Source organism: Rossellomorea sp. SC111 (genome assembly GCF_024733565.1).
In the GTDB taxonomy this organism is placed as follows: Bacteria; Bacillota; Bacilli; order Bacillales; family Bacillaceae_B; genus Rossellomorea.
In genome coordinates this window covers 57672-172506 of sequence record NZ_JANIOC010000008.1, presented here as the reverse complement: position 1 = coordinate 172506, position 114835 = coordinate 57672, and the positions used below count along the sequence as shown (strand labels likewise).

Here is a 114835-nt window from a genome sequence, read left to right as displayed (position 1 = left end):
GAATAATCTTTTACATCCCTTCCATCAATGAGGATCTCCCCATCATCCGGTTCATAGAAACGTGTGATCAGCTGGGTGATACTCGTTTTCCCTGATCCAGTGCCCCCGATCAGACCAATGACCTTGCCGGGTTCTGCCTTAAAGGAAATATCCTCAAGGGCTGCTTCGTCATGCACCGTGTAATTCAGTGATACGTGCTTGAATTCCACTTCACCTTTCAATTCATCAGTATGAATGACTTCATTGTGGTCTTTAATCTTCTCATCCACTTCCAGAATCTCCAATAATCGCTCTCCCGATGCCTTTGATTGGGAAAACAGGTTGATTGTGAATCCAAGGTTCATGATCGGCCAGATGATATACCAGACCAAACTGTAAAAGGCGACAAGCTCTCCTGGTTGAAGATTTCCATTCATCACGAGGTATCCACCGTATGCAAGGAGGGTTACGACACTCACATTCCCCAAGAACTCCATAAGTGGGAAATATTTCGCCCAAATATCCGATGTAAAAAGGTACTTATCTTTGTAATCACCATTTGACCGGTTGAATTTATTGATTTGAAAATCTTCACGGGACAGTGATTTCACCGTATTGATCCCGGAGATGTTTTCTTGTACATTCGTGTTCAGCTTTCCGAAGGACTTGCGGATACCACGGAAGGCAGGATGGACCGCCTTATCGAATTTGTATACGGCAATGGCCAGAAAAGGCAAAGAAACCAGGGTGACAAAGGTCAAAGAAGGTGAATAGTAGAACATCACCCCAAAGCTCACCGTCACCAGCAGGAAAAAACGGAGCAATTCCGAGAATCCAAATGATAAGAAGAACCGGAAAGCCTCTACATCCGCCGTCAAGCGTGACATCAAGTCCCCTGTTTTGGCGTTATCATAATAACTGAATGGGAGGAATTGAAGCTTTTCATACAATTCATTCCTCATTCGGTAAACCGAGGTTATCCCAAAAAGATCCCCATTGTACTGTTGGATGAATGTGGCGATCCCTTTTAGGACCATGATGCCGATAAATCCGAATGCAAGGTACGGAATCCACTTATATTCCCCTTGGAGAATGACGTCGTCAATTGTTATTTGTAAGATCATTGGATATACCACTGTAATGCCTGTAACAAAAATCAAAAAAATCATTGAAATGATAAAATGCCTTTTATAAGGCCAGTAAAAGGCTTTCAATTTTTTAAATGTATCCATAATTCCTCTCCCCTCCGTGTTCTATAAAAAAACAACGTACTACTAAATATATCGGCTTTCGAAATAATTATCTACCCTTTTTTAGAATTTTTTCCTTTTTGTGAATTCTCCTTTAAATCTCACTATTCATATATATTTTAAAAATGAAACCACAAAAAAAGATCGGTCTTTTGACCGATCTCTCCTCCATATTACGTTTGATCCCTATTCGCTTTTTTCCATTTCATCCAGGACACGGTTCACACGCTTTTCTAGCATCTTCATACCGCTTCCTCCTGCCTGGAAATGACGAAGGTTTCCATCTTTATCAAATACATAATAAGCAGGGACGTATTGATTTTCAAATGCATCTGTCAATTTATGCTCACTGTCCACAAAGATCGGTTGTGTGATATCGTACTCCGAAGCCACCTTTTTGATCTCGTCCAGATTTAGATCCTCCTCTGAACGTGGCATATGAACAGCCATTACGTTCAGTTTATCACTGTACCGGTCACGAAATTCATTTACCTGGGGCATCGCTTCTTTACAGAGGTGACAAGAAATCGACCAGAAGTGGATAAGGGTCGGTTTGTCACCAACAAGATCCTTTTTTGTCACTTCTCCATTCAGCCACTCAGTAGCTCCTGTCAGTTCAGGCATAGGTGAACGCAGTTTCATTGATATTGCCTCCTTCAGTCAGTCTCGGATTTTTCTGCCTTAAAGATGATTTTGTCTATTTATGTTGTAAAAAAAGACCTAACAAACGGTTAGGCCTCTATTCATTTTAAAATTATAAAGTTTTTTGACCTGGCTTCCAGTTCGCCGGGCAAAGTCCGCCGGTTTGGAGTGCTTGAAGTACACGTAATGTTTCTTCAACGTCACGTCCGATATTGTTATGGAATACAGCCTGGTACTGAAGTTCTCCTTCAGGATTGATGATGTAAAGACCACGAAGGGCCACACCTTCTTCTTCAATCAGAACACCATATTCACGGGATACAGAATGGTTTGTATCTGCCGCTAATGGATAGTTTAATTCTCCGATTCCATTTGCATTGCGATCGGTGTTGATCCATGCTAAGTGTGTATGAATTGTGTCTGTAGAAACACCGATGATTTCTGCGTCTAAGTCTTCAAACTCATCGTAACGGTCTGACATTGCGGTGATTTCCGTCGGACAAACAAACGTGAAGTCCATTGGGTAGAAGAATAATACTGTCCACTTATCGTTTTTCATATTTTCCTCTAAAGATACTTTACCGAATTCTTTATTTGGCATTACAGCGTCCATTTCGAAACGTGGAGCCTGTTTACCAACCATGCGTTCTGCCATTAATAGATCCCTCCAATGAATGTTTGATGAAATAGTGTCTGTGAAAGGAAGGTTTTAAAAAGCCTGTCCATTTCAACTCACAATTTTCATTATATAGGATTGGATTTCTTTAGTCAATTATAATTAATATAATATTATAATGATTATAATTAATTCCCGTCATCCCTTAATTGTTTTGGTTCATTTTTATTGTCTTTACTCTTTTATTTCACTCATAAACTACCAGAGTTTAGTTTATCATTTCCAAACCAGGGAATAAACCAGTATGTATTTTAAGGAAATATCTCCTTTGACATAACCTATGGAGTATTGTGTATACTAGAATGGTCATTATTTAATAGGAAAGGATGTTTGGATTTGGATTACATATTTGGATTAACAGCTTTAAGTGATCGACTATCCAATTTTAATTGGGGCGGTCTATTAGTGACGATTGGAATAGGTGCACTGCAAATTTTAGCGATTTGGATCGCTTTTATCATTGTAAAAGGTGCAGCGAACAAAGTGATTGAAAGGATTTTTGACAAATATCGAAAGAGAAATGATGTATCAGACGGTCGTGCTCAGACATTACAAAGTCTTTCAAAAAATATTGTCGGTTATATCCTGATATTCGTTTTCTTCGTAACGATCCTGCAGATCTTCGGTATCCAGGTAACGGCTATCCTTGCCGGCGCAGGGATTGTCGGACTTGCCGTCGGGTTCGGTGCGCAAGGATTAGTAAGTGACGTCGTTACAGGGTTCTTCATTCTTCTTGAAAAGCAAGTTGATGTGGGTGATTTTGTAACGACTGGAAGCTTCTCAGGGATTGTGGAAGAGGTCGGATTACGGACCACCCATATCCGCGGATTCGATGGGACTCTTAACTACGTACCGAACAGGGAAATCACGAGTGTCAGCAATCATTCACGTGGAAACATGAGGGCGCTTGTCGATATCGGTATTTCGTATGATGATGACATCGATAAGGCAATGGTCGTACTTCAACAGGTGTGCGATACTATTGCACAAGAAGATGATAACATTGTCGATGGTCCGAATGTGCTCGGTGTGCAGACACTTGGTGCCTCTGATGTGGTTCTCAGGGTGTTATGCAAAACAAAAAACATGGAACAATGGGGAGTGGAACGAAAGCTTCGCAAAGCATTGAAAGAAGCCCTTGATCAAAACGGAATTGAAATCCCTTATCCTCATCAGGTTTATATCGAGAAAAAAGAAGACTGATAAAATGGGAAAAGAGAAGGCGCTGCCTTCTCTTTTTCTTTGTGCCTCTTATAAAAAAAATCACGGAACGCATCCAGGAGACGTTCCGTGATAAAGATGGATTATTTTAATGAACCTATATAATCCGTAAGGAGGGTGATGGCAAAGTCAATGGCATCTTCATTCGGGTTTAATTTAGAATGATGGAGCCCGTATGGGGAGTCGACACCCAGCCAGAACATAAAGCCGGGTATTTCCTCAAGCATATAACCAAAGTCTTCTCCTGTCATGGCCTCTTTACAGATGATAAGATTTCGGTTCGTATCCTTTAAGAAAGACATGAAATGCTTTGTCCACTCAGGATCGTTGAAGACCTGCCGATACATGCTGCCATAATTCACTTCAATTTCACACTCATAGCTGATTTTCATTCCTTCGATCAAAGCTTCCAGCCGCTGTTTTACGCTCTCCATCGACTGGGCTGAAAGGGTACGGATGGTCCCTTCCAATCTGGCCGTTTCTGCAATGATATTTTGTACCGTACCACTTTCCATTTTCCCGACTGTGATGACCGCACTGTCTAATGGATCGACATTCCGGGAGACAATCGACTGCATTTGGGTGACAAAGGAAGAGGCTACGACAATCATGTCCCTGGTATGATGGGGATAGGCAGCATGTCCTCCTTTACCTTTAAAGTCTATGAAGAGTTCAGACGTATTGGCAAACAGCAGCCCCTCTTTAACGGCAACCGTCCCCACTTTATATTCCGGTGCAATGTGCAGGGCAAAAATACAATCCGGCTTCCATTCCTTCATGATTTCACTTTGGAGCATCGGTTCCGCCCCGCCTGGTCCTTCCTCTGCCGGTTGAAAAATGAAAAGAAGGTCATCTTCGATTGGGTGGTGAACAAAATGTGTGAGAACCCCTAATTCAATCGTCATGTGAAAATCATGTCCGCAGGCATGCATCCTTCCTTCATGTGAAGAAGGAAAATCCAATCCTGTTTCTTCCTCGATCGGCAGGCCGTCAATGTCCCCACGGTACCCGATCGTCCTTGTAGGGTTGGTGCCATGAACCTTAACGAAAAGGCCAGTTTTCCAGGTCTTAACCTCTAATCGGTCATCAGGAAGATTGCTAATATAATTCATTAAGTATGCTTGAGTTTTAAACTCTTGAAACCCAAGTTCCGGAATTTGATGGAGATCTCTCCTGATCGACTTAAAGTCTACTGTTGACATGGATATCCTCCTTATAAAAAAATAGAGTGATGAATTGTGAAAACTGGAATCTACAAGAAAAGAACAGACGATAGCCGTCCGTTCTTTCTCCTACCTTCTATGTTTGAATGAATTACAGTTGACGTAATTCCTGTTTGATTTCTGTCTTTGATTTTGTTTTGTCATCAATATCTTTCAATTTCTTCGCCGGGGTACCTGCCACAACCGTGTATGGAGCAACATCATCCACCACAATTGCTCCTGCTGCCACAACAGCCCCTTTTCCGACCGTTACACCTTCGAGGACAACGGCATTGGCACCAATGACGACATCGTCTTCAATAACCACGGGCTTTGCAGATGGCGGTTCAATGACTCCTGCAAGCACTGCACCTGCCCCGATATGACAATTCTTTCCTACCGTTGCACGTCCACCCAGTACAACATTCATATCGATCATCGTTCCTGCGCCTATTACAGAACCTATATTGATCATCGCCCCCATCATGATGACCGCATTGTCGCCGATTTCGACCTGGTCGCGAATAATGGCACCTGGTTCGATACGGGCTTTCACGCCTTTAAGGTCTAGAAGAGGAATCGCAGAATTTCGGCGATCATTTTCCACTACATAGTCTTCGATTTTATCTTTATTCTCTTCAAGAATAGTAGAAAGCTCACTCCACTCTCCGAATACCACCCCTGATGTTCCTTGAAGGAACGTTTGGGCAGAACCGAAGTTAATCCCATCCAGATCACCTTTAACATAAACCTTTACTGGAGTCGATTTAGTACTATTTTGAATAAAAGAAATAATTTCGTTTGCATCCATCATGTTCATGAGAATTCCCTCCGTAATTATGTATAAATTCAGAATTCGTTTCTTGAATTACTTTATCAGATTAAAGGGTGGAAGACAACCCATATTGTTGAATCCTATGAGTTTTCGTGGATGAATTCGTTTACAACTTCGAGAAATGCTTCCACCTGTCGTAATTGAAAGGCAGACTCGTAACCAAGTAACCATGTATCACGATGGATGAGTGAATCATGCTCATCGATGAGGGGGATTTTATAAATATTTTCTTCCATGCCGTCCAACGTGATGGCTGGCAGTATGGCGTAGCCGATTCCGTTTAAAGTCATCTGCTTACACGTTTCAATTTGGTCCACCACAATCGTCCGCCTGGGAGTGGTCTGGAATTGACGATGCCACCAGTCTTGAATTTCCTGATAATAATTTGAATCACTTTTAAACTGGATAAAGGGACGATCCGTTTTCATGACTTCCTCTATGGATTGAATCTCTCTATCAACCAAGTACAGTGTATCCTGAAATAGATGGTGTTTCGGCCCTTTCCAATCCGGTGTACCCCGGATGATCCCGATATGCACTTCATCTTCATAAATTGCTTTAAGAATTTCACTGCTCCATCCGGTTATCAAAGAAATCTTAGCATGAGGATAGGTCTCCACGAAACGCTTAAGAACCTTCGGAAGCCAATTTTGCCCCACGATCGAGGCACAGGCAATCTTCAATGTTCCGTGTACTTCAAACTCAAGAGCCTGGATCCGCTCCCTCACACTCTCTTCCTTCTGGAGCATCTCTGCCGCTAACTTCACGACAAGCTCTCCGGCCGGAGTCAGTGAAAGGCCTTTTTGAGAACGGATAAATAGTTTCGTCCCCCATTCCTTTTCAATCGTCTGTAGTCTCTGTGACAAAGCAGGCTGAGATACAAATAACCGTTCTGCCGCTTTCCTCATATTCATTTCCTGGGCAAGTACATGGAGCAGCTGATATTCCGAAAATGCCATTGTGTTCACCTTCATAAGTTTTTCTTATATTATATCTTAAATTATATAAAATTTCATTATTAGCTGAATTCGAATACACTGAGAGTAGACAGAAAAGAGGTGTGACAAATGGAAGTAATATTATTTTTCACAGGCTTGTTTGTAGCTTTAATAGGTACGTTGGCTGGAAGTGGGGGCCTGATCGGTATGCCCGTCATGCTCCTTTTGGGGTTACCGATTCATACAGCGATTGCCACAGCTAAATTTTCGAATATTATCAGTTCATTTTCGAGTTTTGTTTATCTGGTGAGGGACCGGAAAGTCACATGGAAGGAATGTTTGCCAATCCTTCCAATTGCACTCGCCGGTGGGCTGACAGGAGCCTTTCTATCGGATAAGATCACCCCTTCCCTCCTTGAATGGATGGCTTTCTTCTTCCTTCTCTTTGCCCTGGCATTAAGCCTGCTAAAGGGATTTAAGCCAAAGGAAAGGAAACAGAAACACTACAGGGTCTACGGGCTTTTGTATTTCATCAGTACGTACGACGGATTATTCGGACCAGGGCAGGCAACTATGCTCATGTACACACATTTATTTCATGGATTGTCTTATTTAAAATCGGTGGCCCTTACCCGTTTTCAGACGTTTGTCAGTTGTTTAGGGGCATTCACGATCTATTTTCACAGTGGTCATGTCGAATGGGGTGTCGCCGTTCCATTTGCATTGGGGGCCCTCATAGGAGCTCAGTTGGCAGTAAGACTGGCATCAAGGCTCTCTATGAAACACCTCCGGATCCTTTTAAACATATTAACGTTCATTCTCATCCTGCAACTCGGTAAGAACTTGTTATTTTAAGGATTGTCCAATAGAACAGTACTGCAATAAAGCTGACTCGTTGATCTTATCTTATGAAAGAACAAAGAGGATGACAAGTGTGCCATCCTCTAAAAATTTTTCGGTATGTAACTGCCAAAAAGGATTTAATCCCTTTTAAACAGCTGTCGTTGAAGCTGTTTTAACACAACTCTTCTTGTCATGATCCCTTCAAAATACCCATCGTCTGACACCACGCATAAGAATGGATGGTCGACTAATAATTCCAAAGCCTTCTTGAAATCTGCTTGTAAAGAGATAATCGGAAAGTCTGTTGTCATGACTTCCTCTACCTTTTTTGCTTCAAGTTTTTCGAACTCAAAACGTTCGAGACCCAGAATCGAATCGGTAATTAAACTTGAACTGATCAATCCCTGGAAACGGAACGCTGGATCAAGTACAGGGATGGCTGAGTAACCGCTCTTTGTGAGTAATAGTAACGCATGTTCCAGGGAATTTCCCATTTGAACATGAGCCACCTTCTCAGAAGGAATAATAAAATCCTTAATATTCGTTTCTAATAACTCCTTGCTACTCAATGAAATCATGTATAACCCCTCATTTAATCAATAAGAATTTTGCGTGACGCTAACAGACAAAAGAAGCTGACACCCTCCATTTTAACACACTGGAAGAAAAATGTATGTTAAAACGATCGGTCTAAAGACTAAAAAAGATAACCGGATGGTTACCTTTTGAGTGTTTAATCTTGTTGGGCTTCCTGTAGAAGTTCGAAAATTTCAATGGCTGTAATGTCTATGTTATCAAAAGGAAAGCTGTTTCCTTTTTCATTCATGACTTCAATCTCGAATGTATCCTGCTTGGGAAGATACTTCACCTCACAGATTTTCTTACCATTGTATTCAAAAAATCGTTGTTGAGTTTCCCCTTGTTCACCTTGCTCTTGTAATGATTTTAATCTTTGTATAATTCCAAGAAGCTGAGACATAATCACTCTCTCCTTTCCTGATCTAATTCTTGGTCATAGCTTTTGCATTGTACCAGATTCTATCCTGTGAAATCTAATGTTTTGCCCTTTTCTACTTAAATTCCTTTATAATGAAAGGTGATTACTATCTTCTCTCAATGAAAGGATTGATTCGATGAGTATTTACCGTATAGATTCCCGCATATCATTAGTTGATCTAATGGATTTATCCTTAAAGGAACGCACAGGCAGTTATATAATAAATGAAGAGGCGCTGACCATTATCGAAACATCGGCCAGTCCTTCTATCCCTCATCTAAAAAAAGGTCTCTCTAAGTTAAACATTAATCCTGAAGATATTCAATACATAATTTTAACCCATATACATCTTGATCATGCTGGAGGCGCAGGTCTTTTTCTAAAAGAGTGCCCTAACGCGAGTATCATAGTCCACCCTAAAGGAAAGCGTCATCTCATCGATCCAACGCGATTGATTTCAGGGGCCAGAGCGGTTTATGGTGACAAATTCGATGAACTATTCGATCCCATTGTACCGATTCCTGAAGAGAGGATTCAGGTGATGGCCCATGAAGAAAAGCTAAGTCTAAGTGATACGTGCACGCTAACGTTTTATCATACCCCGGGACACGCCGAGCATCACCTCAGCATCTTTGATTCCACTTCAAACGGGATGTTCACAGGCGATACGTGTGGGATTCAATACTCCATAGGGTCGAAGCGTTTTTATTTCCCTTCCACCTCTCCCAATCAATTTGATCCTGAGAAAATGAAGAATTCGATTCGCCTGTATAGAAGCCTTCATCTCGACCGGTTGTATTTTGGCCATTACGGCGTAAGCGAGGAAGTGTCGTTTGCCCTTACAGAAGTGGAAAAATGGCTGGATTTACTCGTAAAAAAGAGTGAGGAGCAGTACTCCTCACATGTTACAATGGAGGAGAACGTAAGAACCATCACCTCCCTATTAATCGAACTTACAGGAAGGGAATTGGTGCAAAAAGGAATCGATCCAAACAACCCTATTTACTCATTGTTGGAGTTGGATATGAACGTTTCTGCAATGGGGATCGTAGATTATTTCATAAAACAAGAAAAAGGAGACCGTTCATCATGAAGAAAGTCACACTGTACTCTCAACCCGAATGCCCACCCTGTGAAGTGGTCAAAATGTTCTTGAAAGAACATAATGTGAAGTATAAAGAAATCAACATAAAAAAAGATGAGCAGGCAAGAAACTATCTTATCAATCAATTGAATTCTTACTCCACCCCTACCGTCACCATTGATTTTGAAGTCATTTCAGGCTTCAACCTGGAAGCCCTGTCTGCTGCCTTAAACAAATAATCCCCTTCAATAAAAAGGTGGCCCCAGTTCTCAAGGCATCCTGGGGCCACCTTATCCTGTCAGTGTGATCGTTGAACTGATTCCGGTAATTCATACGTGATCGAGGAAACCTTCCATGTCCCTTCTTCTTCACTCAACACCACGGCTTCAATGCCGTTTATGCTGGAAACAGGTCCCTCCTCTTCTTTTGTTCTTTCTTCCCAGACATACCATTTCCCATCTATGTATCGGGCTCTGGTTGAATCATCATACTGGAAATATGGTACATAGTGCGAGGCGAAATCAGAGCCGAAGGTGATGTACCCACCATCTACCTTATATACGTTTTCACTCATAAAACCTGCTGTAAGACTATGGGTAAGATACTTTGAAAGCTTCTCCTCAATTTGATTCTTCTGTTGTGGTTTTTCACTCAAGGATACTTGAGTTTGAAACGCTTCCTTAACAAGGGTTAATGCATTCTCCTTCGTGAACCCGGATGCCTGTATTTGACTGGCTTGTCCACAAGCAGCTGTTACAAGGACTAAAATAAATAATAATATCGATAGATTTTTCTTCCCCATGTATTTTCACTCCTATACGTAGTAGATGAAATTATTGTAGCAATAGAAAAATGTCGATGGGATACCATTCATTCGTTAAATCCTAACAATGACTGACATATTTATTGGTTTGTTTGTCAAATTCCCCCTGTCCGTGGCGCTCAAACACATTTATTGGTGGTACATTTAACCAAAAAAGGATGCCGCATGATGTTCATGCAGCATCCTTTATTTACTATGATAAATAGCGTATGGACCAGTAAATGATGAATAATGTAATCAGAATGGTACCAATCAGGATGGATAAAAAAACGGGATTACGAATGAACGGGTGCTCTTTCACGACGTCGGGAATGTCTGTGTCAAATTCACCCTTCAACCGTTTTTCCTGCCCCGCCAGTTTAAAGGTATACACAAGTGAATAACCAGCAAGCGCCAAAACAATCAACGCAAGCACAATCATAAATATACTCAATACAGCCCCTCCTTACAAAATGTCCTTTAGAATAATTTGTCCCAACAAGAGGTGGCTATTCAAGAAATGTATGCTAAAAAAGCAAACCCTCTTCTTCAAATAAAAATTCATACGAGAGGTCCATGAAGAGATAAAGTCCATTTCCGAACGGGTAGGAATACGTACGGATGGATTCCCCTGAATCGATGTCACTATATATATCAGAAAGCAAACCTTTTTTATCGATTCTCATCCGGATGATATTTTCCAGGAAGTACGGACGCCAGCTCCAATTTTTCCCTTTGTACCTTGGTTCAATCTTCCAAATTTGATCGGATTTCACTACGTTGCTCGAGACTTGAAACCCATTTTCATCACAAATGTATGCCCGAAAACATTTATCCGCAAAATGCCTCGCCACCTCAAAAAGCAGATCATCGAATCCCACCGTTTGTTTCTTTAGGTTTATTAATTTTTGACTGATTTCTTTATGAAGGAGGTCAGCGAATTCATAGCCTGCTTCCAGATGCTTCTTTTCATAGCGGATATAGTCCTGACATTTTTCTTTCAGCTTCTCTTTTAACAGATCCGGTTGGAGAAAGGATGCGGAAGGATGCTTTAAATAAAAGCCCTGGTAATACCTGCCGCCATTCAGCCAGGCAAATTGGAGCTGGTAGTTGATTTCAATATTTTCGAACAATAGAGATGCCCCGATCTTTCTCGCAAGCATCGATAAGCTATATAAAATATCTTTATACACTTTATTCCCCGCATCATTACGAAGTTGATATAGATCCACTTTCAATATATCCGGCGAATACTGTGACAGCCGATCCAATTGACCGCTGCTACCCCCGATATTATCGATGGCAATTTTCATTCCATATGTTTTGTAATAGAGGAGAAGATGAACCAATTGATCAAAGTCCCCTACAAATGTTTTTTCAGACAATTCGATCACTGTCCGGTTTAAATCCAATCCCTTCTTTTCATATTCCAGAAGGAGCTCAAGGAAGGATTCACCGTGATCGAGCATAAGTAACCTGGCATCACGGTTCAAGAATATGTACCCCTCTTGTTTCTCAGCTAAAAATTTTTCCAGCGCTAACCGTGTGACTCGTTCATCCACTTCAATTTTATATTCATCAGGTATCTCATCGTCACCGAAGAACGGGCCTAGACTTTCAACCTCTTCATTCCCCATATCCATTCTTCCAAATACCTCGTAACCGATGATTTTATGTTCATCTGCACTGAAGATCGGTTGAAAGTACGGAATCACTTTTTCTATATTGGATAATATCTCTAATGCGTCCATTCGCACTCCCCCACCATCACTCATGTTTTTTTGCATAATTATAACATAACTATTCTGTTGGTTTAAAAAAGAAAAACCCAAAAAGCTTTCCCTTTCCTGTCACTTGAACAAGAATGGGGAAAGCTTTTTTAGGAATAGCGCTTTTTATGAACATGTCAGATCAAAATGGAAACGGGTTCAGCCATTGGCCTCCATCCATCGTGATGCATTCTCCATTTATATAGGCAGCTTTGTCAGAGGCTAGGAAAAAGGCAAGGCCAGCAATTTCTTCCGGTGTACCCAAACGTTTTAAAGGTACACTGTCGATGGTCCTTTTGGCAGCTTCTTCTGAGATCCAAAGCTTCTCTGCTCCTCCGGTACGTTCGATCGGTCCCGGGGCAATCGCATTCGTGCGGATACCATACTTATGGCCCCACTCAACAGCCAGGGTTCTTGTCAACGATAAAACACCGGCTTTTGCCGCTGCCGAATGAGCGACTCCAGCACCTGCATTCCAGGCATATGTTGCAACCATATTGATGATGGATCCTTTTTGATCATGTTCGATCCAATAGTTCCCAACTGCATGCGAACATAGAAATGTTCCATTCAAAACGATGTCAATGACGGACTTCCACCCATTTGGAGTGAGCTTTTCTACAGGACATATAAAGTTTCCGGCTGCATTATTGATTAAAACATCGATTTTGCCGAATTTTTCTGCCGTAAACTCGACCATGGCCTTAACATGATCCTGCTCCCTTACATCCATTTGAAATACTTCGATTTTCCCTTTGAGAGAAGAGAACTCCTCCTTCACCGATTGAAGCCTCTCCTCATTCCTTCCCGTGACAACGACGCTGGCACCTGTTTCAACGAAATGCTTTGCCATATATTTCCCCATACCATTCGAACCGCCAGTTACGATGACAACTTGTTCTTCTCCCATATGTAACTCCCCCTATTAATGAATGAATACTCACTCATATTTTACCATACAACAATACTCTGCAACCATGATTACCATAAAAAAAGACTGATTTTTAAGAAAATATCTTTTTTCTTAAAAATCAATCTGTAGTGCTAGCCATCAGGATTATTCACGATGAGCTCGTGTAATTGAGCAAGTGCTTTAATAATTGTTTTATTTCGCTTATATCCTTTTGCTTCAACTGAAACATCATTATATGAAACAACTACCTGACCTAAAGATCGAGGAGATTTAAAGCCGTATACATACACTCTGATCGTTCCTCTTTCGGTAGGGAGAAAGAGGATTTCCATGCGTTTTGTCTTTTTCATAATCCCTCTCCTTCGTAAAGCATTAGGAACCGTGATTCAATCGAAAGGGTCTTCCCTTCTCCTTCTATGAACCTGTTACTCTCCTCACTTTAAAATAAGTCATAGGAATTACTCTGTCAAACATTTAAGGTGATACTCTGTATCACCTGCACATCCTTACTATGCATTTACATGAGGACGAATTGCTGCTGTTCAATTTCTTTTGGCCCTATCGGCTTACTAAAAAAGTAACCTTGAGCCTTCTGACATTTCGCCTTCTTCAAAAAATCGACTTGACCCTCACGCTCCACTCCCTCTGCTATGACTTCAAGACCCAGACTGTGGGCAAGATGGATGATCGTTGTCGTGATGGCTGAGTCCTTATGATTCATCCCGATCTCCTTGACAAACGATTGATCAATCTTTAATACGTCGATGGGAAATCGTTTTAAATAATGAAGGGAAGAATAACCAGTGCCAAAGTCGTCCACAGATATGAACACTCCAAGGTCTTTCAGTTTCTTCAACATTTTCAAGGTTTGCTGAGTATCTTGCATGGCTCCCTCCGTAATTTCAATTTCTATGCAGCTAGCGGGGATACTATACGTTGATAAATAGAAATCGATTGTATCCACCAATTGCTCCTGAAGAAATTGCTTCGGGGAAATGTTGATGGCTACCCGCACTGACCTGTATCCCTTGACCCTCCATTTTTGCAACTGGATACAAACCTGCTCCAACACCCATTCGCCAATCTGATGAATCAGACCTGTTTCTTCTGCAAGCGGAATGAATTGGGCGGGTGACACGAAGCCAAATTTACGATTATTCCAGCGAATCAAAGCTTCGAAGCTGTCGATGGTTCCAGTCGATAAATTGACTTGTGGCTGATAATGGACATATAACTCCCCTTTTTCTATCGCTTTTCTCAAATGAGATTCCATAATGATATAGTTTGGAAAACTCGATTTCATATGGGTTTGGTAAAAACGATAATGTGCCCTTCCTTTTTCTTTCACCTCAAACAGAGCCTGGGCGGCTTTTTGAATGAGGGAATTGGAATCATAGCCGTCTGCAGGATAACGGCTTATCCCGATGGAGGGGGATATATAAAATTCCTGATTGTCGATTGTAAAAGGGTTGATAAACAATGCCAGGATTTCCTTTGCTTTCGTCTTTGTAACTTCAAAGCTGCTATTTTTCAAAAGGAAGATAAATTCATCTCCACCTTGCCTGTACAATAAGCAATCCTCATTGGTGAGAGTGATCAGGCGCTCTGTGATCTTTTTCAGGAAACGATCTCCACCTTTTAACCCCAATGTGTCATTAACAAATTTAAACCGGTCCAAATCCAGGTATAAAAGGGAAAGTTCTACTCCCCTTTCTTCCATATTATTAATGATCAAAGGAATATGATCATCCAGAGCCTTCCTGTTCCATATTCCCGTCAGTTGATCATGAAGGGCCATATAATGGATCATTTCACTTTGTTCATGATGCTGGGTGATGTCTTTCACGATGATATAACATCCGTCACATTTTTGGTCTACCACGATGGGGACCATTTTCAATTGAGTTATTCGTTCTTCGCCTCTCTCATTCAAAAGAAGACAATAATCAATGGAGGACGGATTCCCCGATAACGTTTGGAAAAGGGCATCATCCAATACCACACGATTCTGAGCCTTCATTAACTCAAAGATATTCATGTTGACGAGTGCCTCTTTTGAATATCCTGATAATTTGCATCCTGCTCTATTTGAATCCTTAATGACTCCTTGTGCGTCCAAAATAAAAATCGCATCCAGATTATGTTCTATGATGGATTTATATCGTTCCTTGGCTTTCTTTAATTTCATCTTTTCTTCTATTGAAGGTGTAATATCCCTTGTAATGGAAACGACATACTCCACTAGTCCACTTTCATCCGTAATTGGTGTCAGAATGGACTCATTTACTACTTGTTTTCCGTTTATTGCTTCAAATGCGTCCTGATAGGTAATGCTCTCACCCGTCTCCACTAATTCCGTATATCTCTTCTGTAAGTCAAGTGCCATATCCAAAGGCATCACATCCTCTAATAAGCGCCCCATATCCCCCTGTTGGATGGATGTGTGCCTCTTAGCAGATTCATTGACATAGGAGTACCTGAAAATGTTTCCTTCTTCTACCTTCATAATGAAGATCATATCGTGTATATGGTCTAATATTAATTCCTTCAAGACTGTGTCGAGGCTTTTCTGATCTTGACTGAAGGTGGTGGTAATGTCATTCCATTTCATGGATTCGTCATCCTTTTATGCTTATGTTTTTATCTGTATCCTTCATCCTGATTCTATTTTTGCTAGTACGCCTTTGCTGTTCCTACAATCCTGTAAGAGTATTCATTACATTTCCTTAAAGTCCTCTGCTTTATGCCTCTTGTATCTGCCCGATATATTCGGGACAGGCGCACAGGTTGATCATGAACCATAGAATAATTAGAGAGAGGAGGTTTTCTTTAATTATGTACCAATATGCATATTACCCATATCGAAGCTACCCGCCTTACAGAGGGGGCGATCAGCGTTTCTTCCCATTCTTTGGATTACCATTCTTAGCAGGTGGTTTAGCAGGATTGGCCATCAGTCCTTTGCTTTTCAACAGACCATGCTATGGTCCTGCATGCTACCCGCCTTATCCACCATACGGAGGGTATCCTTATCCTGGTCCTGGCTATCCACAACCCTATGGTGTCAACAGTTTCCAATCTTCACCGAATAACTTCACTGAGAATATTAATATATACCCCGGACGATAATCAGAGGGCTCGCCTAACCTTACATTGTTTAGGTAGAGCCTTCATTGAACTTCCTCTCAGTTCTCCCCAACGCACGTCCTGCGACATTAAACAATAAACTCCCCTCGGTACCCTTTCCAATCATCGGGAAAGGGGGTATAATAGAGAAGAATACACTGGAAAGGAGCCAATAACTTGAGAAACACTAGTAAATCCACCCCTTCTTCCACATCTGTCATTACCCTCTCTCAAGCTATTTTCACTGTGAATCGTCATGCGAAAACGGCAGGTAACCCAAAATACTTATATTCATTAAAAAAACGAGCCTTAATGAAAATGATCAGGGAAGGCAAGGCCAAAAAAGTGGGACTTCACTTCTCTAATAACCCTAAGAACAGTCAACAACAATCGGATGTCTTGATTGATTGCGGAGAATACACGTTCCATCTCCCTCCTGCTAAGGAAGATTTCAAAGAGCTTCCACATTTGGGATCACTCGACCAAAGCCTGCGAAATCCAAAATGTAAAATGGGGTTACAACAGGCAAAAGGAATTCTGGAACAGTATACAGGAATGTCAGATCAAACCGATCAGATACGTAAGACGGGAAAGAATCAATATCAAAAGCCTGTATTCAAAAAATTAGGCGACAGCTTCTTTTAATACCCACTGATTTTAGTACAGTAACGCATATATCCTCTAAAGGGTTTTGACAATTGTCTGAACCCTTTTTAGTTGTGTTACAGAATGTACTGATCGATTTTTAAAATAAGCTCAGCGATTTCAGGTTTACTGATCTGATCTTCGGCCCCTACCATCTCGCCTTTATGTTTTAGATCATTTGTAATAAGGGATGAAAAAATGATGACCGGGAGTGTGTTAAGCTTTGGATGATTTTTGATTCTTTTGGTTAAATGATGTCCATCCATCTGTGGCATTTCAATGTCCGTCAGTACAAGATGTACGCTTTCTCTCACGTCCCGGTTTCCATCCGCAATGGATTCTAAGTATTGAAATGCATCGGCTCCATTTTCAAAGAACTCTACATCCTCATATCCCGCTTCTGCCAGAGTGTCGTTCAACAACTTGCGAAGTAACGGGGAATCCTCAGCTGCAATAATTCTCTTGTTCCTTCTCTCTCTAGGACCTAATTTTTTCACTTGATCTACACGGATGCCTGTTTCAGGATTTATCTCGAGCATGATGCTCTCAAAATCCAAAAGAAGAATCATGGTTTCTTCCCGTTTGATCACCCCGATTATCCCCGAATGGACACCTGAATACATTTCTGAAGGTTTCTCGATCTGATTCCAGGAAATGCGATGAATTTGAGTGACGTTATGGACATGAAAGATGACCTTCTGCTGATTGAATTCAGCTACAATATATTTTGACTTCGGTGTTTCCTCTTCTTCTGCCCCAAGTACCCTCGCCATGTCAACGACCGGCAGTACTTCCCCTCTTAATTGAACAAGTCCCTTTACATGGGGGTGTGAGTGGGGAATCGGTGTCACCGCAGTAGGCTGGATGATTTCCTTCACTTTAATGACATTAATCCCAAATTTATTGTTTTGAACCTCGAATTCAACGATTTCAAGTTCATTTGTACCGCTTTCGAGAAGTATTCCGTTTGATTGATTCAATGATTTTCGTCCTTCCATACATTATTGCCCTCCCTACTTATATCGAACAAACCAGGAACTTCTTTACAATCGTTAAAGAAAAAAATCGGCTCGGGGATAACTGTTAGATGACAGTAGATAAAGATGTTTATAATTTGTTCTATCTAAGATGAGATAATAGTGAATACAAGGACCGCTCCTTTCCGCTCCAGGGACAAGACTCGCGCGGGGAGAAAGCGAGCACCTGAAGCTGAAATCAACCAGCACACTCATCGTTATAAGCAGCAAAGGTAAAGAAGACTAAAATTGAAATCTGAATCCATACTAAGGACAGGAGGTGTTGTTATGACGGATCGTAGAGGTTATGAAGGTGGGGGACTGCCTGATTTTGATGATATCACTGACCATATTCTTCCTGCGCAGAACAATCTTCCCTTGATTGCTCTCGGGAAGAATGCAGAAGGCAAGGATGAACCGGTTGAACTTTCGTATATTGAAGGCCAAAAGCGCAGGAATGAGTCAGATGAAGATACCCGACCTTGATCGCGGATCAACCCAAACCAAAAAGCGATTGAATGGGAGTCCATCAATCGCTTTTTCTTCCTATACCCCTCGTTTGTTCCCCCATACCAATGTATGGAGCTGCGGGAGCACACGAACGTCATTTAATTCTTTTCTTTCACACACTTTATCTATGAGTGTTTCATAATCCAACAGCAAATCCGAAACCAGTTTGGCTGTGTCACCTTCTGCAACGGCAGGATTGCCTGTTTGAATATAAAATGGCACACCGGGATAGTGGTGATGGATGCGTGTGGCATATTCTAAATCAAGATCGTCAAACACCACCACTTTTAGACTGAACTGTGAACGATTCTCACTTAATCGATGAACGATTTCATCAAGTTTCTCAAAGTCCGTCTCCATGCCGGAACTTGGCGGCTTTGGAGATATGGTAAGATCACTGATATCATAAAACCAATCCTGCCACCTGCTTCCCTGGGTTTCAAGGGCAGATTCAATACCATTTTTCTTTAAGATATCAATAAGTTCCTTCATGCTGGCCAATAGGGCAGGATTACCACCTGAAATCGTTACATGGGAAAATCTGTCCCCACCAACTTCAAGCAATCGATACCAAATATCTTCTGCCGTCATGAGCATGATATCCTCTTTGGCAGATCCGTCCCATGTAAAGGCTGAGTCACACCAGGCACAGCTGTAATCACACCCGGCAGTCCTGACAAACATTGTTTTTTGGCCGATGACCATCCCTTCCCCTTGGATGGTTGGCCCGAACACTTCCAGAACAGGGATTTTCTTCATGAGCGTTTCCTCTTTGGTCTGTATATACAATAGCTGGTAGGGGTTTCCCGTAAGAATACTTGAAGACACCGTGGTCGGTGGGGAAGCGTGTCTAAATGATCCTGGATGATTTCCCACATGACTTTCGCCACTACTTCAGTCGTTGGAAATTCCGTCCCTCTCTCTGAAGAAAACCGTTCATCCTCATTGATCATCGTATGATCAAATCGTTTATGGATGAGTTTCTTTATATGTTGGAAATTAATAAGGAATCCTGAATCATCGAGTTGATCACCACCAATTGTAATGTTGGCAAAGTACGTATGACCATGGACCTCCTGGCAGCTTCCTGCCTCCACATGCGGAATGTAATGTGCAGCAGCAAAATGCATATCTTTATTTAATTCATATTCATACGGATGATCAGGAACAGGGTAAATCTGTTGAATCATGATCCCTTTCCCCCTTTTACGCCACTCACATATTCTTCCAATCCCCTTTGTCTAAGGTCACAAGCCGGGCATTCCCCGCACCCGCTCCCTTTCAACCCGTTATAACATGTAAGGGTATTTTCCTGAATATAACGGAACGCTCCTAATTCGTCGGCCATCTCCCATGTTTGGGCTTTATTGATCCACATAAGGGGGGTATGAAAGACAAACTGTTCATCCATAGAGAGATTGAGGGAAACATTCAATGATTTTACAAAGATATCCCTGCAGTCCGGATACCCGCTGAAATCCGTTTCACATACACCCGTTACAATATGTTTCGCACCGATTTGCTTAGCTAAAATGCCTGCAAATGATAAGAATAATAAATTTCTTCCAGGAACAAAGGTGGAAGGTAATTCCCCCTCATGATGGGTAATTTCTTCGTCGGTTCTTGTAAGGGCACTTGGTGCCAGTTGATTTAATAAACTCATATCTAAAATATGGTGAGGTACATTCAGATCCCCGGCAATCTCTTTAGCACAGTCAAGCTCTGCAACATGTCTCTGTCCATAGTTGAAAGTCACTGCTTCTACTTCCTTAAATGCTTTCTTTGCCCAAAACAAACACGTTGTACTATCTTGACCTCCGCTGAATACGACTAACGCTTTATCTGTGTTCATAAAAGGTTCTCCTTTCTCTTCTGCAGGCTTCTGCCATGAGAAGAAGAAAGAGATTCTGTCAGACTCTATAATATAGGCTTTCGTTTGCCACTAACAAAAAAATAACGACACCTAAGGATGCCGTTTTCCTTAGTTTTTTATAGAGGGTTGTGCTAGAACCTCTCGGGTATCGTTTAAACCCAATTCTTCTTCTATTGTCCTCAACCAATATAACGTTTTTTCACAAAAAAATCTACATGTTACTAACAATTTATTCGATAACTACGGAATAAAGGCAGCATGACTATTTTAGACGAAGGAGCCTTCTTCTCTTCCTTCTTTTTTTCGAGCTGAAACGCAGCCAGCCTATTTTCAAAAAGAACCCAAACATGATCAGTGCTATGAGGCCCATGATTCCCAGGACGATGAAATATCCATTGGGCTCATCGAGTTCAGGCATGTTGACAAAGTTCATCCCATATAAACCCGCAATAAAGGTAAGGGGCATGAAAATCGTCGTGATGACTGTCAATGTCATCATGATGTTATTCATTTTATCGGAATTGATCGATAAATAATTATCACGTATATCAGATGAGAATTCCCGATAAGATTCGAGCATTTCAACAAGCTTGATCAAATGATCATATACGTCATTGAAGTATAGCTGCTCTTCCTTGAGGGCATTCAACCTGCCCGAATTACTGATGCGATACAATAAATCCCTCATCGGCACCAGGGTGCGGCGGAGCTTTGACATATCATGTCGGATATCAAATAACTCATCCATTAGATCACTGTCGGCTTCTTCATTCGTGTTGTCTTCAATCGTATTGAGGCGGTCTTCTATCTTATACACAAGGGGGAAATAATCATCCACGAGCCTGTCAACGATTCTATGCATGATTTTAAACGGGCTGAATTGGCACCCCTCGTCTTTCATTTCCTCCCATATTTGATTCAATTGACTGACAGGTTCTTTATGGAACGTAACGATAAATCTTGAATTCACAAACATATTCACCTCATGGGAATCAAGGGTCTTTGTATTGATCCCGTGCATGAGCACAAAGATGTATTGATGATAAAAATCGAGCTTGGGACGTTGACTGAAATCATCCAAACAATCCTCAATCGCAAGGGGGTGAAATCGAAAATACAACTTAAGCAATCTAATGTCCTTGCTTGAAGGTTCAGAGAAATCCACCCAGTACCATTTCACATCTTTTTCCTTTATTCTTGATAAGGGAACATCACTTTGGATTTCCCCGTTTTCCCTGATTATACTTGTTCGGATCATATGGCTCTCCCTAACTGTCTTTTTTCATTTTTTATCCTTTCCCTTTTTCTCCTCCACTCAAACAAATCCCTGCGTAACCGTTCAATTTAATGTTAAAATATGAAGCAAACGATCAAAGAAGGTGTACATATTGGAACAGCATATTAACCCCAGGGTAAGGGACATACAAATTTCTGGTATACGACGATTTTTCAACATGGTGTCAGACATCGACGATATGATCTCCCTTACCATCGGTCAACCTGATTTCCCTACCCCTCAACATATTAAAGACGCAGGAAAAACGGCCATTGATGAAGATTTCACGTCTTATACCCACAATGCAGGATATATCGATTTACGTGAAGCGGCTGCTTCATTCGTCAAAGAAAAATATCATGTAGACTATGACCCTGCAACAGAAGTCATTGTCACAAATGGTGCGTCCCAGGGAATCGATGTGATTCTGCGGACAATTCTTTGCCAGGGTGATGATTGTCTCCTTCCAGGGCCCGTATATCCCGGGTATGAACCCATCATCAAACTATGTGGTGCCAATCCGGTCCATATCGATATTACCCAGAATGAGTTTAAATTAGATGCAGCTTTGATTGAGGGCAGCCTGACTCCTTCAACCAAATGCATCATCCTTCCCTACCCCTCGAATCCAACCGGGGTCAGTTTATCAAAGAAAGAACTGAAAGAAATTGCCGAATTACTCAAGAGCCGCGACATTTTTGTATTAGCTGATGAAATATATAGTGAACTTACCTTTGATGGTTCACATCATTCCATTGCAGAGTATTTAAGAGAGCAAACGATCATCGTGAATGGATTATCAAAGTCACATAGTATGACCGGTTGGCGGATCGGCCTGATCTTCGCTCCTGAAGCCATTTCGAGGCACCTTTTGAAGGTACACCAATATAATGTCTCCTGCGCTTCGTCCATCTCCCAAAAAGCAGCATATGAGGCACTGACAGCTGGCAAAGATGATGCTTGGGATATGAAGGAAGAGTATAAGAAACGAAGGGATTATGTATATGACAGACTTGTTGATATGGGATTTGAGGGAATCGTCAAACCCCACGGTGCCTTTTACTTTTTCGTGAAAATACCGGATAACGTACTGTTAAGCTCATTTGATTTCTCCCTGGCCCTTGCCCAGGAGAAAAAAGTGGCTGTCGTTCCCGGTGATGCCTTTTCCCCGCTTGGAGAAGGATATTTCCGTCTATCATACGCCTGTTCCATGGATCAACTGACCAAAGGACTCGACCGGCTTCAATCCTTCATCCAAACCTAATGAGAGGGACGGACCTTGCATCAAGGTCCGTCCCTCTTTATCATTACCCTTTATATTCACCATTGTTTTTAGGTGCTTTTTCTTTTTTAGCTTTGTCGTTGTGGATTTTATTTGTTGCTGCACTCCCGATTTCATGGGCAAATTCAGCATTGATCTTTGAAGAATCAAAGCCTTTTTTGTTTTTTTGTTGCGGATCATTCTTCTTTGTCCTTTTTGCCATCGGTAATTGCCCCCTTTATGGTTCTGCTAATCCACTCAAAAGATCAGCATATATTTATTATTCATCTTCTTCTCAACAAGTCCTATTCAATGGACAAATTCAAAAAAAAAAAAGAACCAACACAGTTAACTGAGTTAGTTCAATAAAAAAGGAAAAGGGGGTGTTAGTGAGAAATTAATCTCCAATTTCATGCTTAATAATAGAATACCCGCTTTTAAAGATGATAAACCATCTTTCTACTTTTTTTATAAAAAATTTTTCATTTACCAAAACGTCGCTTCACTGAACAAAACTCGTCCATTTAATGGGCATGCAAACACCCCATTCTCCCAAAAAAGTTATTTTAGTAAAACACTTTAAAAAAGCGCTTTCATACAGTATAATAAACAAGTGAATTCGGGATATGAAGTTTGAATGCGGTTTGTAGCATGGTAACCACCTGTGTAATCCCCTTTTAAAAAGAAAAAGGGATTGAAAGAACCAAGCGTTCCTTCAATCCGCAAGAAAGGGGGAAATGAGAATAAAAAGGCCCAAAGGGTGTGTGCCTTATTCTTCACAGATATATTACCCTCATTTCCATCATTTAAACCTAAATTTATTCCATTGATGTCGCTTTTTTCACTGCTGAAATGACCGCATCATTGGTGTCTAATTGTAAGGCCTGTTCAGCCAGTTCTTTCATTTCAGAACGATTCAACTGACGAATTTGAGAACGTGCCTTCAATATGGACGTTGCACTCATTGAGAACTCATCCAAACCTAATCCAAGTAAGATCGGTACTGCAATCTCATCTCCGGCCATTTCTCCACACATACCTGCCCATTTTCCTTCTTTATGGGCCGCATCGATCACCATTTTTACAAGACGTAAGATGGCAGGGTTATACGGTTGATATAAGTAGGAGACGCGCTCATTCATGCGGTCGGCAGCCATTGTATACTGAATCAGATCATTTGTCCCGATTGAGAAGAAATCAACTTCCTTGGCAAATACATCCGCCATGACAGCAGTTGAAGGGATTTCCACCATGATCCCCACTTCAATGTGATCAGCTACCGTTGTCCCATTTTCAAGAAGGGCTTTTTTCTCTTCTTCCAGGATCGCTTTCGCTTCTCTGAACTCTTGAAGATTTGAAATCATCGGGAACATGATTTTCAGGTTTCCGAATGGACTTGCTTTCAATAAAGCTCTAAGCTGTGTACGGAAGATATCCTGTTCATCCAAACAAAGACGGATCGCACGATACCCAAGGAACGGGTTCATTTCTTTAGGCAGATTCAAGTAAGGAAGTTCCTTATCTCCACCTATATCAAGAGTACGAACCACTACAGGTTTCCCTTCCATACCCTCTAATACAGCTTTATAAGCCTCAAATTGTTCGTCTTCAGAAGGTAATTCGTCACGACCCATGTATAGGAATTCTGTACGATACAGTCCTACACCTTCTCCGCCGTGATTCTTTACCCCTTCAAGGTCCTTAGGTGTCCCGATGTTGGCAGCAAGTTCAACATGCTCCCCATCTTTAGAAACCGTAGGTTCGTCAACAAGCTTCGCCCATTCAGCCTTTTGCTCTTCATAACGGGCATGTTCTTTCTTGTACTCCTCAATGACTTCCGGAGTCGGATTAATATGTACTTCTCCATTTAATCCGTCAACAATGATCATATCACCATTTTCAACAGAGGAAGTTATGGCTTTCGTCCCCACTACAGCCGGGATCTCCATTGAACGGGCCATAATGGCCGAGTGTGATGTTCTTCCACCGATATCTGTCGTAAATCCTTTAACGAATTCACGATTTAATTGTGCCGTGTCAGAAGGAGTTAAATCCTCTGCAATCACAATTACTTCTTCTGTTACCATGCTCGGGTTTGCAATCTGCACGCCCAAGAGGTGTGAAAGGACACGCTTCGTCACGTCACGGATATCCGCCGCACGTTCTTTCATGTATTCATTATCCATTGATTCAAACATGGATACGAACATATCCGCTGTTTCTTTAAGGGCGAATTCAGCGTTTACATTTTCTGATTTGACTTTGTCTTCAATTGGTGTAAGTAGTTCTGGATCGCTTAAGACAAGAAGATGCGCTTCAAAGATTTGGGCTTTGTCTTCCCCTAAATCAACTCTTGCTTTATCACGGATCGCTTCAAGCTCTGATTTAGACGTGGCAATGGCTTCCTGGAAGCGTGATACTTCCTGTTCAGCATTGTCTATGTTTTTCTTTTCAAAGCTCAGGTCAGGTTCAACTAAGCGATACGCTTTCGCTATGGCGATACCATTTGATGCCGCAATTCCTTTTAAAAGACTTGACATTACTCAGCTAAACCTTCTTTGTTCAATGTTTCCTGTAAGCTGTTTAACGCTTCCTCTTCGTCACTACCTTCAGTAATGATTGTGATTTCTGCACCCTTACCAACACCTAAAGACATAACACCCATGATTGATTTTAAGTTGACTTTCTTTTCTTTGTATTCTAGATGTACATCGCTGTCGAATTTGCTTGCCGTTTGAACCAGTAGAGTTGCCGGACGAGCATGAATTCCTGTTTCAGCTGTAACTGTAAATGTTTTTTGTGCCATGTGAATCGACTCCTTCAATTATCTTGTTTTTAGTTGCTTCATAAAAGTAATGGATTATAAAGAATACGTCAACTACTTCTAGTTCTTAATCCAATATTACTATAAAGCTGTTCAATAAAAAAGAATAGCATGCAATGAGCATATACACAATTGTAAAGCTTGATTTTTTTAGTATTTCATAAATTTGCCACTGTTATGAACCTAATTATGTAAAATTTGATGATTTATTGTAAGACACAAAGAAAAAATGACTACTAAAGACTCCATATCTATCTGAGATGGAGTCTTTAGTATGAGTCATTCTTTCCATTGTCATACTATTCTTTTTCAACTGCTTCTGCCTTCATGAGGTTATAGCCGATCCTCGCTTTAATGACCGTCCCTTTTAATGTCATTTCATGATCTTCGGAAATATTTGAGTATACATTTACCAAGTCACAAATACATCGGGAGAATAACTCTGACAATTGCTTTAATTCTTGAACACTATGCTTCCTGTCTTCTTTCATCAGTTCTTCCATCACATCGATGGCAAGGCTTTTGACCCTCAGTGCCTGCTCTATTTCGTATTTCAATTTGAACCCTCCCCCTCCTATCATTCTTTTTCTAGCATATGCCGGGGAAACTAGATTAGAACGGGGAAACTATCAAATATTCAACTACCACACCAAACTAAAATGAAAGAAGCTGATGCTTACAAAAAAACGACCCCTGTAAGCATAAGCAATAGCTTCTTCTATTGATCTTCCCGTTCTTTCAACTCACCGATATGGTGCTCAATTTGATTTGTGAAGTAATCGACTTCTTGCTGACTTGGATCTCTAATACCGTACCTGACGTTTTCATAAAGAGCATAAAAGGGCTCTTCTTCAGTAATACCCATTCTACTAAACCATTTCCGAACATCTTCATTGAAATATCTCCCCAGGTTAGCCGATGAAGCTTCTTTTTCTAAACTCTTCATTGACTTCCTGATGGTATTGCTTGCATCCGAATAAGAAACTGTAAATATTTCCTTATTCTCCTCTTTATAGTCTTGTTTAAATGTAGACAGTAGTGATTCTGAAACCTCATCGTCATCTGCATCAAGGGTGATTCGTCTCATTTTTAATATATATATGATGACAATCAAAAGAAAAATCCCGAACAGAACCCCTTTTAACCATGGTATTGAAACCCCTTCATAAAAGGCATTTTGCTGAACAGACTCCACTGGTGTATCCAGTTTTATTCCCATTCCATCCAGTGTTTCTCTGGAAATCATACTCATTAACCAATCTCTTATTTTTAAAAGCAGACCGAAGATTGGATCAACTAAAAATGACAATGCCCAAAAGATTTTTTGAACACCCCAATAGAATCCTGTTCTTATGAAGGGAACAAAGAAAAGCACTACCCCACCAACAAGGATTACCGTCATTAAAACAACAAAAGGCTTCAACAGCTGTTTTTTTATTTTAGAATGTGAAGGAGGCTGATTCATCATTCTTTGAATAGCTGTTCCAGTTGCAATGAAAGACAGTAAGAAGAAAAGAAGAGAATATATAACAGGACTATTTCCTAATTCATTCACTGAACTATATATTAGTGATAAAGTTGACAGGAGAATGAATACCAGTACAATTCCGCTATTGATTTCTATTTGATTTTCCTCATTCTGAAAATGGGAACCAAATCTCCAATGGATAAATAACAAAAAAAGGACTAAAAGCCACCAGGACCCTGAAAAAATGTAGATTCCCAAGATTAGCATCACGAACAAAATTCCATATAAGATGAATTGATTCACTTGTTTCCAGCGTACAAATATAATGATGCAAGGGAGCAAACAGATTAAAGTTAGGGAAACTATAGGTAAGTAATCCCCAAGGAAATGTTCTCTTGGCACAAAAAAAGTTACGGCTAAAAGGGAAAATAATAAGTCTATCCCCAGTAACAATCCTAACTTTACGATGAGCATCTGTTGATTTCTCGTTAAGAGGGCATTTTTAATATTTGATTCCATACGGTAACGACTCCTTGCTCTTCATCTGAGTTCAACATAAAAATTTCGGATTGTTTCATAGAAATTTTCACCAAACGTTCTTTCTCCTTTGAGTTCATTATCCCTGACACTATGAATACATGTGGAACAAGCTGTCTTATATATAGGTGTTGTAACACAATCAGAAATGGTACAGTAAAATCATCCGTTGATAAAGTGGCCAGCAATTCAAGTCCTTTTTGTTGATGTGCCCTTCCTGTACCTGATGGTAAGTAATAGAACGGTGTAGCTCCCTGACTTCTTGCATTTAATACTAGGGAAAATGAGATATTTTGTTCTACAGCCAGATGCATTAAATAAGCAGTGTGTTTAATGATGGATTCCAATTGTCCTGTTATGGCATAACGATCAGTCAAATTTATAGCAATCATCCATTCTTTCTTTGTGGATGGTGCAAATACCTTTGTTTGCAGTTGTCCTGTTCTTGCTGATGCCTTCCAATGAATGTCTTGAAAACGATCGCCAGAAGCATATTCTCTTGTACCAATCGGCTGGAACACATCGAAGAATAGGGAACGTGGGGAGGATAACTCCCCATTCCGATTAGAGTCCCTGTTTTTGAAAACTTTCACTGAAGATGGAGATGGAAAAACAATCATCGTAGATGGTACAGGTTCTTGTAGATCCATGATCACTTTCCCACTACCAAATAGATGGGGAATAACCAGTTGTACCTTCGTTAATCGACAAAGACCTCTCCTTTTGCCTTTGATCGGCAATCGGACCAACCCTTTTTCATCTTTTTTCAAGGAGAATGGGACAGACACTTCGACTATATTTCCATGATAAGATTCATAAGGATGAGAAGTTGGTTCTACAATATCTCTAAACGATAGTTTTAGAGATGCTCCCCAAACAGGTAGTCCATGATTCTCAACCTGGAAATCCCAGTATCCCTCCTCATCACAATGAAGCCTTACTCTTTTTGTCTTTTTTATAATTTTGATTCCGTCCCCTATTTTCTCCAAGTACCACTTATGCACCCTGAAATAAAGGAAACATAAAAGGAAAATGGCCAGTCCGATATACGATTGGACAAAAAAGCTTACACCAATTGCAATGATAAGAAGAACTTCACTCAATGAATTATAAGGATCTTCTATAACTTCACGTTTCCAATCCACGTTCACTACCTCATTTCAACCGGAAGATTAACCATCTGAACTATTTGCTTCATTACCTCTTCATTCGTCTTCGTCAAAGAAGCTTCAGCTGTTAATTGCACCCTGTGCTGCAACACATAAGCTGCTACTTCCGTCACATCTTGAGGACGAATAAAATCCCGGCCTTCAATAAAAGCCTTCCCCTGAGATGCTTTTAACAAGGCCAAACTTGCTCTTGGACTTGCACCTGTTTCAATCCACTCGTGCTCTCGCGTTCCCCTTGTCATCTGTAATATGTACTTTTCTATATCTGGATCAACATGTACATGTTTCACTTGATTTGTCATTTCCTGTATTTCGGCTAATGAAACAACTTTTTCAACCTCATTTAAAGGCTGATTCGATTTAAATCGATTTAATATCATTCTCTCTTCTTCAAAATCAGGATATGTAAACGGAATCTTCAATAGAAACCGGTCAAGCTGTGCTGCAGGAAGTGGAAATGTTCCCTGCTGGGATTCAATCGGATTCTGAGTGGCCACCACAATGAACGGCGGCTCTAATGGAACGGTTTCACCATCTATGGTGATTTGTTTTTCTTCCATTACTTCCAGTAAACTTGCCTGCGTCCTCGGAGTGGCTCTGTTAATCTCATCTGCGAGGAGGACATTCGTGACGACGGGTCCTGTCCTTAATTCGAATTCCTGTGTTTTCGGATTAAAAAACTGTATACCTGTCACATCACTCGGTAACACATCAGGTGTGAATTGGATCCTTTTAAACGCACCATCGATACAATGACTGAATGTTTTGGCGAGCAAAGTCTTTCCTGTACCCGGTACACTTTCCAATAGAACGTGTCCTTCTTGAAGAAGAGCAATTAATAACAGGTCGATTTCTTTGTCCTTCCCCACTAACACTTTATTCATCTCTCTCTTGATTGAATCCAATCGATTCATTCTTTTTCCCCCTCATTCACTATATTGATTAAATTTTCTAAATATATCATTTTTTATTCTACCATAATTCTTTGTTAAATTATCCCTTTTATTAAAAAAACCAACCACTTCACCTGAATGGTTGGTTTTTAAATACCATTAATGTTCATAAATCATCTTCCTTGTCATCCCCCCATCTATTACGATGTTTTCGCCTGTGATGAAATCATTATCGGGGTGGGCAAGGAATAAACATGCCCTCGCAATATCTTCCGGCTTCCCTACCCTGCCGGAAGGGTGCTGACGATGGTCGATGTCTCTCAGGGAGTCATAGTCTTCCGTCTGAATCCATCCTGGACTGACGGAATTGACCCGGATTCCCATTCCGCTTAAGGTAATGGCAAGTGAATGAGTGAGGCTTACAATGCCTCCTTTTGTCGCTGAATAGGCTTCAGTATCCGGTTCGGACATAGATGCCCTTGTGGATGCCATATTTATTACGCACCCATTGCGATCCTTCATTAAAGTGGCCGCTTCCCGGGTGCAAAAAAATACGCTGCTTAAGTTTGATGAGAGAATGCTGTTCCAATCCTCAGGTTCCATCTCCCAGAAGGACATGAATCTGGAGACACCTGCATTATTAATCAAAACGTCCAGCACCCCATGATCTTCTTTTATTTTATTGAAGACGGCCCTCACCTCCTCGGGGACACCCACATCTGCTTCATGGAAGCGTGTGGTATATCCCTCTGCATTAAGCCTATGAGAATGTTCTCTCCCCTTTTCTCTGTCCTTATCCACGAATTCAACCATGGCGCCCTCTCTGGCAAAATGTTCTACCAGTGTTTTCCCTATACCACTGGCTCCTCCTGTGATACATACAATTTTACCCTTCATTCTCTTCATCTCCCATCAAAAGTTTATATAGAAGGATACCCTTAGCCCTGAAGGTTCAATCTATTTTAATAAAAAAGGGTTAACCCGTTGGAATTCTCTTATTAAAATAAGAGAGATTTCCAAAGGTTAACCCTTTAAATTATTGAATCATTTTAGTATGAGTTGTTTTTTTAGTATCATTTCGCTGATGAATATTGATCAAGGTATCCAGCTCTTTACTCAGTTGGATGGTCGTAGGACTGTTCAGCCCTAAACGACGGCCTGACTCTATCATCTTCCACCTTACCAACTCAATTCGAGCAACAATTGTCCCATTCATCAACATCACCTCTTTTTACTTTACTCTATTTTACTATTAATCCCACATAGAGGAAAGAAAAAGATACGCGAACGCTCATTTATTGTTCCCGATTATTCTTACTTTGCGAAACGGTGTTTTCCGATTGTAAGCAAGGTTTCCGTGCTGGTGATCCAGTCACTTGTAGATGTCACTGGATTATAGAAAAAGAGTGATCCCTTTCCCTGCCCCCTGAATGCCAGGGCTTCCTGGACAGCGTCCCTTGCTTCCTGTGAAGGCGCTTGGTTGATTTGTCCATTTTGTACAGGTGAGAAAGCATAGTGCCCATTTGAAACCTGATAAATTACATTTTTGATAGTGTCAGGGAATTCAGTAGAATCCACTCTGTTTAATACGACGGTTGCAACTGCGACTTTACCTGCATATGGCTCACCCTTCGCTTCTGCATGTACAAGTTGTGCAAGCAGCTCCCGATCTTCGGTTGTCACATTATTGTCAGGGATTTCGATTGTTTGTCCAGGTTGGATTTCATTGGATTTGATATTATTTGCTTCTTTTAATTGAATGACGGATACAGATTTCTCTTTACCGATCTCCCAAAGGGACTCACCCTTTTCTACAGTGTGCATGCTCCCTGCAGCAAATGTTTGAGTAGAGAATGTAACAAAAGAAAGTGCTGCAATTCCCAAAATAAAGCTTTTCTTAATCATATTTCTACCTCCTAAATAGTGCTCCCCCATAAGATAACAATGTATGGGAAGAATTTCAGCAGGTAATGGTTACCACCAATCGTCCATCCTTCTATACTATCTGAAGAAATCCGTTCATATAATGATGATATACAGCAAGACTCCAACACGCACAGGCAAAAAAAGCAGAGGATGATCTCCTCCACTTCGTTTAACTTCGCGGTGTATCCAGATATTGAAAAAGGATATTCCCACCTTGTTTAGCGATCCCGCGGAATTGTTTAAAATCACCCTGTTTTACCAGCACAGATCGGAAAGCAAGAAAATCTTCCTTCAATACCGTTATTTCCTCTACTTCTCTTGTACGCAATGATTGCAACTGTTCAAGAATTTCTGTTTCACTCATATACAATACCTCCATCTTCACTGTTTCTATTGTAGTTTCAAATGACTGATGAGCTCAAGAGATAAATTTAATATGGAATTTTTAGAAAACTCTTTACCTTTTTGTGACTTTGGGTCAAAATATTAGTAATTGTTTGTAGAATTTTGCCAAAAAGGAGCGGCTTTTGATGAAAAAAGCAGAGATTGGGAATGTGATTGAATTTAGAGAAGGATTAAAAGGAATCGTTGAGAAAGTGAATGAAAATTCAGTGATCGTCGATTTAACTTATATGAAGAATTATCGCGATCTTGAATTAGAAGAAAAGACGGTGGTAAATCACAAAAACTATAAAATTGTAGAGGCATAATACTAAGAATATATAGTCTTAAGGTGGAGGACTTCCTCCTCCTTTTTTGATGTAAGCCAACATACTAATGTTTATGGTGACGACTTTGAGGCTATTCTTATAGCATACTGTCTAGTAAGGTGGAACCCTGTTATGAACCTGAATATACATATATTGAATAAAGCGCAAAAAAGCTTTTGGTTTGTGCCATTTTTATTCTCACTGATCTCTTTACTTCTTTCCCTTGTCACCTTTTATTTTGATTGGTGGTTAAGTCAGCATAACTATCCCATATTTCCAAAGGTCTTATTCTCTAATTTCAACTTATCCATGACAATCATCAGTACGATTGCATCATCCATCATGACGATGACGACCATTACCTTTTCAACCATCATGGTTGTTCTCACAACGTTTCTATCCCAGTATTCACCGAGGACTTTACAGAATTTCATCAATGATCGCCCGACTCAGCGGGTGCTTGCCATCTTTGTGTCCGGTGTGGTCTATTGCATAACCCTGCTGGTCCTCCTACACGATGAATCGGGTCAGGAATTATATATTTCCTCGGCATTTGCAGGCGTAGTGGCAGTTATTTGTTTATTTGTCTTCGTTTATTTCGTGCATCATGTCTCCAATTGGGTGAAGGTGAGTAATTTAATCCATAACATCACCATTAAAACGAATAATAAAATTGATAATAGCTACCTATATAGAAGGAACGCCATTCAAGAAAATCCATCCATATTCAATGAGTCCTTCTTTAAGGAAACTGAGCCCATCAATGTGTTCAGTGAAACATCCGGTTATCTACAACAGATTGATATTGAGGGGATGATCAAGAAAGCCGGGAAGGATAAGAGTATCGTGCGGATGGTAAAGACACCTGGCGAATACTTACTTGAGGGGACTCCTGTGATGACGATTTGGACCGTGAATGAAGAGATTGATGCCGAAGATTACCTCGGCTACCTTGTACTGGGTCCTGATAAAGAGCCGATGGAAGACATTGAACTCGGGATCCGGAAGCTGGTAGAAATAGCCTTAAGGGCCATTTCACCTGCCATCAACGACCCTAATACAGCCAAGAACTGCATTGAAGAAATCGGGATCATCCTTTCAAAACTTGCAAAACATAAGCTTCCAAACTCATATTTGACAGATGATGAGAACCAGTTACGTATCATTTTAGAACAGCCAACCTTTGTCGATTATTTATATAAAAGTTTTTATCAATTAAGGCATTACGGTAAACAAGATGTATCCATCATTGCAGAAATCCTGCGTTCCCTGAGAATGATTGGTGAAAATAACAACGGTGAAACAAAGCGGCTGGTCTGGACATTCAAGAATTATATTCTCGAAGGCATAGACTATGACTGCCTGCAGGACCTTGATATGCAGTACATTATGAGATATCTTGACGAATTGGCAGCAGCTTGCGGTAAAGAAGAGTGGGACAAAGATGAAGTGCGAAATAAATACTTTCCCGAGCAATACAAAACCGATGACTCATATCATCACGATAAAGAATGATAAGCTTAAAAATACGGATGCCCTTTAGCATCCGTTTTCCTTTTATTTATCTTTCTTTCCTTCCTTTAGCTCCTTGAACGAAGAAACTTTACCGTGAGGATGCTGCTCCTCTTTTCTTACATTCCACTGTCTTTCTTTTTCGTGTTTGGACTGTGTCATGTTTGTCACTCCTTTTGATTATTTACTCTCTATTAACATGGGCAGCAGACTCATTTTTTACTCTTTTTAAACATTATTTATTCGGCTTCATCCAGAGAAGGATAATGAATACCAAACTCATATAGCCAAATAGAGGGTACAAATACGATAGGAGTTCACTGTATTCAAAGAAGCTCAAAGAATAAATCATCATGAAGATACCGGTAAAAGTCAATAGGGATGAACCTTTCCAATAATTTACCAGTTGTTTTTCGAGCCCGAATACCCCCCCGATGACAGAAGTGAAAATCTCGCCATAAATAATGAGGATATAAATAAGATAGACGCCCGATACGAATGACTTCATCACCACTGCCATGGGAATCTGATACTGGGTTACGTTTGGAATCATGACGAGTGTGATATGACTGGAGATCAAAATGAGTGTAAGAAAAAATCCGCCCAGATACCCCCCATATTTAATGATTTCACGATCTTCCACTTCTCCTGCAACTGGAACGAGAACAGCCTGTGCCATGGCTAGATTGAAGGCAACATATGAAAATGGTGCCACCACCGATTTCCATCCGTCTTCCGCGTGAGGGATCATGAGGAATGCATCCAAAAAATCCGCATGACGAACAGAATAAACCATCAGGATTAAATTGAAGACAATCATAAGTGGAACGACAAACGTATTCACAGCAAATAAGCCTTTAATACCTACCATCATCGTGAAAAACCCCAATGCGATCGTCAACAAAATGCCTAACTGTTTGGATAATAGGAGCTGCTCCTGAAAAACGGCCCCTGCCCCTGAAAGCATGACGGCTGAAACTCCGATCAGCATGATCATCATGACGATATTCATGATCTTTGAAAACCATTTGCCAAACAAATATTCATTGAATTCCTCGAAAGACTTCGCTTTAATATCATGGGATTTGAGCATGATCTTGGTTCCCATCGTAATAAATAAGTATCCACTAAGTAATATGGCAATAAACCCGACAAAACCAAATCGGGTGAAAAACTCGACAATTTCCCTTCCCGTGGCAAAGCCGGCTCCTATGACAGTACCTACATATACTGCTGCTATTTGAAACGATCCAGCCATCTTTTTCATCCCATCACCCCTGACACCTTCTACTTCACCTTATGTACAAGCATGGGAAATCAGAAGCAAAAGAACAGAATTCTTTTATTAAATAGGTGTCTTCGTAAACATGGTTGATTTGAAAGAGAATGTAGTGGTTGATTTCCGCTTCAGGTGCTCGCTTTCCGCGGGGCTGGCGGTGACACTCCTCGGGCTATGCCCTGCGGGGTCTCACCTGTCCAGCTACGGCGGCAAGCCCCTCGAGGTCATAAGCTAAATGGTCCAAGAAGGCAAAAAACCCCTTCTCGGACCATTCATCTTATGCTTATCGGGGCTGGGCGAGCGCCTCCGCTTTTCGTACTGTCCAGCGTTTCCCGCAGGAGTCGAGCACCTTCCGCTTCAATCAACTGTCCAAGCATAAGTAAAAAAAAAACCGAACGACCATTCGAATTTCTTTAATGAAATCGAATTCGTTCGGAATATTATTGTTTTTATAAAAGCATATAATAGGTATTTTGCAGATTCTAGCTGTTGATTGGAGTGCAAGACGTAGACTCCTACGGGAAAAGCGGAATAGGCGAGACCCCCGCAGGAGCAAAAGCTGTGAGGAGGCTAGCCGAACGCCCGAGGAAAGCGAAGTCTTGCACGGAAATCAACAGCGGTGTATCAAGAGTTCCTATTCAGACCACTTATTTAGATTATGCGTCTTTAAAATAAATGGAATTAACTATACTCCAGCCACATGTTTTTTATTATAGGGTTGTGTCATCGATTCCATTTAACCATTGCCTGATTGGTTCGATTACTTTTTCGACGGTTCCCTCCTGGAATGGGGAGTCTAAATGTGCCGCTTCCACGAGTGCTGTGAATGAACGGCTTCCACCCAGTTTACAAAGGGAAACATAATCATCCCATGCCCCTTCACGATCCTCATTCATTTTCTTCCAAAATTGAAAAGCACAGATTTGAGCTAACGTATAATCAATATAGTAGAATGGTGAATTGTAAATATGGGATTGGCGCTGCCAGAACCCTCCATTTTCTAAATACGAAACCCCATCGTAGTCTTTGTGTGGAAGATACTCTTTCTCGATCTTTCTCCATGCTGCGTTCCGTTCAGCAGGTGTTGCTTCGGGATTCTCATACACAAAATGCTGAAATTCGTCGACCGCTACACCGTACGGGAGAAATTGCAGTGCCTCACTCAAATGAGAGAATTGATACTTATCCGTATCTTCCTTAAAGAAATAATTCATCCATGGCCATGTGAAGAATTCCATGCTCATGGAATGGATCTCACACGCTTCGTATGTTGGCCAAATGTATTCCGGAATATCGAAACCACGGCTTGAATATACTTGGAATGCGTGGCCCGCTTCGTGTGTCAATACATCAATATCGCCAGAGGTACCATTGAAATTCGAGAAGATATAGGGTGCTTCATACCCTGCAATATATGTGCAATACCCACCTCCTGCTTTCCCCTTTTTCGCTTCTAAATCCATGAGATTGCGTTCAATCATGAAGTCAAAGAATTCCTTTGTCTCAGGTGATAACTCTTCATACATTTTCTTACCATTGTCAATGATCCACTGAGGGTCTCCTTTAGGGGATGCGTTGCCGGACGTGAATTTAAATCCTTCATCATAAAATTTCATGGACTCGATTCCGATCCGCTTCCCTTGTCTTTCTTTCAGCTCTGTAGAAAGAGGAACGATATGCTCCTTCACCTGATCACGGAATGCCTTTACCATATCAGGTGTATAATCCGTTCTCGTCATGCGGTAATACCCCAGCTCAACAAAGTTCTTATATCCCAACGTTGTCGCTATCGTATGACGTACTTTGACTAACTCATCGAATAAACGATCTAATTCTTCGTGATTTTCTTCAAAGAAAGATACTGTGGCAAAGGCTGCTTCTTTCCTTGTCCCCCGATTTACAGATTGTGTAAAGGGACCCATTTGGGCCAAAGTTCTCTCTTCGCCTTCAAAAGGGATCTTTGCAGAAGCCATAAGTTTCGTATATTGGGAAGAAAGCTTATTTTCTTTTTGAAGCAGAGTGATAATTTCAGGGGAGAACGTTTTGATTTCACTCTCTGCCAGAGAAAATAACTGCTTACCCCACTTATCTTCTAGTTCCTTACGATAGGGGGAATTCACAAGTTCCCGATAATATTCTGTCACCATGCCGGAAACCTCAGGCATCATATCATCGATATACTCCTGCTCTTCTTTGTAAAACCTATCATTTGTATCGATGGAATGCCTGATATAGCAAATATTTTGCATAGTGTCGATGGTAAGTCGGATGTCATTGATTTCCTTGATCGCTTCCACCTGTTCTGAAACATCTGAAGCTGCTTTAAATTTCTGGAGCACCTTTTCGAATGCAGGCTTAATCTCTTCCAGATTTGGTCTTTCATATGTATAATCTTCAAACTTCATACTTTATGCCTCCTCTTAAATTCATCCCGATTATAGTTATTCGACTTCATAGACGAAATCTCCTGTTGATATAAGGATCGATTTCATTAATATCTCCTAAAAATTAAAAGAGAGTGGGACAAAGTGTTGAGTTAAAAGAAATTCCGAACGTTCATTCCAAATTCTTTTTTTTAAAATAGAAATCGTTCGGATTTATCTTTAGGCTGTTTACTTATATACTGTTGCTTTTGATGTAGTGAGTAGTGGTTGATTTCCGCTTCAGGTGCTCACTTTCCGCCGGAGGAAAGCGAAGTCTTGCACGGAAATCAACAGCGGTGTAACAAGGGATCCCAACTAATTCCTTGATTGTTCGAAAGAAAGAAATTCAGATATGTCCTACCCTCAAAAATAAAAGCCCCGTCTATAATAGACAGGGCAGGTTGACAGGGCCTAATAGGACAGATCTTTGATGGATAGTCCAAGCTTTTTTAACATTTGAATGGTTTCTTCTTTTTCGTCGGGAGACAGTGCAGACATTAACTCGTGTATTCGGTTCTCATGGTTCGGGAAAATATCATCGATCAACCCTCTGCCATTGTCAGTAATCTGGGCGTATGTCACCCGACGATCCGTTGGACAGGCAACACGTTTAAGATACCCCTTTTGTTCAAGCTTATCGACTACGTAAGTGATGCTGCCTGAAGCTAACAGGATCTTTCCTCCAATTTGTTGCAAAGGCTGGTCTCCCTTATGATACAGAAGCTCAAGTACGGCAAATTCAGTCGGGTTCAACCCATTTTCCTGAATGTTCTTATTTATCTCTTCATTTAAAGCTTTAAAAGCTCTGGATAGGACTATGAAAAGTTTCAACGATTGTTTAGTATTTTGTTTCTCGGTCATGGCATTCATTCCTTTAAAGAATATATCTCAGTTTCAAAATATTATACAAATATATCTGGTCATTGTCAACTGTCTGCGTCTTTCTGCCGGAGTAAAAAAGCAAAGGACGGCCCGCGTTTGGCGAACCGTCCTTTGCTTTTGAGAAACGACAAATTAGTTTTGTAAATAGGATGTGAATGTGGAATTGAACGGAGACTCTTTTCTTCATATGTCTGAATGATGAGGGAATTCATGGTGATTGGTCAAGAAGCAGTGCGTTTTAATAAACTCTTAATGTATTGCCCTAATTCACTTGATGATTCATGCAACGTCTCTGATCCAGCATTATTTGTGCACTTTTCATAGTCGTTCAACAGCTGATCCAATTGCTGGCTGCATTTGATTGTCTCCTCAGCACATAATCCTAAGTTTACTCCCATTGATACCATTTCCGAGCGCTTGTGGTTGATTTTCAATAATAGCCACTTCTGTTTTAATAAACGACCCATTTCTTCTAAACTCCTTTTTTAGCTCCTAGTCTCTTTTAAGTAAAATCATTACTTGAGCATTATCGCAAGTATTATCAGAAAAGTAAATAGATTCGCAAAACAAGACAAAATAACTATTATTATTGCTGAATTAGACATTTTTCGCCAAAAATGAATCATGCAAAAAAATAAAGGACAGACAAAAGAAGCGACTCTTTGTCTATCCTGATAGATGATCAATAGATTGGTACCCAGCCTTCCTGGGTGACGAAAATGCGGACTGCGACTACTTTTTTATCATCGCTTAAGGTGAAATAGTGGCGGATGTTTTCAGGAACGGAAATTAGGTCCCCCGGATTCAGGTGTACCTCAAAGAAATCCCCATCCTTTCCTTGAATGACAAACACGCCATGTCCATTTACGATAAAGCGTACTTCATCATCTGTATGATGGTGTTCCTGTTGGAAATTCTTTAATAACTCTTCAAGATTTGGTGTGCTGTCGGAAAGGGAGATCACATCCCGTGCCTGATACCCCCTGCGTGCTGAAATATCTTCTATCTCTTCTTCAAAGGTTGAGAGAATTGCCTCTTTATCATCATCGGTTAAAGCGTATCGGTCCCTTAGTGATTCGTCCAGTTTTTCAATATTCCAATGTTCATAGATTACCCCTTGTTCATTTAAATACTTTACTACATCTTCCTGATGATCAATGATCTGATTTTTCCCTTGAATGTTAATTGTTGTCATAATTTCACTCCTCCCTTAGGAATGGATTTTGTAGTTGTTAAAGATAATAGAGTAAGTTGGTATTGGAACAGAAACTCACAAGCTTCCAATAATTTCTTAGCTTCAAATGCTGTACGGCCCCAAACGGTAATTCCATGATTACGAATGAGCACTGCCCCTTTTTCTCCTTGAATGTATGGGTGGAAGGAATCCGCTAAGGTTGGGATATGCGCATGGTTATGAATGATGGGAATGAACAGGGAATCATGTTCACCCCATTTATCCCATGCTTTAATCAGTTCCTGGTTTCTGAATGTGATGACACCCTCATCTCCATACAGTTCACTGATCACATTATTGGCAACAGTATGGACATGTAAGCTGCATCCTGCTGAACTCCCATTGAATATGTGACAATGGAGCAGGGTTTCGGCAGAGGGACGCAGTTGTGTTTCCTCCATGGCCTCACCATGTGCATTCACAAGGAGAAAATCCTCTTTCGTGTGCTTTCGCTTATCCTTTCCACTTGCCGTAACCAGGAAAGATACAGGCGTTGATCCCACACGTATCGCCAGGTTCCCACTGGTCCCCATAAACCAGTCCCTGTCTGCTAATTCTCTTTTGATATCAGCGAGCTCTTCCCATTCTGATTGATACGACTTCATATTGTCACTCCTTTTCCAATCACTTTTATGCAATCGTGAAATGTTTCAAAAGGATGATACGGGATTCCCTTTTCTTCACAAGTACGTGCCAAATAGTCCCTTGCGAGTACTGTATCACCAAGCTTCGCCATCTCGATATCTGTGACAGAGTCCCCTATTACAATCACCTCATGATCTTCTAAGGATAATGCCCTCAGGATGGAAGGCTTACAACATCCACATCCTTTATTTTCACACTGCTCGTCACAAGGATATGGCCAATGAATGGTTATGGTAGAATCGTTGAAGCGCGCCTCGTTACAATAAACCGCCTTAAAAGGTTCAAATTCTTTCAGTAACGGATGAACAAAGAAGTCCATTCCCCCACTAACGATATACAAAGGAATCTCATTGACTTTGGTATAGTCTACGAATTCCTTAAACCCTTCACGTATAACCGCTGTTTCCACCAGATACTGAATCATATCGTCTTTCTGTGAAGAAGGAATGAGTGAAAACAGCTTGCTTACACCTTCTTTGATCGAGATTGATTGGTCTAAAATATCTTCTTTTATAGGCTCCCATTCTGGTGGAGCAAATGCTTTCATCAATGAAATGATATTATCTGTTTCTGTGATCGTCCCATCAAAATCACAGAATATCACCGGAAGACTCATTTCACCTTTACCTCCCCTCCCCATAGGGACAGGGCTTTTTCGAGTTCTTCATGGGTTTTGGCTGCCTCATTGAGTGACGTGCCGTCTAAAACAGCATCGATTGCTTGAACGAATGCCCTTCCTCCTCCACTTGCACCGTACGGGTGTCCGTGAATGCCTCCTCCGGCATTAATGACACAATCTGTACCGAAATCTTTCACCAAAAGGGGGACAAGAGCCGGGTGAATACCCGCCGATGGAACTGGCAATGTTTTTTTAAAATGAGCGTCACCCTTCGTTAATTCACGGTTTATGGATAGAACCTTGCTCTTCTCTAGTGCGACACTTCCGTACGGAGATGGAAATAGTGAAAAATCTGCCCCGGCCATTCGCAACAATTTCCCCAACCATAAAGAGTAACTCACACCATATGCAGGAGATGCAGCAGCAGCCCCGGCAAATGCAGGATGAGCCATGATCGGCAGTGAAATCTCAGGGTCCTCTCTCAATTCCTGCAAAACATCGAGACCGTAGGAAAATACATTGAATAAAAGAGCATCCGCTCCAAGCTCCCTGGCTTTCCTTGCTTTGTCCCGTAATTGTGAGGTTTTCCCTGTCAGATTTACGGCATACAATGTTCTCTTACCTGTTTCCTCAAATACGTCTTGAAGCACTTTTTTTCCTAGTCTCACTCTTTCAAAAAAAGGGGTCAGGGAATTATCAAATAATATTTCATCGTCTTTTACTACATTGACTCCGCCGAGGGCCTGAGCTCTTAACTGATATTCAAGGAAAGAGAGATCCCTGCCGATCACCCCTTTAAAAATGCTCATTAACAGCGGTCTTCCATGAACCCCTGTTAATTCTCTGACGCCTTCTATCCCAAAACGTGGACCGGGATATGACTTTTTCAAATCTTCCGAGAACTCAAGATCCAATAATTTCACTTCACCATCGAGGGAAAGCTTACCGAATACCGTGGTAAGGATAGCCGGAATATCATTGGAATAATTATGACTGGGATACCCAATCTTCACCTCACCCCAGAAGCCTTCGTTCTCCCTCTCTTCCACTGAAACGACTCTTCCCTTGTACTTTCTCAATTGTTCCTGCTCCAGAAGCGGCAAGTCCGTCCATGACCCGACCGTGAGTCCCAAAGCAATCCCTTCTGCCTTTTTCGCGAATGAACCACTCTTTCCCTTTAGTTGATACGTTGCAATCACTTCACCCATTCGTATTACCTCCCTATGTAAAAGCCCTTCTCTGCATCTTGATTTCATCTGACCGGCAAACAAAAAAACCTCTTCCAGATAAGAAGAGGTTTACGTTCATCACTCTTTCTTATCTGTCAGCTTTATAGCTGCAAGAATTAGCACCGTGCTTAAATAAGTCGGTTGCCGGGCTTCATCGGGCTGGTCCCTCCGCCTGCTCTTGATAAGAATTACATTCAATTAATTCAGTTGGATTATTGCACCAATTTCAACAGTTGTCAATCCCTTTTGTGAAACAATTCTAAACTTTCTATACGGGAAATCGCTTCTTTTATCCGGTCATTTGTGGTTAAAAGACCAACCCGTACGTACCCTTCTCCGCATTCACCAAAGCCTACCCCCGGTGCAACGGCAACGTGTATTTTTTCAAGTAAATAGGTTGAGAACTCAACAGATGTGAACCCTTCCGGCACCTTAAGCCATGCAAAGAAGGAACCTTGCGGAGCTTTTACATCCCATCCTATTCCCTGGAGACCCGAGATGAGGAGTTGTCTTCGTTCTTCATATGTTGCAACCAGTTCCGTTACGCAATCCTGCGAACTAAGTAAAGCCGTAGTCGCTGCTTCTTGAATCGCTCCGAACAGGCTTACGTATAGGTGATCCTGGAGGAGGCTGATCGCTTCAATGACACTCTTATTCCCAACGGCAAAACCTACCCTCCAGCCTGCCATATTATAGGTCTTCGATAATGTATATATCTCAATCCCGACATCCTTTGCACCATCCGTCTCAAGAAAACTCACAGGCTTCTGTCCATCGAAACCGATCGCCCCATAAGCAAAGTCATGCACCACACAAATATCATGGTTTGACGCAAGTTCCACCGTGTCCTCAAAAAAGGATTTTGTGGCGGTTGCACCGGTTGGATTATTGGGGTAGTTGAGGAACATTAATTTCGCCCTTTCCAATTCTTCACGGGAATGCACCCCATAGTCCGGGAGAAACCCATTTTCCTCTCTCAACGGCATCTTGATCATATTGGCTTCTGCCATTGCAACCCCAGATACATAATCCGGATAGCCGGGATCAGGGACTAACACTCCATCCCCGGGGTTCAATAAACATTGAGGGATCTCCACTAACCCGGCTTTTCCTCCGAATAGTACCGCTACTTCGGTTTCGGGGTCTAACTCCACACCGTATTCGCGGAAATAGAAGGCTGCAATTGCCTCTTTAAAGCTCGGTAAGCCACGAAATGGTGGATATTTATGATTCGAAGGAGATTGAGCTGCGTCAGTTAATTTTTCCACAATATGGGGAGGGGTCGGCTGATCTGGATTTCCTTGCCCCAAATTAATGACATCATGCCCCTCATTCACAACCGCATTCACCGTTCCTGCGAGGGAAGCAAAAAATTGTTGTGGTAGTAGATCTAATCGTTTAGCTCTTTCAAAGTTTTTCATACATTCACCCACTCATTTTTTGAAAATTAATTACTTTCAAATTCTAGTCACAAATGATATAACGGAACATACAGAATGTAAAGGAATAATTGCCAAAAAGTACATAACGAGGTGAAGGTAATGAGTCAAAAAGTTGGTCTCGCCCAGATGGATATTGTGTTTGGAAAACCTGAAGAAAACAAGGTGATAGTGGAAAAGTGGGTCAAAAAAGCAAAGGAAGACGGGTGCGGTATCGTCGTACTTCCCGAACTGTGGACGACAGGTTATGATCTTACAAGGATAAATGAAATCGCAGATGAAGAAGCAGAGGATTCTTCATCCTTTCTGACTTCCCTTTCAAAAAAGTATTCCATTCACATCATAGGCGGTTCTGTTGCCAATAAATCAAAAGATGGGGTAAGAAATACACTATTGGTGGCGGATGCTAATGGCATCTTGGTGAAGCGGTATTCAAAGCTTCACTTATTCAAACTAATGAATGAACACCATTATTTACTTCCTGGTCAGGAAGACGGGGCGTTCTCACTTGATGATACCAGGATGGCAGGACTCATTTGTTACGATATACGTTTTCCTGAATGGTTCAGGAAACATGTCATGATGGGAGCAAAAATTGTGTTTGTGGTGGCTGAATGGCCGGCGGCAAGAATTGATCACTGGCAGACTCTCTTAAGGGCACGAGCTATTGAAAATCAATGTTTTGTCATTGCATGCAACCGTGTGGGGAGCGACCCTGCCAATGAATTCGGCGGCTCCTCCCTTATCATCGATCCATGGGGGGAAATCCTTGCAAAAGGAACTCAGAAAGAACAGCTGGTCTCTGCTGAAATCAATTTACAGGAAGTAGAAAAAGTCCGCAAACAAATTCCGGTCTTTCAAGATCGGAGACCGGAATTTTACTAGAACACTAAAAAAACCGTTGACATGGTAAATACTTCAATGGTACCATTCAAATCAAATGAACATTCAGAATCTTAATTTAATAGCGTACGCAACTCTTATCAAGAGCTGGCTGAGGGATTTGGCCCTATGAAGCCCAGCAACCGACCATAATACCGTAGAAACGGGGCGCAGTTTGCGCCGGATGATCAATCCAGTAAGGCACGGTGCTAATTCCAACAGAAAGTTAATCTTTCTGGGAGATAAGAGGCGAAGAAGATGACTCTTCAAGCCTCTTTCGAACATGGAAAGAGGCTTTTCTTATGCCACGGAAAAGCCTCCCTAACACCCCTTCTTCATAAGGGTGCACTAAAAGGAGGAACGAAAATGGCAATCACTAAACTCGAAACGTATCAACCACTGACGGATAAGTCGGCCATCGCTATGGCCGTGAATTTAGAAATTTTTGAAGTCGGCTCACTTTTAACTTGTGAAGAAATCGGGGATGGAAACTTGAATCTGGTTTTTCATGTAGTTGAAAGGGAGACAAGGAAAGGAATCATCATCAAACAAGCCCTCCCCTACGCAAAGGTTGTAGGTGAAAGCTGGCCATTGACGATTGAACGGGCAAGGATTGAAGCGGGTGCCTTAACCCTTCAGCGATCATTAGTAGGAGACCTCGTCCCGGAAGTGTATCATTCCGATCCATCCCTCGCCGTCACAGTGATGGAAGATTTAAGCAATCTCACAATCGCACGTACCGGCCTGATCAATGGAAATGACTACCCCCGGTTATCGGATGACATTGGTACATTTCTTGCCAATACACTGTATTTCACATCTGATTATGCCCTTCATCCATTTAAGAAAAAGGAATATGTTAAGGAATTTTCAAATCCTGAGCTGTGCAAAATCACAGAGGACCTGGTATTCACGGATCCTTTTTTCAACAGTGAAACGAATGAGTTTGAAGAGGAATTATCCGGGGATGTGCAACAATTATGGGATGATTTCACTGTAAAACTCGAGGTGGCAAAACTTAAAAAGAGTTTCCTTACCGAAGGGGAAGCCCTGCTTCATGGAGACCTGCATACAGGCAGTATCTTTGTGGATGACCAACACACAAAAGTCATTGACCCGGAATTTGCTTTTTATGGGCCGATCGGTTTCGATATCGGTCAGTTTATTGCAAACCTTATTTTCCAAGTGATCGCGAGTCCTGCTGAAAAGGGACCAATCCTCCATCATATCGAAAATACATGGAACGTCTTCTCTGCTACGTTCTCCAGACACTGGAAGGAAAGTGGCGACGCCTATACGAAAGTGAATGGGTACCTTGAGTATGTATTGGAGAAGAGCTTTCAGGACAGCATCGGTTTTGCAGGATGCGAGTGCATAAGAAGGACGATCGGTCTTGCACATGTGGAGGACCTCGAGAGCATCGAAGATAAAGAACAAAGAATAACGGCCAAACGGGCATGCCTGAACCTTGGAAAAAACCTGATTGTAAATCGGAAACACATTTTTTCCATCGAAGAGCTTCTGACTTTAGTACGGTCACATTCTGGATAATTAAAGGAGATACTCATGACACATACACCGACCATTCCAACTTCACTCGAGTGGCATGAAGATCATTTATTGATTCTTAATCAACAAAAGCTGCCGAACACTGTGGAATATCTAACACTAACGAACATTACAGACTATTACGAAGCAATCGTTTCGCTTAAAGTGAGAGGCGCCCCGGCAATCGGGATCACTGCTGCCTATGGATTGGCTCATGCTGCGTGCCATTATGAAACAGACAATCTGACAGAATTCAATGACCTTTTCAGGAGGGATAAAGAATATCTCACTGACTCAAGACCGACGGCAGTCAATCTGGTCTGGGCACTGAATCGGTTGGAAGGGGTTCTTGCCCTTGCACAATCCGTTAATGAAGCCAAGACCAACCTGCTTCATTCTGCCATCCAGATCCATGCTGAGGATGAGGAAGTATGCAGGATGATCGGTGAATACGCATTGGATATATTGGATGACAAGAGGAAGATCATGACCATCTGTAATGCGGGATCCATCGCAACGAGTAAATATGGAACGGCACTTGCTCCCTTTCACTTAGGGAGGGAGAGGGGAATTGGGTTTCAAGTATATGCCTGTGAAACACGCCCTGTCCTTCAAGGCGCACGCCTCACTGCATGGGAGCTTCAGCAATCAGGTGTCGATGTGACCCTCATTACTGACAGCATGGCGGCTCATACTATAAAGGAGATGGGCGTGGAGGCGGTGATCGTCGGGGCGGACCGCATATCTGCAAATGGGGATACCGCGAACAAAATCGGTACGTCCATGCTTGCAATCCTATGTCACCATTACAATATTCCATTCTACGTCGCTGCCCCTTCTTCGACATTCGATCTCACCTCAAGAACCGGTGATGATATCCCTATTGAAGAAAGAGCCCCGGACGAAATCACGACGATGGCTGGCTCAGTGATCGCACCTGAAAACGTCCCGGTTTATAATCCTGCTTTTGATGTGACTTCGCATGAATTGATCACCGGTATCATCACAGAAAACGGCGTGCTGTATCCAAATTTTGAAGAAAGCATTCAACGGACCACAAACCTACCATAACGATGAAAGAGAAGGAATTCACCCTTCTCTTTCCTTTTAATCTGCTAGTTTAGTCGATGCCCACATTTCCTTCGGATTCACCTCATAAATGCCGTTTTCCCGATACATGAACTGATGGATGATGAACTCTCTCCTTAGGGTGGCAAAGTCTTCATGGAATTGTTGAATGTACTCATTCACTTCTTTTTCCTTATACTTTTCACCCACCTTCAGACCTTCGACGAGATGTTCAAGTATAAATAATTTTTTCTTTTGTTGGGCGGGAATACTTTTGATCCGTCCATTTTTCTCGAGAAAATTATTCTTCACCTTCTGTTTTTCTTTCACTAACTTCTCTGACATCGTCCTCTCCCCTTTCTCTTCTTGAGCAAACCTGTGAAGAACATCCCCGTGATGACTTAATACTTTTTTATTTAAATGGTAGTAAACCGTGTTCTTCTCTCTTCGTGAATAAACAAGATTGCATTCTTTCAGTTTTGTTAAATGGTGGGAGATCGTTGGCGCAGTGAGTCCCAGCTTTCCGGCAATGGCCCCCACGTGCAAACTCTCTTCTGCCAATAAATAAACAATCTTGATGCGGGCCGGATCCCCCATTGTTTTATGAAACGCTATCTGCTTACTTAATTGCATCATTATCCCTCCTATCTAATTCGACATCCATCTAATTAGATGATAATCTAAAAAGCACAAATTATCAATGGATATTTTCAGAATTTTCCCCCTCGTGATATTTTCGTATCACAAGAACCAAAAAACAGGCACTCCCCTAATGGAAAATGCCTGTCCCTATTATCTTTCCGATGATAGTAACGTTTCTTTTTTGTCTATTTGCTTCCCTGCATAACCGGTGAGTGTCTTATTTTTCCCAATGACACGGTGGCAAGGGATAATGATGGGAAAACGGTTGGCTTTATTCGCCTGTCCAACAGCCCGAACCGCTTTCGGTCTTTGGATGGCCTGTGCTACATCCTGGTACGACCAGGTTTCGCCGTAAGGTATTTCCTGAAGGATATTCCATACTTCCTTTTGAAACTCGGTCCCTTCGATTTTCAAAGGAAGATCAAAAGCTCTTCTATCTCCCTTAAAAAACTCCAGGATCTGATCCTTTGCACTAATCAAAACGGGATGATCTGTATGGATGCATTCTTCTTCCTCTACAAACTGCACAGAAAGCAATTGAGTCGGATCGGCCTTAAGTTTCAAATTCCCAATGGGACTGTCGAATACAATCGTATGAATGGTCATAATAAAGGACTCCTTTATGATTTAGGCAGATAGATATGGAAAACGGTTCCCTTTCCAACGATGCTTTCAACCTGAACGCTGCCTTTATGTTCTTTAATAATCTTAAAGCTTACCATAAGTCCAAGTCCAGTCCCTCTTTCTTTTGTTGTATAAAAAGGTTCGCCAAGCTTCTTGATTTTATCCTTTGAGATTCCGCCTCCCTGGTCTTTAATCTCGATATGAATCAACCCGTCTTCTGTCTCCCCGATGCTGATGGAAATCACCCCTCCATCTGACATCACTTCAATCGCATTCTTAATGACATTAATGAATACCTGTTTCAATTGGTTGGGTTCAGCTACTATGGTCGGAAGGTCATCCTGATATCTTTCCTCATACTGAACGTTATGCATGACTGCCTGTGCACTCAATAATTCCACCGTATCCTTCATGATCCTGATTAAATTCGTCTCCTGGTATTGGATTGCCTGAGGTTTGGCCAATACAAGAAACTCAGTGATGATTGACTCAATACGTTGGAATTCAGAAGTGATCACATTAAAGTACATCTCATGATCTTTGCCGACGCTGTTTTCAAGGAGCTGAATGAATCCTTTCAAAGCAGTCATGGGGTTTCTGATTTCATGAGCGATCCCTGCAGCAAGCTCCCCTACAACACTTAACGTGTCAGATTTCCTTAGTTGTTCCTGCATCTCAATTTGGTCGGTAATGTCCCGGATGATAGTTAAATTCAAGTTAGAGAGCAAATTATATTTCGATGATAATTCAACGTGTTGAATCCTGTCCCTAGAAGATGACAGCGTTTTTAAAAACGTCGCCTGACCTTCCTCCTTCAATTGATGCAGATAATCGTCATAGGCTTCTTCACCCGGCTCAATATTCAATATTTCCCGTACATCTTTACCAATGAGTTGATCTTTATCCAACTTAATGATGTTACTTACTTCAGGATTCGCATCAACGACGACATAATTGTGATTGGTCATAAGCAATCCATCCAATGAACCTTCGAATATCTTCCGGAACCTCTCCTCACTCTCCCGCAGTTCCTTCTCCATCTGATATCGTTCACTGACATTACGGAATATGGTCATATTGTACCCATCCACGGAATGAAGCTTTGAAGTGAATTCCAAATGTTTCAGCTGATTGTTCGGCATGAGAAACAACACCTCATCCCTTACAGCCCCGCTTCTATATAATTGTTCCATGACCAAATCGAACTTCTGGCTTTCCAAAGGATAAACAAAATCCCTGATTTTTTTTGAGAGGAGCTCAGAAAGTGTGCATTCGAATATTTTCAGTGCTGAAGAGTTCGCTTTAAGGACCCTTCCGTCCTGATCCCATAAGACTATGGCGTCAATCGCTTCTTCGAACAACCCTTTGAACAATTCTTCATTTCGCTTTAGTTGGATCTCCATTTGCCTTTTTTCCGTTACATCTCTAAGAATGGCCATATGGAGCTTATGATGGACGTATGGGCTCGTCGTAAATTCCACGATCGATATACTTTGTGATTTCTTGATCGGAATTTCCCCGCGTGCTTTTTTGTTTTGAGAAATCAATTCTTTGATTTTGTCAACCTTATAATGGGCATTTTCGGGAATGAAGGAACTGATATTCCTCTGGGTAATCTCATCCTTATCGAGCCCAACTTGCAAACTGAATGCATGATTCACGTCATTGATATTCCCATCTATGTCGAATAAGACGATCCCCTCTGATGCATTCTGGAAAATGTTCGATAATAAATGCACATTTAAATGATCTTTACGTTCCTTCTCCTTCAGCTCCGTTACATCCTTAAAGTATAAGTAAGCATTAGGAGAAATGGTCGATTTTTTCAGTAAAAGTTCGACGTGAATGATTTTCTTCTCATTCACATTCATCAGGGTTTCATCTTCCATTGTTTTACCCGTTTCCATCACTTCCTTATAATGGGCCACTATTGGCGCGGGCACAGAAGAGAAAAATGAGCTGAAGAGCTTCCCTACAACATTCTCGTCATTTGACTCCAGGGTTTCATATGCTTCGGGGTTGGCATAAACAATTTTCAACTCTTTATTGATCACAAGCATCGCCATGGGTGAAGCTGAGCAAATTTCCCTATCGATGGGATGACATAATTCCTTATTTTGCTCTTCTTTCACTTTACTACTATTAGTCATTTCCTCATCCCCCTAAAATTTTAAAAGACGACCATTGGCTTAAATCTTACAGAATCCGCATAGCTACCCGCACTTCTGGTGATAATTAACAGTGAAAATCTTGTTTTGCCCATTGTATCCTAGGGTAAGAATGAATTAGGAATAAACTTTTCTCAAAAGATGGTGAAGATATGAAACAGCGCGACTATTACTTCGACAATGCCAAATTCATTTTGATCTTTTTAGTGGTATTTGGACATGTCATCCGATCCTATATCGAAAGCGATCCCTTTATCCTTTCGTTGTACAAAACGATTTACACCTTCCACATGCCGGCCTTCATCCTTGTGGCAGGGTTCTTTGCGAAAGGATTCTATAAAAAGGGGTATATCCAGAAACTTGCTAAAAAGTTGATACTTCCCTACATTGTGTTTCAGCTGATCTACACGGTTTACTATCATTTTCTATACCAAGAATCAACATTCGAGGTGGATCCACTTAATCCTCACTGGTCCCTGTGGTTCCTTATCAGCCTTTTTTGCTGGAACGCACTGCTTTATGCCTTCATTAAATGGTTCAAATTCAAACCTGGAATCGGCTTGACAGTGGCATTTTCACTTGGACTGATTGTAGGGTTCGCCGATGTTATTTCAAATTATTTGAGCTTGTCCCGAACATTTGTGTTCTTTCCTATCTTCCTGATGGGGTACTACATGGAGAAGGAGCACTTCGAATATTTTAAAACGAGTAAAGCCCGTTTAATGGCAGGTTCATTATTCGTAATCGTATTTTTAGGGATGTATTTCATTCCTGAGTTCTCGGACAAATGGCTTCTTGGTTCCAAACCTTACGGAGATTTCCAATGGAACAACGTAATCAGCATGGGTGTAAGGGCAGCTGTATATTTATTAAACGTCGTGATGATTTTCAGCTTTTTCACATTTGTACCTACAAAGAGACAGTTTTTCACCAAATGGGGGAAAAACACTCTCTATGTCTACTTGCTACATGGTTTTCTTATACGGTTATTCCGTGAAAGTCAATTAAAAGACACGATTGACCCTAACACCAGTCTGTTACTGTTACTCGGAGTATCCTTTGTACTGACGATGATATTTTCAACTAAATTCTTTACAAGCATCACGCAGCCTATCATTGAGTTCAGATCAACCAGGCTGCAGAAACTGCTTTCCAAAAGGGAAATGAAAACAAGATAAACCTCACTAGAAAGGGCTGACCCCATTGTGTTCACGGGTCAGTCCCTTTTTCGTGATAAACTATTCGCTTCAGAATCATACGAGCTTCCGGATCACCATTCAACACATTTTTCTAAAAACTTTTATTACCTTATATTATTCGCACCTTTTCCTAAAATTCCTTCTAATAGTTACAATAATTTTAAATTCATTTCAGACAAACATTGAGCTTTATCGCAAGCTTAGATAAAATGATAATCAGGTTGGTTTATTATGTTGTACGAACAACTTGCCATATATAAAAATTCGTTTGACTCTCAGTCAATTGACTGAGAGTCAAACGGACTTAGAATAAAGGAGATTATGAATGAAGAAAGTCGTCTTAAGTACGTTAAATGCAAAATACATTCACACGAATTTAGCCATTCGCTGTCTGAAGGCCTATGCAGAACCTGAACACGAAATTGAACTCTCTGAGTACACGATTAAGGATCCAACCCTTAATATCGTTACCGACTTATTTACAAAAAAGCCGGACATCATCGGATTCAGCTGCTACATCTGGAATATCGAAGAAACGATCAAAGTCATTCAGATCCTTCGAAAAATCATGCCTGAGGTTACGATCATCCTCGGAGGTCCCGAAGTGACATATGACGTTCCATATTGGCTTGAGCGCCTTGAAGACGTTGACTTTATTGTCATTGGAGAAGGCGAGGAATCCTTCAAACAATTATTGGATCAGCTTGATGGTGATAGAGATTGGTCAAAAGTACATGGAGTGGCTTATTTAGCTGGTGGCAAGCCTGTCATCAAGCCTCAACAAAATAAAATTGATTTAAGGGATGTCCCTTCTCCTTTCCGGTTTAAGGAAGACCTGCAAGAGCTCGGCAAAAGGGTGACCTATATCGAGACAAGCAGAGGTTGCCCTTTCCGCTGTCAATTCTGTCTTTCTTCCATAGAAGTGGGTGTACGCTACTTTGACCGTGAAAAGGTAAAAGAAGATATCCGATTCCTGATGAAACATGGAGCGAAAACCATCAAGTTTGTGGACCGGACCTTTAATATTAGCCGAAGCTACGCAATGGAAATGTTCCAATTCCTTATTGACGAGCACGTCCCGGGTACCGTCTTTCAATTTGAAATCACGGCAGACATCATGCGTCCCGAAGTGATTGAATTCCTCAATGAACATGCACCACGCGGGCTATTCCGTTTTGAGATCGGCATCCAATCAACCAACGATGAGACAAATGATCTGGTCATGAGAAAACAAAACTATAAAAAGCTCACTAGAACCGTCACCATGGTGAAAGAGGGTAAAAAAATCGATCAGCATCTGGATTTGATCGCAGGTCTGCCTGAAGAGGATTACCAATCATTCCGGAAAACGTTCAATGATGTATTTGAAATGAGACCTGAAGAACTACAATTAGGATTTCTTAAGATGCTGCGCGGCACCGGCCTGAGAATTCGCGCAAATGAACATCAATATACGTATATGGATACTTCTCCTTATGAGATTTTGGGGAATAACGTATTGTCTTTCGACGATATCGTTCGGATCAAGCAAGTGGAAGACGTATTGGAGAAATATTGGAACGATCACCGCATGGATCGCACGATTGAGTACCTGGTTACTAAATGCTTTGACACCCCTTTTGATTTCTTCCAGCAGTTTGGTTCATATTGGGAAGATCGGGGATGGTCCCGAATCGGACATCAGTTAGAAGATCTCTTTAAGCGGCTGCATGAATTCTTGTCCTCTGAAAAAAGCTTTCAAATTTCAGTTATTGAGGGTCTCATGAAACTCGACTATTTAGACAATCAAAAGTACAAACCAAGAAAACCGTGGTGGACGCATGAGCTGACGAAGGAAGAGCGATCTGCTATTTATCAAAGTCTTTTAACACAGCCAACCATCGCAGGTGAGGCATTTGCCAATCTGAAATTAAATGAAAAAGAGTTGTATAAGCATACACTCCTAGAAACGATCCGTTCAAAAGAAGACAAGGAACTATACGTTCTTGCCTACTTTGAACCTTCAACTGGTCAATCAACTGTATTCGAGTTTGACCGTCAACTTGTTCAATGATAAAGAAGAAAAAATGTTAAGCGAATCGCTTAACATTTTTTCTTCTTTTCTTCTGTCTTTGGTTGTTTTTGGGTCACTTCCAGGATTTTGGCTGCATTGACATCTCCAAATTCCTGACCGAATTCTTCACGGAAAGACTGTTTTTTGTCTTTCATCAGCTTCTCCCTTTTTTACCTTTTGAGGAATTTCTATTCTTCCCTTTTGCCGGGTCCTCACCTTGGGAAAACTCAGCAGAAAATTCAGTCTCCTGCTTGTTCTTAAGTGGGGTTTGATTATTTTTCTCAGCAGCATTATACTGTGCTTTACGTTTCATTTATGACTCATCTCCTTTGACCTTATTTTCCCCGCCTGCTCGTTTTCCATTCTTCTAAAAATAGGTATTCATTCAACTGAATAAATCAACATTTACTCCGGAAACTAAGGAAAAAGTGTGAATGAGGATAGGATATGAGGACATGATACTAATTTTTTTGCTGGCATACGCTTTCTTAGGGTGGAAGTTTGGTAACTGGAAGGATTTTTACAGCTATTATCCAACTTTATTATTCTTCATTATCGGGGATTTACTTTCACAATTTCTATTATTTAATTATTCCATGTGGGAGTTCCACACGGTCACCCCCTTTGGCAACACTCTTCATTTGAATCACACTATTATTTCATTGGGCAAGATGGCCATTCAATATACAGTCACCATCTCCATTTTTATCGGGAGACTTCCGCATGATTTATGGGGAAGGGTTGGTTGGATTTTGTTATGGACAGGTATCTATGGCTTGACAGAAGGTCTTTCCCACCTTATCGGAATGATGACATACCATCACGGATGGCATTTCGGTTGGGATCTTCTGTTTAATCTCATGATGTTCACAGTATTGATCGTCCATCATAAAAACCCGGTAATTGGATGGATCATCTCCCTCCCCATCATCCTGTTCCTTATGATCCACTTTGACGTACCCTATTCCGCATTAAAATGAGAGTTCCCTCTTCATGCTTATAGAACAAAAAAAGATGCTGCATGCAGCACCTTTTTTAAAAGAGGTCCATTACCCTATAATGACCCGTTCTTTAGGATAGTGATATTTTGCAGTCTTTTCTTTTCCTCCAATCATAAAGAGGAAGGAAAGTATGCCCACCCGACCGATAAACATCAGTGCGATGATCACGCATTTACCGATCGAGGAAAGTTCCGAGGTGATCCCCATGGATAATCCCGTCGTTCCGAAAGCGGATGCAACTTCAAACACAATCTCCATAATGGAATGGTCCTCTGTGAAAGTGAGGATAATGACAGACAGGAAGCAGATAAAAATGGCCATCATCGTCACGACCAGGGATTTGATGACATCCTGATGATGAATTTCCCTTTTGAATATCTTAATGGTTTGATTTCCCTTTGCAAAATGGAACAAAAATAAAATATTCAGGGCAAAGGTGGTGGTCCTGATCCCTCCACCAACCGAACTTGGTGATGCCCCTATGAACATCAGGGCACTCATGACCAATAAGGTGGGAGTTGAAAAATCAGCCACATTCATAGTGGCAAGCCCCCCGTTCCTCGTTGTAGCCGATTGAAAAAACGCATAGAAGAATGACTCATGCCATTCCATGCCGTCAAAAAAGCGGTTATATTCAAAAAGAAAGATGATCAAGGTCCCGAATGCCATGAGCGCAAAAAACGTCAAGGTGGTGATTTTTGAGTATAAAGAAAAATGATGCTTATTTCTCTTCTTACTCATCAAATAATCTTTGGTCTCAATCAGGACTGGAAATCCGATGGCACCGAGTGTCAATAAAATGATGGTGATGAATTGGACAAAGTAATCATTCGCATAGGGAATGAGGGATTGTCCTGTAATATCAAAACCCGCATTCGTTGTGGCACTGACAGAGGCAAACAACCCTTGAATAAAAGCCTGCTGCCACGTGGGGTAATAACCCAAGAAATAGACACCTAATATGAAAGCGCCAACGATTTCAATGAATATGATCAATAATAGGATTTGTTTTAATAAACTCACCAGTCCGGCCAGGCTTGTCTGGTTTTGATCCGTCATGATGAGGCGGCGTTCTTTTAAGCCAATTTTCTTTCCTACGATCAACCAAAAAAACGTACCAAGTGTCATAATTCCAATTCCACCGAATTGGAGAACGAACATTAAGATGAAAATTCCTGTCGTATTAAATGTGTCGACCGTGCTTACAACGGTAAGGCCAGTAACGCTTACTGCACTGACAGCTGTAAAGATCGCATCCAAAAATTTCCATTCCGCCCCTTCTTTATGAGCAATGGGTAGACTGAGCAGTACGGTCGCAATCGTCACCGCAAGAAGATAATACGTTACAATCACTTGTGCAGGAGTTAATTTATTTAAATTCAATCTAAGCTTATACCACATGTATGTAATTCCCTTTCAACATTATTTCCTTATCTATCTTAAAGAATAAAACCGAAGAATGAAAGGAAAAATGAATAATTTCTTATATTGTTTATTCTTCCTTTAATAAAAGCCTCCTAAACCGACAAGTGTGGTGGTTAATATTATTTTAAAGCAAACAATACAATTTCGTCGAAATATTACCATTCATGTTCATGATGATAATACAAATAATATAAGTACTGAAACATTCATTGTTTCAAGTATCCTAGTAAGGAGGAAAACGACTATGTCTAGAAGTTCAAATAAATTACTTGTTCCTGGTGTTGAACAGTACCTTGATCAAGTGAAATATGAAATCGCCCAGGAGTTTGGCGTTACGCTTGGATCAGATACAGTTTCACGCTCTAACGGATCAGTTGGAGGAGAAATCACAAAGCGTCTTGTGAAGCAAGCCCAATCTCAATTAACTGGACAACAAACTAAATAATTTGGCATTCGGGTAGCTGGCACGTTCCAGCTACCCTTTTACATTAACCAAGAACAAAGACCCATTCATTTGAATGAGCCTTTGCCTGTCTTTCTTACTCTTTTTTATTTTCCTGTCTGTTTTCATGGTTGTGTTTCTTATCTTCATTTTTATTCTGATGATGATTATGCTTATCATCTTCTCGATGAGACCCCTGGTCATTTCGCTGATGATTGTCATGCCCTTTATTAGATCTCTCATCACCTCTGTTGCCATTGTTACCTATCGAGGAGTTCCCGGTTTGTGATTTTTCAGGTTTTCCCCTCTCCAATTTTTTTTCGGGATGAGGCTTTTGCGGATGGTCATGGTTTTTTTGAGGTTTTTGGATCTTATCCGCATTTTGTTTCTTCTCTTTTCTTGGAGGATTCACCTTTTGATTCGCAGCTTTGACTTTTTCATCTATAATTGCTTTCTTTTGCTTCTCTTTTTCTTGTTTGATCACTTTTTCTTGAACTTCTTTATCTTCTTTGTTCAATTCTTTTTCTACAGGCTCTGTTTTTCGATTCGAATCCTTTTGTTCTGTTTCACGAATAAGGGAGCCGGCAGTCATTCCTTTTTCTGATGCTTTTTCCCTAAACTCCCTGGATGTTTCTTTCATGATGATGTTCGTGGAATGATCAGAACCGTAGTCCTCAACAAACTCAGTTAATTCGTCCAGTAATTCGGTTTCCCGTTTAGGATCGGAATCATCAATAAAGGAAGAAGTGATGAACACATTTTGAATCCCCTTTAAATATCCGAGTCGTTCACTTAAGAGAAAGATTTTCTCCGTCACTTCCCTAACATCTTCATTTTTCCAGTCACTCAGTTTCTTTATGAGAACCTTAGCATCATCATTGTACGGCATGATATTCAATACTTGCTGATCTTTATTTAAGGCTAGTTCCATACTGGGATTGATATCGACCGAAACATATGCATAAGCCCGGTTGTTCTGTAGCACAGAACTTGAGAACAGGGCAATGATGACGACAAGGACTGTCAACATAGAAGTCGACACTTTCCAATTCCACTTATAAATTGATTTTGGCTTATCAGTTCTTGAGCTCAAGGGAAAGAAAGGAATCTCTTCCCCTATCTCATACTGTTGTTCGGGCTGCTTTCTTCCTGTAAGAAATTCTCCTTCCGGTGTCATCATCACCAGGATATCCTGTTTGATTTCCATAATGATCCCTTTTTTCATATCTCTAACCGCCCTTTTAAATAATCCCTTAAATAAACATAATCCCCTATAAGAATAAGAGAAATGGCTATAATATATTTTCTATTTCTCTCAATTGTTTTTCTGGTGACGTTCACCTGTTTTTCTAATTTTTTTATCGGCAATCGTCTTTTTTCTATAAGATAATCCAAAAGTTCTTGTGAACTCACTACCTTTTTGGCGATTTCTATGGCATTCAACCGTGCATCTTCATGCTTGGGCGATTGTTCAACCAAATCGTAGAAGGACAACTTGTATTGAGCCAGGTGTTCTTGGAAAGACAGAATCTCTTCACGTCTCTTACTGGCTTCTTCCTGTCTCCCGAATTCCTCTACAGACACAATCTGATCGACCGTCAAGCTCGAAGCATCTTCCCCATCCTCAAACGTGCTCTTATCGAAGCTGATATCCTGAAACTTCCCATTTTTTCTGATATAATCAATCACTTTCCGCTTGATGATTACTTCAGAGAAACTGATGAGGGAAGAGCCCCGTTGTAGATTATACTTTAATATAGCGTCATGAAAGGCAATCAGACCGATGCTGAATTCATCATCACTTTCATAAATGAATCGTTTGCAGACCGATGATACCGTTTTTTTAATAAATGGCTTATAGTCTTCGAGGACTATGTTCAATAATTGCTCATCACCATTTTGTATTTGGATCGCCATCTCTTCAAGCGATTGCTTCTTTTTTTTAGCGAGTAGAAATAGTAGAACATTTAGCATCAGCCTCACCCCATCCTGCACACTATTATACTCATATGGTGTTGAATGTAAAAGCGAAAAGGAGAGGGGGGAGTTTCTCATATCACCTCATATGTTATTTAGTTATTGGCCGATCGATCGCCTTATTAAAGGAATTACGTTAAAAGAATTTTTTTTGAGGGGGTTTATCCTAATAAAATTGAGAAATCTCTTCAACATCAATGACTTTTCATGTGGACAAGCTGTGAATCACCGATTTGTGAGGCTTCACCCTCACCAAAAAAAACTCAAAAAAGCTAACGTGGAAATTCCACGTTAGCTTTAAAAGGTGAATTATTCTGCTTTTGCTCTTCTTTCTATTTCCTCTTCTTCCTGCTTTGCTTTTCTTCTTGATAATACATACCCGCCTACAGATAGCAGGATCAATACGCTCCAGAATACAAGTTTCCACCCTTTTGATTCTGGAAAGTGTTGGTCCAGGATGGCTACATCAGGATGAGCGAGGGTGAAAACGGCAAGTTTCACACCCACCCAGCCAACAATTAAAAATGCTGCTGATTCTAAGGTAGGGTATTTCTCCAATAATTTCACAAACCATGTTGCAGCAAACCTCATGATCACCAACCCGATGATGCCGCCCAGGAACATGACAATAAATTGCCCTCCGTCAATACCTCCTACATCAAACCATCCAGTCGGTTGAAGGGTTACGGCCAAGGCAACGGCAGCAAGCATGGAATCAACCGCGAATGCGATATCCGCAAGTTCCACCTTGAGCACAGTAGTCCAGAATCCCGATCCTTTTGCCGGTTCCTCTTCTACTGCCCCAGTGTCTTTCCTTTTCTTCACAAAATGGTGTATGGCCACGTAGAATAAATAGATGGCCCCAATGGCCTGAACCTGCCACACATTGACTAAGAACGAAATAAGAAATAATGCAGCGAACCTAAAGACAAAGGCTCCCAATAGACCGTAAAAAAGTGCTTTTTTCCTTTGTTCCACAGGTAAATGTTTGACCATTACAGCCATTACCACCGCATTATCAGCAGCTAAAATCCCTTCAAGACCTACCAAAATCAGCAGGACCCATCCATATTCCAATAACATCGAAGCATCCATACCTCTAGTCCCTCCCTATTTACATAGTTAGTTTTCCAATAGGCAAGGAATTTTATAAAAATAAAAAGACCCTTGCCTAAATAAGGCAAAGGTCTTGCTTAGCATACGGATATGCCAACAAAGCCGATGGCATGCACCATGAATTGACGACTTTGTTTAGGTATGAAACCTATAGCTACTCCCCTTTGACAGGTAGAAAACGTTCATTTGTATAGATATATTTTAACTCAAAAACACCTATTCGTAAAGAGAAAAAATTTATTGAACCCGTATCAGGATGGCTCGTATCAATAGCCCCAGCAACACTCCGGGAATCACAAACAAAATCGGCAGAAAAATGGGCCCGATAAATTTCCCGAATAGATATACCTTAGGGGAATACATCAAACCAACCGTTACCATATAGGCGGACATAACAAAGGGTAAAAAACTGTACTTTCCCTTTTGGCCATCGGCAATTTTATACGCATCCCACATGGCAAACATATATAAACACGGATAAAACATAAGCCACTGGTAATCAAGAATATCTGCTGCTTTATGTGTTTCGCCTAAAAAACTGTACATGATCCCCAGATTGAAGTTACTTTGAATATTGATAATGATCTCAAGAAGCACAAACAACGTTCCCTTAAACCATAAACCAACAAGCAATTGAGGAAAACCCGGCAGCGCAATACTCCACAGGATCCCTTCTAATTTTGTAATGGATGACTTCATATGCACCCCGTATAAAAGGAGGAGTGGTGAAATAGGATGCTTTTATTAGGCTTGTGAAATGGATTGTGTTTGTGTCGGTCAGGGTATAGTGTAAGGGAAAATGACATTTTGAGATTCCTCCTATTGATGCTTCTCCCTTTATATTTACCATATCTCTCCCAATTATTACGACGATTGCTCTTTAGAATGTTTCCATTCCGCTTTTAATCAATCTTTACATGCAATCGCTCATTAGAGGCGTGTTCAAGATAAAACTCCACCATTTTTTCGATCTGACTGGAAAGGGAAGGGCATATTATCGATGTCCCCTCCAGATCTTTTCTGGCATTTTCGCAATTGAATTCACTTTGTAATGTAAAATAGTCCAATGCTTCCCGTTCGACTTTTAAATAACGCCGAATAAAACGGAAGCCGAGTGCCCAATTAGAAAGGGATAATGGAATGCTCCCCTTTGGTTTCTTTTTTAACATATGCCATAAAATCTGCTCATACACTTCCTTTACCATCAGTGGTTCTGGATCGGTCAGATGATACGTCTTTCCACTCCCAGCCTTCTCATGGCCGAGATAAATGGATGCTTTCACTACGTATTCGACGGGTACAATATTTATATTAGAGGTACCCCCACCTAGAAATGGAATCCACGGCAGGAAAGATAATCGATTAAACATATTCATAATAAAGTATGGTCCATCGAACTTCACTGTCTCGCCGGTTTCTGAGTTTCCTTTCACGATACCCGGGCGGAAGATCGTAACCGGCAGTATGTCCTTCAATTCATCCACCAGGACCTCTGCTTCATATTTAGTACGTTCATAGAAGTTATGAAAGCGCTCAGGATAGATCAATTCATTCTCCATTAGTTCTCCTTCACGCGATCCAGCTATAAATGCAGTGGAAAAATACACGTATCTTTTTAATTCAGTGAGTGTTTGACAGAAATCATTGACCTTACGTGTGCCTTCTACATTTATTTTCTGTGCCAGATCCTGAGGAACTGCAAGATCATAAATGGCTGCCAAGTGCCAAACATATTCCACTTCCTCCCTGATCTCGATGAGGTTCTCTTCTGGCATATCAAGATTCGTTCGGGTAATGTCCCCTTCTACAAGGATGATCTCTGCATCTGATAAGAATCTCAGTTTTCGTATACCTTCTTCCGCCTGCTTCCTCATTGGATTCAGGTGAAGTAAGTATAGTTTCGATACTTTATCCTGTTTGAGTAACTCTTAACAATATTATGACTTAAAAAGCCCGGAAACCCCGTAATCAAATAGATCCCTTTTCCCAAAATCTTCTCCCCCGTTTTTGACGATTATTTGTTGATAAAAAAAGAGCTAACCTTTCCACTAACGCACCTCATCATTGTATGAGGCGACTGCTTAGCATTGGGTTAACTCTCGTTGTGTGCTCTAATCTTTATATTCGTATGTTTCTCTTCGTTTCTTCATTCTTCTCGTCTCTGAATCAAAGAAGCTGTAAACGATCGGTATGACATAAATGGTCAATAATGTCGAGCTGATCAGACCGCCAATGACGGCAATGCCCATAGGCTGATTGATTTCGGTACCTTCACCCAGCCCGAGTGCCAGGGGCAATAGGCCGAGTATCGTCGTAAGTGCCGTCATGAAGATCGGTCTTGCCCGGTCCTGCACCGCTTCGACGATGCTGTCAAAACTGCCTGTGCCCGCCTCTTTACGCTGATTGATATAATCCACAATGACGATAGCATTGTTGACGACGATACCTGCCAGTACAATCACTCCAATGATCGCTGAAATGCTGATAGGGGTCTGTGTAATGGCCAAGGCGATTGCTACACCTATTACCATGAGTGGGACAGTAAACATGATGACAAACGGATATTTAAATGACTCGAATTGTGCAGCCATGACCATATAGACAAGCACGATGGCAAGTCCAAGAGCCAGGACCATGTCATCAATGGAGTCCTCAAGTAGCTCTCTGTCCCCACTGAACGAAACCAATGTCTCGGTTGGAAGATCCAGTGTTTCGATTTTCTCATCAACCGCTTTCGAAATGGCCCCAAGATTGGTTGAGGACGAATAGTTGAGTGTAAATTGAACGGCATGCTGCTGGTCAATTCTTTGAATGCTGACAGGTCCATCTTCAATGGAAAAGTCGACGACGGAGTTTAATTGAATATACTTTCCTTGTCCATTTGGAATGAGAAGTTTCTTTAAAGAATCAAGATTTTCGGTGATGTTCCTGTCATATTGAACGAGCACATTGATGACATCAGAAGACCCTGTGACCATTTGGGTAGTCAGGACCCCCCGGGTTACATCTTGAACCAGTGTCCCGATTTGAGCAGGTGCCAAACCTTGTTTAAGAGCTTTCTCCCGGTTCACCTTCATTTGGACTTCTTTCACCGTCTCCATCTGATCTGTTGAAACTTCTGTGACATCCTTCATGCCTTTTAAAGAGTCGAATAACGTATCGACGGAATCGTTCAGTCGATTCTGGTCCGTATCTCTCAAATTAAACGTCAAGGTTTGAGGACTGGAGCCGGATGTCGATTGTAAGTTAAAGGAAACTTCAGCAGATTTATTTACCTTCTGTGCAGCTTTTTCCACTTCAGGCTTTACTTCATCCGCAAAGCTGAAAATAGAACTCTCCCGCTCATCGAGAGGCACCATTTTCACATAAACTTCTGCAATATTCCCTTTCCCACTTCCTCTAAATGATTGTTCCTGGGTGGTACCCACAAGACTAACGAAGACATCGACATCTTTTTCTTTCTCCAACCTGTCTTCGATCGCTTTGACGACTTTATTGGTCTCATCGACGGAAGCCCCATTATCCAATTCGACCCTTATGTTGAAAAACCCTTCATCAGTTGGTGGTAAAAACTGCGTCCCTACCGTCGTAAGGCCAAGTCCGCCACCCACTAAGGTAATGAGAGTGATGAATAATACAATGAACCGGTGACGAAGCGCCCATTTAACCGACCTGGCAAATGTGTTTCGGCTCTTAGAACGCCTACGCTTTGCTTCGATGTTCCCTTTTGGTTTCTTCAAGAGTCTGCTTGCAAGCATCGGTATAACTGTCAACGCCACAACAAGTGAAGCCAATAAACTAAAAGAAATCGTCAAGGCAAATTCAGTAAACAATTCTCCCAGTAAACCGGATATAAAGACGACCGGCAGAAATACCGCTATAGTAGTCAAGGTTGAAGCGGTGATGGCTCCTCCTACTTCTTTTGCTCCCATACTTGCAGCTTCCTTCGGATTTTTCCCCAGGGATAAATGGCGATAAATATTCTCAATGACTACTATCGCATTATCCACCAGCATCCCAATCCCAAGAGCCAGGGCTCCTAAAGTCATGATATTCAATGCAAAATCAGCAAAAAACATAAGGACAAATGTAACAATGACTGAATAAGGAATGGCCACCCCGATGATAAGGGGACTTTTTACATTTTTCAAAAATAAGAAGAGCACAAGCATTGCAAAGGCTCCACCTATCAGGAGGGAATTGGCGATATTTCCGATGGCTTGGGTAATGTAATCCCCCTGATCGAACAGGATATCAGCTTTGATTGATTTATATTGATCCTGTTTAAGGAGGCGGTCCAGTTCCTTTTGAAACGCTTTCGATACGGAAGCGGTGTTAGCATCTGATTGCTGCAGCACACTGAACAGGATGGCAGATTCTTCGTTTGCTCGTGTGATTGTGTTTGTATCCTGCTTTCTCTGTTCAACTTTCGCAACATCAGAAAGCTTAATCTTCTTTCCTGTTTGAGGATTCACTTGAAGGACCAATCCCTTCAATTCATCCACGGACTGGAGTTTGCTTACTACTCTAGTGGTCAATGTTTGTCCATCCGTCTCGATCGTATCTCCTGGAGCTGTCACATTGTTAGCGCGGATAGAGTTGACCACATCCCCTTGACTTAGACGATTATCTTTCAATGCTTGCTGATTCAGTTCGATGACCACTTCGTCCGTTAATGAACCTGAAACATTTACATTCGCAACACCTTCCACTCGTGTCAGTTCCTGTTTCAAATTCTCGGATAGTGCCTTTAAATGGGACTCGTCCCCTTCTTCCCGTAAAGAAAATTGAATGATCGGGAACTGGGCAGGGTCAAATTTGAGAAACCTGGGATTCTCAGCCCCCTCAGGAAGTGGAGTTTGATCTAAGCGTTGCAGGACATCATTTTCAATCTCATCAATGGAGGTCGACCATGAAAATTCAAGGAGAATAAAGTTCGAACCTTCCCTTGAAGTCGATTGAAGGTTCTTCATTCCCGGCAGAGTGGAAAGGCTTTCTTCAAGTGGTTTTGTTACCTTCTCCACCACCTCCTGGGGACCCGCTCCAGGATAATTGGTCACCACGACACCTACGGGAGGATTTAGGTCCGGGATGAGCTTCAATGGGATCCTAAGGAGGGAGACTCCTCCCAGAATAAGGATAAGCAACATGGTGACAATGGTGAACACCGGTCGTCGTATGGAAAAATCACTAATTTTCAATGAAGTGCTCCCCTTTCTATATGTATACAGCGTTCATTATGGTTTGGAAGGAGTTACTGTTAACTATAGTCTCTTCAGGAAGATCCTTCAATATTAAAGCGTCTGTGAATACTAAATATCGATTATTTTCTATAAAAATAAATAATTCCATCCTATCGGTGTACACTATTTTTATACTGTAACGTAAGGAGCATTAAAATGGCGAACTGGGTTCCCTTTGTATTCCTTAGTCTATTCAGCATTTTCGCACTATTTTTCATTGTGATGAGGAATCGTCAAATTTATGGCAGGATCATCCTATTTTGGCTTTTCATTTCCGGGTTGGCCTATGTATTTGAATATGTCATATTTGTATTATTTAATAGCTATACGTATCATCCCCATATTTTATCGAATAATTACAATGACAGCGTCCTGGGGTCAATCAGTTCACAGGCATTTTCTGTTCCTGTTGCCATCACGTACGTTGTGCTGTACCGCTTGCCGGCATGGAGAATTGCGGTCATCATCAGTGTCTTCTTCCTTATTGAAACGTGGTTCATACACATAAATTTATACGAACATCATTGGTGGAAATCGTATTATACAACTTTTTTCCTCATTATTTCAGTCATACTGGCAAAAACATGGTGGAAGGTTCTTGAGGAGTCTTCGAATCATTATGTTCATTTCATCACTTTGTACTTTGCACTCTCTACCATTTCCCTTTCTTTCGCCTGGATTTTGTCTTCCCTGCTGAATCTATATATCGTTCCCCTGAATCATTTTTCGAATCCTGTCAGGGATTTGATCGCAGGGAATGCCATATACATTTGGTTCACGACGTACTTTTATAGTTTAGTAATTTTTTTTAGAAACTGCGATTGGAAATATACATTAGGGAGTATCCTTTTTCTCTTGACCGTTGAAGTATTTATGGTACGGGAAGGTGTATTATTGCTTAACAATCCAGCGATGATCGCGGTACTCCCCCTATTTCATTTATTCATGATATCTACAGGGAGCCAATATTACCAGCGTTATTTTGACACATATAGAGAAATGCAACAAAAAGGACTGTCCTCAAAATGAATCATCCTCACAGTAAGAGAGTGAATCATTAAGACTGACAGTCCTTGATTGTTACGAATTTGATATAGCAGGGTTGTTCTCCGTTTTCTCTTTCTCGATGGTCCATCCTGTGAAACCATATAGGATAGTGATGACCGGAGAAATCAGGCAGAACACCGCAAATGGTAAATATTCAATCGTGGAAACACCTAACACATCTGTAAGGAATATTCCGCACACACTCCATGGAACAAGGGGATTCACGACAGTTCCTGCATCTTCCAATGTCCGGGATAAGGTTTTTGGGTGAAGACCCAATTTTTTGTATTGAGATTGAAAAGCTTCACCCGTCAATAGAATGGATAAGTATTGCTCCCCTACCACAAGATTGATACCGATCGCTGATAGTGCAGTGGAAAGAATCGTTCGTCTTTCAGATTGAATGACAGCAGACACCTTGTGGAGCAACGCCGGGATGATTCCAAGTTTAAATAGTAATCCTCCTAGACTCAGTGAGAGAATGACAAGGGAAATGGTAAACATCATGCTGTTCACTCCCCCTCTTGATAAAAGCGAGTCAACGGATTCCACCCCAGTCTTCGATGTAAAACCTTCGAACAGTACCTGGAATAATTCATTTACCGCTAACGTCCCGTGGAAAAAAGATAATAACACAGAGACGGCAATCGTAATGGCAAGTGTGAATAATGCAGGTGTTTTGTATACGATCAGTACCACCAGCAACACTAAAGGAACTAAGCTGTACCAGTGGATCAGTCCGGTCTGCATTAAACCTTCCTGCAACGCATCAAGCTCGGACAGATTGACCTTACTGGTCCCGGGCGAAAGGACACCAAATACAATCAATGTAATGATAAAGGCGGGTACGGTCGTCCAGGCCATATTTCGAATATGGGTGAACAGATCCACCTTGACGATGGATGACGCAAGGTTGGTTGTATCCGATAAAGGGGACATCTTATCTCCAAAAAAGGCACCTGAAACGATCGCACCCGCTGTGATTGACATGGATAAACCCATAGCCTCACCGATTCCGATTAACGCTACACCAATGGTTGCCGCCGTTGTCAGTGAGCTTCCGATTGCTACTCCGCTTAAGGATGTGAGTAAAAAGGCAATCGCATAAAAATAATGTGGAGTGACAAATTCAAACCCGTAAAACATTAACGTGGGAATGGTCCCACTGATCAACCAGCTGCTTACAAGCAGTCCAATAAAGAAAAATAAGAGAATGGCACCTAATCCACCCTGCGCACCGGCAATCATCCCCTTTTCAATTTCTTTGAACTCCACTTTGCGTACCAACCCATAAACCATCAAAAAGAAGAGGGAAAGTATGATCGGAATATGAGGGACCGCTCCCACTCCGATAATGCTGACACTGATGATTCCCAGTACAACAAGTAATACTGTAGATGCTTCTTTAACGGACGGTTTATGAACGCTATGAATGTTTAACATGTTAACACTTCCTTCTGTGAGCTATGTGACCGAAATAGGATTTTATAACAAAAAGAACCCTCCATCCCCGATAGGGACGAAGAATTCTCCGCGTTACCACCCTAATTGAAATAAACCCATGGCTAGCATAAGATCGACTGATCCAAGACATAACCTGATTTATTTCCACTTCATAAAGGTTGTCTCTTGATAAACCCCCTAATCACTTAGAGAATTCATAAACAATGTAATTCAGAAAGAAGCGGACCTGGACTTCCAGCTGACGTCCAGTCTCTGATTGCTGTCTCACTTATTCCTACTGCGTTGTTCAAGACAATGAATATGTGATTGATTGTTTAAGGTTCTCGTTACTCTTTCACTCTTAAACGCTTTTAAGCTTTTATGCACTAAAGTAATTTATAGTAATATATTATCATTTCATTTGAATTTGTCAAGGAACTATTTCGTTCTCCTTTGCCTTGGAAGGATCCCATTACAAATAAAAGCCCTCCCGTAATTATTGGGAAGGGCTTGTCTATTAAACGAATTGAGTTTCAGCAAATGGTTCCATCGCTTCTTCTTGTGGTTTTCCTATGAAATAGCCTTGTGCATAGTGGATCCCGATATCTTTACAGAAAAGTAATTCTTCTTTTCTCTCAACCCCTTCTGCCAGGACCAATATGTCCAATTCTCCGGCAATCTTCATCACTTTACGTAAAAATGCCTGATTATCGTCATCACGATCACAGTGATTGATGAAGGATCGATCGATCTTTACATAGTCCGGCTGAAGCAGGCTTAACATTTCAACCGTTGCAAAACCTGAACCTACGTCATCAAGGGCGACTTTCATGCCTTCTCTCTTATATACGTCAAGAACAGAGCGCAAGTGATCTACATCTGCAATCTTCTCTGTTTCTACCACTTCGAAGACGAGATCTTCAGGATTCACATTGCATTCCTTCACAATCTTGAACGTATGGCGCAAACAAAATTCAGGGTTATAAATCGTGGAAGGAAGAAAATTGATAAAGCTCTTCGTACCAGGATCCACTTGGCCCTGCCTGGACTCGATGGCTGATTTCCTCGCCTTCTGATCCAACATGGAATGAAAACCAGTTCGCGAGGCGGCTTCGAACAACTCCCCTGGATTGATGCGCTTATTGCCACTATTTGACCGTAAGAGCGATTCATAGCCAAAAAGACTGAAATCGCCAAGATCGATGATAGGCTGAAGATGGCTCTTAAATTGCCCCCCCTGAATCAGCTTTACCATTTCTCTATATTTAATTAAATCCATGAATTCTTTTGAGGGACGGAAGGGACCGGGCTTTTCTGTACAATTAAAGCTGCATGTCCATCCTTCATTCACTAATGTGGTTTCTATTTCTGATAATTTTTCATAAAGGTCATCAAGATTGTCATATGGCAAAACATACAAGCCTTCTTCTGTCCTATCACCTGATCCTGTCAGCGGTAAGTCCAACCCTTTTTCGTTATGTAAAAATAAAAACCCTGCCTCATGATATTCCATCTCTATTCCACAGTTCGCACATGCGTATTGCATAACATCTCTTCCTTCCCCTGTAACGTCAATAAATACCCATACCTATATACTAAGTCTAAATACCCTACCAACGCCAATAATATCCCTTTATTTTAGGAAAAATTACTCAATGACAGTGAATTTTTATGATTATGGTGTTTCAGTTTTTCTCACACATAGATTGTCGTCATTTTATGTTGACAATGATTTGCAAATGCTCTGCCAACTTAATGTATGCTACAGAGTGAGGGGAACTGCTCCGCTTTCCAGGGACGTTCGGCCGAGCCCGTTTTCCGTAGGAGTCTACGCAGTTCCCCTCACCCTTTAACTAAGCCTAATCTGACAGAGCTTTGTGAAATGATATGAAACTAAGTTAAAGAAAATAACCACTAATACAATTCACTTGCATTGCCTCTTAATACTTTAAACTGATGGTATTCAGTCGACTATATTTTTACTAGTAGAAAATTTAACTCGGTCAGTTGGTTGAAGGTGAAGGTGCTCGACTCCTGCTGGAAACGCTGGAAAGTACGAAAAGCGGAGGCGGCTCGTTCAGACCCGACAAGCATAAGTTGAATGGGCTAAGAAGGCGTTCTTTTGCCTTCTTGGACCATTTTGCTTATGACCTCGAGGGGCTAGCCGCCAGAGCTGGATCTTGAGACCCCGCAGGGCATAGCCCGAGGAGGCTCAACTAACGTCCCGCGGAAAGCGAGCACCTGGAGTGGTAGTCAGCACTCGCTAATTTAAATGCAACACAGGGAGAAAAACTTTATTAAATGGAAAAAGCACTCCTCCAGTATTAGGAGAAGTGCTAAGTGTCCTTACATTAAACTATATAATCGTATATCCGGATTTTTATCATTGAACCATCTCATGGCAAAATCGTTCTCGAAAAGGAAGACAAGATTCTCATGTCGATCTTTGACCAGCATGCTCCTGGAGCTGGACATGGACTCCTTGACATCTTCTTCGTTTTCAATCCACCGTGCAATCTTAGACCCGATCGGTTCCATTTTTACATCCACGTTGTACTCATTCTTCATTCTATGCTCAAATACTTCAAACTGAAGTTGACCAACTGCCCCTAGAATGATGTCTTCGGTACGTGTCTTATAGTATTGAATGGCTCCTTCTTGGACAAGCTGAAGGATCCCTTTTTGGAAGTGCTTCTGCTTCATCACGTTCTTGGCTGTGACCCGGACAAAAAGTTCAGGCGTGAATTGAGGCAGCTTTTCATACTGAAAGCCTTGCTTCCCCTGGACGAGTGTATCACCGATTTGATAGGTACCCGTGTCATAAACCCCGATGATATCCCCACTGACCGCTTCATTCACCGTACTCCGGTCATCTGCAAGAAATTGAGTCGATTGCGCAAGTTTAATGGACTTTCCTGTACGGGAAAGATTCACCGTCATTCCTCTTTCGAATTGACCTGAGCAAATGCGGACAAATGCAATCCGATCCCGGTGAGCTGGATTCATATTGGCTTGAATCTTAAATACAAACCCGGAGAAATCCTCTGCTGTCGGCTCGATCTCTCCCGCATCGGAATTCCTTGGCTGTGGAGATGGAGCAAACTGTAAGTATGTTTCAAGGAATGTTTGTACACCGAAATTCGTTAATGCACTTCCGAAAAAGACCGGAGACAACTCCCCATTCGCTATGCGTTCACGTGAAAACTGGTTTCCAGCTTCATTCAGCAACAAAACATCTTCAAGAGTTTGATTATATAGATTGCTTTCTTTAAGAGGATGTTCTCCCTCAATTTCACCTTCATCATTTAATGGAATAAAGCGATCATCTTCCTCTACTCGAAATTGCTCGATGCGATTATGGAAGCGATCATAGATTCCTAAGAATTCTTTCCCCATCCCTATCGGCCAATTCATTGGATACGATTGGATTCCCAATACTTCTTCAAGTTCTTCCAATAACTCAAGTGGTTCACGCCCTTGGCGATCAAGCTTATTGATGAAGGTGAAGATCGGAATCCCTCTCATTCGACAAACTTTGAATAGTTTCAAGGTTTGTGCCTCGATCCCTTTCGCTGAATCGATGATCATCACAGCGCTGTCAACTGCCATCAATGTTCTATAAGTGTCTTCGGAGAAGTCTTGGTGACCCGGTGTATCCAGAATATTCACCCTGTAATCATCATAATCGAAGGCCATGACAGAAGAAGTCACAGAGATCCCTCTCTGCTTCTCGATTTCCATCCAGTCAGATGTTGCAAACTTACCTGATTTCTTTCCTTTTACTGTTCCAGCGGCGCGAATCGCACCTCCGAATAATAGAAGCTGTTCCGTTAAGGTTGTTTTCCCAGCATCCGGGTGGGAAATGATGGCGAAAGTCCGTCTTGACTGAACTTCCTGTATAAAGTCTATTTTCATTCATAAAATCCTTTCTCGTCATTCTCACTTTCTCATCATATTCGTTCTAAAGTAACAATGCAACAAAGAATGGAACAAGAAGCCACTGTTTACTGCTTTCAGCAATAATTAGTACCGGGTTAAACATTTCTTACATCTCAGTCGTCCATTGGACAATTCGTGAACTTAACGTTTCAGCTGTTTCGTGTGGGATCCTTTCCGTTAATGAATGGAACAATTTTGATTGGATTTCTTCATCCTGATAAAAGAATGAGTACGACCATTCGATTGCCGGTACAGCGATTAGAATGAACTCTTCTTTCTTGTTTTCATATATATATACTTTTTGTTCCAAGCCTTCCAAAAAATTTTTTCTGATCTTCATTATTGTATCCCCTTTCATGAAAACGCTGTATTTGCGCATACTATTGACGTTGTTGTCCGTACAACTTTCGACAAATCTTGCAATTGTAGGTTGTCAGACGTCTGAAAGAATTGTAAAATAAAAATCCGAAAGCATCAAGTTTCAATCATACTTATCGAAGAGGTGAAAGAAGTGCAATATTTATGGGGTATTTTGGGTATCATTGTCGTTATGGGAATTGCGTTTGCATTTTCTAAAAACAAAAAGCGGGTTAATTTAAGAACAGTCCTTGGTGGGCTTGCCATACAGTTATTTTTCGCTTTTATCGTGTTAAAGACGTCTTGGGGACAAGGGGCACTTAAAGGATTGACCGAAGTGGTGAACGCCATCATCAATTATTCCAACGAGGGGATCACTTTCCTATTTGGAGGACTTTACACTGAAGAATCAAATATAGCGTTCATTTTTGCATTCAATGTACTTCCAGTCGTTATTTTCTTCTCAGCTTTAATTTCAGTTCTTTATTATCTTAAAATCATGCAATTTTTCATCAAGATTTTAGGCGGCGGTTTGTCTAAACTGTTGGGAACAAGGAAAGCGGAATCATTGTCTGCCGCAGCGAATATTTTTGTCGGACAAACGGAAGCACCATTAGTCGTAAGACCTTTCTTAGCAAAAATGACTGAATCTGAACTTTTCGCCGTCATGACAGGCGGATTGGCATCCGTAGCCGGATCTGTCCTTGTTGGTTATTCTCTTTTAGGGGTTCCACTGGAATACTTACTTGCTGCAAGCTTCATGGCTGCTCCTGCAGGTCTTGTCATGGCCAAGTTATTTGTGCCTGAAACAGATGATTCTCCCGAACCTGAAGCGTTTGAAATGGAAGCGGATTCGGAATCTGCCAACGTGATCGATGCTGCAGCCAATGGTGCAAGCGTCGGACTGCAACTGGCTTTAAATATTGGTGCTATGCTACTTGCATTCATCGCTCTTGTCGCCATGATCAATGGATTACTTGGATTAGTAGGCGGATGGTTCGGATTCGACAGCCTTTCACTTCAGCTTATTCTTGGTTATGTATTTGCACCTCTCGCGTTTGCGATCGGTGTACCATGGCATGAAGCCGTTACAGCAGGAAACTTCATTGGGCAGAAACTTGTCATTAATGAATTTGTAGCGTATTCAGCTTTTGCACCGGAAATCGGAAACCTATCCGATAAAACCGTTGCGATCATTTCATTCGCCCTCTGTGGATTTGCGAATCTTTCTTCCCTGGGGATATTACTCGGCGGACTTGGGAATCTCGCACCAAACCGCAGAGGAGATATTGCCCGTTTAGGATTAAGAGCAGTCGCTGCAGGTGCCCTTGCTTCATTATTAAGTGCAGCCATTGCCGGGATGTTCATTTAATTCACAGTTTTAAGAAAGAAGCCATCCTCTGCCGGATGGCTTCTTTTTCGTTATAGGTTGATAAGTCTCAAGGTACGATCAGTGTATCATTTGCCAGACAGGTTCTCCCTTTCCCTGATATCTTGGCATGATACAGGCGCTCATCAGCAAGTGCAATCAGTCTTTCAGGTTCCAGGGTTTCCGTTGATTGAGACTGACCGAAGCTCATGGAGATGGCAATTGGCTCCAATTTGGCTAACTGTCTGTATAATTCCTGCAGGAACCGTTGGATGATACGCTCATCCATAGTAGGTAAGATAAAGACAAATTCCTCCCCACCATATCTGAACGCCTGCCCATTGTATGCTTCTGCATGGAAACGAAACACTCCGCCTGTCTTCCGAATGACGTCATCCCCTGTTAAATGGCCATATTCATCATTCACCTTTTTGAAATCATCTATATCTCCCAATAATAGGATGAAGGATTCTTTCTCTTCCAGTTTGCTTCTGAACCTTTCCTGAAACGAACGATGATTCAACAATCCTGATAAATAGTCCTTATGGGCAAGGTGATGGTAAGCTTCTTTTTGGACATATTGAGCCCGCTCTCTTAACATGATTAACGCCCCGAACAACCCTATGATCCATAGAAAGAACAAGTTGGAGGTCAAAGTGAAATAATGCTGAAATAGAAGGATATCGTCTGTCATAAATCCCATCACAGCATAGCTTACACTGAATACAGACAGGGAGACGAGTGCACCCTTCGTCCTCCAGTAGATCGTCGCGTGCATCACGAATAAAATGGATATCGGATATAGCGGACTATGTATTCCTTGTGATAGGACCATCAGCCAAATCAGCGCCAGAAAATCAAAGACGATACCCGCCTTCAGTATGAATTGAAGACTGTGCTTGTCCTCCCGAGCCTGTATCAATGCAATTTGAGTCACCAGCATATAAATGACTCCTGATACCAATAAATAAGGAAAAACCGTTTTGTTCGTTGTAATATTTTCTGAAAATGGAGGTATGTAAAAGATGAGCGTGGCGATCAGGACAAACAGCCATCTCAAAGTGGAAAACAATTTTTCTGTTTCATAATCATTTAAATATAACGAAAACTTCATATGCTTCATTCTTTCATCTTTTAATGTGTACTTTAAATTTACCAAAGATTGTGAATTCCGTCTATCCTCATCAAAAAAAAACAGACCAACATTTGGCGTATTGGTCTGTTCCTGGAGAGATTATTCTGTTATCCCGTACTTCAGATTGCTTTCTTCCGTTGCAATCTGCTTATCACTGTGGGGATATTTTGTATTTTCGATGATTTGATAATCCTCATGTCCTTTTCCTGCGAAGATGATGATATCTCCGGGTTCACTTACTCGGATGGCATGTTTAACGGCTTCAGCACGATCCCCGATGAGGGCATAATGTTCATGCTGCATGCCTTTTTCCAGATCGTTCAGGATGCTATCGTATTCCTCATACCTTGGGTCATCCGTCGTCAGGATGACATAGTCTGCAAGTGATGCTTTTTCGGCCATTGTCGGACGTTTGGTCTTATCACGGTTTCCACCTGTACCGACCAGGAAGATAATTTTATTCTCCTTGAACGGAAGGACGGATTGAATGGCATTTTCAATGGCATCAGGTGTATGGGCGTAATCAATGTACACCGAAAGCGGTGCCTTCATATCAACCTTTTCCATTCGCCCATTCACCGGTGGCAGGTCACGGATGATTTCAATGAGTCTTGTGATTTCCATCCCCCTTGCATACAGGCATGCCATGGCAGTCAGTACATTATAGACATTGAATTTCCCCAAGAGCTTCATTTCCACCTCAAAGCTCCCATCCGGTGAATTCAATGTGAACTTAGTCATATCATTGAAATATTCAATATCCACAGCCTTGAAGTCTGCATGAGCGTCAAGTCCGTAACTGATGACTTCATGTGGGGTCATGTAGCTGTATCGGTGATACCATTCATCATCAGCATTTAGGATGACATACTTTGGATGTTGAAGGTCCTGCCCCAACTGGGAGAATAAAAGACCTTTTGCATATCCGTAATGCTCCATCGTCCCATGATAATCCAAGTGATCATGACTTAAGTTTGTAAATGCTACAACATCAAAGTCGATTCCCCATAATCTGCCGAGGGCCAGTCCGTGGGAAGATACTTCAAGGGTGAAGTTTTCAATCTTCCGATCCAGGGCACTTTGCATCATCTGCTGATTCGTTAAATTATCACATGTCGTATTTTCACTGGGAAGCAATTCACCATCCAGGTTAAACCCGATCGTTCCGGATAAAGCCGAACTCTGACCGGCACGTTTAAGGATGGAATGGATCAGATTACTGACCGTCGTCTTTCCGTTTGTACCCGTCACACCGAACACAGTGAGCTTCTGAGAAGGATAACCATAATATTTATTCGATAATTGAGCCAAAGCTTTGAATGTATCTTTTACTACGACTAATGCCGCCTTACTTAGATCAATATCAAGCTGCTTTTCAGCCACGATTAGGGTCGCCCCTTTTTCTACGGCCATTGCTGCGAAATCATGCCCATCCACTGTGTAACCTCTCGTACATACAAACATCGTACCTTCTGTCACTTTTCTTGAATCGACGTGAATATCAGTTATCTCAGAAGGAAGTTCACCATATACCGTTTTTAATTTAATGCTCTCTAACAGATTATATGTAATCATTCTTTTACCTCATTTTAAGTTAATAGTGTTTATATTTTATCTTATCATCTTAACTTTGATAAGAGAAATACCTCCTAAAGTCAAAACAAATTTTTCTCACACAAATGTCACCATACCCCTATTAATTTTAGATGAAACAAAAAAAAGTCCTCCATCACCTATAAAAAAGGTAATGGAAGACGTCTTGATCATTCAATGACCATCTTGGATTGAACATAATGCCATAGTAAATTTTCTGTGTGAAGAATGGAGGATTCGTGGGTGCGTTCGTAAGCATGAGATGCATCGATCCCTGCCCCAATCAATCCATGGACAATATCAAACCCTGCCCGTATGGCAGCGGAAGCATCCGATCCATAGTAAGGATAAATATCCACTTTATATTCGATCCCATTCTCTTCAGCCAATGAGACTAAATGCTTGCGAAGTCCATAATGATAAGGTCCACTTGAATCTTTCGCACAAATTGATACGGTAAACTCATCCGTGGATTGCCCATCACCGATCGCTCCCATATCGACGGCCAAATATTCAATCGTTTCGTCAGGAATATTCGAATTCCCACCATAACCGATTTCTTCATTATTCGAAATCAGAAAATGGGTCGTATAAGGAAGCGTGATTCCTTCAGATTGAATGTGGCGAATTAACTGCATGAGCATCCCTACACTCGCTTTATCATCAAGATGACGGGATTTTATGAACCCGCTTTCTGTAATTTCAGCACGGGGATCAAATGATACGAAATCCCCTACTTCTATTCCCAGCTCTCTTACATCAGTAGCATTCCGTACTTTTTCGTCGATCCGAACTTCTATATTCGTTTCGTCCCGTTTCGCTTCACCTGCATTTTTGTATACATGGACAGACGTTTGATGCATGAGGATGGTTCCACTGTAGGTTTTGCCTGTAGATGTTTCAATCCTGCAGTACTCCCCTTCCACAGCATTCCATCTGAATCCACCGATCATGGATAACCGTAAGCGTCCATCGCTCTTAATTTCCTTAACCATGGCACCTAATGCATCGACATGTGCCGTAAGCATGCGGTGCCTCATTGTATCTTCACCAGGCAGGGTGATGATGAGTGCACCCTTTCGATTCCTTTTCATCTCTACCTGTAAGTCTGAGAAATATTCCTCCACAAAATTCATGATCGTATTCGTGTTTCCTGAAGGACTTGGTATTTCTACAAGTTCCTTTATCAATTGAATGGTCTTCTTCGTATCTGGATATGTATTCATTTGACTCCCTCCCTTCCCATATTATACCGTCATTTGCAACACTACTACAAATTCTGTTTACCGAATATTCCATCGAATGCCCCTGGATTTCTTCATGCCTTCCCTTTCGAACTTCTTTCGTTTCTTCTTAATGAAGGGGTGAAGAAATCCACAATGATCACAACTGTACATGACCATATCCCCTTCGACTCGCTGTCCAGTGCCGTTCCATTTTGCTACTTCATAACCTTCATTCATATATAATTCGTTTTCCGAGAGTGATGCATGACCGCAATATATACACCCATTAAACAATTTCCTCACCATCCCTTTTTGTACATGCCTATGAAAAGAACGGGAATACTATGAGAGGATTCGGAAAAAATTTACTCCCCTCCGTTTTCGGCCAGACCTACTTATTTTTATAAAAATAGGAGTGATATAGTGAACTCATCAACATTAGACCGTTTACCTCAAGGTAAAAAGCATCCCAAAGGTCTATACCTGTTATTCTTTACAGAATTATGGGAACGGTATAGTTACTATGGAATGAGGGCCCTGCTCGTTCTTTACTTAACGACTGCCTTTGTAAGCGGAGGCTTGGGAGTCGATCCTGCAAAAGCATTGTCCATTTATGGCATTTATACCGGCAGTGTTTACTTCACCCCTATATTAGGGGGATGGCTGACGGATCGATATATCGGGCTGAGAAAGGCGATCACCATTGGGGGAATCACCATGGCATGTGGAGATTTCACCATTTTCCTGACCCACTCCCAAATCGGCTTATATGCAGGACTTGCCCTGCTCGTACTTGGAAACGGTTTTTTCAAACCGAATATTTCCACACTCGTAGGAGAGCTATACCCGAGGAACGATAAACGAAAAGATGCAGCTTTTACCATATTCTATATGGGCATCAACCTGGGAGCATTATTCGCTCCTCTTATTGCAGGTTTTCTTGCAGAAGACCTATTCCTCACCACCATGGCGGACGGAACGATGCATTATGGATTCAAATGGGCATTCCTTGCATCCTCCATCGGAATGATCACCGGGCAGATCATCTTTAGTACTTTAAACAATAAATATCTAGGGGAAGTAGGATTAAAGCCAAATAGACTATTAGCAGAAGAAGCTAATGAAGACAGGGATGTCCCTTTGACGAAGAAGGAAAAACAGCGTACGACAGCCATTCTCATCCTAGCATGCTTCGTCGTTTTTTTCTGGGCTGGATTTGAACAGGCGGGGAGTTCATTCACTCTCTATACGAAAAACTTCATCGACCGGGATGTATACGGTTATACCATTCCCGTTGCATGGTTCCAATCCGTCAATCCATTATTCATCGTCATCCTTGCACCGATCCTCTCAAGCGTCTGGTTAAGACTTTCTCGATCGAAAACGGGTGATTTAAATATGACGACGAAAATGGGAATCGGGATGATCCTCCTCGGCCTGGGCTTCATGGTGCTTATACCTGCAGTAATGCAAACCGGGTCAGATGAACAAAATATTACAGTCAAAGCCAATTTATTGTTCATCGTCTTTACGTATTTGCTTCACACACTGGGAGAATTATTTCTGTCCCCCGTCGGTTTGTCTCTTGTCAGTAAAGTAGCACCCGTGAAGATCGCCTCCCTCCTGATGGGCGTTTGGATGGCTGCCATAGGAGTGGCAAGCTTACTTGCAGGTCAACTCGCTTCCCTTACCGCCACTCTCGGATATTTAGAAATATTTACAGTGATAGGTGCGGCCGCCATCATATTGGGAATCGTGCTATTGACCATTTCGAAGAAGCTGGTAGTCATGATGCGGGAAGAGAATCACCTTTAATAAATAGAAATCGCTTGGCACTGATGCCAAGCGATTTCTATTTCAATGATTTCTCCGCTACACTTCCGTTCAACAAGCCCCCGATCAAAAGAATTGTTGAAGATATATAAAACCATACCACCAGCGTGATGACGCTCCCCAGCTGACCGTAAAATTGGGAGTAATCATTCAATTTCACGTAAGTCCCGTAAAGCCACGACACCCCCTGCCACCCGAATGTCGCAACAAGGGCACCAGGAATGACATGGAGAAGAGATATCCTTTTACTTGGAACGACCATATAGAGAAAGACAAAGAGAATGAACATAAAGACAGAGCTCAATCCCCATTTGCCGATCACCCAGGCCTGACTCCACTCGCCGTTAATTTTGCCTTCTGTAAATCGAGCATGACGGATATATTCCTCGACAACAGGTACAATGAGGGAAAACGAAATAAGGACCATGAAACCGACCGTCAATAAGAAATCATACAACAATGCGATTAAAAAGGGTTTCTTCCTTTCAATCCTATATGCCTGATTCAACGAACGTACCATCGATTGGATCGCCATGGAAGAAAGCCAGAAGGTAAAGAAAATGGAAACCGATAAGACGTCCCCTCTTTGGTCATATAGAATGCGTTCGATATTATCCTGGATGATGGCGTATGATTTATCAGGTGCAAAAGGTTTGATCAACAGCAGCACATTGGTCTCAGATATGGGCAGATAACTGATCAATGAAAACACGAAAATCAAAAATGGAAAAATAGATAGCAATAAGTAATAGGCCAACTGTGCTGAATGATCGAAAAAGCGTTCCTTGAAAAATCGAAGGATCACCGTCTTTATATGATGTAAGGTATCCATGGTTTTAGACTCCTAAGCAGGAAATGATACTCTTATTTTCCCCTTTAAGATACGATTCAATCCTATCTGAACCGCTTATCTTCCTTACAGAGGGATACGGAAAGACAAAAGCTTACTTACGTTCATGGCTCTCCCCCCCTCCTTCTGTTTTCCACTCATCTTCTAACATTCCATAAAGAAGCGAATCTCGCCAACCATCTTTCAGCTTCATATGATGACGGATTCTACCCTCAAGTGTCATCCCGATCTTGACTAACACTCGTTGGGAAGAAACGTTCCGTGGATCACAGGTTGCTGAAATCCTGTGTAGATTTAAATTACCGAACCCTCTTTCGACCAGTGCGCACCCTACAAGCGTCCCTATTCCTTTTCCCCAATAGTCAGGATGCAGTATATAACCGATCTCCCCCGAACGATGAGTAAAGCTTTTGATGATGATTTCACCAGCACCGATCACTTTATCAACTCTTTCGTCTACCAGCGCATGCACATACCTGGTTTGCGGAATAACTTTTATTGCTTGCAGGGCCTCTTCGACATAGGCTATTGTGTCATGTTCTTTATTTGGTCCCCAATTCTGAAATCTGGAAACAACTTCTAAAGATGCATACTCATGCACATCCTTCCAATCTCCTTTCTTTAAATTCCTCCAATACAAATGGGAAGACAGATAAATCCTCTCCATAACCTACACCTCGAATCGACTTTGAATTGTGTTAATATTACCATAATTTCCTGGCTGCAGAATCCTTTTTCAACTTTTGGTACTCTGTTAGAAAAACCTTCGGCAATTGAAGGAAGGAATTCCCCGTTTCTGTCCAGAAATATATATCTAGGAGAATGAATTGGTTGCATCTCTGAATTCACACAGAAGAAAGGGAGAAACTTTATGGTTAACAAGAACGATTCCATGGGGAATGAAGAAGTTTACACGGACTTTATTAACAGGATGACGTATGGTGAGTATCTGGGGCTTGATTCGTTACTGGACAGTCAAAAGCGTTTATCCGGTCACCACGATGAAATGCTGTTCATTATCATCCATCAAGTCAGTGAGCTATGGATGAAATTGATCCTGCATGAAACCCGGGCAAGCATCATATCCATTCAAAAAGGCGACCTGTCCCCTGCATTCAAAATGCTTGCCAGGGTTTCGAAGATACAATCACAGATCATCCATGCATGGGACGTGTTATCCACGCTCACCCCATCAGAGTATGTCCAATTCAGGGACAGCCTAGGTCAAGCCTCAGGGTTTCAATCGTACCAATACAGAATGATCGAATTTTCCCTGGGGTATAAAACCAGGCATGTTCTTGAAATTTATAAAAAAGATCCTGAGTTATTGGCCCAGCTTACCGATGCCTATGAAGCCCCTTCCCTTTATGATGTTTCCATCCTTGCTTTGGCGGATGCAGGGTTGCCTATTCATGAAGATGTAAAGAATCGTGATTATACAAAGCCCTACAGTGAAAACCAGTCGGTACTCGATGCCTGGACGACCGTCTATAAGAATCCTGATCAATATTGGGACCTTTATGAGTTGGCTGAAAAATTAATCGATATTGAGGATTGGCTCCAGCAATGGCGGTTCCGCCATATGAAAACAGTCGAAAGAATCATCGGTCACAAAATGGGTACCGGTGGTTCCAGCGGTGTCGGGTATTTAAAAAAAGTGCTTGACCACCGCTTTTTCCCTGAGCTTTGGGACGTACGCACAACCCTTTGACTCAGCTTTTGCACATACCCTTTAAAACGTTATTAGAATAAACGTACTATTCACACATTCGTTCTGCCTATTTTCATTTCAGGCGTTCCACGGGGTTGCCATATATAAAATTACCTGATAATATGTAATAGAATTATTTTTGTTCGGAATGGAAGGATGGACAAAGTTTTTAAAGCTTTTCGCCTTGAAGTTACATGAGCAAGAATAGTAATACATTGTGTGGAGAACACACGAGGAGGTAACATTATGTTAGAAGGTACAGTTAAATGGTTTAACGCAGAAAAAGGTTTCGGATTCATCGAGCGTGAAGGTGGAGACGACGTGTTCGTACACTTCTCAGCTATTCAAGGCGAAGGATTCAAAACTTTAGAAGAAGGTCAAAAAGTTTCTTTTGAAATCGTTCAAGGAAACCGTGGCGACCAAGCAGCTAACGTTACTAAAGCATAACTTATGCTTACCGAAAGACTCTACTCTGTAGAGTCTTTTTTCTTTGCCATCCATTCACAAAGTGTATACAATATTCTTAACATGTTTTCCAGGAGGATTCTATATATGGCAAAACACTCGTTTCATATTTCCACTGAATGGCCGGGTCTAAGGAATGACACAGGTACTTTAAGCTCGGAAAATTTCCATACGGAAATTTCGATCCCACCTGAAATGGACGGTCCCGGAATCGGGACAAACCCTGATGAAATGCTCCTAGGAGCTGCAGCTACATGTTATATCATCACTCTTGCTGCTATGCTGGAAAGAAGTCATATAGAGAAAAAAGACTTAACGATGACATCTGAAGGAATTGTAGAAGTTGATAAAGGAGTCATCACGTACAAAGAAATCATTCATCGGCCAATCCTGTCTCTGGGATCTGCTGCTAGTGAGAAAGACATCGCACTTTCAAAGAAATTAATGCTGAAGGCTGAACAGTCATGCATGATCACTCGTGCGATCAAAGGGAATGTAACGGTGAAGGTAGATCCAGAAATACATATGTAGCAAAAAAAGGGCTTCCGACTGGATGCCCTTCTTTGTTTCCTCACGATTCTGCATGAACAAGCTTCACGAGCATGTGAGAAAGCATATGCTGTTCTTCTTTATTTCCCGCTTTCCATAATTCATTTAATAACTTCTCTTCCCTGTTTTTCGGTTCTTCATGAGCTGCAAGATAGTCCCCGACCTTCTGTGCTGCCTTTGCCTGCTGCTCTTCATTCATCCCCAGCTTATCCGCTAGGGAAACCTTGTTACCTAAGTATTCTTTGAAATCATCAAAGTTTGAAAGAATGTCCTCTTTTTTGTCCTCTGACATACGATCCATTGTACTGCCTACCTTCGACTCCATCTTTTCTTCTGTAGAATGTTCTGCCATGCAGCCAACCTCTCCTCTCAGTAATCTATTATGTATATTCCCAGCAAAAGCATGACTAAACATTTATTTTCTTTTATTTGGAAAAACACACTCGTCTCTCTCTGTAGTGTTTATTTCCTGAATTTAACGTGTAAACAAAAGAGAGGTAAATAAGCTAAATGAATTTTAAGGAGGACAATGAATATGGGTTCAAAGAAAGTAGCGATTATTACGGGAGCGAGCAGCGGGATCGGCCAGGCAACGGCAAAGGAATTAGCCTCAAAGAATATGACGGTCATGCTTGCCGCAAGACGGGAAGAACGTTTAAAGGAATTGAAAAATGAAATAGAGCAAATGGGCGGAACGGCATATTACCACGTGACAGACGTAACGAATGTCGAAGAGATGGAACAACTTGCGAAGAAAACGGTAGAAGAAGCAGACCGGATTGATGTATTGGTCAATAATGCCGGTCTCATGCCCCTTTCACTTATTAATAAACGAAAAATCAAAGAATGGGATCAGATGGTTGATGTCAATATTAAAGGGGTCCTCTATGGGATATCCGCTGTTCTTCCTTATATGGAAGATCAGAAGTCAGGACATATCATTAACATTTCATCCGTAGCCGGACATAAAGTGATGCCGGGCAGTTCAGTCTACAGTGGAACCAAATATGCCGTCAGGGCGATTACAGAAGGCTTGAGAATGGAAATGAATGCATCTCATAACATCCGGACCACCATCATCTGTCCTGGTGCAGTTGCAACAGAACTGACTGATACCATTACAGACGAAGATATCTTAGCCGGTTTCAAGGATCGGGATATGAAGCCACTGGACAGTGAGAATATTGCTAAAGCGATTTCTTATGCCGTTCTGCAGCCTGATCATGTAGATGTCAATGAAATCATTGTAAGACCAACCCAGCAGGATATGTAAACAACAAGGAGGAAATAGTTTATGAATACACAATTTGACAAACTTTTCATTAATGGTGAATGGCTGGATGGAAGCAGTGAAAATACAATACCGAATCAGAACCCTTTTGACCATGCTGAAATCGGATCCATTAAAGCTGCCAACAAAGAAGATCTCGATAAAGCGTATCACTCAGCACAAGAAGCACAAAAATCCTGGGCAAATGAGCTTCCACAAACAAAGAGAGCCATTATGGAAAAGGCCGTCTCTGTTGTGGAAGAAAATAAGGATTTAATTATAGACTGGCTCATCAAGGAGTCCGGAAGTACGTACATGAAAGCTGCAGGAGAAGTGACTGTCTCCATCAACAGCATGAAGGAAGCGGCTACGTATCCGTATAGAATGGAAGGGAAGATCCTGCCTTCCCAAGTTCCCGGTAAGGAAAACAGGGTGTACAGAGCACCACTTGGAGTGGTTGGCATCATCAGCCCATGGAATTTCCCCTTCCATTTAGCTGTCCGCTCCATCGCGACTGCTTTAGCTACTGGAAACGGGGTTGTGGTTAAGCCTGCAACACATACTCCTGTGACTGGCGGGTTATTATTTGCAAGTATATTTGAAGAAGCCGGACTTCCGAAAGGACTTCTTAATGTAGTAGTCGGAAAAGGTTCGGAAATCGGGGATGACATCGTGACTCACCCCATCCCCCGCCTGATTTCCTTTACGGGATCTACGGAAGTGGGACGTCGGATAGGGGAGCTGGCAGGGAAAAACCTTAAGAAAACGGCTTTGGAGCTCGGTGGCAATAATGTCTTTATCGTACTTGATGATGCAGACCTCGATCAGGCTGTTGAATCAGCCCTTTTCGGGAAATTCTATCACCAGGGTCAAATTTGCATGAGCATCAACCGGATCATGGTTCAACAAGGGATGTATGATACGTTTGTGGATGCCTTCGTTTCCCGGGTGAAAGAATTACATGTTGGAGATCCCTCCGACAAAAAGACACATATCGGTCCCTTGATCGATCAAAATCAAGTAGACCGGATATTGAAAGATATTGAAAGCAGCAAGGAACTGGGCGCTGAAGTGGTTCTTGGAGGAAATGCAGAAAGAAACTTATTATATCCGACCGTACTGACACACGTGACAAACTCAATGCCGATTGCAAAGAATGAAATTTTCGGACCGGTGGCAGCCATCATTCCATTCGATGACGAAGAGGAAGCTGTACGGTTAGCCAACGAACACCCCTACGGCTTAAGCGGGGCAGTCCATTCTTCATCCATTGAGAGAGCGACGAATGTGGCCCATCAAGTGGAAACCGGGATGATTCATATCAATGATGAACCTGTAAATGACGAGCCCCATATGCCATTTGGCGGAGAAAAAGATTCAGGATTGGGACGCTTTAACGGAGAATGGGCCCTCGAAGAATTCACGACTGTGAAATGGGTGGCTGTTCAACATAAAAGAAGGGATTACGGTCCTTTTATTGATAAAAGATAATAAAAACAAAAAGCGAGTCATGCCGACTCGCTTTTTGTTATGGCTTCTTCACAGCTCATCAAATCCATTTGCATCAGATGTTTTAGTGTATTGTCTTGATTTTTGTTCAAAGAAATCGGTCTTTCCCTGATCGACTTCCTGATAGGCGATGATCCATTTAAGCGGATTCGTTTTACAGCCCTCGAATGGTTCTTCAAAACCTAATTGCTTCGCTCTTTTATTGGCCATGAATTTTATATAGTCCTCCAAATCATGCATTAAAAGCCCTTCGACATGTGAGCCAATGATCTCCCTCCCCCACTCTATTTCGAGGTGCGCTGCCTGTTTAAATGTTTCCATCCCGAAAGTACGGAGCTCTTCCGTCAAATAAGCGGGGTTTTCATTCAAAACTTCTTTAAATATCTTCTCAAACAAACCCACATGGAGCTGTTCGTCACGATTGATATAATTGATCATGGTGCTGGTTGCAACCATCTTTTGGTTCCTGGCTAAATGATAGAAAAAAGCAAAACCTGAATAAAAGAATAATCCTTCCAGGATGACATCATAGATGATTGACTTTAACAGATTTTCAATATTTGGCGATTCAACAAAACCTTTGTATCCATTGGTAATGAATTCATTTCTCTTTATCAAGATCGGTTCGGTTTTCCAGAATTCAAACACTTCATCCTGCTCGCTTTTAGTCACGATGCTTGACAACACATAGCTGTAGGAATGGTTATGCACCACCTCCTGCTGCGCAAGTATAATCATCAAGGCATTCAGGCTGGAATCTGTCAGATAATCTGCCACTTTTCCCGCATAATCGGTTTGAACGCTATCTAGTAAGGCAAGCAACCCAATGATTTTCAAAAAGGAGTCCCGCTCTCTTTGTGATAGTGTCGGAAACTGCTTGATATCCTTGGCCATGTTGATTTCAAAAGGAGTCCAAAAATTGCCCAACATCCTCTTATATTTGGGATATGCCCAGGAAAATCGAACGTCATCCCAGTTTAATATATTGGAGCTTTCTCCATTTATGATGCCTGTCGACTTATTTGGGGCCTGTGAATCGATCAGGACCCGGTGTTTCAATTCTTCCATCTTACCTCTTCCTCCCCTGCTAGCTATGACAGCTTTCACATTCTTCAAAATTGGATACGGACGTTGACCTTACATAATAAGTGGTTTTCAACCCGGACTTCCATGCATCAAAGTGAAGTTCCAATAATTCTTTAGCCTTGATGTCATTACGTACATACAGATTAAATGAAATTCCTTGATCGATATGCCTCTGTCTCTTTTTGTTCTGTTCCACGCTCCAATGTTGATCCACATGATAGGCGGTTTTGTAATACCAGGTCGTTTCCGGGGACAGGTCGGGAGCGGTCACAGGAATCTTATAATCCTTCTTTTCTTCAGAATACTGGAGCCTGAATATCGGATCGATGCTGGCTGAGGACCCCGCTATGATCGAGGTTGAGGAATTCGGCGCAACCGCCATTAAGTATCCGTTTCGCAACCCTTCCTCAGAAATATCATCCTTTAATTGCTCCCATCTCTCACCTGAATATCCCCTCTTGGTAAAATACTCTCCCGTGGACCAGTCCGAACCATCGAAATAAGGATAACTCCCTTTTTCCTTTGCCAGTTCATGGCTTGCTTTTATCGTGTAATAAGCGATCTCTTCATAAAGGGAATCACAAAAATCGACTGCCTGACTGCTTTCCCACTTCAATCCTTTCAAGGCAAGGAGATGATGCCACCCGAATGTACCTAATCCTATCCCCCTGTACCGTTGATTGGTTATTTGTGCCTGAAGGACGGGAAGATTATTTAAATCAATCACATTATCAAGCAATCTTACCCCTATGGCTACGACTCTCTTCAGTTCATCATCCATAATCGTCTTGGCTAAGGAGATGGAGGCGAGGTTACAAACGACATAATCTCCAGGAGACTTATACGTGACGATCTTTCCATCACGGATCACCTCTTCTTCCATAACAGTCGCACTCATATTCTGAGCGATTTCGGTACATAAGTTACTACAGTAGATCATTCCTTTATGGGAGTTTGCATTCAAGCGATTTACGCTATCACGGTAAAACATATAAGGTGTCCCCGTTTCAAGCTGGGAGATCATGATCCGTTTAAAAATGTCGATGGCCGGCACCACTTCCCTTGAGAGGATCGGATGAGCTACACACTCCCAGTATTTTTGCCGAAATGTTCCAGCGCCTTTTGTTTCATCATAGAAATCTTCCAGTGAATAGCCCATGATTGTTTTCACTTCATGTGGATCGAATAAATACCAATCTTTCCGCTCCTCCACCTGTTCCATAAATAAGTCCGGTATTGAGACACCTGTGAAAAGGTCATGGGTCCGTTGTCTTTCGTCCCCATTATTCAATCGTGTATCGAGAAATGGAAAGATATCTTTGTGCCACACATCTAAATATACGGCAATCGCACCCTGCCGCTGCCCTAATTGATCGACGGAAACCGCCGTATTATTCAGTTGCTTCATCCACGGAATGACTCCTGAACTCACCCCTTTAAAACCTTTGATGTCACTTCCCCTGCTCCGGACCTTTCCTAAATATATCCCTAATCCCCCGCCATTTTTACTCAGTGTAGAAACATCCGTATTACTGTCATAAATGCTTCTTAAGTCATCTTCCACTGTATCAATGAAACAGCTGGATAACTGGCCATGGCTTTTTCCTGCGTTTGCAAACGTAGGGGTTGCCACGGTCATATACAAATTGGAGAGGGCCCAATACGCTTCTTCAATCAATGAGATTCTTTTTTCTTTCTCCTCATTCATGCATAAGGTCATACTTATGATCATAAATCGCTCTTGGGGAAGCTCCAGCACTTTTCCATTATGGGACTTTGTCAAATACCTCTCTGCCAATGTCACGATCCCTATGTAAGTAAAGAGATGATCCCTGGTAGAATCCAACAACGATCCCAAGTGATCCACTTCGTCCTTGCTATATGAATCTAGTAGTGCCGGGGAATATAACTGAGCTGCAGTTAAATCTTTAATCACCTGATAAAATGAACCGGGTAGATCATCTTCTGATTTTCCCCTCGATAAGGAAATTCCGTGATATAAATCCTTGATGTACAAGGATGCAGCCACATATGTCCAATCCGGTTCGAGTGCGGTGATCCGTTCGATCGCTGTCAGGATCATGAAACGATGGAGCTGTTCTGTGGTCCGTTCCTCCTGCTGATTGGCATACATGGTAATTTTCTTTTCAAATTCTGTGAAATCCAGATTGGGAAACTGTGTGCTAAGGTTGTAAATAAGGCCTTCCACTTCTTTTTGCTTTACCATTGTGAATGTCATGATTCATTCCTCCCGTTTCTTAAAGTGGGAAGGAGTCAAAAAAAGCCCATCCTTCAAGAAGGACGGGCTTTAAAAATACGGAGATATAAATAGACCGAAGCCTATTGTAATCCTCGCTTTATCCTCCCAATTCCCGAAGAAGATAACACGTGTTAAATAAGGCAGGTCTCCTGACTCGCGCTTCACCCTACTCTAAGGCCTTCCCATCGATACGACAGTGGCAGTTCCTTATTTCGTCAGCACATACAGTTGCGGGGACAGCTCCGGATTCTCACCGGATTCCCTTTTAAGTCTCATCAGACACCTTATTTACAGGTTATAATCAATATATAGTTAATTAAAATATAAACAGACACCAAATGTTGTGTCCCTAACTATGATATATGATTCAAAACGGATTTACAAGTAAATCTATTAAGTTTTATTTTTCAAAAAAGATTCCTCGGATATGCTTATAATTATTATTTTTACTGAAAAGGGAAGAAGAAGATGGAATAGTTCATTCAAACGGACAGTAGTCGGTCCTCATTTCCACATATGTGGGTTGAGTGAAGTGGATTCCATCTCTATAATCCAAATAGAAGGTTGTTTGACAGTATTCTTTGGTCCCCAATATTTTGATAGGTTGTTTAAATGGAGAAAGTCTCCGATTTAGACAACCTCTTTTTTTCGATCGTTTGATTGTAATAATCTCCCTACTTTATCATTTTAATAAGAATTGTTCACCACATACTTATCAGTGTAATCAAGGAGAAACAGCCTTTCAACACTGTTTCATCCAGATTACAAACAATACTTTTTGACCTAAATACTTTCTTTTTACGCAATTTTCATTTACAATGCCCATTAAGTGATTTTTTTTGGAAATCACACCTTAGTTCTGAAAGGAGTCTATTATGAAGAAACTATTAACGACTTTACTAGTAGGATTATTAACAATTGGACTAGCTGCTTGCGGTTCGAATGAGGAGAGCCAAAAAGCTGACGATAAACCAAAAACAGAAGCTTCTGACAAAAAAGCTCAAGAAGAGCAAGCGAAAAAGATGGAAGAAATGCAAAAGAAAATGGATAAACAAAAAGTTGAGAAAGATAAGGTCGTAGCCATCGTCAACGACGAGAAAATTAAAGGTGAAGATTTCAACAATGTGTTGACTCAATCCCAGATGCAGTATCAACAAATGGGGCAGGACCCGACAAGTAAAGATGCTGCCGAGAAAATCAAAGATCAAACCATCGATAGCATAGTCGGTCAAACGCTTCTTATGCAACAGGCCGAGGAAAAAGGCTATAAAGCGTCGGATGATGAAATCAATAAGCAGCTCGACGAAGTGAAAAAGCAATACAAAGATGACAAGCAATTCGAAGAAGCCATGAAGAAAGCCGGATTTACCATGGATGAGCTAAAAACTCAAATTGCTGAGAATATCAAGTACACAAACTACGTTGAAAAAGAAATCAAAGTCGACGAAGTAACGGAAGATGAAATGAAGAAGTTTTATGATCAGTATGCCAGTCAACAAGGTAAGGATCAAGCAAAGGATGCACCGAAGTTTGAAGATGTAAAACCACAGATCAAAACTCAGCTAGAAGATCAGAAAAAACAAGAAAAACTAGTTCAACATGTGGAAGATTTAAAGAAAAATGCTAAAATTGATGTAAAAATCTAATGCATGTCAGAAAGCCGCCTTCATTGAGCGGCTTTCTTTTTTTTCTATTATCCTTGCGAGGTTTTTCTCCCTGTCCCGGGGGTATGGTATAAGAACCGATATTTAAAGGAGGATGAACATCATGACCAAAAGAACAAATCAAAACCCGGAAAACGCCGAACAGGATCAGGAAAGTATCCTTGATCAGCATGAAAGTGAACAAAATGTCGACCCCATCCCTATCGACGAACTAAAAAAAGACCAGCGCGATGAAAAGAAAAAACACGATACAAAAGACGAATAAAAAACGGCCCTGTGAATTTCCACAGGGCCCCTCTTATTATTTTGATAACCAATCTGTATGGAAAGTACCTTCTTTGTCTACACGCTGATACGTATGGGCTCCAAAATAGTCCCGTTGTGCTTGCAGCAGGTTCGCAGGCAGTGATTCAGAACGATAGCTATCATAATAAGCTAATGCACTGGCTAGACCCGGTACAGGAACGCCCAACTTGATGGCTGTTGCCACTACTTCCCTTGCTTCATCCTGATAATTTTCTACAATCTCTTTGAAATATGGATCAAGGAGCAGATTCGTCAATCCGGGATCACGATCATAGGCATTCTTGATTTCTCCAAGGAAGCCGGCACGAATGATGCACCCACCTCTGAAGATCATGGAAATTTCACCCGGTTTCAGATCCCAACCGTACTCATCCGACGCCGATTGAAGCTGTGCGAATCCTTGTGCATAAGAACAAATCTTGCTCAAGTATAAGGCTTTGCGGATCATTTCGATGAACTCCTGTTTATTACCTGTAAACTCTTTATTTTTAGGTCCTCTCAGGATCTTGCTCGCCTTCACACGCTCTTCCTTCATGGCTGAAATGAAACGGGCAAAAACAGATTCAGTGATGATGGATAACGGCACTCCTAATTCAAGGGAACTGATGCTTGTCCATTTTCCAGTCCCTTTTTGGCCTGCAGTATCTAAAATGACATCCACAAGTGGCTTGCCTGTTTCTTCATCCACCTTCGTGAAGATATCGGCTGTGATTTCAATCAGATAGCTGTCAAGCTCCCCGGCGTTCCATTCTTTGAAGATTTCATGAAGTTCCGTTGCACTTAATCCCAGCACATTCTTCATTAGATAATACGCTTCACAAATGAGTTGCATATCACTGTATTCTATTCCGTTATGAACCATTTTCACGTAATGGCCGGACCCGTCCGGACCGATATATGTACTGCATGCATCCCCTTTTACCTTGGCAGCGATGGCTGTCAGGAAAGGTTCGACTAAATCATACGCTTCCTTCTGGCCGCTCGGCATAATAGCAGGGCCGTATAGTGCACCCTCTTCTCCACCGGATACTCCTGCTCCAATGAAGTTGATTCCCTTCTCCTCCAGCGCCTTGTTGCGGCGGATGGTATCTTCAAAGTATGCGTTCCCACCGTCGATGAGGATATCTCCTTTATCCAGATGGGGAAGCAATGAATCAATCGCTTTGTCTGTAATATTCCCGGCTGGTACCATGATGAGAATTTTACGCGGCACTTCCAACGATTGAACAAATTCTCTTACATCATGTGTTCCAACCAACTTCTTGCCTTGATGCTCGTCCAGTACTTCTTTTACTTTTTCATCAGACACATCGTATATAGAAACTGAATAGCCTCTGCTTTCGAAGTTTAAGGCGAGGCTCTTTCCCATAACTCCGACGCCGACGACTCCTATTTGTTGTTTTGTCATTACGATCATTCCTTTCAAGTACGAGTAAATAGATCACTTCACCGTTATATTATAATACGAAATAAATTTCCGTGGTGGATTTTTATGAAATAATATTTTTTTATTTCGTAAAATAGGTTAAAATTATTTTCACAGATGTCTTACAGGAGGTATTCTACCATCATGGATGAACAGGCTCAACATTGTTTTCCACGAATCCGGTCCCATTACTCACAATTCAGTGAAAAAGAAAAGAGGATTGCTGATTTTATTATTGCTAATCCTGAAAAAATTATCCATTCAACCATCAGTGGTGTGGCAGAAGATCTCGGAATTGCGGATGCCACCGTTTTCCGCTTCTGCAAGCGGTTAGGCTTCAAAGGCTACCAGGCGATGAAGATTTCACTGGCTTCTGATCTTGTGGCACCGATCAAGGATATCCATGAAACCATACAGGAAGAGGATTCTGAAGGGGTCATCGCCCAAAAGGTGTTCCGATCTAACATGAGAAGCCTTGAAGACTCATTGCGCATAATGAAAGAAGAAACATTCCGGCAAGCCGTTCAGGCGATGCTCTGTGCTAGGAGGATCGAATTTTATGGTACCGGGGGATCAGGCTTCATTGCCATGGATGCCCATCATAAGTTCCTCAGGACGGGGATGACCACAAACGCTTATAATGACTCCCACATGCAGCTGATTTCCGCTTCTCAACTGACGGAAGAAGACGTGATTGTGTTCATCTCTCACTCAGGGGCAAATAAAGATCTTCTGGAAGTGCTGGAGGTTGCAAAGAAAAATCATGTCACCACCATCGGCATCACTCATTTCGCCAAATCTCCCTTAAGCAGCCGGATCGATATTCCGTTATTCACGGTCTCACAGGAAACTGAATACCGCGGAGAAGCCCTTGCGTCAAGAATCAGTCAACTGAGCATTGTGGACGCCCTTTATGTGAACATCATGAAAAAACGAAAAGACCTATCCAAAACATCCCTGCAAAAAATACGTGATGCCATTTCCATTAAAAAGGTATAATAATAGAGGGACGGACCTTTAAAGGTCCGTCCCTCTATTATTATACCTCAAGTCTCTCAATGATTGTGGCATTGGCCATGCCATGTCCTTCACACATGGTTTGCAGCCCGTATCTTCCCCCCGTGCGTTCAAGCTCATGCATCATGCTCACCATGATTCTCGCTCCGCTCGCCCCTAATGGATGTCCGAGGGCAATTGCCCCTCCATTCGGATTTAACCTGGAAGGATCCGCATCTATCTCTTTCAACCATGCTAATGCCACGGGAGCAAATGCTTCATTCACTTCAAATATGTCAATATCTGAGGCGGTCAGCCCTGCTTTTTGAAGGGCTTTCCTCGTTGCCGGAATCGGTCCCGTCAACATTAGAGTCGGATCAGAGCCGACCACTACGCGGGTATGAATCCTAAAACGAGCTTTCAAACCTAATTCCTCGGCTTTTTCTTTCGACATGAGAAGCAGGGCTGCAGCCCCATCACTGATTTGACTGGCGTTCCCTGCATGAATGATGCCACCTTCTTTGAACGCAGGTTTTAATGTGCCCAGCACTTGAAGTGACGTTTCTTTTCTTGGGCCTTCATCTTTCATAAACAAAAACGGATTTCCGTCTTCCCCTTCGACTGTCACACCAAAGATTTCACGATCGAAGTATCCTGCTTCCTGTGCCTTTAAGGCTTTTTGGTGACTATTATATGCGAAGCGGTCTAATTCTTCTCGGGTAAAACCATATTTCTCAGCAATTCGCTCTGCTGATAACCCCTGGTGAATGATTTCATGTTTTCCCCTTAACTTATCACTGAAATCTGCCCCTTGATAGTTAGATCCGATCGGCGTTCTTGTCATGTTTTCCACCCCACCTGCTATGACGACATCCATATCCCCGGAAAGGATAGCTTGTGATGCAAAATGGACTGCCTGCTGACTGGATCCACACTGGCGGTCAATAGTTGTGCCGGGCACTTCAATCGGAAAACCTGCTATAAGCGCAGCAACCCTGGCAATATCCCCTGCCTGTTCTCCAGACTGAGTCACACAACCAAGAATGATATCATCGATGCTACCCGGATCCACCCCTGACTTATCTACCAATCCTTTGAGTATCTCTCCTGCCAAATCGTCAGGTCTCATCCCTCTTAACGATCCTTTTCTCCTTCCAACCGCAGAACGGATCCCTTCAACAATGACAACTTCTCTCATCCCACTCTCCCTTTCTATAACCCCAGATTCTTCGCAATGATCACTTTCATTATTTCATTCGTGCCGGCATAAATGCTAGCAACCGGTATATCCCGATATCTCCTGGAAATCGGGTATTCTTCCATATAACCATATCCACCGTGAAGCTGCATGCACTCTGTGGCAATTTGACGAGCCATTTCTGTCAGCTTATACTTGGCCATGGATACCTTAGTCACCACATCCGTACCATTCATATGTTCTGCTATCAACCCATCTAAAAAAGCTCTTCCCATTTCGATATCAGTCGCCATTTCTGCCATCCTGAATTGGGTATTCTGAAATTGACTGACGGTCCTTCCGAACGCTTGACGGCTCTTCACGTACTCCATCGTAATGGAAAACATTTCTTCCGAAGCCGTTTGAGCTGCAATCGCTACGATAAGCCTTTCCTGCTGCAATTTATTCATCAAATATCGAAAGCCATCGCCTTCCTCCCCGATCAGATTCTCTTTCGGAACCCTGCAATCTTCAAAAATGAGTTCGGCTGTATCCTGACAATGCAATCCGATTTTATCCAGCTTACGCCCCCTGGAAAACCCTGGAGTATCTCTTTCAATCGCCAGCAGACTGACACCTTTATGGGGTGGGTTACGATGAGGATCTGTTTTAACGGCGACAATAACTAAATCACCATGTATACCATTTGTAATAAAGGTTTTTTGTCCATTCACAATATAATGATCTCCATCTGGTAGGGCTGTCGTTTTGATGGCAGCTAAATCAGAACCCGCGCCAGGTTCTGTCATGGCAATGGCTGTGATCATCTTTCCGCTCGTACACAAAGGAAGCCACTTCTTTCTCTGTTCATCTGTCCCATATTCCGAGATATAGGGGACTACGATATCATTATGAAGACCTATTCCGATCAAACCGGATCCCACTCGTTCCAATTCTTCATTGATGATGACCGAAAAGCCCCAATCGACCCCGCTCCCCCCATACTCCTCATCAAGATCTGGACAAAGGAAGCCTTGTTTACCCATCTTCTCCCAAAATGACCTGGGAACCATCCGGTTATGCTCCCACTCCTCATAGTAAGGATAAGCTTCCTTTTGTAGAAATTTCCGCAGAGCCAGACGAAAGATACTGTGGTCTTCGGTTAAATATGGATGTTTCATACGTTTCTCCCTCGTTTCATACATGTAAAGTGAATGAACCTGCATTCACCATAATGCCTTCTCATGTTATTTAGGCTGCATCCTGATGGCACCATCAAGTCGAATCGTCTCTCCATTTAACATCGGGTTTTCAAGTATGCTTTTTACCAACTGAGCATATTCAGAAGGATAACCAAGACGTTTAGGGAAAGGAACCATGTTTCCAAGGGATTGCCTTGCCTCTTCTGGAAGGGTGTCAAACATAGGGGTATGGAATAATCCAGGTGCAATCGTCATGACCCTGATTCCCTCACTCGCAAGTTCCCTGGCAATCGGCAGCGTCATTCCGACTACTCCACCTTTGGATGCACTATAGGCCGCCTGGCCGATTTGACCCTCAAATGCGGCAACAGACGCGGTATTCACGATCACACCTTTTTCTCCATGCTCATTCGTTATGTTTAGCATCATCTTTTCTGCAGCCATGCGAATGACGTTGAAGGTACCAATCAAATTCACTTCAATCACTTTTGAAAATTGATCAAGGGAATGGATGCCTTTTCTTCCCACCACTTTTCCAGGCGGTGCAATCCCTGCACAATTCACAACTGTATTGATTCCCCCGAAAGCTTCCAGCGCTCTTTCCAGGGCTTCTTTTACACTATCTTCCCTCGTTACATCTGTTTCAACATAACCCATGGAGTCCCCATACTCTTTTTTTATAGCGGAGCTTCTCCCCCCATTGAGATCAAGGAGGTAAACCTTTCCCCCTTCTTCCATGATTTTTCGTGCCGTCGCCTCCCCCAGTCCGGATGCTCCCCCTGTGATGACGGCAAGTGAATCTTTCATCAGCATTTTGATTCCCCCATTTCGAAGCTTATAATTTTATTCTAGCGTTCGATGCTGGAAAAAGAAATAAAGTTTTTAAAAATTCCGTTAATTTAACACGAGTGGAAGTAATGGTTTGTATGCAAGCAAAATCCATAAAAAAAACAGACTCACGAATGAGTCTGTTTTTGGAGTTTGTAAAGTTAGATTATGCTTTACGTACGTTAGCTGCTTGTGGTCCACGAGCACCTTGTTCAACGTCGAAAGATACTTCTTGACCTTCGTCAAGTGATTTGAAACCTTCACCTTGGATCGCTGAGAAGTGTACGAATACGTCGTCTCCACCTTCTACTTCGATGAATCCGAAACCTTTTTCTGCGTTAAACCATTTTACTTTACCATTTTCCATGTTTGTTGCCTCCTAAAGTGCATTACACACAATGTATTACTATTCTTGCGATATCAGGTGAAAACCAAATCTTGTTCTTCCCTCGTATACCGGACAAAAATAATTCTTCTATAGAATAACAGTAATGAACCAAATAAGCAAGTTTTTGAAGGTGAAGTTTTTAAAGTCAGACCTCTGACATAATTTTACTTGAACTCATTAAAGCCGTGCATGGGCAAGGTGCATTACACTTATTAAAATGAATGCGTTTCCTTTTTTCTTTCTTCTGGTCCTTTTGATGGAACGTGATCGTTTTATCAAGTTTATCACTCATGAGACACTAAAATGGAGGGTAAACTGTGATATAATAATTAAATATGAAAGGGAGTGCCCAATGAAATCCACAAAAAATAGGTTCAGTAATGGTTCTATGGTTACGATCAAGGAAACTGGAGAAACAGTGACAATATTAAAATGGCAATACGTTAAGAACATGAAGAGATATTCTTATATCGTAAAGGAACATCCAGGCACATTTTATTTTGAGGAAGAATTAGAAGTGAACTAAATACGATCATTATTATTAATATTCTTTTGACAAGGACTCTTACCCGCATTCAGCAGAGTCCTTTTTCAATTCTATTATCAAAATGAAAAAAAGCGTGCATCTTATAAGATGCACGCTTTTTTCTATGTATGACCTGTGAGGGATTCGAACCCACGACCCCTTCCCTGTCAAGGAAGTGCTCTCCCACTGAGCTAACAAGTCGCGATGTAAGGTACATATTCTATTATAATAAGTTTAAGAAAATTGTCAATGGCTTTTTCTAAAGAAATGCATGTATTCTAGATTTCACGTATAAAAGAACATCCGTTCGCGTATAATGTCATTACATTCACCTGAGAAGGGGGCTTCACTATGATGAGGATGATAAAGAAATCGTTGGTGGATCGTTCTCCCATTGAAATCATTTACATGACTTCCGAGCAGAAGTGTTCGAAAAGGAGAATACTGGTGAAAAAAGTCGAAAAGGAATATATTTTGGCCTATTGCTATTTCAGGAAAGATATCCGCACCTTCAGGATTCATGACATTTTAGCTGCTTCTCCTATCCTCTTACATTCTGAGCGGACGATATCAAGACTGGATTACAACAAATAAGAGGCTGTTGCCCACGAATGGGGTAACAGCCTCTTATTGTGTTATGCCGTTGCTTTTGTTGGTGTTTTATCTTCTCTCTTTATAAAGAATTGCAAAGCAAGCATGATACCGAATAAAACGAGACCGATAATGTCCGACATTCCCTCAGGGTAAATCAGTAATAATCCCGCTGCTACACAGAGGAGACGTTCTATGACGAATACCCGACGGTACCAATACCCGATCATACCTGCCCCGATCGCCATCATTCCCGTTACGGCCGTAAAGACAACCCAAAGTAATCTCGGGATGGTGGTATCGATCATTAACAGTTCAGGTGACAGGACGAACATATAAGGTATGATAAAGGCGGCGATGGCCAATTTAGCGGAATTGACCCCTGTCCTTATCGGTTCTCCTCCCGATACCCCGGCGGCGGCGAATGCAGCCAGTGCCACTGGAGGCGTGATATCAGCAATGATCCCGAAATAAAACACGAATAAGTGAGCCGCAAGCTCCGGTGCCCCTAATAAGATAATCGCAGGGGCAGCGATGGTGGACGTAATGACGTAGTTCGCCGTTGTCGGAGAACCCATGCCAAGTACAATCGACGCTATCATCGTAAATATCAATGTAAGGATCAGCTTGCCTTCTGTTGTATTGGTCAGATCTGCCGCCAGATCCACTAGTCCATTTGCAAGGGTTAATCCTAACCCCGTTTTCGTTACAACACCGACGATCATACCGGCGGCGGCTGTCGCCACCGCTACAGACAAAGCAGTTCTGGCACCGTCAACAAGGGCATCCACAGCATCCTTGAAACCGATCCTTGTATCCTTCCGTATCGCACTGATCGCAATAGTGGCAACGATCGACCATAGCGCAGCACGCATGACGCTCATTCCGCTTACCAACAGAATGATGACCGTCAGTATCGGAAGCAGTAGATAAATCTTTTTGAATACTTCTTTGCGGTTGGGCATTTCTTCATCTGATAATCCACGAAGGCCGATACGCTTCGCTTCAAAGTGAGTCATGATCCAAATCCCTGTAAAATAAAGGACGGCAGGAATCGAAGCTGCTTTCGCAATATCCCAATAGGATATACCTCCGATGAACTCGACCATCAGGAAAGCGGCAGCTCCCATGATCGGTGGCATCAGCTGACCACCTGTCGACGCAGCCGCCTCTACCCCACCGGCAAACTCTTTACGGTACCCAAGCTTCTTCATCATAGGAATGGTAAAGGAACCCGAGGTCACTACGTTTGCTACCGAGCTTCCACTGATTGTCCCTTGAAGGGCACTGGAGAAGATCGCGACCTTAGCTGGTCCACCGACACGCTTTCCGGCAATCGATACAGCCAAATCATTAAAATATTGTCCGACGCCGGTTTTCACTAGAAATGCACCGAACAACAGGAACAGGAAGATGAAGGTAGCTGACACATATAGCGGCGTGCCCAGAATCCCTTCACTTGTAAAGAACATTGTTTTAACGATATCATCCCAGTCATATCCTCTATGTGCAAGGAACCCAGGCATCAATCGCCCATAATACATATAAAGGATGAAGGCAGACGCAATGATCGTAATCGGCAGCCCTACTGCACGGCGCGTTGCTTCAAGTACAAGGATCATAGCAGCGAAACCGACATAGAAATCCAGTGAGGTCATTAACCCCACCCGGCTGACGATGTCATCCTGCATGATCGGCCAATAAGCACCGATTCCAATCGAAATGACCGAAAGAACGACGTCATACCAGGCGATCTTATCCTTCTTCAGATTCTTCTTCCGGGCAGGGAATAAGAGAAATACTAAAGAAAGGGCAAAGCCTAAATGAATGGATAATAATAATTGCCTAGGGATGAATTGAAAGATGGATGCTACCAATTGAAATAATGAAAATGCTAATAAACCGAAGAATATGATCCATTTGAAAGCCCCATGATGGAATTTTCTTGTAGATGATTCGGGATCATATTTCTCAAGTAACTCTTGTTGTTGTTCTGCAGTCAATGATTCGAATTCTTTATCTTTTTCCAACTACAGTCACTCCTTTCCACTGATCATAAAGTGATTGTTTCTTTATTTGAACCCGAACGACAGAGCCTTTATCAAAATAGTCGGCTAAAGGAAATTCCTTGCCGTCCATCACAAGGCGGTGATTGGCGACAACCTGTCCGATGCGGATATCAATGTATGGAAACACTTTATCCATATTAGTAATTAAATATTTGCCTTCTTTCGTCACTTCAAAGGTTTCATTTCCCTCTGCATTGGAAGGCATGCCAATGGCAGTATCTTCATATAGTAATTGGGTTTGTTTAATTTGATTGGAAGATGTTTGATGGTAAAACTCCTCTACTTCTGATAGATGAATAGAGTGAGTATAGCGTACCGAAAATGAATGATCGACGGGAAGTCTGAAAAAGACCGGGTCCCCTGCTGTACTTCTCGGTTCTATCACTAAAAATGTTTTTAAAGGCATAAAAAGGATGATTCCGACACATAGAATAAGGAGAATTGCAACTATGAATGAAAATTTTTTCATCAAGAATCCCCCACCATTCCACTTTTTGTCCGTTTGCTCTGTGTTAGCTTAAACCAAAACAAAAGAATAGACCGTATTAAGCGGCCTATCCCTTCGTCCATCTTATGGTGTCAAACTATTCCATTGAAATTCCTTTTTCATCAAAGTATTTCTTTGCACCAGGATGTAATTCGATTCCCATGCCTTTAAGTCCGTCTTCAGCTTTGATCAACTTCCCTTTGGCGTGGGTGATTTTATCCGTATTTTCAAAAATAGCCTTTGTCACATCGTAGATGACATCTTCAGAAATGTCAGCGTTCGTCACTAGCATGGCACGAACAGCAACAGTGGTCACTGCTTCATCCACTTTACTGTATGTTCCAGCCGGGATTTCATCTTCTGAGTAGTAAGGATACTTCTCGATCAGTTCGCTCACTTTTCCTGACTCAACAGGTACGATCGCGATGTCTTCTGTTGCAGCCAAACCTTCAACCGCTCCCGTCGGAGTACCGGACGTGATGAAAGCCGCATCGATGGTACCATCCTGAATCCCTGTCGTCGAATCATCAAATGATAGATTACGCGCTTCTAAATCATCCAGTTTGATGCCATGAACCTCAAGGATTTGAGTGGCGTTCAGTAATGTACCAGAGCCGGCTTCACCGACAGAAACGACTTTCCCTTTAAGATCTTCCACTGATTTGATGCCTGAATCCTTCGTTGTAATGATCTGGATTGTTTCCGGATATAGAGTCGCAATACCTCTTGCGTTCTCTACTTTGTTGTCTTTGAACATTTCTGTACCTTCAGACGCATAAGATGCAATATCCGTTTGCGTAAAAGCGATTTCAGTTTTGCCGTCTTTCACAGCGGCCATATTCTCAGCAGATGCACCTGAAGTGGATGCTGAAGATTTGATTCCGGTTTCATCTTCAATGATCTTAGCGAATGTTCCGCCCAACGGGTAATATGTACCCCCTGTTCCACCTGTAGCAATTCCGATGAAGTCAACCTCTTTGTTACCTTCACCATCAGATGATGAACCTCCACCTGATCCGCCGCCACATGCAGCAAGAACGACAGATAGAACTAGAAGTAGTGCAGTGCTTAGAAATAAACTGCGTTTTTTCATATTCTAATTCCCCCTATTAAATTTTATACGTTAACGAAATAATTGTAACACAATCTGTAACAATCTTGTCAAATCAAATACATAAACTTTTAACATTTTTCATAAAAAACCTTTTATAAAAATCCGATGTCATACAGTTCACCTTATCCTGGACCCGTCAATGTATAGGAGATGTATAAAGCGGTTACAAAAATTAACGTCCATTTCACCCTCGACGTATATTTGTCCACACAAAAAGGACTGAAGATGACTCTCTTTCTTCAGTCCCCCGCTGTTATATATCAGGTTGTCCATTAGCCGATTAATTCCTCGTCTTCGAACTTCAACTTATCTTCTTCGGAAATATTCTCTTCCAGGTCCCTCAGGCTGTGGGCAATTCTTGAAGAGGCATTTGCAGCGATGCTTGCAACAATATCATCTAAAAAGGTGTGGACTCCCTTTCCGTTTTTCGTATCCAATTCACGGATAATGCCGATCTTATTTTTGTCAAGATGACCAAAAGTTGTCACCGCTATGCTTCCATATCCAAGTGCTGCCCCCAGTGCGATGGTCTCATCGACCCCAAACAAACCCTCATCCGTTTCCACGATCGATTGAAGAGGTTCTGAAAGTTTCTTCTCCTCAGCAAGCTGATCCAATTCCACCCCGACCAGGATGGCATGCTGGATCTCCCGTTTTAATAACACTCTCTTCACACTATCGATACAATCTTCCATAGTAAGCCCAGGATTATATGGGTACTGCATTTCGAAGACGATTTCGGCAATATCTTCTATCGTCACTCCACGATCTTTCAATCTCTTTAATGCAGCTTTCGTAACATCTCTTGAATGAACAGGTTTATTCATTGGTATTCCCCTTTCTAAACAGCCTTGATTCTATTGAAAATTATAACACTCTTTTGAATTTTCGTATTGTAATCAGCTTTTGGGAATTATGAAAGAGATTATGGTACAATCTTTGTGTAAACGTTAACACTGATCTTAGGAGGCTATCGTCATGACAACCGCAAGAGGAACTGTAACCGAATTAAACCTCTTTAGCAAAGAATTAAACGAAGAGATGAAGATGCTTGTTTACTTACCTGCAACCTACTCTCCCCTTTATAAATACACCCTGCTCATTGCTCAGGATGGCAAAGATTACTTCCAGCTTGGAAGAATCCCCCGACACGCGGATGAACTGCTTTCAAACAGGGAAATCGAAAATATGATCATAGTGGGGGTCCCATACAAGGATGTAGAGGATCGCAGACGGAAGTATCATCCCCACGGTGAGGAAAATGATGCGTATATCCGTTTTCTGGCACATGAATTGGTCCCCTATTTAGATGAGCATTATCCGACCTATCATATGGGGATGGGACGTGCCCTCATGGGAGATTCATTGGGTGCAACCGTGTCTTTGATGACTGCGTTGAAATACCCGAATACATTCGGTAAGGTTCTCCTTCAATCTCCATTCGTCAACGAAAAAGTCCTTGATGCCGTGGAAGACTTCACACAGCCTCATCTGTTAAGCATTTATCATATAATAGGAATGCAGGAAACCGAAGTGAAAACGACAGATGGTAAAGTAAAGGACTTCTTGAAACCAAACCGACAGCTTCATGAAGCATTCGATCAAAAAGGATTCAGTTCCTTTTACGAAGAATTTGACGGGGACCACACATGGAAGCATTGGCAGCCTGATATAAAACGTGCATTAAAAATAATGTTTTAGCTGACCTAAAAGGCAAGTGGCGCCCCCCTTGTCTGTCAGAACAGCCGTTGAGCTTCTGTAATCAGCCCATTGCTCTTTCATTCGCCCTATATTAAATTTTTGAAGAATTTGCTATACTATACATATGACAATGATAGTTAAATAGAGGAGGATTGAAGAAAATGAATTATGGTATAGTCATTTTCCCATCGAAAAAGCTACAAGATATCGCGAACTCTTATAGGAAACGCTATGATCCTCATTACGCATTGGTCCCGCCACATTTGACATTAAAAAATGTCTTTAGTGCAGACGACGATCAAATTAAAGATATCGCAGGAAAACTTTCCGTGATTTCAAAGAAATACGACCCGTTTAATTTAAAGGTGTACAAAGTAAGTTCCTTTCAACCTGTAAACAATGTGATCTATTTCAAGGTCGAGTCAAAGCCTGAACTACAAGGGTTGCACGATGACATGCATCATCAAAACTTCATGGGTGACGAACCGGAATTCGCTTTCGTTCCTCACATCACGATTGCCCAGAAGCTTTCGAATGATGAACATTCGGATATTTTCGGTTCATTGAGCATGCTTGGCATCGATCACGAGGAAATAATCGACCGCTTCCACTTACTTTATCAGCTAGAAAACGGCTCCTGGACCGTGTACGAAACATTCCGATTAGGGAAGGAACAGTAAACGGTGAACGTCGAAGTTGCCAAAACAGAGGATCAGATCAAAGAGGTATTCCATATACGAAAGACGATCTTTGTAGAAGAACAACAGGTTCCCCTGGAAGAAGAAATCGATGAGTATGAAAGCGAATCCACCCATTTCGTTCTTTATGATGAGAACCAGGCGGTCGGGGCTGGACGGTTTCGTATTCTCGATGGAGTTGGAAAGGTAGAAAGGATCTGCGTCCTTAAATCCATCAGGGGGAAAGGTGCCGGGCGTAAGTTGATGCTCGCCATTGAAGAGTATGCGAAGAGGCAGCCATTATCACAATTGAAATTAAATGCCCAAACATATGCCATTCCTTTTTATGAAGGATTAGGATATCAGGTTACTTCCGATGAATTCCTGGATGCCGGCATTCCTCATAAAACAATGAAAAAAACTATCTGAAAAAAACAGAGAATCCAGGCCTGGATTCTCTGTTTTTTTGTTTATCCCTTCGTATATTCATGAACCATCCCGGCGATAATGGTGAAAGGTATGGAAAAGGGGGAACATCATGGAAATCAAGTCCATTGCCATCGAATTGATAGTTGGATATTTTGCTCTACTCATTTTGACAAAAATCCTCGGAAAAACACAAATCACGCAAATATCAGCTTTCGATTTCATTTCCGCTTTAATTCTTGGCGAGCTCGTGGGAAACTCCCTTTATGACGGGAAAACAACCGTCTTCCAAATTCTCGCTGCCATTTCGATTTGGGGAAGCCTGATCTTCATTACTGAATATTTCACCCAAAAATCAAGGCGATTCAGACATATGCTTGAGGGAACCCCTTCGTTAATCATCAATAAAGGGAATATCAATTTTGAAGAACTCAAAAAGAATCATTTGGATTTGAATCAGCTCCAGCATTTACTTCGTGCAAAGGATGTATTTTCTGTAAGAGAGTGTGAATATGCTCTTCTTGAATCAGACGGAACGTTGAGCGTCATTCGAAAGCCACTATATGATATAGTACAGCGCCAGGATCTTCAACTCCCAATCAAAGCAGCCACCCTCCCTCTTGCCTTTATAGTAGATGGTGAAATTGTCTATGATAACTTAACCCTTGCCGGACAAGAAGATAGTTGGTTATTGAGTGAAATAAAAAAACAAGGCTTCCTCTCTTCCAAGGACGTGCTTTACGCAGAATGGGAAGATGGAAAAACCTTGTTGGTTCAAGGGTATTAACAGGGTTTAAGGATCATTTCGTTGTTTTGGATCAAAAAGGACAGGAGTTTCTTACGTTCAAGACTTGTGAGGTATGCTGTGACCGATGTTCTAAATAGCAGCCACTGCCCCACGTTCGAGACGGTGATCATATGTAGTTCCAAGTATTCCTTCAAGATGTGATCGATTGTCTTTCCGTTAGGACATGTATTTACCACTGCTAAAAGGGAGTTCATCCTTTCTTTATGAAGTTCGATATTCTCCTTCACTGTTTGGGTGATGTCGTCTTCGAATCGTCCATGGCCAGGTATCGCTCCTTTGCAGGAAATGTGAAGGAGTTTTTCTAATGATTCAAGTGTTTGGTCTGCATCTACAATGAAAGGGATCACATGCTTCTTCAACGTCTCACGGCCAAAATAACTGTCTGCTGCATATAAGATTTCATCAACCAGGAGACCTGCCTGATTATGCGAATGCCCTGGTAAATCAATGACGTCGAAAGTGAAAGGACCAATGATATTTTCTCCTGAAAATAGTTCTCCATCCACCTCAACTGCCTGTCCCTCAAGAAATTTATTCCGTAATTCATTTATAGGAACGGCCCCATTGAACAAATAAATGGGTTCTAATATGGAATTCTCTATGATGGCTTTTTCAAATTTCAGGGCAAACAATGAAATATCATACTTACTCTTAAGATAGTGGGCACCCCCAAAATGATCGGTGTGGGCATGGGTGATCACACAATAATCGAGGGGAAGTCCCTCTCCCTCCAATATTCTCATTACCTTCTTCACAGCGGAATCATCCAATCCGCTATCGATTAAAAGCCCCTTTCCATCTTTTACACAATAACCAATCGTAACCGCACCGGTAAATGCATAGCAATGTTCTGTGAATTTCTGTAGTTTCAAGTCAATACCTCCATAGAATCGGTTCACTACACATATTCGCTAAAGTGGGTTCCTTTTCCTGTGAGCTGTGCTAATAGTGTTGAAGGAACGGATGGTTTGCTTAGTTTCTCATATGGAGCCTTTACTTGATCGGAATGTGGAACGTGTTCGCTTGTTCCTTCCGGGTGAGCTTGTGAATTATTTTTCAGTGGTTTAATCGGTTGTAAGGGGAAAAAGCTGAAGTGGTGTTTATCAACCTTGATTTCTCTTTCCTGATATTGTTTGTATTGATAGTGAGGAATCGGCGCAATATATCCCATTTTTATGACCTCCTTGGTTTTATTTACCCAATTTCAGATTGTTAAAAACGTATTTATGCTTACCTTCCTGTCTCTTTAAAACATCCTAAAAAAAGAAGAATTAACATAAAATACGTGGCTTCACGTTTTTTTATGTCCATTCTCCTTGATCTTGATTTCTTCTTTTACTTTTTCCCCTTGTTTAACATGTTGGAGATTGTGCCGAAGTCCAATTGCTTTCCATCGTTTACGATCGATTGGACAATTTTATCTTCCATTTCCTTGTTTACAGGTTTATTGGCGATTTTAGATACACGTTTGATGACGCTTCTAACCGTAGCTTCATCTTTGAAGTTTGCATTTTGTAAAGAGTTCGCAAGCTCTAACACTTCGTTCATGTTAACGCCTGTCTTCTTCTCTAAATTCTTAAAAAAGTTATTATTCATTTCCATCACGCCTCCTTTTAACTATAAGCATCATATGTAAAAAACCCAGGAGCGTGAATTGAAAATGAAAATAATCGAGGTAGCATGTTGTCATTCCTTAACAACAATCTCTTTCCGCAAAGGTTGTTGCTTTTCAGACATATTGTCTGCCCGGGCTCTGTCAATCAATGTATGGTGGGATGGCAAGGGGAACCGCTCCGCTTTCCGCGGACGGACGGCCGAGCCTCCTCAGCTTTCGCTTCCGGGGTCTCGGCACGCCCGTTTTCCGCAGGAGTCTACGCAGTTCCCCTCACCATCTCACAAGATTAGTGCGACAGAGCTCAGGAGTGACAAAACCAATAATAAACATGGCTTATACTACAGAAGTCAATCTCTACTTTTGTAGTATAAAGGCAGGTTCTATTGCTTCTATGTTCAGTTTTTTATCTTAGGCATGTTTTAAAAATTATGCTTTAAGTTGATTGGAGCGGAAGGTGCTCGACTCCTGCGGGAATTGCGGGAAAGTTGAGACCCCGCAGGGCAAAGCCCGAGGAGGCTCAACTCACGCCCCGCGGAAAGCGAGCACCTGTAGTGGAAAGCACCCGACACGTCACTCTTTAGAAAAAAATAGATAAAAACAAAAAGACAAAATCTCTCTAATGAGGATTCTGCCTTTTGTACTCCTTTCTAACAGAAGCTTGCTCCGACGATAATCAAGAGAATGAAAAGCACAACGATCAAGACAAATGTCGAACCATAACCGCAGCCGCCATATCCACAGCCACCGTATCCATATCCATACATATAATTTCACCTCTCTTTTACCTTTAGTCTCTTATAACATATGTACAAAAAGAGGATAACGTATGGGCTTTTGGATATTTTATTGTGTGTTTGTCCAATCATACAGATCAAATGTCAGGTTGCCTTCAGAATCTAATTGTGCCAGAAAGACAGATTCCACTGTGAGTTTCCTCTTAGACAACTCACGAACTAACCATGGCAAAGGAAAGCCTACTTCAGACAGTGCTTTTTGATCGATTTTCCCATCTGTAATGACGGCTTGTGGTGGAGTGGATTTTAGTGATATGTCATATACATCTTCCCGGACAAGGGGCTGTTTTTCTTTCTTCAGCATAACACTTAGATCGCCGTTCGTATCAAGGGATGCGAATTCTACATCTGCAACGCGGAATACATCTTTTTTCCGTAACTGTTCAAGCATTTCATCAACAGAATACTTCTCTTTCTTCAATGCTTTTTCATCAATATTTCCATCCTTTATAAATACCGTCGGCTTCCCTTCAGCAAATCTCCTAAAGCGAATGCTCTTCAGGGACAGGAAAGAAAACAGGAGGGGAAATGCAAACCATAATAGGATACTCATCAGCCCTTCACTCAAGGGCAGGTTCAAATCCATTGAAAGTGTCCCTGCAATGCTCCCGACTGTAATCCCTGTGATGTATTCGAAGAACGATAATTTCGACAGCTGCTTCTTCCCCAACAATTTGGTGATTGCAAAAAGGGAAAGCAGGATAAATATACTTCTTAGTGCCACCTGTAAGTATTCAGGCATCTGTTTTCACCTCTATCATCCCTTTGGTTTGAACAGGAGCGCACCAATAAATCCGAAGATTATGGCGGATGAGATCCCGGAACTTGTGACTTCGAACATACCCGTAAGAACTCCCACCAATCCGTGTTCCCCGGCTTCCTGCATCGCCCCATTGACGAGTGCGTTCCCAAAGCTCGTGATGGGAATGGTCGCTCCCGCCCCGGCAAAATCGATAAGGGGCTCATATAATCCGAAGCCTGAAAGGATGGCTCCCGAGACTACCAGCAGACTTAATGTGTGCGCCGGGGTCAGTTTCGCCACATCAAACAATAATTGACCGATCACACAGATGATTCCACCTATTGTAAAGGCCCAAAAAAACATCGCTAACACTTGGTTTCCTCCTTTCAGATCTACATAAATTCAATCGACACCGCATGGGCGATACAAGGAATAGACTCTCCTTGTTGAAATGTCAGGGGTGACAACAATGCTCCTGTCGCAATGACCAAGATGCGTTTGTACGTTCCTTTTTTCATCTCATTCAATAAATGACCGTAAAGTACGGTGGCTGAACACCCCGGCCCACTTGCTCCTGATTGAACCGGCTGACTTTCACCATATATCAGCATCCCGCAATCTTGAAATAACCCATCAGGGATCGCGTAGCCTTTTTGTTTCAACATTTCAACAGCCGTCTGCCTTCCAATTGTGGCAAGATCGCCTGTAATAATGAGATCATAGTAGGAAGGGTCCCTTCCCAGATCCTGAAAATGACCAACAATCGTATCAACAGCTGCCGGGGCCATGGCCCCACCCATATTAAATGGATCCTTCAACCCCATATCCACCACCTTCCCGATCGTTGCAGATGTCACTCTCGGAGTCGGCATGGTGACCGATGTCCCATCTCCAACTACAGCATATCCGGCACCCGTAACCGTCCATTGGGCCGTAGGGGGTTTCTGGCCACCATATTCAGTGGGGTAGCGGAATTGTTTCTCCGTAGCAGAGTTGTGGCTGGAAGCTCCCGTAACCACATGACGGGCTCCGTGATAATTCACTAAAAAGGCTGAAAGCGCGAGACCTTCCATAGATGTCGAGCACGCCCCGAACAAACCGAAATAAGGAATTCCACTGGTTCTTGCTGCAAAACTTGAAGGGGTGATTTGATTGATCAGATCACCAGTCAAAAAAAATTGGATATCGCTTTTTTGCAGAGATTGCTTTTCGAGAGCAATTTGAACGGCGTCTTCAATGAGTGTCCGGTTGGCTTTCTCGTATGTTTCCTGCCCCATCCATACATCATCGTAAAATTGATCGAAGTCGGCTGTGAGGTTTCCTTTTTTCTCAAAAGGCCCACCGACGACACCGGTTGAAAGGATGGCCGGATTGCCAGGAAATACCCACGAACGTGTCCCTTGCAGCATCAGATCACCCCCAGCTGGATTAGAATAGTCTTGATTAATGCCACTATAAAGGCTGAGAATACCCCGAAGACAATGACAGATCCTGCCAGTTTAAAGATATTCCCTCCAACACCGAGGACGAGTCCTTCTGTTCTGTGCTCAATGGCGGCAGAAATCACGGCGTTCCCGAAGCCTGTGACAGGGACGGCACTTCCTGCCCCTGCAAATTGACCAATGTGGTCATACACCCCAAAGCCGGTGAGGAGCATGGCGAAAAAGACCATCGTCGCAACCGTAGGGTTCCCTGCAGTCTGCTCAGTGAAGTTGAAATAATAAATGTACATATACGTTACCGCCTGTCCGATCAGACAGATGAAGCCTCCCACAAAGAATGCTTTCACCACGTTTCTCAGGAGGGGCCGCTTCGTTTCATATTGTTTTTCTAACTGTTCGTACTTCTTTTGTTCGGGTGTTTTTTGTGTTTTTGCCACGAAACATTCCTCCTACGTTTTCTCTTTTTGCAGCTTCACGATATCCTGGAATCTTTTTTCGGCATCCTTTTTTGAGATTGACCCATTTTTCAGCCTTTCTTTTAAGCGGATGGTTTCGAGAAAGATTTTATAGTCACTGGATAATATAAAATCTTCTTTTGGATATTTATCTTCCAAATAGCGGTCCATTTTCTTTTCGATCTTTTTCATTTTGAATCTGTGCAAGTGTTTCACCTTGTAAACAACTAGCGTTTCTTTCTTTCCCTGGATGACAGCTACATCATAAAGCTCCTCCATCTTGGAGATTTCCCTTTTGATGGCGTGACCGTAACTGTCAGTCTCTGGATTGTCCACTAATTCAATGGGGGGCGGATTGGTTTTCTTCATAAGTGCAATCTTACTATCGCTTCCATCTTCCTTATTCGCACATCCAATCAAAACGCATAATGAAAGTGGAATGATGATCCTTTTTTTATTCATGACAGACCCCTCTTTTGTTTGTACTCACCTTTATTTTTTTCATAAAGTCAATTTTTATGAAAAAAAGACTGCCCAATTTGAGCAGTCTTAGCTTTTTTTCACTTTTGACCCACAGCCGCACCCTTTTTTCTTAGTGGATGAGTTTCCTTGTTTCTGTGTATTTGTAGAGGGTTTCTTCACTTTTTATTTCCTCCTTTATCCTGATTCCCTATTTAGTATATGTGAAGAAACCCGAGCTTGTTTCCACTAATTACCTATAGCTTCAGTCTGTTTTCCAACTTTGTACCGCAGCTTCCAGGATGGCAGCGATTCCCGCAACGGCCAATAGGGTGATGAGTGGAGTGAAGTACAATGAAAAAAAGTAATAGCCTCCATAAAGAAAGCCTGATACCCATATACCCGTACACCAATAACAAGACAATAACTCTCCGATAAACCCCTTCAAACCACCTTTTTTGGGAGAAAGATAAATTGCCTCTTCCCCATTCTCTTCCACTTCAACATACTCATCGAAAAATGGAGCTCGTAAGAACTCAGTGATCTTATCGAAGACAATGAGATGGGTCAAACGAAATATGGCTAAGCCAAGTGCAATCAGTTCAATAAAAGTAACTTGCAATGGAAAGACTCCCTTCAATTCACAAATTATACAAGCCCAAATTTACAAAAGAGGGCAGATGTCCGTTACCTAATTGCCTACAAGACAATATGTTAGTAATGTAAATGAAATTCATTTTAAGGAGGAACTTCTATATGGGTTGCGGAAGAGATAAAGACAATAGTTCAAAAGATCGTGGTTGCGTATGTCAAGCCGTCCGTGCTATTAAAGATATCCAAGACGAAGCAAATCAGGAGTGTAACGATTGTAAAAATGATTGTTTCCTTGAGCCACTAGGTTCATTGGTGAGCCCTTCCAATCGGTTGAACACTCGTATCTTCAAATTATATCTAAAAAACGGTGAGACGTTTAAAGCGCACATCAAAGGATGCCCTTGGAAATCACCATTTTTCCGGGTAAAGGAAGTTTTTGATAACTGCTGTGCCACTCTTCAAGTGTTAAAGCCTGACTATGCTGAAGCTTCTGGTTCTGGTTCAAGGTCAGGATCCGGTTCTGATATGGACACTATGGGCAATAACACTGACTGGGTATTTACCGGTGAATGTATCACAGTCGACCTGGATTGCTTCTGTGCGATTCAATGTATCAAAGATGTACACGTATTCTTGGAATGTGACGAAATAAACTAAGTCAGATGAAATAAGCCAGCCGGGAATCCCGCCTGGCTCTTTTTTATTGGAGGCCGATCATCTTGATGGATTGCAATTCATTCTTCCTCATTTTTACCTCTTCCCCTTGAAAGCTTTTAACGGTTATTTCATTTCCGGAATCCTCAAGGATGACGCCTTTCACTGCCAACACACCATTTGAAAATTCACAAGGAAAAGGTACCTTACCGGAAATGCTTGCAGAAATGTAGTCTAATTTCTCTTCTATGGTCAATTCACGGAATGGCTTTAATTTCCTGAACGCAGAAGTGGCCGTTTTCCGTTCTGGAAGCGGAGGGGCCGGTTGGACATTTGGTTCTTCCTTGTTGTGCTCCCCCTGATCCAAAAATAATTGCTCATCAACATATTTACCTTCTTGTACACCTAATGGTGTTTCAGAGTCTGATATCCTTTTACTTTTATCAATCTCTTCCTTTGCCTTGGGTTTCTTGACTGATCGGTAAGTAACTTGCATATTGCCTTTCACTTCTTCTAATCTCGGCTGGTTTATATACAGCAGGGGTTCTCTCCCCGCTTTTTTCTCTTTTCTCACTGAGACACCTCCTAATTGATCTCCACTTTTATATGTATGCAAAAAGCGCCCAGGGGTTTCATGTTTATGGAATATAAAAAAAACGGCAGAGGGAATCTTATCCCACAGCCGTTTTTTATATTATTATCCCAGTACGTGATAGCCTGAATCTACGTGAAGGTTCTCTCCTGTAATCCCTCTTGAATAATCACTGAAAAGGAATACTGCTGTATCTCCGACTTCTTCCTGAGTCGTATTGCGGCGAAGTGGAGCACGCTCTTCGATTTCTTTCAGGATGCTGTTGAAGTCCCCAACGCCTTTGGCTGACAGGGTACGAATCGGACCTGCAGAAATGGCATTCACACGGATACCGTGTTTCCCAAGGTCGCTCGCAAGATATTTCACGCTCGCTTCAAGAGAAGCTTTTGCCACTCCCATGACATTATAGTTCTGCATGACTCGTTCTCCGCCCAAGTACGTCATGCTCACAATGCTTCCGCCTTCTGTCATAAGGTCCTTAGCCACTTTTGCCACTGCAGTAAGTGAATATGAGCTGATATTGTGAGCAAGCAGGAAACCGTCTCTTGTCGTATTCATATAATCTCCGGCAAGCTCTTCTTTATTGGCAAAAGCAATACAGTGAGCCAGTCCATGAATGCTCCCCACTTCTTCTTTAATAGTGGCAAAACATTTTTCGATGTCTTCATCATTCGTCACATCACATGGAAGTACGAGTGAATCTTCTCCGCCTTCGAGTGTTCCCGCTAAATCCCTGACACCTTTTTCAAAACGTTCCCCTGCATATGTAAAAATCAAACGTGCACCTGATTGATGCAGCGAACGGGCGATACCCCACGCGATACTGCGCTTATTCGCCACTCCCATTACAACATATGTTTTACCTTTTAATGAAAGAGTCATTATTATCCTCCTAATTAATACATGTTATTAGTACCTGCTACTAATTCTACCGCACTCTACTATAAAAGAAAAGAACATTTCTATCTTATTCTCTTTTTCACATCTTCCATTTGCATGAGATGCCTTTGTTCGTGTTTTCCGAGAAGCTCGAGGACCTGCCATATCGGCATGTCTCCAAATCGGTGATGGTGCATGGATTGATGATTCAAGCCTTCTTTCGTGTATTTCTTCAGAAAGCATGTGGTGAGGGAACGGGACTCCTCCAATGCTTTCATCAAATCTTCCATGGTTTGTAGATCAGTGGAAGGCTCGATGGGTGCTAACAGTTTTTGGGATGGATCATCAAATACAGATAAATCAACATCGGAATCGCTTCTACCCCCTCCACTTTCTGCAGAATCGAGGGCCAAAGTCAAAAAGCGCATCTCCGCTCCGGCAAGGTGAAGGACGATTTGTGCAATGCTCCATTCCTCTTGAGAAGGTTTTTGATTCAGTTTTTCATAAGACAAACCCTCTATACTTTCCTTTACCTTTTCCCGAATCTCCACAATCTTGGTTTCCCACATCTTCGTTTCCTCCTCCTTAACTTATATTATCTATTAGGGATTGAATCAAGATACTCCTTTATAAAATAAAAACTTCCCAAGAAAAATGTTTCTTGGGAAGAAGGTTTCATGTTAGCAGTATTCACAGAATTCGAGTTCTCGTTTGAGTTCATCGACGTATTCTTTAGAACCTGTGACAATCAGGCGGTCATTCATATGAAGTTCTGTATCCCCATGGGGAACGATGGAATCTTTCCCCCTGAAGATACGGACAAAGATGACATCTCCCGCGAATGGGAATTTCCGGAGTGTCATGCCTTCAAACTGACTGTTCAACATGCGGATTTCGTAAAGGGATGTTTCCTGATTGGTCAAGATGCTCATGACGGACGGTGATTCGATGAGCGCCCTTAATAAAGCTTTTGTTGATAAGAATACAGAATATACTTCAATATCCTGTTCACGTAGACTTTCGTGCAGATCAGGGCTCTCCACCCTTACGATCACACGTCCAATTCCATACTCTTTTGCCGTTACGGCAAGTGTTGCATTCACCTCTTCATCTCCCGTTGAAATCACGAGGATATCCGATTCAAAGATGTCCTTCTCTTCAAGTGTACCGGGATCATAATCATCGATTTCATGGATATCGAACAGTGAATCAGCGATGTTCCGATCTGATTTATCCTGTTTCGTATGATACAGGACAGGTTCGTACAAGGAGGATTGAAGCTCCCTTGAAACGGGCATGGTCAGCTGATTGGCACCCAGGAACGTAATTTTAAGCTTCTTCTCTTTTGCACTTTCCCGCGGGAAAAGCTTCTTAAAGATGATAGGTGTAATGATACATGTAATGACAGCCACCAGAATGAGCGTGCCACTCATTTGAGGGGTGATAATTTCGATTCTTTCTGCGATCTTCGCAGCAGCAATCACCAACGACAACGTTGACGTAAGGAGAAATGCCGAAGCGATTGTCGTTTTCGTATCATACCAGT

General features: G+C 41.8%; 123 protein-coding genes, 1 tRNA gene and 5 riboswitches (2 of these 129 only partly in view). Of the genes, 35 read left to right on the top strand and 89 right to left on the bottom strand.

All coding sequences use genetic code 11. The features are described from left to right. The 3 genes from NQ095_RS12365 to NQ095_RS12355 all read right to left on the bottom strand — a co-directional run. Nucleotides 1-1211, bottom strand: the 5' portion of a protein-coding gene (locus tag NQ095_RS12365) for an ABC transporter ATP-binding protein (RefSeq protein WP_258263776.1). The gene continues 544 nt to the left of window position 1, outside the view; 1211 of the gene's 1755 nt are visible here — the first part of the coding sequence; its start codon is at nt 1209-1211; its stop codon lies off the left edge, out of view. Between the two features lie 204 nt (nt 1212-1415). Continuing rightward, nucleotides 1416-1871 (bottom strand): TlpA family protein disulfide reductase, encoded by a 456-nt coding sequence (locus tag NQ095_RS12360; protein ID WP_258263775.1) that lies wholly within the window; start codon nt 1869-1871, stop codon nt 1416-1418. Nucleotides 1872-1983: 112 nt separating this feature from the next. Continuing rightward, a complete protein-coding gene (locus NQ095_RS12355) occupies nt 1984-2526 on the bottom strand; it encodes a peroxiredoxin (protein ID WP_098440909.1) in 543 nt (180 codons plus the stop codon). Nucleotides 2527-2883: 357 nt separating this feature from the next. Between NQ095_RS12355 and NQ095_RS12350 the strand changes: the two genes are divergently transcribed. Further along, nucleotides 2884-3750 (top strand): mechanosensitive ion channel family protein, encoded by an 867-nt coding sequence (locus tag NQ095_RS12350; RefSeq protein ID WP_258263774.1) that lies wholly within the window; start codon nt 2884-2886, stop codon nt 3748-3750. Nucleotides 3751-3851: 101 nt separating this feature from the next. Here the strand turns inward: NQ095_RS12350 and NQ095_RS12345 are convergent, their stop codons facing one another. From NQ095_RS12345 to NQ095_RS12335, 3 genes are all read right to left on the bottom strand, one after another. Beyond that, nucleotides 3852-4970, bottom strand: coding sequence for an N-acetyldiaminopimelate deacetylase (locus NQ095_RS12345; RefSeq protein ID WP_258263773.1), 1119 nt, complete (start codon nt 4968-4970; stop codon nt 3852-3854). 112 nt (nt 4971-5082) lie between these two features. Beyond that, on the bottom strand, nt 5083-5790 hold the full coding sequence (gene dapD, locus NQ095_RS12340) for a 2,3,4,5-tetrahydropyridine-2,6-dicarboxylate N-acetyltransferase (protein WP_258263772.1): 708 nt from the start codon (nt 5788-5790) through the stop codon (nt 5083-5085). 95 nt (nt 5791-5885) lie between these two features. Then, entirely contained in the window at nt 5886-6764 is an 879-nt protein-coding gene (locus NQ095_RS12335) for a transcriptional regulator CcpC (RefSeq protein ID WP_258263771.1), read from the bottom strand. Nucleotides 6765-6872: 108 nt separating this feature from the next. On the opposite strand from NQ095_RS12335, the gene NQ095_RS12330 reads away from it, so the two are divergent. After that, a complete protein-coding gene (locus tag NQ095_RS12330) occupies nt 6873-7598 on the top strand; it encodes a sulfite exporter TauE/SafE family protein (protein ID WP_258263770.1) in 726 nt (241 codons plus the stop codon). A gap of 125 nt (nt 7599-7723) precedes the next feature. Here NQ095_RS12330 and cbpB read toward each other — a convergent pair whose 3' ends face one another. Then, a complete protein-coding gene (gene cbpB / locus NQ095_RS12325) occupies nt 7724-8164 on the bottom strand; it encodes a cyclic-di-AMP-binding protein CbpB (protein WP_258263769.1) in 441 nt (146 codons plus the stop codon). A gap of 155 nt (nt 8165-8319) precedes the next feature. Continuing rightward, on the bottom strand, nt 8320-8565 hold the full coding sequence (locus tag NQ095_RS12320; protein ID WP_034756109.1) for a YkuJ family protein: 246 nt from the start codon (nt 8563-8565) through the stop codon (nt 8320-8322). Between the two features lie 154 nt (nt 8566-8719). Here NQ095_RS12320 and NQ095_RS12315 point away from each other — a divergent pair, with 154 nt between their 5' ends. Both NQ095_RS12315 and NQ095_RS12310 read left to right on the top strand, forming a co-directional pair. Continuing rightward, nucleotides 8720-9676: an MBL fold metallo-hydrolase gene (locus tag NQ095_RS12315; RefSeq protein WP_258263768.1), complete on the top strand. Its 957-nt coding sequence runs from the start codon at nt 8720-8722 to the stop codon at nt 9674-9676. Next, on the top strand, nt 9673-9906 hold the full coding sequence (locus NQ095_RS12310; RefSeq protein ID WP_258263767.1) for a glutaredoxin family protein: 234 nt from the start codon (nt 9673-9675) through the stop codon (nt 9904-9906). The genes NQ095_RS12315 and NQ095_RS12310 overlap by 4 nt, the downstream gene beginning before the upstream one ends. Before the next feature lie 59 nt (nt 9907-9965). Here NQ095_RS12310 and NQ095_RS12305 read toward each other — a convergent pair whose 3' ends face one another. The 6 genes from NQ095_RS12305 to NQ095_RS12280 form a co-directional block, all read right to left on the bottom strand. Then, nucleotides 9966-10469, bottom strand: coding sequence for a DUF3993 domain-containing protein (locus NQ095_RS12305; protein ID WP_258263766.1), 504 nt, complete (start codon nt 10467-10469; stop codon nt 9966-9968). Nucleotides 10470-10683: 214 nt separating this feature from the next. Next, nucleotides 10684-10923, bottom strand: coding sequence for a hypothetical protein (locus NQ095_RS12300; RefSeq protein WP_258263765.1), 240 nt, complete (start codon nt 10921-10923; stop codon nt 10684-10686). Between the two features lie 73 nt (nt 10924-10996). Next, entirely contained in the window at nt 10997-12220 is a 1224-nt protein-coding gene (locus tag NQ095_RS12295; protein ID WP_258263826.1) for an EAL domain-containing protein, read from the bottom strand. A 160-nt stretch (nt 12221-12380) separates the two neighbouring features. Beyond that, nucleotides 12381-13148, bottom strand: a complete 768-nt coding sequence (gene fadH, locus NQ095_RS12290; RefSeq protein ID WP_258263764.1) for a 2,4-dienoyl-CoA reductase — start codon at nt 13146-13148, stop codon at nt 12381-12383. Nucleotides 13149-13282: 134 nt separating this feature from the next. Then, the gene (locus NQ095_RS12285; protein WP_060670046.1) at nt 13283-13501 is read right to left on the bottom strand and encodes a hypothetical protein; all 219 of its coding nucleotides are present in this window, start codon (nt 13499-13501) and stop codon (nt 13283-13285) included. A 167-nt stretch (nt 13502-13668) separates the two neighbouring features. Continuing rightward, nucleotides 13669-15762 (bottom strand): sensor domain-containing protein, encoded by a 2094-nt coding sequence (locus tag NQ095_RS12280; RefSeq protein ID WP_258263763.1) that lies wholly within the window; start codon nt 15760-15762, stop codon nt 13669-13671. A gap of 224 nt (nt 15763-15986) precedes the next feature. Between NQ095_RS12280 and NQ095_RS12275 the strand changes: the two genes are divergently transcribed. Next, nucleotides 15987-16280: a hypothetical protein gene (locus NQ095_RS12275; protein WP_258263762.1), complete on the top strand. Its 294-nt coding sequence runs from the start codon at nt 15987-15989 to the stop codon at nt 16278-16280. A 174-nt stretch (nt 16281-16454) separates the two neighbouring features. Further along, a complete protein-coding gene (locus NQ095_RS12270) occupies nt 16455-16922 on the top strand; it encodes a YkyB family protein (protein ID WP_258263761.1) in 468 nt (155 codons plus the stop codon). 77 nt (nt 16923-16999) lie between these two features. On the opposite strand, the gene NQ095_RS12265 is transcribed toward NQ095_RS12270, so the two are convergent. Continuing rightward, nucleotides 17000-17920, bottom strand: coding sequence for a chemotaxis protein (locus NQ095_RS12265; RefSeq protein ID WP_258263760.1), 921 nt, complete (start codon nt 17918-17920; stop codon nt 17000-17002). Nucleotides 17921-18226: 306 nt separating this feature from the next. On the opposite strand from NQ095_RS12265, the gene NQ095_RS12260 reads away from it, so the two are divergent. Further along, nucleotides 18227-18424: a hypothetical protein gene (locus NQ095_RS12260; protein ID WP_258263759.1), complete on the top strand. Its 198-nt coding sequence runs from the start codon at nt 18227-18229 to the stop codon at nt 18422-18424. Nucleotides 18425-18484: 60 nt separating this feature from the next. On the opposite strand, the gene queE is transcribed toward NQ095_RS12260, so the two are convergent. The 4 genes from queE to corA form a co-directional block, all read right to left on the bottom strand. Continuing rightward, nucleotides 18485-19207, bottom strand: coding sequence for a 7-carboxy-7-deazaguanine synthase QueE (queE, locus tag NQ095_RS12255; protein WP_258263758.1), 723 nt, complete (start codon nt 19205-19207; stop codon nt 18485-18487). Then, nucleotides 19204-19638 carry a 6-carboxytetrahydropterin synthase QueD gene (queD, locus tag NQ095_RS12250; RefSeq protein WP_258263757.1) on the bottom strand — a complete coding sequence of 145 codons (435 nt, stop codon included), beginning with the start codon at nt 19636-19638 and terminating at the stop codon, nt 19204-19206. The genes queE and queD overlap by 4 nt, the downstream gene beginning before the upstream one ends. Further along, nucleotides 19635-20300, bottom strand: a complete 666-nt coding sequence (gene queC / locus NQ095_RS12245) for a 7-cyano-7-deazaguanine synthase QueC (RefSeq protein WP_258263756.1) — start codon at nt 20298-20300, stop codon at nt 19635-19637. Before queC ends, queD begins: the two co-directional genes overlap by 4 nt. A gap of 123 nt (nt 20301-20423) precedes the next feature. Continuing rightward, a riboswitch (PreQ1 riboswitch) is annotated at nt 20424-20468 on the bottom strand. A gap of 115 nt (nt 20469-20583) precedes the next feature. After that, nucleotides 20584-21579, bottom strand: coding sequence for a magnesium/cobalt transporter CorA (corA, locus tag NQ095_RS12240; RefSeq protein ID WP_258263755.1), 996 nt, complete (start codon nt 21577-21579; stop codon nt 20584-20586). Nucleotides 21580-21709: 130 nt separating this feature from the next. Here corA and NQ095_RS12235 point away from each other — a divergent pair, with 130 nt between their 5' ends. Next, complete coding sequence (locus NQ095_RS12235; RefSeq protein WP_258263754.1) at nt 21710-22861, top strand: aminotransferase A; 1152 nt, start codon at nt 21710-21712, stop codon at nt 22859-22861. Between the two features lie 43 nt (nt 22862-22904). Here the strand turns inward: NQ095_RS12235 and NQ095_RS12230 are convergent, their stop codons facing one another. The 11 genes from NQ095_RS12230 to NQ095_RS12180 all read right to left on the bottom strand — a co-directional run bounded on the left by NQ095_RS12230 (nt 22905) and on the right by NQ095_RS12180 (nt 32039). Then, entirely contained in the window at nt 22905-23081 is a 177-nt protein-coding gene (locus tag NQ095_RS12230) for a hypothetical protein (protein WP_167562111.1), read from the bottom strand. Nucleotides 23082-23676: 595 nt separating this feature from the next. Continuing rightward, on the bottom strand, nt 23677-25398 hold the full coding sequence (ptsP, locus tag NQ095_RS12225; RefSeq protein ID WP_258263753.1) for a phosphoenolpyruvate--protein phosphotransferase: 1722 nt from the start codon (nt 25396-25398) through the stop codon (nt 23677-23679). Next, nucleotides 25398-25664, bottom strand: coding sequence for a phosphocarrier protein HPr (locus tag NQ095_RS12220; protein ID WP_034756145.1), 267 nt, complete (start codon nt 25662-25664; stop codon nt 25398-25400). Before NQ095_RS12220 ends, ptsP begins: the two co-directional genes overlap by 1 nt. Before the next feature lie 317 nt (nt 25665-25981). Next, nucleotides 25982-26239, bottom strand: coding sequence for a hypothetical protein (locus tag NQ095_RS12215; protein WP_258263752.1), 258 nt, complete (start codon nt 26237-26239; stop codon nt 25982-25984). Between the two features lie 161 nt (nt 26240-26400). Continuing rightward, a complete protein-coding gene (locus NQ095_RS12210) occupies nt 26401-27669 on the bottom strand; it encodes a hypothetical protein (RefSeq protein ID WP_258263751.1) in 1269 nt (422 codons plus the stop codon). Beyond that, nucleotides 27639-28832 carry a DUF58 domain-containing protein gene (locus NQ095_RS12205; protein ID WP_258263750.1) on the bottom strand — a complete coding sequence of 398 codons (1194 nt, stop codon included), beginning with the start codon at nt 28830-28832 and terminating at the stop codon, nt 27639-27641. The genes NQ095_RS12210 and NQ095_RS12205 overlap by 31 nt, the downstream gene beginning before the upstream one ends. Before the next feature lie 5 nt (nt 28833-28837). Next, a complete protein-coding gene (locus NQ095_RS12200) occupies nt 28838-29770 on the bottom strand; it encodes an AAA family ATPase (RefSeq protein WP_258263749.1) in 933 nt (310 codons plus the stop codon). Nucleotides 29771-29908: 138 nt separating this feature from the next. Next, nucleotides 29909-30646 carry an SDR family NAD(P)-dependent oxidoreductase gene (locus NQ095_RS12195; RefSeq protein WP_258263748.1) on the bottom strand — a complete coding sequence of 246 codons (738 nt, stop codon included), beginning with the start codon at nt 30644-30646 and terminating at the stop codon, nt 29909-29911. Between the two features lie 139 nt (nt 30647-30785). Then, entirely contained in the window at nt 30786-30965 is a 180-nt protein-coding gene (locus tag NQ095_RS12190) for a Spo0E family sporulation regulatory protein-aspartic acid phosphatase (protein WP_258263747.1), read from the bottom strand. A gap of 98 nt (nt 30966-31063) precedes the next feature. After that, nucleotides 31064-31654 (bottom strand): cell wall hydrolase, encoded by a 591-nt coding sequence (locus NQ095_RS12185; RefSeq protein WP_258263746.1) that lies wholly within the window; start codon nt 31652-31654, stop codon nt 31064-31066. A 190-nt stretch (nt 31655-31844) separates the two neighbouring features. Then, complete coding sequence (locus tag NQ095_RS12180) at nt 31845-32039, bottom strand: hypothetical protein (protein ID WP_258263745.1); 195 nt, start codon at nt 32037-32039, stop codon at nt 31845-31847. Nucleotides 32040-32205: 166 nt separating this feature from the next. On the opposite strand from NQ095_RS12180, the gene NQ095_RS12175 reads away from it, so the two are divergent. Both NQ095_RS12175 and NQ095_RS12170 read left to right on the top strand, forming a co-directional pair. Continuing rightward, complete coding sequence (locus NQ095_RS12175) at nt 32206-32385, top strand: YkvS family protein (RefSeq protein ID WP_044337597.1); 180 nt, start codon at nt 32206-32208, stop codon at nt 32383-32385. A gap of 132 nt (nt 32386-32517) precedes the next feature. Beyond that, nucleotides 32518-33900, top strand: coding sequence for a DUF2254 domain-containing protein (locus tag NQ095_RS12170; RefSeq protein ID WP_258263744.1), 1383 nt, complete (start codon nt 32518-32520; stop codon nt 33898-33900). 42 nt (nt 33901-33942) lie between these two features. Here the strand turns inward: NQ095_RS12170 and NQ095_RS12165 are convergent, their stop codons facing one another. The 10 genes from NQ095_RS12165 to NQ095_RS12120 all read right to left on the bottom strand — a co-directional run bounded on the left by NQ095_RS12165 (nt 33943) and on the right by NQ095_RS12120 (nt 43629). Then, nucleotides 33943-34059: a DUF6254 family protein gene (locus NQ095_RS12165; RefSeq protein WP_258263743.1), complete on the bottom strand. Its 117-nt coding sequence runs from the start codon at nt 34057-34059 to the stop codon at nt 33943-33945. Nucleotides 34060-34132: 73 nt separating this feature from the next. Beyond that, complete coding sequence (locus tag NQ095_RS12160; protein WP_258263742.1) at nt 34133-35164, bottom strand: YkvI family membrane protein; 1032 nt, start codon at nt 35162-35164, stop codon at nt 34133-34135. Nucleotides 35165-35886: 722 nt separating this feature from the next. Then, a complete protein-coding gene (locus NQ095_RS12155) occupies nt 35887-37581 on the bottom strand; it encodes a M3 family oligoendopeptidase (protein ID WP_258263741.1) in 1695 nt (564 codons plus the stop codon). A 429-nt stretch (nt 37582-38010) separates the two neighbouring features. Continuing rightward, the gene (locus NQ095_RS12150; protein ID WP_375162837.1) at nt 38011-38469 is read right to left on the bottom strand and encodes a MarR family winged helix-turn-helix transcriptional regulator; all 459 of its coding nucleotides are present in this window, start codon (nt 38467-38469) and stop codon (nt 38011-38013) included. Nucleotides 38470-38702: 233 nt separating this feature from the next. Then, a complete protein-coding gene (locus tag NQ095_RS12145; protein WP_258263739.1) occupies nt 38703-38948 on the bottom strand; it encodes an aspartyl-phosphate phosphatase Spo0E family protein in 246 nt (81 codons plus the stop codon). Nucleotides 38949-39163: 215 nt separating this feature from the next. Next, nucleotides 39164-39676: a 1,2-dihydroxy-3-keto-5-methylthiopentene dioxygenase gene (locus NQ095_RS12140; RefSeq protein ID WP_258263738.1), complete on the bottom strand. Its 513-nt coding sequence runs from the start codon at nt 39674-39676 to the stop codon at nt 39164-39166. Continuing rightward, nucleotides 39673-40320 (bottom strand): methylthioribulose 1-phosphate dehydratase, encoded by a 648-nt coding sequence (locus tag NQ095_RS12135; protein ID WP_258263737.1) that lies wholly within the window; start codon nt 40318-40320, stop codon nt 39673-39675. Before NQ095_RS12135 ends, NQ095_RS12140 begins: the two co-directional genes overlap by 4 nt. Beyond that, nucleotides 40317-40976, bottom strand: a complete 660-nt coding sequence (locus NQ095_RS12130; protein WP_258263736.1) for a 2-hydroxy-3-keto-5-methylthiopentenyl-1-phosphate phosphatase — start codon at nt 40974-40976, stop codon at nt 40317-40319. Before NQ095_RS12130 ends, NQ095_RS12135 begins: the two co-directional genes overlap by 4 nt. After that, nucleotides 40973-42187, bottom strand: a complete 1215-nt coding sequence (locus NQ095_RS12125) for a 2,3-diketo-5-methylthiopentyl-1-phosphate enolase (RefSeq protein WP_258263735.1) — start codon at nt 42185-42187, stop codon at nt 40973-40975. Before NQ095_RS12125 ends, NQ095_RS12130 begins: the two co-directional genes overlap by 4 nt. Before the next feature lie 106 nt (nt 42188-42293). Then, nucleotides 42294-42396: riboswitch (SAM riboswitch) on the bottom strand. A gap of 48 nt (nt 42397-42444) precedes the next feature. Continuing rightward, nucleotides 42445-43629 carry a pyridoxal phosphate-dependent aminotransferase gene (locus tag NQ095_RS12120; protein ID WP_258263734.1) on the bottom strand — a complete coding sequence of 395 codons (1185 nt, stop codon included), beginning with the start codon at nt 43627-43629 and terminating at the stop codon, nt 42445-42447. A gap of 120 nt (nt 43630-43749) precedes the next feature. Here NQ095_RS12120 and NQ095_RS12115 point away from each other — a divergent pair, with 120 nt between their 5' ends. From NQ095_RS12115 to mtnA, 3 genes are all read left to right on the top strand, one after another. Further along, nucleotides 43750-44532 (top strand): carbon-nitrogen family hydrolase, encoded by a 783-nt coding sequence (locus tag NQ095_RS12115; protein ID WP_258263733.1) that lies wholly within the window; start codon nt 43750-43752, stop codon nt 44530-44532. 92 nt (nt 44533-44624) lie between these two features. Further along, nucleotides 44625-44778: riboswitch (SAM riboswitch) on the top strand. Nucleotides 44779-44895: 117 nt separating this feature from the next. Continuing rightward, entirely contained in the window at nt 44896-46080 is a 1185-nt protein-coding gene (mtnK, locus tag NQ095_RS12110; RefSeq protein ID WP_258263732.1) for an S-methyl-5-thioribose kinase, read from the top strand. Between the two features lie 15 nt (nt 46081-46095). Continuing rightward, complete coding sequence (gene mtnA, locus NQ095_RS12105; RefSeq protein ID WP_258263731.1) at nt 46096-47148, top strand: S-methyl-5-thioribose-1-phosphate isomerase; 1053 nt, start codon at nt 46096-46098, stop codon at nt 47146-47148. 36 nt (nt 47149-47184) lie between these two features. Here mtnA and NQ095_RS12100 read toward each other — a convergent pair whose 3' ends face one another. The 3 genes from NQ095_RS12100 to NQ095_RS12090 all read right to left on the bottom strand — a co-directional run bounded on the left by NQ095_RS12100 (nt 47185) and on the right by NQ095_RS12090 (nt 50561). Continuing rightward, entirely contained in the window at nt 47185-47778 is a 594-nt protein-coding gene (locus NQ095_RS12100) for a DUF2087 domain-containing protein (protein ID WP_258263825.1), read from the bottom strand. Nucleotides 47779-47937: 159 nt separating this feature from the next. Beyond that, nucleotides 47938-48393, bottom strand: coding sequence for a methylated-DNA--[protein]-cysteine S-methyltransferase (locus NQ095_RS12095; RefSeq protein WP_258263730.1), 456 nt, complete (start codon nt 48391-48393; stop codon nt 47938-47940). 14 nt (nt 48394-48407) lie between these two features. Beyond that, on the bottom strand, nt 48408-50561 hold the full coding sequence (locus tag NQ095_RS12090; protein ID WP_258263729.1) for a PAS domain S-box protein: 2154 nt from the start codon (nt 50559-50561) through the stop codon (nt 48408-48410). 170 nt (nt 50562-50731) lie between these two features. On the opposite strand from NQ095_RS12090, the gene NQ095_RS12085 reads away from it, so the two are divergent. Together NQ095_RS12085 and NQ095_RS12080 are read left to right on the top strand one after the other, a co-directional pair. Next, nucleotides 50732-51757 (top strand): acyltransferase family protein, encoded by a 1026-nt coding sequence (locus NQ095_RS12085; protein ID WP_258263728.1) that lies wholly within the window; start codon nt 50732-50734, stop codon nt 51755-51757. Nucleotides 51758-52103: 346 nt separating this feature from the next. After that, nucleotides 52104-53831, top strand: a complete 1728-nt coding sequence (locus NQ095_RS12080) for a B12-binding domain-containing radical SAM protein (protein ID WP_258263727.1) — start codon at nt 52104-52106, stop codon at nt 53829-53831. Nucleotides 53832-53860: 29 nt separating this feature from the next. Here the strand turns inward: NQ095_RS12080 and NQ095_RS12075 are convergent, their stop codons facing one another. Together NQ095_RS12075 and NQ095_RS12070 are read right to left on the bottom strand one after the other, a co-directional pair. After that, nucleotides 53861-53986 carry a hypothetical protein gene (locus tag NQ095_RS12075; RefSeq protein WP_258263726.1) on the bottom strand — a complete coding sequence of 42 codons (126 nt, stop codon included), beginning with the start codon at nt 53984-53986 and terminating at the stop codon, nt 53861-53863. Further along, nucleotides 53986-54144: a hypothetical protein gene (locus NQ095_RS12070; protein ID WP_258263725.1), complete on the bottom strand. Its 159-nt coding sequence runs from the start codon at nt 54142-54144 to the stop codon at nt 53986-53988. Before NQ095_RS12070 ends, NQ095_RS12075 begins: the two co-directional genes overlap by 1 nt. Nucleotides 54145-54286: 142 nt before the next feature. Here NQ095_RS12070 and NQ095_RS12065 point away from each other — a divergent pair, with 142 nt between their 5' ends. Further along, on the top strand, nt 54287-54811 hold the full coding sequence (locus tag NQ095_RS12065) for a hypothetical protein (RefSeq protein WP_258263724.1): 525 nt from the start codon (nt 54287-54289) through the stop codon (nt 54809-54811). A 69-nt stretch (nt 54812-54880) separates the two neighbouring features. Here NQ095_RS12065 and NQ095_RS12060 read toward each other — a convergent pair whose 3' ends face one another. Then, nucleotides 54881-56233, bottom strand: coding sequence for a TrkH family potassium uptake protein (locus tag NQ095_RS12060; protein ID WP_258263723.1), 1353 nt, complete (start codon nt 56231-56233; stop codon nt 54881-54883). Between the two features lie 268 nt (nt 56234-56501). Between NQ095_RS12060 and NQ095_RS12055 the strand changes: the two genes are divergently transcribed. Beyond that, the gene (locus NQ095_RS12055; RefSeq protein WP_258263722.1) at nt 56502-56702 is read left to right on the top strand and encodes an alpha/beta-type small acid-soluble spore protein; all 201 of its coding nucleotides are present in this window, start codon (nt 56502-56504) and stop codon (nt 56700-56702) included. Between the two features lie 94 nt (nt 56703-56796). On the opposite strand, the gene NQ095_RS12050 is transcribed toward NQ095_RS12055, so the two are convergent. The 6 genes from NQ095_RS12050 to NQ095_RS12025 form a co-directional block, all read right to left on the bottom strand. Continuing rightward, the gene (locus NQ095_RS12050; RefSeq protein WP_258263721.1) at nt 56797-57924 is read right to left on the bottom strand and encodes an anti-sigma factor domain-containing protein; all 1128 of its coding nucleotides are present in this window, start codon (nt 57922-57924) and stop codon (nt 56797-56799) included. After that, nucleotides 57921-58673, bottom strand: a complete 753-nt coding sequence (gene sigI, locus NQ095_RS12045; RefSeq protein WP_258263720.1) for an RNA polymerase sigma factor SigI — start codon at nt 58671-58673, stop codon at nt 57921-57923. The genes NQ095_RS12050 and sigI overlap by 4 nt, the downstream gene beginning before the upstream one ends. Before the next feature lie 312 nt (nt 58674-58985). Continuing rightward, nucleotides 58986-59771: a TerC family protein gene (locus NQ095_RS12040; protein ID WP_258263719.1), complete on the bottom strand. Its 786-nt coding sequence runs from the start codon at nt 59769-59771 to the stop codon at nt 58986-58988. Between the two features lie 100 nt (nt 59772-59871). Then, nucleotides 59872-59967: riboswitch (yybP-ykoY riboswitch) on the bottom strand. Between the two features lie 62 nt (nt 59968-60029). Continuing rightward, nucleotides 60030-60491, bottom strand: a complete 462-nt coding sequence (locus NQ095_RS12035) for a hypothetical protein (protein WP_258263718.1) — start codon at nt 60489-60491, stop codon at nt 60030-60032. Between the two features lie 203 nt (nt 60492-60694). Continuing rightward, nucleotides 60695-61666 carry an SDR family oxidoreductase gene (locus NQ095_RS12030; RefSeq protein ID WP_258263717.1) on the bottom strand — a complete coding sequence of 324 codons (972 nt, stop codon included), beginning with the start codon at nt 61664-61666 and terminating at the stop codon, nt 60695-60697. Between the two features lie 237 nt (nt 61667-61903). After that, the gene (locus NQ095_RS12025; protein WP_258263716.1) at nt 61904-64993 is read right to left on the bottom strand and encodes an efflux RND transporter permease subunit; all 3090 of its coding nucleotides are present in this window, start codon (nt 64991-64993) and stop codon (nt 61904-61906) included. A gap of 198 nt (nt 64994-65191) precedes the next feature. Here NQ095_RS12025 and NQ095_RS12020 point away from each other — a divergent pair, with 198 nt between their 5' ends. After that, nucleotides 65192-66064: a hypothetical protein gene (locus NQ095_RS12020; RefSeq protein ID WP_258263715.1), complete on the top strand. Its 873-nt coding sequence runs from the start codon at nt 65192-65194 to the stop codon at nt 66062-66064. A 51-nt stretch (nt 66065-66115) separates the two neighbouring features. On the opposite strand, the gene nhaC is transcribed toward NQ095_RS12020, so the two are convergent. The 4 genes from nhaC to NQ095_RS12000 form a co-directional block, all read right to left on the bottom strand. After that, complete coding sequence (gene nhaC / locus NQ095_RS12015) at nt 66116-67525, bottom strand: Na+/H+ antiporter NhaC (RefSeq protein WP_258263714.1); 1410 nt, start codon at nt 67523-67525, stop codon at nt 66116-66118. A gap of 517 nt (nt 67526-68042) precedes the next feature. Further along, a complete protein-coding gene (locus NQ095_RS12010) occupies nt 68043-69071 on the bottom strand; it encodes an EAL domain-containing protein (RefSeq protein WP_258263713.1) in 1029 nt (342 codons plus the stop codon). Nucleotides 69072-69871: 800 nt separating this feature from the next. Then, on the bottom strand, nt 69872-71440 hold the full coding sequence (locus NQ095_RS12005) for a peptide chain release factor 3 (protein ID WP_258263712.1): 1569 nt from the start codon (nt 71438-71440) through the stop codon (nt 69872-69874). Between the two features lie 130 nt (nt 71441-71570). Further along, nucleotides 71571-71804: a YueH family protein gene (locus tag NQ095_RS12000; protein WP_258263711.1), complete on the bottom strand. Its 234-nt coding sequence runs from the start codon at nt 71802-71804 to the stop codon at nt 71571-71573. A 171-nt stretch (nt 71805-71975) separates the two neighbouring features. Between NQ095_RS12000 and NQ095_RS11995 the strand changes: the two genes are divergently transcribed. Then, complete coding sequence (locus tag NQ095_RS11995) at nt 71976-73193, top strand: NupC/NupG family nucleoside CNT transporter (protein WP_258263710.1); 1218 nt, start codon at nt 71976-71978, stop codon at nt 73191-73193. A 67-nt stretch (nt 73194-73260) separates the two neighbouring features. Here the strand turns inward: NQ095_RS11995 and NQ095_RS11990 are convergent, their stop codons facing one another. From NQ095_RS11990 to NQ095_RS11975, 4 genes are all read right to left on the bottom strand, one after another. Further along, a complete protein-coding gene (locus tag NQ095_RS11990) occupies nt 73261-74304 on the bottom strand; it encodes a GGDEF domain-containing protein (protein ID WP_258263709.1) in 1044 nt (347 codons plus the stop codon). Nucleotides 74305-74424: 120 nt separating this feature from the next. Further along, the gene (locus tag NQ095_RS11985) at nt 74425-75900 is read right to left on the bottom strand and encodes a UDP-N-acetylmuramoyl-L-alanyl-D-glutamate--2,6-diaminopimelate ligase (protein ID WP_258263708.1); all 1476 of its coding nucleotides are present in this window, start codon (nt 75898-75900) and stop codon (nt 74425-74427) included. A 188-nt stretch (nt 75901-76088) separates the two neighbouring features. Next, nucleotides 76089-77144, bottom strand: coding sequence for a M42 family metallopeptidase (locus NQ095_RS11980; RefSeq protein WP_258263707.1), 1056 nt, complete (start codon nt 77142-77144; stop codon nt 76089-76091). 57 nt (nt 77145-77201) lie between these two features. Further along, nucleotides 77202-77450, bottom strand: coding sequence for a hypothetical protein (locus tag NQ095_RS11975; RefSeq protein ID WP_258263706.1), 249 nt, complete (start codon nt 77448-77450; stop codon nt 77202-77204). A gap of 114 nt (nt 77451-77564) precedes the next feature. Between NQ095_RS11975 and NQ095_RS11970 the strand changes: the two genes are divergently transcribed. Beyond that, nucleotides 77565-78959, top strand: coding sequence for a peptide MFS transporter (locus NQ095_RS11970; RefSeq protein WP_258263824.1), 1395 nt, complete (start codon nt 77565-77567; stop codon nt 78957-78959). A gap of 37 nt (nt 78960-78996) precedes the next feature. Here NQ095_RS11970 and NQ095_RS11965 read toward each other — a convergent pair whose 3' ends face one another. Together NQ095_RS11965 and NQ095_RS11960 are read right to left on the bottom strand one after the other, a co-directional pair. Continuing rightward, entirely contained in the window at nt 78997-79809 is an 813-nt protein-coding gene (locus tag NQ095_RS11965) for a YihY/virulence factor BrkB family protein (protein WP_258263705.1), read from the bottom strand. Nucleotides 79810-79921: 112 nt separating this feature from the next. Beyond that, on the bottom strand, nt 79922-80494 hold the full coding sequence (locus tag NQ095_RS11960; protein WP_258263704.1) for a GNAT family N-acetyltransferase: 573 nt from the start codon (nt 80492-80494) through the stop codon (nt 79922-79924). Between the two features lie 204 nt (nt 80495-80698). Here NQ095_RS11960 and kynA point away from each other — a divergent pair, with 204 nt between their 5' ends. The 3 genes from kynA to NQ095_RS11945 all read left to right on the top strand — a co-directional run bounded on the left by kynA (nt 80699) and on the right by NQ095_RS11945 (nt 82534). Then, nucleotides 80699-81538 (top strand): tryptophan 2,3-dioxygenase, encoded by an 840-nt coding sequence (gene kynA / locus NQ095_RS11955; protein ID WP_258263703.1) that lies wholly within the window; start codon nt 80699-80701, stop codon nt 81536-81538. Between the two features lie 246 nt (nt 81539-81784). After that, nucleotides 81785-81985: a cold-shock protein gene (locus NQ095_RS11950; RefSeq protein WP_034763568.1), complete on the top strand. Its 201-nt coding sequence runs from the start codon at nt 81785-81787 to the stop codon at nt 81983-81985. A 105-nt stretch (nt 81986-82090) separates the two neighbouring features. Beyond that, a complete protein-coding gene (locus NQ095_RS11945) occupies nt 82091-82534 on the top strand; it encodes an SACOL1771 family peroxiredoxin (RefSeq protein ID WP_258263702.1) in 444 nt (147 codons plus the stop codon). A 40-nt stretch (nt 82535-82574) separates the two neighbouring features. Here NQ095_RS11945 and NQ095_RS11940 read toward each other — a convergent pair whose 3' ends face one another. Beyond that, nucleotides 82575-82904, bottom strand: coding sequence for a DUF3243 domain-containing protein (locus tag NQ095_RS11940; protein ID WP_258263701.1), 330 nt, complete (start codon nt 82902-82904; stop codon nt 82575-82577). Nucleotides 82905-83087: 183 nt separating this feature from the next. On the opposite strand from NQ095_RS11940, the gene NQ095_RS11935 reads away from it, so the two are divergent. Next, nucleotides 83088-83825: an SDR family oxidoreductase gene (locus tag NQ095_RS11935; RefSeq protein WP_258263700.1), complete on the top strand. Its 738-nt coding sequence runs from the start codon at nt 83088-83090 to the stop codon at nt 83823-83825. Nucleotides 83826-83846: 21 nt separating this feature from the next. Continuing rightward, complete coding sequence (locus NQ095_RS11930; protein WP_258263699.1) at nt 83847-85313, top strand: aldehyde dehydrogenase family protein; 1467 nt, start codon at nt 83847-83849, stop codon at nt 85311-85313. Nucleotides 85314-85361: 48 nt separating this feature from the next. Here NQ095_RS11930 and NQ095_RS11925 read toward each other — a convergent pair whose 3' ends face one another. After that, the gene (locus NQ095_RS11925; protein WP_258263698.1) at nt 85362-86399 is read right to left on the bottom strand and encodes a ribonucleotide-diphosphate reductase subunit beta; all 1038 of its coding nucleotides are present in this window, start codon (nt 86397-86399) and stop codon (nt 85362-85364) included. Nucleotides 86400-86418: 19 nt separating this feature from the next. Continuing rightward, the gene (locus tag NQ095_RS11920) at nt 86419-88656 is read right to left on the bottom strand and encodes a ribonucleoside-diphosphate reductase subunit alpha (RefSeq protein WP_258263697.1); all 2238 of its coding nucleotides are present in this window, start codon (nt 88654-88656) and stop codon (nt 86419-86421) included. Nucleotides 88657-88799: 143 nt separating this feature from the next. Beyond that, nucleotides 88800-88979: riboswitch (cobalamin riboswitch) on the bottom strand. A gap of 573 nt (nt 88980-89552) precedes the next feature. Between NQ095_RS11920 and NQ095_RS11915 the strand changes: the two genes are divergently transcribed. Further along, a complete protein-coding gene (locus NQ095_RS11915) occupies nt 89553-90323 on the top strand; it encodes a SurA N-terminal domain-containing protein (protein WP_258263696.1) in 771 nt (256 codons plus the stop codon). A 121-nt stretch (nt 90324-90444) separates the two neighbouring features. Further along, entirely contained in the window at nt 90445-90606 is a 162-nt protein-coding gene (locus tag NQ095_RS11910; protein ID WP_167562134.1) for a hypothetical protein, read from the top strand. Between the two features lie 36 nt (nt 90607-90642). Here the strand turns inward: NQ095_RS11910 and gndA are convergent, their stop codons facing one another. Next, a complete protein-coding gene (gene gndA / locus NQ095_RS11905; RefSeq protein WP_258263695.1) occupies nt 90643-92055 on the bottom strand; it encodes an NADP-dependent phosphogluconate dehydrogenase in 1413 nt (470 codons plus the stop codon). 162 nt (nt 92056-92217) lie between these two features. Here gndA and NQ095_RS11900 point away from each other — a divergent pair, with 162 nt between their 5' ends. Continuing rightward, the gene (locus NQ095_RS11900) at nt 92218-93072 is read left to right on the top strand and encodes a MurR/RpiR family transcriptional regulator (protein WP_258263694.1); all 855 of its coding nucleotides are present in this window, start codon (nt 92218-92220) and stop codon (nt 93070-93072) included. A 40-nt stretch (nt 93073-93112) separates the two neighbouring features. Here the strand turns inward: NQ095_RS11900 and NQ095_RS11895 are convergent, their stop codons facing one another. The 4 genes from NQ095_RS11895 to NQ095_RS11880 all read right to left on the bottom strand — a co-directional run bounded on the left by NQ095_RS11895 (nt 93113) and on the right by NQ095_RS11880 (nt 96643). Continuing rightward, nucleotides 93113-94267: a thiolase family protein gene (locus NQ095_RS11895; protein ID WP_258263693.1), complete on the bottom strand. Its 1155-nt coding sequence runs from the start codon at nt 94265-94267 to the stop codon at nt 93113-93115. Between the two features lie 14 nt (nt 94268-94281). Beyond that, nucleotides 94282-95427 (bottom strand): acyl-CoA dehydrogenase family protein, encoded by a 1146-nt coding sequence (locus NQ095_RS11890; protein WP_258263692.1) that lies wholly within the window; start codon nt 95425-95427, stop codon nt 94282-94284. Between the two features lie 66 nt (nt 95428-95493). Then, entirely contained in the window at nt 95494-96261 is a 768-nt protein-coding gene (locus tag NQ095_RS11885; RefSeq protein ID WP_258263691.1) for a 3-hydroxyacyl-CoA dehydrogenase, read from the bottom strand. Nucleotides 96262-96442: 181 nt separating this feature from the next. Beyond that, nucleotides 96443-96643, bottom strand: coding sequence for a cold-shock protein (locus NQ095_RS11880; RefSeq protein WP_034763533.1), 201 nt, complete (start codon nt 96641-96643; stop codon nt 96443-96445). A gap of 277 nt (nt 96644-96920) precedes the next feature. On the opposite strand from NQ095_RS11880, the gene NQ095_RS11875 reads away from it, so the two are divergent. Further along, nucleotides 96921-97190, top strand: a complete 270-nt coding sequence (locus tag NQ095_RS11875; RefSeq protein ID WP_258263831.1) for a hypothetical protein — start codon at nt 96921-96923, stop codon at nt 97188-97190. A 129-nt stretch (nt 97191-97319) separates the two neighbouring features. Here the strand turns inward: NQ095_RS11875 and NQ095_RS11870 are convergent. After that, nucleotides 97320-97391: transfer RNA gene (locus NQ095_RS11870), tRNA-Val, on the bottom strand. 150 nt (nt 97392-97541) lie between these two features. Here NQ095_RS11870 and NQ095_RS11865 point away from each other — a divergent pair. Beyond that, nucleotides 97542-97784: a WYL domain-containing protein gene (locus tag NQ095_RS11865; protein ID WP_258263690.1), complete on the top strand. Its 243-nt coding sequence runs from the start codon at nt 97542-97544 to the stop codon at nt 97782-97784. Nucleotides 97785-97825: 41 nt separating this feature from the next. Here NQ095_RS11865 and NQ095_RS11860 read toward each other — a convergent pair whose 3' ends face one another. The 4 genes from NQ095_RS11860 to NQ095_RS11845 all read right to left on the bottom strand — a co-directional run bounded on the left by NQ095_RS11860 (nt 97826) and on the right by NQ095_RS11845 (nt 102278). Beyond that, complete coding sequence (locus tag NQ095_RS11860; RefSeq protein WP_258263689.1) at nt 97826-99811, bottom strand: TRAP transporter permease; 1986 nt, start codon at nt 99809-99811, stop codon at nt 97826-97828. Next, nucleotides 99798-100319, bottom strand: a complete 522-nt coding sequence (locus tag NQ095_RS11855; protein ID WP_258263688.1) for a DUF1850 domain-containing protein — start codon at nt 100317-100319, stop codon at nt 99798-99800. Before NQ095_RS11855 ends, NQ095_RS11860 begins: the two co-directional genes overlap by 14 nt. A 115-nt stretch (nt 100320-100434) precedes the next feature. Next, entirely contained in the window at nt 100435-101430 is a 996-nt protein-coding gene (locus NQ095_RS11850) for a TAXI family TRAP transporter solute-binding subunit (protein WP_258263687.1), read from the bottom strand. 293 nt (nt 101431-101723) lie between these two features. Next, nucleotides 101724-102278 carry a phosphatidylglycerophosphatase A family protein gene (locus tag NQ095_RS11845; protein ID WP_258263686.1) on the bottom strand — a complete coding sequence of 185 codons (555 nt, stop codon included), beginning with the start codon at nt 102276-102278 and terminating at the stop codon, nt 101724-101726. A gap of 151 nt (nt 102279-102429) precedes the next feature. Between NQ095_RS11845 and NQ095_RS11840 the strand changes: the two genes are divergently transcribed. From NQ095_RS11840 to NQ095_RS11825, 4 genes are all read left to right on the top strand, one after another. Next, nucleotides 102430-103152 (top strand): alpha/beta hydrolase, encoded by a 723-nt coding sequence (locus NQ095_RS11840; RefSeq protein ID WP_258263685.1) that lies wholly within the window; start codon nt 102430-102432, stop codon nt 103150-103152. A 161-nt stretch (nt 103153-103313) separates the two neighbouring features. Next, the gene (locus tag NQ095_RS11835) at nt 103314-103832 is read left to right on the top strand and encodes a YjcG family protein (protein ID WP_258263684.1); all 519 of its coding nucleotides are present in this window, start codon (nt 103314-103316) and stop codon (nt 103830-103832) included. A 3-nt stretch (nt 103833-103835) separates the two neighbouring features. Next, a complete protein-coding gene (locus NQ095_RS11830) occupies nt 103836-104258 on the top strand; it encodes a GNAT family N-acetyltransferase (protein ID WP_258263683.1) in 423 nt (140 codons plus the stop codon). Nucleotides 104259-104367: 109 nt separating this feature from the next. Beyond that, entirely contained in the window at nt 104368-105042 is a 675-nt protein-coding gene (locus NQ095_RS11825) for a DUF421 domain-containing protein (RefSeq protein WP_258263682.1), read from the top strand. Here NQ095_RS11825 and NQ095_RS11820 read toward each other — a convergent pair. From NQ095_RS11820 to NQ095_RS11775, 10 genes are all read right to left on the bottom strand, one after another. Continuing rightward, nucleotides 105039-105935 (bottom strand): MBL fold metallo-hydrolase, encoded by an 897-nt coding sequence (locus NQ095_RS11820; protein WP_258263681.1) that lies wholly within the window; start codon nt 105933-105935, stop codon nt 105039-105041. The genes NQ095_RS11825 and NQ095_RS11820 overlap by 4 nt on opposite strands. 26 nt (nt 105936-105961) lie before the next feature. Beyond that, nucleotides 105962-106234: a hypothetical protein gene (locus NQ095_RS11815; RefSeq protein ID WP_258263680.1), complete on the bottom strand. Its 273-nt coding sequence runs from the start codon at nt 106232-106234 to the stop codon at nt 105962-105964. 164 nt (nt 106235-106398) lie between these two features. Continuing rightward, the gene (gene spoVIF / locus NQ095_RS11810) at nt 106399-106659 is read right to left on the bottom strand and encodes a sporulation-specific transcription regulator SpoVIF (protein WP_034763965.1); all 261 of its coding nucleotides are present in this window, start codon (nt 106657-106659) and stop codon (nt 106399-106401) included. 666 nt (nt 106660-107325) lie between these two features. Next, nucleotides 107326-107442, bottom strand: coding sequence for a YjcZ family sporulation protein (locus NQ095_RS11805; protein WP_258263679.1), 117 nt, complete (start codon nt 107440-107442; stop codon nt 107326-107328). Nucleotides 107443-107521: 79 nt separating this feature from the next. After that, nucleotides 107522-108214 carry a DUF421 domain-containing protein gene (locus tag NQ095_RS11800; protein ID WP_258263678.1) on the bottom strand — a complete coding sequence of 231 codons (693 nt, stop codon included), beginning with the start codon at nt 108212-108214 and terminating at the stop codon, nt 107522-107524. A 15-nt stretch (nt 108215-108229) separates the two neighbouring features. Beyond that, on the bottom strand, nt 108230-108586 hold the full coding sequence (gene spoVAE / locus NQ095_RS11795; RefSeq protein WP_034763503.1) for a stage V sporulation protein AE: 357 nt from the start codon (nt 108584-108586) through the stop codon (nt 108230-108232). A 20-nt stretch (nt 108587-108606) separates the two neighbouring features. After that, nucleotides 108607-109623: a stage V sporulation protein AD gene (gene spoVAD, locus NQ095_RS11790; protein ID WP_258263677.1), complete on the bottom strand. Its 1017-nt coding sequence runs from the start codon at nt 109621-109623 to the stop codon at nt 108607-108609. Continuing rightward, entirely contained in the window at nt 109623-110093 is a 471-nt protein-coding gene (spoVAC, locus tag NQ095_RS11785) for a stage V sporulation protein AC (protein WP_258263676.1), read from the bottom strand. Before spoVAC ends, spoVAD begins: the two co-directional genes overlap by 1 nt. A gap of 12 nt (nt 110094-110105) precedes the next feature. Continuing rightward, nucleotides 110106-110573: a sporulation protein gene (locus NQ095_RS11780; RefSeq protein WP_034763497.1), complete on the bottom strand. Its 468-nt coding sequence runs from the start codon at nt 110571-110573 to the stop codon at nt 110106-110108. Nucleotides 110574-110835: 262 nt separating this feature from the next. Continuing rightward, nucleotides 110836-111192, bottom strand: coding sequence for a DUF1360 domain-containing protein (locus tag NQ095_RS11775; RefSeq protein WP_258263675.1), 357 nt, complete (start codon nt 111190-111192; stop codon nt 110836-110838). A 134-nt stretch (nt 111193-111326) separates the two neighbouring features. Between NQ095_RS11775 and NQ095_RS11770 the strand changes: the two genes are divergently transcribed. Beyond that, nucleotides 111327-111821 carry a CotY/CotZ family spore coat protein gene (locus tag NQ095_RS11770; protein WP_258263674.1) on the top strand — a complete coding sequence of 165 codons (495 nt, stop codon included), beginning with the start codon at nt 111327-111329 and terminating at the stop codon, nt 111819-111821. Nucleotides 111822-111864: 43 nt separating this feature from the next. On the opposite strand, the gene NQ095_RS11765 is transcribed toward NQ095_RS11770, so the two are convergent. The 4 genes from NQ095_RS11765 to NQ095_RS11750 form a co-directional block, all read right to left on the bottom strand. Continuing rightward, nucleotides 111865-112392, bottom strand: coding sequence for a spore coat CotO family protein (locus NQ095_RS11765; protein ID WP_258263673.1), 528 nt, complete (start codon nt 112390-112392; stop codon nt 111865-111867). A gap of 123 nt (nt 112393-112515) precedes the next feature. Next, nucleotides 112516-113292, bottom strand: coding sequence for an enoyl-ACP reductase FabI (fabI, locus tag NQ095_RS11760; protein ID WP_258263672.1), 777 nt, complete (start codon nt 113290-113292; stop codon nt 112516-112518). Nucleotides 113293-113372: 80 nt separating this feature from the next. Further along, nucleotides 113373-113858: a DinB family protein gene (locus tag NQ095_RS11755; protein WP_258263671.1), complete on the bottom strand. Its 486-nt coding sequence runs from the start codon at nt 113856-113858 to the stop codon at nt 113373-113375. A 111-nt stretch (nt 113859-113969) separates the two neighbouring features. Beyond that, nucleotides 113970-114835: the final stretch of a monovalent cation:proton antiporter family protein gene (locus NQ095_RS11750; RefSeq protein WP_258263670.1), read on the bottom strand. It continues 997 nt past the right edge of the window; the window shows 866 of its 1863 coding nt (coding positions 998-1863); its start codon lies beyond the right edge, outside the window; its stop codon occupies nt 113970-113972.

Excerpts from the sequence above, each read along its gene's own strand:
- NQ095_RS12355 (WP_098440909.1), bottom strand. The coding sequence starts at position 2,526 with ATGGCAGAACGCATGGTTGGTAAACAGGCTCCACGTTTCGAAATGGAC.
- cbpB (WP_258263769.1), bottom strand. The coding sequence starts at position 8,164 with ATGATTTCATTGAGTAGCAAGGAGTTATTAGAAACGAATATTAAGGAT.
- NQ095_RS11950 (WP_034763568.1), top strand. The coding sequence starts at position 81,785 with ATGTTAGAAGGTACAGTTAAATGGTTTAACGCAGAAAAAGGTTTCGGA.
- NQ095_RS11930 (WP_258263699.1), top strand. The coding sequence starts at position 83,847 with ATGAATACACAATTTGACAAACTTTTCATTAATGGTGAATGGCTGGAT.
- NQ095_RS12080 (WP_258263727.1), top strand. The coding sequence starts at position 52,104 with ATGAAGAAAGTCGTCTTAAGTACGTTAAATGCAAAATACATTCACACG.
- NQ095_RS12145 (WP_258263739.1), bottom strand. The coding sequence starts at position 38,948 with ATGGGTCGTTTATTAAAACAGAAGTGGCTATTATTGAAAATCAACCAC.
- NQ095_RS11805 (WP_258263679.1), bottom strand. The coding sequence starts at position 107,442 with ATGTATGGATATGGATACGGTGGCTGTGGATATGGCGGCTGCGGTTAT.
- NQ095_RS11900 (WP_258263694.1), top strand. The coding sequence starts at position 92,218 with ATGGATGAACAGGCTCAACATTGTTTTCCACGAATCCGGTCCCATTAC.
- NQ095_RS12170 (WP_258263744.1), top strand. The coding sequence starts at position 32,518 with ATGAACCTGAATATACATATATTGAATAAAGCGCAAAAAAGCTTTTGG.
- NQ095_RS11975 (WP_258263706.1), bottom strand. The coding sequence starts at position 77,450 with ATGGTGAGGAAATTGTTTAATGGGTGTATATATTGCGGTCATGCATCA.
- NQ095_RS12000 (WP_258263711.1), bottom strand. The coding sequence starts at position 71,804 with ATGAAGATCAGAAAAAATTTTTTGGAAGGCTTGGAACAAAAAGTATAT.
- queE (WP_258263758.1), bottom strand. The coding sequence starts at position 19,207 with ATGAAGAAAATCCCTGTTCTGGAAGTGTTCGGGCCAACCATCCAAGGG.
- NQ095_RS12095 (WP_258263730.1), bottom strand. The coding sequence starts at position 48,393 with ATGACCATTCATACGATTGTATTCGACAGTCCCATTGGGAATTTGAAA.
- NQ095_RS11925 (WP_258263698.1), bottom strand. The coding sequence starts at position 86,399 with ATGGAAGAATTGAAACACCGGGTCCTGATCGATTCACAGGCCCCAAAT.
- NQ095_RS11825 (WP_258263682.1), top strand. The coding sequence starts at position 104,368 with ATGGAAATCAAGTCCATTGCCATCGAATTGATAGTTGGATATTTTGCT.
- NQ095_RS11890 (WP_258263692.1), bottom strand. The coding sequence starts at position 95,427 with ATGAAACATCCATATTTAACCGAAGACCACAGTATCTTTCGTCTGGCT.
- ptsP (WP_258263753.1), bottom strand. The coding sequence starts at position 25,398 with ATGTCAAGTCTTTTAAAAGGAATTGCGGCATCAAATGGTATCGCCATA.
- NQ095_RS11915 (WP_258263696.1), top strand. The coding sequence starts at position 89,553 with ATGAAGAAACTATTAACGACTTTACTAGTAGGATTATTAACAATTGGA.
- NQ095_RS12125 (WP_258263735.1), bottom strand. The coding sequence starts at position 42,187 with ATGGGTGAAGTGATTGCAACGTATCAACTAAAGGGAAAGAGTGGTTCA.
- NQ095_RS11840 (WP_258263685.1), top strand. The coding sequence starts at position 102,430 with ATGACAACCGCAAGAGGAACTGTAACCGAATTAAACCTCTTTAGCAAA.
- NQ095_RS12165 (WP_258263743.1), bottom strand. The coding sequence starts at position 34,059 with ATGACACAGTCCAAACACGAAAAAGAAAGACAGTGGAATGTAAGAAAA.
- NQ095_RS11985 (WP_258263708.1), bottom strand. The coding sequence starts at position 75,900 with ATGATTACATATAATCTGTTAGAGAGCATTAAATTAAAAACGGTATAT.
- fadH (WP_258263764.1), bottom strand. The coding sequence starts at position 13,148 with ATGGGAGAAGAACAAGTTGTCATCGTAACTGGCGGTTCGAATGGTATG.
- nhaC (WP_258263714.1), bottom strand. The coding sequence starts at position 67,525 with ATGTTAAACATTCATAGCGTTCATAAACCGTCCGTTAAAGAAGCATCT.
- mtnK (WP_258263732.1), top strand. The coding sequence starts at position 44,896 with ATGGCAATCACTAAACTCGAAACGTATCAACCACTGACGGATAAGTCG.
- NQ095_RS12065 (WP_258263724.1), top strand. The coding sequence starts at position 54,287 with ATGATACTAATTTTTTTGCTGGCATACGCTTTCTTAGGGTGGAAGTTT.
- NQ095_RS12020 (WP_258263715.1), top strand. The coding sequence starts at position 65,192 with ATGGCGAACTGGGTTCCCTTTGTATTCCTTAGTCTATTCAGCATTTTC.
- NQ095_RS12120 (WP_258263734.1), bottom strand. The coding sequence starts at position 43,629 with ATGAAAAACTTTGAAAGAGCTAAACGATTAGATCTACTACCACAACAA.
- NQ095_RS12140 (WP_258263738.1), bottom strand. The coding sequence starts at position 39,676 with ATGACAACAATTAACATTCAAGGGAAAAATCAGATCATTGATCATCAG.
- NQ095_RS11845 (WP_258263686.1), bottom strand. The coding sequence starts at position 102,278 with ATGAATAAACCTGTTCATTCAAGAGATGTTACGAAAGCTGCATTAAAG.
- NQ095_RS12155 (WP_258263741.1), bottom strand. The coding sequence starts at position 37,581 with ATGAAGTTTGAAGATTATACATATGAAAGACCAAATCTGGAAGAGATT.
- NQ095_RS12150 (WP_375162837.1), bottom strand. The coding sequence starts at position 38,469 with ATGAATGCCATGACCGAGAAACAAAATACTAAACAATCGTTGAAACTT.
- NQ095_RS12100 (WP_258263825.1), bottom strand. The coding sequence starts at position 47,778 with ATGCAATTAAGTAAGCAGATAGCGTTTCATAAAACAATGGGGGATCCG.
- NQ095_RS12130 (WP_258263736.1), bottom strand. The coding sequence starts at position 40,976 with ATGAGTCTTCCGGTGATATTCTGTGATTTTGATGGGACGATCACAGAA.
- NQ095_RS12035 (WP_258263718.1), bottom strand. The coding sequence starts at position 60,491 with ATGAAGTCATCCATTACAAAATTAGAAGGGATCCTGTGGAGTATTGCG.
- NQ095_RS12220 (WP_034756145.1), bottom strand. The coding sequence starts at position 25,664 with ATGGCACAAAAAACATTTACAGTTACAGCTGAAACAGGAATTCATGCT.
- NQ095_RS12030 (WP_258263717.1), bottom strand. The coding sequence starts at position 61,666 with ATGAGGAAGCAGGCGGAAGAAGGTATACGAAAACTGAGATTCTTATCA.
- NQ095_RS11935 (WP_258263700.1), top strand. The coding sequence starts at position 83,088 with ATGGGTTCAAAGAAAGTAGCGATTATTACGGGAGCGAGCAGCGGGATC.
- NQ095_RS12115 (WP_258263733.1), top strand. The coding sequence starts at position 43,750 with ATGAGTCAAAAAGTTGGTCTCGCCCAGATGGATATTGTGTTTGGAAAA.
- NQ095_RS11875 (WP_258263831.1), top strand. The coding sequence starts at position 96,921 with ATGGAACGTGATCGTTTTATCAAGTTTATCACTCATGAGACACTAAAA.
- spoVIF (WP_034763965.1), bottom strand. The coding sequence starts at position 106,659 with ATGAATAATAACTTTTTTAAGAATTTAGAGAAGAAGACAGGCGTTAAC.
- NQ095_RS12295 (WP_258263826.1), bottom strand. The coding sequence starts at position 12,220 with ATGGACGCATTAGAGATATTATCCAATATAGAAAAAGTGATTCCGTAC.
- NQ095_RS12330 (WP_258263770.1), top strand. The coding sequence starts at position 6,873 with ATGGAAGTAATATTATTTTTCACAGGCTTGTTTGTAGCTTTAATAGGT.
- NQ095_RS12345 (WP_258263773.1), bottom strand. The coding sequence starts at position 4,970 with ATGTCAACAGTAGACTTTAAGTCGATCAGGAGAGATCTCCATCAAATT.
- queD (WP_258263757.1), bottom strand. The coding sequence starts at position 19,638 with ATGATTCAACAGATTTACCCTGTTCCTGATCATCCGTATGAATATGAA.
- NQ095_RS11815 (WP_258263680.1), bottom strand. The coding sequence starts at position 106,234 with ATGGGATATATTGCGCCGATTCCTCACTATCAATACAAACAATATCAG.
- NQ095_RS12310 (WP_258263767.1), top strand. The coding sequence starts at position 9,673 with ATGAAGAAAGTCACACTGTACTCTCAACCCGAATGCCCACCCTGTGAA.
- NQ095_RS12315 (WP_258263768.1), top strand. The coding sequence starts at position 8,720 with ATGAGTATTTACCGTATAGATTCCCGCATATCATTAGTTGATCTAATG.
- NQ095_RS12050 (WP_258263721.1), bottom strand. The coding sequence starts at position 57,924 with ATGAAAAAAGGGATCATTATGGAAATCAAACAGGATATCCTGGTGATG.
- queC (WP_258263756.1), bottom strand. The coding sequence starts at position 20,300 with ATGAACACAGATAAAGCGTTAGTCGTATTCAGCGGAGGTCAAGATAGT.
- mtnA (WP_258263731.1), top strand. The coding sequence starts at position 46,096 with ATGACACATACACCGACCATTCCAACTTCACTCGAGTGGCATGAAGAT.
- NQ095_RS11980 (WP_258263707.1), bottom strand. The coding sequence starts at position 77,144 with ATGAATACATATCCAGATACGAAGAAGACCATTCAATTGATAAAGGAA.
- kynA (WP_258263703.1), top strand. The coding sequence starts at position 80,699 with ATGGTTAACAAGAACGATTCCATGGGGAATGAAGAAGTTTACACGGAC.
- fabI (WP_258263672.1), bottom strand. The coding sequence starts at position 113,292 with ATGACTCTTTCATTAAAAGGTAAAACATATGTTGTAATGGGAGTGGCG.
- NQ095_RS12055 (WP_258263722.1), top strand. The coding sequence starts at position 56,502 with ATGTCTAGAAGTTCAAATAAATTACTTGTTCCTGGTGTTGAACAGTAC.
- NQ095_RS12070 (WP_258263725.1), bottom strand. The coding sequence starts at position 54,144 with ATGAAACGTAAAGCACAGTATAATGCTGCTGAGAAAAATAATCAAACC.
- NQ095_RS11885 (WP_258263691.1), bottom strand. The coding sequence starts at position 96,261 with ATGCTGATGAAAGATTCACTTGCCGTCATCACAGGGGGAGCATCCGGA.
- NQ095_RS12305 (WP_258263766.1), bottom strand. The coding sequence starts at position 10,469 with ATGGGGAAGAAAAATCTATCGATATTATTATTTATTTTAGTCCTTGTA.
- NQ095_RS12280 (WP_258263763.1), bottom strand. The coding sequence starts at position 15,762 with ATGAAATGGAATGACATTACCACCACCTTCAGTCAAGATCAGAAAAGC.
- NQ095_RS11965 (WP_258263705.1), bottom strand. The coding sequence starts at position 79,809 with ATGGATACCTTACATCATATAAAGACGGTGATCCTTCGATTTTTCAAG.
- NQ095_RS12230 (WP_167562111.1), bottom strand. The coding sequence starts at position 23,081 with ATGGCAAAAAGGACAAAGAAGAATGATCCGCAACAAAAAAACAAAAAA.
- NQ095_RS12275 (WP_258263762.1), top strand. The coding sequence starts at position 15,987 with ATGTACCAATATGCATATTACCCATATCGAAGCTACCCGCCTTACAGA.
- gndA (WP_258263695.1), bottom strand. The coding sequence starts at position 92,055 with ATGACAAAACAACAAATAGGAGTCGTCGGCGTCGGAGTTATGGGAAAG.
- NQ095_RS11960 (WP_258263704.1), bottom strand. The coding sequence starts at position 80,494 with ATGGAGAGGATTTATCTGTCTTCCCATTTGTATTGGAGGAATTTAAAG.
- NQ095_RS12320 (WP_034756109.1), bottom strand. The coding sequence starts at position 8,565 with ATGTCTCAGCTTCTTGGAATTATACAAAGATTAAAATCATTACAAGAG.
- NQ095_RS12180 (WP_258263745.1), bottom strand. The coding sequence starts at position 32,039 with ATGAGTGAAACAGAAATTCTTGAACAGTTGCAATCATTGCGTACAAGA.
- NQ095_RS11855 (WP_258263688.1), bottom strand. The coding sequence starts at position 100,319 with ATGAAAAAATTTTCATTCATAGTTGCAATTCTCCTTATTCTATGTGTC.
- NQ095_RS12210 (WP_258263751.1), bottom strand. The coding sequence starts at position 27,669 with ATGGAATCAAATATTAAAAATGCCCTCTTAACGAGAAATCAACAGATG.
- NQ095_RS11865 (WP_258263690.1), top strand. The coding sequence starts at position 97,542 with ATGATGAGGATGATAAAGAAATCGTTGGTGGATCGTTCTCCCATTGAA.
- NQ095_RS12185 (WP_258263746.1), bottom strand. The coding sequence starts at position 31,654 with ATGATTAAGAAAAGCTTTATTTTGGGAATTGCAGCACTTTCTTTTGTT.
- sigI (WP_258263720.1), bottom strand. The coding sequence starts at position 58,673 with ATGCTAAATGTTCTACTATTTCTACTCGCTAAAAAAAAGAAGCAATCG.
- NQ095_RS12075 (WP_258263726.1), bottom strand. The coding sequence starts at position 53,986 with ATGAAAGACAAAAAACAGTCTTTCCGTGAAGAATTCGGTCAGGAATTT.
- NQ095_RS12265 (WP_258263760.1), bottom strand. The coding sequence starts at position 17,920 with ATGGAAGGACGAAAATCATTGAATCAATCAAACGGAATACTTCTCGAA.
- NQ095_RS12190 (WP_258263747.1), bottom strand. The coding sequence starts at position 30,965 with ATGAATGGGACAATTGTTGCTCGAATTGAGTTGGTAAGGTGGAAGATG.
- NQ095_RS12360 (WP_258263775.1), bottom strand. The coding sequence starts at position 1,871 with ATGAAACTGCGTTCACCTATGCCTGAACTGACAGGAGCTACTGAGTGG.
- NQ095_RS12135 (WP_258263737.1), bottom strand. The coding sequence starts at position 40,320 with ATGAAGTCGTATCAATCAGAATGGGAAGAGCTCGCTGATATCAAAAGA.
- NQ095_RS11850 (WP_258263687.1), bottom strand. The coding sequence starts at position 101,430 with ATGAAAAAACGCAGTTTATTTCTAAGCACTGCACTACTTCTAGTTCTA.
- NQ095_RS11770 (WP_258263674.1), top strand. The coding sequence starts at position 111,327 with ATGGGTTGCGGAAGAGATAAAGACAATAGTTCAAAAGATCGTGGTTGC.
- NQ095_RS11895 (WP_258263693.1), bottom strand. The coding sequence starts at position 94,267 with ATGAGAGAAGTTGTCATTGTTGAAGGGATCCGTTCTGCGGTTGGAAGG.
- NQ095_RS12335 (WP_258263771.1), bottom strand. The coding sequence starts at position 6,764 with ATGGCATTTTCGGAATATCAGCTGCTCCATGTACTTGCCCAGGAAATG.
- NQ095_RS12160 (WP_258263742.1), bottom strand. The coding sequence starts at position 35,164 with ATGAAAAAGATGGCTGGATCGTTTCAAATAGCAGCAGTATATGTAGGT.
- NQ095_RS11880 (WP_034763533.1), bottom strand. The coding sequence starts at position 96,643 with ATGGAAAATGGTAAAGTAAAATGGTTTAACGCAGAAAAAGGTTTCGGA.
- NQ095_RS11910 (WP_167562134.1), top strand. The coding sequence starts at position 90,445 with ATGACCAAAAGAACAAATCAAAACCCGGAAAACGCCGAACAGGATCAG.
- NQ095_RS12200 (WP_258263749.1), bottom strand. The coding sequence starts at position 29,770 with ATGAATCGATTGGATTCAATCAAGAGAGAGATGAATAAAGTGTTAGTG.
- NQ095_RS11940 (WP_258263701.1), bottom strand. The coding sequence starts at position 82,904 with ATGGCAGAACATTCTACAGAAGAAAAGATGGAGTCGAAGGTAGGCAGT.
- NQ095_RS11990 (WP_258263709.1), bottom strand. The coding sequence starts at position 74,304 with ATGAAGTTTTCGTTATATTTAAATGATTATGAAACAGAAAAATTGTTT.
- NQ095_RS12260 (WP_258263759.1), top strand. The coding sequence starts at position 18,227 with ATGACGGATCGTAGAGGTTATGAAGGTGGGGGACTGCCTGATTTTGAT.
- NQ095_RS12085 (WP_258263728.1), top strand. The coding sequence starts at position 50,732 with ATGAAACAGCGCGACTATTACTTCGACAATGCCAAATTCATTTTGATC.
- NQ095_RS12005 (WP_258263712.1), bottom strand. The coding sequence starts at position 71,440 with ATGAAAATAGACTTTATACAGGAAGTTCAGTCAAGACGGACTTTCGCC.
- NQ095_RS12060 (WP_258263723.1), bottom strand. The coding sequence starts at position 56,233 with ATGTGGTATAAGCTTAGATTGAATTTAAATAAATTAACTCCTGCACAA.
- corA (WP_258263755.1), bottom strand. The coding sequence starts at position 21,579 with ATGATCCGAACAAGTATAATCAGGGAAAACGGGGAAATCCAAAGTGAT.
- NQ095_RS11920 (WP_258263697.1), bottom strand. The coding sequence starts at position 88,656 with ATGACATTCACAATGGTAAAGCAAAAAGAAGTGGAAGGCCTTATTTAC.
- NQ095_RS12090 (WP_258263729.1), bottom strand. The coding sequence starts at position 50,561 with ATGACTAATAGTAGTAAAGTGAAAGAAGAGCAAAATAAGGAATTATGT.
- NQ095_RS12010 (WP_258263713.1), bottom strand. The coding sequence starts at position 69,071 with ATGCAATACGCATGTGCGAACTGTGGAATAGAGATGGAATATCATGAG.
- NQ095_RS12195 (WP_258263748.1), bottom strand. The coding sequence starts at position 30,646 with ATGAAGGGTAAAATTGTATGTATCACAGGAGGAGCCAGTGGTATAGGG.
- NQ095_RS11800 (WP_258263678.1), bottom strand. The coding sequence starts at position 108,214 with ATGCCTGAATACTTACAGGTGGCACTAAGAAGTATATTTATCCTGCTT.
- NQ095_RS12175 (WP_044337597.1), top strand. The coding sequence starts at position 32,206 with ATGAAAAAAGCAGAGATTGGGAATGTGATTGAATTTAGAGAAGGATTA.
- NQ095_RS11945 (WP_258263702.1), top strand. The coding sequence starts at position 82,091 with ATGGCAAAACACTCGTTTCATATTTCCACTGAATGGCCGGGTCTAAGG.
- NQ095_RS12040 (WP_258263719.1), bottom strand. The coding sequence starts at position 59,771 with ATGGATGCTTCGATGTTATTGGAATATGGATGGGTCCTGCTGATTTTG.
- NQ095_RS11780 (WP_034763497.1), bottom strand. The coding sequence starts at position 110,573 with ATGAATAAAAAAAGGATCATCATTCCACTTTCATTATGCGTTTTGATT.
- dapD (WP_258263772.1), bottom strand. The coding sequence starts at position 5,790 with ATGAACATGATGGATGCAAACGAAATTATTTCTTTTATTCAAAATAGT.
- NQ095_RS11755 (WP_258263671.1), bottom strand. The coding sequence starts at position 113,858 with ATGTGGGAAACCAAGATTGTGGAGATTCGGGAAAAGGTAAAGGAAAGT.
- NQ095_RS11835 (WP_258263684.1), top strand. The coding sequence starts at position 103,314 with ATGAATTATGGTATAGTCATTTTCCCATCGAAAAAGCTACAAGATATC.
- spoVAD (WP_258263677.1), bottom strand. The coding sequence starts at position 109,623 with ATGCTGCAAGGGACACGTTCGTGGGTATTTCCTGGCAATCCGGCCATC.
- NQ095_RS12285 (WP_060670046.1), bottom strand. The coding sequence starts at position 13,501 with ATGAAAAAGACAAAACGCATGGAAATCCTCTTTCTCCCTACCGAAAGA.